At 70.4% G+C, this 88,688-nt stretch carries 90 protein-coding genes; 38 read left to right on the top strand and 52 right to left on the bottom strand.

All coding sequences use genetic code 11. The features are described from left to right. From tyrS to VEA62_RS00430, 5 genes are all read left to right on the top strand, one after another. On the top strand, positions 1-754 hold a 754-nt coding region (gene tyrS / locus VEA62_RS00450), incomplete at its 5' end, for a tyrosine--tRNA ligase (protein ID WP_324816964.1). A gap of 153 nt (positions 755-907) precedes the next feature. Beyond that, complete coding sequence (locus VEA62_RS00445; RefSeq protein ID WP_324816962.1) at positions 908-1,372, top strand: peroxiredoxin; 465 nt, start codon at positions 908-910, stop codon at positions 1,370-1,372. A gap of 231 nt (positions 1,373-1,603) precedes the next feature. Next, positions 1,604-2,722, top strand: coding sequence for a M23 family metallopeptidase (locus VEA62_RS00440; RefSeq protein ID WP_324816960.1), 1,119 nt, complete (start codon positions 1,604-1,606; stop codon positions 2,720-2,722). Then, on the top strand, positions 2,706-3,269 hold the full coding sequence (locus VEA62_RS00435; RefSeq protein WP_324816957.1) for a polymer-forming cytoskeletal protein: 564 nt from the start codon (positions 2,706-2,708) through the stop codon (positions 3,267-3,269). Before VEA62_RS00440 ends, VEA62_RS00435 begins: the two co-directional genes overlap by 17 nt. Before the next feature lie 137 nt (positions 3,270-3,406). Then, positions 3,407-3,772 carry a hypothetical protein gene (locus tag VEA62_RS00430; protein ID WP_324816954.1) on the top strand — a complete coding sequence of 122 codons (366 nt, stop codon included), beginning with the start codon at positions 3,407-3,409 and terminating at the stop codon, positions 3,770-3,772. A 144-nt stretch (positions 3,773-3,916) separates the two neighbouring features. On the opposite strand, the gene prfB is transcribed toward VEA62_RS00430, so the two are convergent. The 5 genes from prfB to VEA62_RS00405 all read right to left on the bottom strand — a co-directional run bounded on the left by prfB (position 3,917) and on the right by VEA62_RS00405 (position 10,970). After that, positions 3,917-5,039 (bottom strand): peptide chain release factor 2 gene (gene prfB, locus VEA62_RS00425; protein ID WP_324816951.1). Its coding sequence is split into 2 segments (ribosomal slippage): positions 3,917-4,969 and positions 4,971-5,039, totalling 1,122 coding nucleotides; the frame shifts between segments, so codons are not numbered across the junction. Between the two features lie 149 nt (positions 5,040-5,188). Next, a complete protein-coding gene (locus VEA62_RS00420; protein WP_324816970.1) occupies positions 5,189-7,579 on the bottom strand; it encodes a penicillin-binding protein 1A in 2,391 nt (796 codons plus the stop codon). 61 nt (positions 7,580-7,640) lie between these two features. Then, complete coding sequence (locus tag VEA62_RS00415; RefSeq protein WP_324816949.1) at positions 7,641-8,393, bottom strand: putative quorum-sensing-regulated virulence factor; 753 nt, start codon at positions 8,391-8,393, stop codon at positions 7,641-7,643. A 58-nt stretch (positions 8,394-8,451) separates the two neighbouring features. Further along, positions 8,452-8,880 carry a hypothetical protein gene (locus VEA62_RS00410; protein WP_324816947.1) on the bottom strand — a complete coding sequence of 143 codons (429 nt, stop codon included), beginning with the start codon at positions 8,878-8,880 and terminating at the stop codon, positions 8,452-8,454. Further along, positions 8,877-10,970, bottom strand: a complete 2,094-nt coding sequence (locus VEA62_RS00405; protein ID WP_324816946.1) for a calcium-binding protein — start codon at positions 10,968-10,970, stop codon at positions 8,877-8,879. The genes VEA62_RS00410 and VEA62_RS00405 overlap by 4 nt, the downstream gene beginning before the upstream one ends. Before the next feature lie 669 nt (positions 10,971-11,639). Here VEA62_RS00405 and VEA62_RS00400 point away from each other — a divergent pair. Next, a complete protein-coding gene (locus VEA62_RS00400; RefSeq protein WP_324816944.1) occupies positions 11,640-11,882 on the top strand; it encodes a hypothetical protein in 243 nt (80 codons plus the stop codon). 152 nt (positions 11,883-12,034) lie between these two features. Here VEA62_RS00400 and VEA62_RS00395 read toward each other — a convergent pair whose 3' ends face one another. Further along, on the bottom strand, positions 12,035-13,252 hold the full coding sequence (locus VEA62_RS00395; protein WP_324816943.1) for an N-acetylmuramoyl-L-alanine amidase: 1,218 nt from the start codon (positions 13,250-13,252) through the stop codon (positions 12,035-12,037). 441 nt (positions 13,253-13,693) lie between these two features. On the opposite strand from VEA62_RS00395, the gene VEA62_RS00390 reads away from it, so the two are divergent. From VEA62_RS00390 to VEA62_RS00380, 3 genes are all read left to right on the top strand, one after another. Continuing rightward, the gene (locus tag VEA62_RS00390; protein WP_324816941.1) at positions 13,694-16,297 is read left to right on the top strand and encodes a ribonuclease E/G; all 2,604 of its coding nucleotides are present in this window, start codon (positions 13,694-13,696) and stop codon (positions 16,295-16,297) included. A 61-nt stretch (positions 16,298-16,358) separates the two neighbouring features. After that, entirely contained in the window at positions 16,359-17,768 is a 1,410-nt protein-coding gene (locus VEA62_RS00385; RefSeq protein ID WP_324816940.1) for a M48 family metalloprotease, read from the top strand. An 18-nt stretch (positions 17,769-17,786) separates the two neighbouring features. After that, the gene (locus tag VEA62_RS00380; protein ID WP_324816938.1) at positions 17,787-18,593 is read left to right on the top strand and encodes a thioredoxin domain-containing protein; all 807 of its coding nucleotides are present in this window, start codon (positions 17,787-17,789) and stop codon (positions 18,591-18,593) included. On the opposite strand, the gene VEA62_RS00375 is transcribed toward VEA62_RS00380, so the two are convergent. Continuing rightward, entirely contained in the window at positions 18,590-20,287 is a 1,698-nt protein-coding gene (locus VEA62_RS00375) for a hypothetical protein (protein ID WP_324816937.1), read from the bottom strand. The genes VEA62_RS00380 and VEA62_RS00375 overlap by 4 nt on opposite strands. 114 nt (positions 20,288-20,401) lie before the next feature. Between VEA62_RS00375 and mutL the strand changes: the two genes are divergently transcribed. Together mutL and VEA62_RS00365 are read left to right on the top strand one after the other, a co-directional pair. After that, positions 20,402-22,261, top strand: coding sequence for a DNA mismatch repair endonuclease MutL (gene mutL / locus VEA62_RS00370; protein ID WP_324816935.1), 1,860 nt, complete (start codon positions 20,402-20,404; stop codon positions 22,259-22,261). Continuing rightward, a complete protein-coding gene (locus VEA62_RS00365; RefSeq protein WP_324816934.1) occupies positions 22,258-22,722 on the top strand; it encodes a low molecular weight protein-tyrosine-phosphatase in 465 nt (154 codons plus the stop codon). Before mutL ends, VEA62_RS00365 begins: the two co-directional genes overlap by 4 nt. Here the strand turns inward: VEA62_RS00365 and VEA62_RS00360 are convergent. Then, positions 22,706-23,749 (bottom strand): Kelch repeat-containing protein, encoded by a 1,044-nt coding sequence (locus VEA62_RS00360; protein ID WP_324816933.1) that lies wholly within the window; start codon positions 23,747-23,749, stop codon positions 22,706-22,708. The genes VEA62_RS00365 and VEA62_RS00360 overlap by 17 nt on opposite strands. Before the next feature lie 184 nt (positions 23,750-23,933). Here VEA62_RS00360 and VEA62_RS00355 point away from each other — a divergent pair, with 184 nt between their 5' ends. Continuing rightward, complete coding sequence (locus tag VEA62_RS00355; RefSeq protein ID WP_324816932.1) at positions 23,934-24,209, top strand: YjhX family toxin; 276 nt, start codon at positions 23,934-23,936, stop codon at positions 24,207-24,209. On the opposite strand, the gene rsmD is transcribed toward VEA62_RS00355, so the two are convergent. The 3 genes from rsmD to VEA62_RS00340 are packed head-to-tail and all read right to left on the bottom strand — an operon-like array spanning position 24,192 to position 26,431. Beyond that, entirely contained in the window at positions 24,192-24,767 is a 576-nt protein-coding gene (gene rsmD / locus VEA62_RS00350) for a 16S rRNA (guanine(966)-N(2))-methyltransferase RsmD (protein WP_324816931.1), read from the bottom strand. The genes VEA62_RS00355 and rsmD overlap by 18 nt on opposite strands. 43 nt (positions 24,768-24,810) lie before the next feature. Continuing rightward, complete coding sequence (locus VEA62_RS00345; protein ID WP_324816929.1) at positions 24,811-25,485, bottom strand: lysophospholipid acyltransferase family protein; 675 nt, start codon at positions 25,483-25,485, stop codon at positions 24,811-24,813. Further along, entirely contained in the window at positions 25,466-26,431 is a 966-nt protein-coding gene (locus VEA62_RS00340) for a phosphatidate cytidylyltransferase (protein ID WP_324816927.1), read from the bottom strand. Before VEA62_RS00340 ends, VEA62_RS00345 begins: the two co-directional genes overlap by 20 nt. Before the next feature lie 68 nt (positions 26,432-26,499). Between VEA62_RS00340 and VEA62_RS00335 the strand changes: the two genes are divergently transcribed. Together VEA62_RS00335 and VEA62_RS00330 are read left to right on the top strand one after the other, a co-directional pair. Further along, on the top strand, positions 26,500-26,859 hold the full coding sequence (locus tag VEA62_RS00335; RefSeq protein ID WP_324816926.1) for a hypothetical protein: 360 nt from the start codon (positions 26,500-26,502) through the stop codon (positions 26,857-26,859). Beyond that, a complete protein-coding gene (locus tag VEA62_RS00330) occupies positions 26,856-27,515 on the top strand; it encodes a CDP-alcohol phosphatidyltransferase family protein (protein WP_324816924.1) in 660 nt (219 codons plus the stop codon). The genes VEA62_RS00335 and VEA62_RS00330 overlap by 4 nt, the downstream gene beginning before the upstream one ends. Here the strand turns inward: VEA62_RS00330 and VEA62_RS00325 are convergent. Next, the gene (locus tag VEA62_RS00325; protein WP_324816922.1) at positions 27,512-29,050 is read right to left on the bottom strand and encodes a pseudouridine synthase; all 1,539 of its coding nucleotides are present in this window, start codon (positions 29,048-29,050) and stop codon (positions 27,512-27,514) included. The two genes, VEA62_RS00330 and VEA62_RS00325, sit on opposite strands and share 4 nt — an antisense overlap. Between VEA62_RS00325 and tadA the strand changes: the two genes are divergently transcribed. Beyond that, complete coding sequence (gene tadA / locus VEA62_RS00320; RefSeq protein WP_324816921.1) at positions 29,039-29,512, top strand: tRNA adenosine(34) deaminase TadA; 474 nt, start codon at positions 29,039-29,041, stop codon at positions 29,510-29,512. The genes VEA62_RS00325 and tadA overlap by 12 nt on opposite strands. A 43-nt stretch (positions 29,513-29,555) precedes the next feature. Then, entirely contained in the window at positions 29,556-29,960 is a 405-nt protein-coding gene (locus tag VEA62_RS00315; RefSeq protein WP_324816920.1) for an MliC family protein, read from the top strand. On the opposite strand, the gene VEA62_RS00310 is transcribed toward VEA62_RS00315, so the two are convergent. The 3 genes from VEA62_RS00310 to VEA62_RS00300 are packed head-to-tail and all read right to left on the bottom strand — an operon-like array spanning position 29,957 to position 32,165. Beyond that, positions 29,957-30,541, bottom strand: a complete 585-nt coding sequence (locus VEA62_RS00310; RefSeq protein WP_324816919.1) for a GNAT family protein — start codon at positions 30,539-30,541, stop codon at positions 29,957-29,959. The genes VEA62_RS00315 and VEA62_RS00310 overlap by 4 nt on opposite strands. Beyond that, positions 30,538-31,659, bottom strand: coding sequence for a 3-dehydroquinate synthase (gene aroB, locus VEA62_RS00305; protein WP_324816917.1), 1,122 nt, complete (start codon positions 31,657-31,659; stop codon positions 30,538-30,540). Before aroB ends, VEA62_RS00310 begins: the two co-directional genes overlap by 4 nt. After that, positions 31,656-32,165, bottom strand: coding sequence for a shikimate kinase (locus tag VEA62_RS00300; RefSeq protein ID WP_414641760.1), 510 nt, complete (start codon positions 32,163-32,165; stop codon positions 31,656-31,658). Before VEA62_RS00300 ends, aroB begins: the two co-directional genes overlap by 4 nt. 170 nt (positions 32,166-32,335) lie before the next feature. Between VEA62_RS00300 and VEA62_RS00295 the strand changes: the two genes are divergently transcribed. The 4 genes from VEA62_RS00295 (at position 32,336) to VEA62_RS00280 (ending at position 35,425) form a co-directional block, all read left to right on the top strand. Further along, a complete protein-coding gene (locus VEA62_RS00295; RefSeq protein ID WP_324816911.1) occupies positions 32,336-33,247 on the top strand; it encodes a tyrosine recombinase in 912 nt (303 codons plus the stop codon). 85 nt (positions 33,248-33,332) lie between these two features. Further along, on the top strand, positions 33,333-34,283 hold the full coding sequence (locus VEA62_RS00290; RefSeq protein WP_324816909.1) for an acetyl-CoA carboxylase carboxyltransferase subunit alpha: 951 nt from the start codon (positions 33,333-33,335) through the stop codon (positions 34,281-34,283). 87 nt (positions 34,284-34,370) lie between these two features. Next, positions 34,371-34,955 (top strand): response regulator, encoded by a 585-nt coding sequence (locus VEA62_RS00285; RefSeq protein ID WP_324816906.1) that lies wholly within the window; start codon positions 34,371-34,373, stop codon positions 34,953-34,955. Next, complete coding sequence (locus VEA62_RS00280; RefSeq protein WP_324816903.1) at positions 34,952-35,425, top strand: chemotaxis protein CheE; 474 nt, start codon at positions 34,952-34,954, stop codon at positions 35,423-35,425. Before VEA62_RS00285 ends, VEA62_RS00280 begins: the two co-directional genes overlap by 4 nt. Here VEA62_RS00280 and VEA62_RS00275 read toward each other — a convergent pair. The 17 genes from VEA62_RS00275 to folE all read right to left on the bottom strand — a co-directional run bounded on the left by VEA62_RS00275 (position 35,413) and on the right by folE (position 50,965). Further along, positions 35,413-37,305, bottom strand: a complete 1,893-nt coding sequence (locus VEA62_RS00275; protein ID WP_414641759.1) for an ABCB family ABC transporter ATP-binding protein/permease — start codon at positions 37,303-37,305, stop codon at positions 35,413-35,415. The genes VEA62_RS00280 and VEA62_RS00275 overlap by 13 nt on opposite strands. 44 nt (positions 37,306-37,349) lie before the next feature. Further along, entirely contained in the window at positions 37,350-37,976 is a 627-nt protein-coding gene (locus VEA62_RS00270) for a squalene/phytoene synthase family protein (protein WP_324816901.1), read from the bottom strand. A gap of 119 nt (positions 37,977-38,095) precedes the next feature. Further along, on the bottom strand, positions 38,096-38,716 hold the full coding sequence (locus tag VEA62_RS00265; protein WP_324816898.1) for a hypothetical protein: 621 nt from the start codon (positions 38,714-38,716) through the stop codon (positions 38,096-38,098). A 206-nt stretch (positions 38,717-38,922) separates the two neighbouring features. Next, positions 38,923-39,894, bottom strand: coding sequence for a protein translocase subunit SecF (secF, locus tag VEA62_RS00260; protein WP_324816895.1), 972 nt, complete (start codon positions 39,892-39,894; stop codon positions 38,923-38,925). Further along, the gene (gene secD / locus VEA62_RS00255; protein WP_324816892.1) at positions 39,894-41,486 is read right to left on the bottom strand and encodes a protein translocase subunit SecD; all 1,593 of its coding nucleotides are present in this window, start codon (positions 41,484-41,486) and stop codon (positions 39,894-39,896) included. The genes secF and secD overlap by 1 nt, the downstream gene beginning before the upstream one ends. Before the next feature lie 32 nt (positions 41,487-41,518). After that, positions 41,519-41,845 carry a preprotein translocase subunit YajC gene (gene yajC, locus VEA62_RS00250; RefSeq protein ID WP_324816889.1) on the bottom strand — a complete coding sequence of 109 codons (327 nt, stop codon included), beginning with the start codon at positions 41,843-41,845 and terminating at the stop codon, positions 41,519-41,521. Positions 41,846-41,956: 111 nt separating this feature from the next. Next, entirely contained in the window at positions 41,957-43,054 is a 1,098-nt protein-coding gene (locus tag VEA62_RS00245) for a peptidoglycan DD-metalloendopeptidase family protein (protein WP_324816887.1), read from the bottom strand. A gap of 301 nt (positions 43,055-43,355) precedes the next feature. Next, the gene (locus VEA62_RS00240) at positions 43,356-44,000 is read right to left on the bottom strand and encodes a protein-L-isoaspartate(D-aspartate) O-methyltransferase (RefSeq protein WP_324816884.1); all 645 of its coding nucleotides are present in this window, start codon (positions 43,998-44,000) and stop codon (positions 43,356-43,358) included. Then, positions 43,997-44,788: a 5'/3'-nucleotidase SurE gene (gene surE, locus VEA62_RS00235; RefSeq protein WP_324816881.1), complete on the bottom strand. Its 792-nt coding sequence runs from the start codon at positions 44,786-44,788 to the stop codon at positions 43,997-43,999. Before surE ends, VEA62_RS00240 begins: the two co-directional genes overlap by 4 nt. 73 nt (positions 44,789-44,861) lie before the next feature. Beyond that, on the bottom strand, positions 44,862-45,251 hold the full coding sequence (locus VEA62_RS00230; protein WP_324816879.1) for a hypothetical protein: 390 nt from the start codon (positions 45,249-45,251) through the stop codon (positions 44,862-44,864). 154 nt (positions 45,252-45,405) lie between these two features. Further along, the gene (serS, locus tag VEA62_RS00225) at positions 45,406-46,698 is read right to left on the bottom strand and encodes a serine--tRNA ligase (RefSeq protein WP_324816877.1); all 1,293 of its coding nucleotides are present in this window, start codon (positions 46,696-46,698) and stop codon (positions 45,406-45,408) included. Between the two features lie 217 nt (positions 46,699-46,915). Then, on the bottom strand, positions 46,916-47,383 hold the full coding sequence (locus tag VEA62_RS00220; RefSeq protein ID WP_324816875.1) for a DUF411 domain-containing protein: 468 nt from the start codon (positions 47,381-47,383) through the stop codon (positions 46,916-46,918). A gap of 397 nt (positions 47,384-47,780) precedes the next feature. Continuing rightward, positions 47,781-48,560, bottom strand: coding sequence for a thiazole synthase (locus VEA62_RS00215; protein ID WP_324816873.1), 780 nt, complete (start codon positions 48,558-48,560; stop codon positions 47,781-47,783). Between the two features lie 74 nt (positions 48,561-48,634). Continuing rightward, the gene (locus VEA62_RS00210; protein WP_324816871.1) at positions 48,635-48,970 is read right to left on the bottom strand and encodes a cupredoxin domain-containing protein; all 336 of its coding nucleotides are present in this window, start codon (positions 48,968-48,970) and stop codon (positions 48,635-48,637) included. A 7-nt stretch (positions 48,971-48,977) separates the two neighbouring features. Then, on the bottom strand, positions 48,978-49,499 hold the full coding sequence (locus VEA62_RS00205) for a DUF4142 domain-containing protein (protein WP_324816869.1): 522 nt from the start codon (positions 49,497-49,499) through the stop codon (positions 48,978-48,980). 48 nt (positions 49,500-49,547) lie between these two features. Next, positions 49,548-50,273 (bottom strand): RNA polymerase sigma factor, encoded by a 726-nt coding sequence (locus tag VEA62_RS00200; RefSeq protein ID WP_324816867.1) that lies wholly within the window; start codon positions 50,271-50,273, stop codon positions 49,548-49,550. A gap of 59 nt (positions 50,274-50,332) precedes the next feature. After that, entirely contained in the window at positions 50,333-50,965 is a 633-nt protein-coding gene (folE, locus tag VEA62_RS00195) for a GTP cyclohydrolase I FolE (protein WP_324816863.1), read from the bottom strand. 131 nt (positions 50,966-51,096) lie between these two features. Here folE and VEA62_RS00190 point away from each other — a divergent pair, with 131 nt between their 5' ends. Next, a complete protein-coding gene (locus VEA62_RS00190) occupies positions 51,097-52,650 on the top strand; it encodes an MFS transporter (RefSeq protein WP_324816860.1) in 1,554 nt (517 codons plus the stop codon). A gap of 3 nt (positions 52,651-52,653) precedes the next feature. Here VEA62_RS00190 and VEA62_RS00185 read toward each other — a convergent pair whose 3' ends face one another. Together VEA62_RS00185 and thiS are read right to left on the bottom strand one after the other, a co-directional pair. Continuing rightward, the gene (locus VEA62_RS00185; RefSeq protein ID WP_324816858.1) at positions 52,654-52,959 is read right to left on the bottom strand and encodes a hypothetical protein; all 306 of its coding nucleotides are present in this window, start codon (positions 52,957-52,959) and stop codon (positions 52,654-52,656) included. Beyond that, positions 52,960-53,157 carry a sulfur carrier protein ThiS gene (gene thiS, locus VEA62_RS00180; RefSeq protein ID WP_324816856.1) on the bottom strand — a complete coding sequence of 66 codons (198 nt, stop codon included), beginning with the start codon at positions 53,155-53,157 and terminating at the stop codon, positions 52,960-52,962. It lies immediately after the preceding gene. A gap of 102 nt (positions 53,158-53,259) precedes the next feature. On the opposite strand from thiS, the gene aroQ reads away from it, so the two are divergent. Genes aroQ through aat form a run of 4 tightly spaced genes read left to right on the top strand, consistent with a single transcriptional unit; the run spans position 53,260 to position 56,328 of the window. Then, on the top strand, positions 53,260-53,727 hold the full coding sequence (gene aroQ, locus VEA62_RS00175; RefSeq protein ID WP_324816853.1) for a type II 3-dehydroquinate dehydratase: 468 nt from the start codon (positions 53,260-53,262) through the stop codon (positions 53,725-53,727). Between the two features lie 19 nt (positions 53,728-53,746). Continuing rightward, a complete protein-coding gene (accB, locus tag VEA62_RS00170) occupies positions 53,747-54,259 on the top strand; it encodes an acetyl-CoA carboxylase biotin carboxyl carrier protein (RefSeq protein WP_324816850.1) in 513 nt (170 codons plus the stop codon). A gap of 15 nt (positions 54,260-54,274) precedes the next feature. Further along, positions 54,275-55,627, top strand: a complete 1,353-nt coding sequence (gene accC, locus VEA62_RS00165; protein WP_324816966.1) for an acetyl-CoA carboxylase biotin carboxylase subunit — start codon at positions 54,275-54,277, stop codon at positions 55,625-55,627. 5 nt (positions 55,628-55,632) lie between these two features. Then, positions 55,633-56,328: a leucyl/phenylalanyl-tRNA--protein transferase gene (aat, locus tag VEA62_RS00160; RefSeq protein ID WP_324816847.1), complete on the top strand. Its 696-nt coding sequence runs from the start codon at positions 55,633-55,635 to the stop codon at positions 56,326-56,328. On the opposite strand, the gene VEA62_RS00155 is transcribed toward aat, so the two are convergent. Both VEA62_RS00155 and VEA62_RS00150 read right to left on the bottom strand, forming a co-directional pair. After that, a complete protein-coding gene (locus VEA62_RS00155; RefSeq protein WP_324816844.1) occupies positions 56,295-56,960 on the bottom strand; it encodes a DUF2155 domain-containing protein in 666 nt (221 codons plus the stop codon). The genes aat and VEA62_RS00155 overlap by 34 nt on opposite strands. Further along, a complete protein-coding gene (locus VEA62_RS00150; RefSeq protein WP_324816842.1) occupies positions 56,957-57,349 on the bottom strand; it encodes an NADH:ubiquinone oxidoreductase subunit NDUFA12 in 393 nt (130 codons plus the stop codon). The genes VEA62_RS00155 and VEA62_RS00150 overlap by 4 nt, the downstream gene beginning before the upstream one ends. 201 nt (positions 57,350-57,550) lie before the next feature. On the opposite strand from VEA62_RS00150, the gene VEA62_RS00145 reads away from it, so the two are divergent. From VEA62_RS00145 to VEA62_RS00135, 3 genes are all read left to right on the top strand, one after another. After that, entirely contained in the window at positions 57,551-59,947 is a 2,397-nt protein-coding gene (locus VEA62_RS00145) for a TSCPD domain-containing protein (RefSeq protein WP_324816839.1), read from the top strand. Positions 59,948-60,012: 65 nt separating this feature from the next. Then, positions 60,013-60,504, top strand: a complete 492-nt coding sequence (locus VEA62_RS00140; RefSeq protein WP_324816837.1) for a pentapeptide repeat-containing protein — start codon at positions 60,013-60,015, stop codon at positions 60,502-60,504. A gap of 74 nt (positions 60,505-60,578) precedes the next feature. Then, positions 60,579-61,499: a pentapeptide repeat-containing protein gene (locus VEA62_RS00135; RefSeq protein WP_324816834.1), complete on the top strand. Its 921-nt coding sequence runs from the start codon at positions 60,579-60,581 to the stop codon at positions 61,497-61,499. 34 nt (positions 61,500-61,533) lie between these two features. Here the strand turns inward: VEA62_RS00135 and aspS are convergent, their stop codons facing one another. Further along, positions 61,534-63,315: an aspartate--tRNA ligase gene (aspS, locus tag VEA62_RS00130; RefSeq protein ID WP_324816831.1), complete on the bottom strand. Its 1,782-nt coding sequence runs from the start codon at positions 63,313-63,315 to the stop codon at positions 61,534-61,536. A gap of 553 nt (positions 63,316-63,868) precedes the next feature. On the opposite strand from aspS, the gene VEA62_RS00125 reads away from it, so the two are divergent. Then, on the top strand, positions 63,869-64,552 hold the full coding sequence (locus VEA62_RS00125) for a chromosomal replication initiator DnaA (protein ID WP_324816829.1): 684 nt from the start codon (positions 63,869-63,871) through the stop codon (positions 64,550-64,552). A 16-nt stretch (positions 64,553-64,568) separates the two neighbouring features. On the opposite strand, the gene VEA62_RS00120 is transcribed toward VEA62_RS00125, so the two are convergent. Both VEA62_RS00120 and VEA62_RS00115 read right to left on the bottom strand, forming a co-directional pair. Continuing rightward, positions 64,569-65,087 (bottom strand): hypothetical protein, encoded by a 519-nt coding sequence (locus VEA62_RS00120; protein WP_324816826.1) that lies wholly within the window; start codon positions 65,085-65,087, stop codon positions 64,569-64,571. 15 nt (positions 65,088-65,102) lie between these two features. Further along, positions 65,103-66,251, bottom strand: a complete 1,149-nt coding sequence (locus VEA62_RS00115) for a zinc-dependent alcohol dehydrogenase (RefSeq protein ID WP_324816825.1) — start codon at positions 66,249-66,251, stop codon at positions 65,103-65,105. 220 nt (positions 66,252-66,471) lie between these two features. On the opposite strand from VEA62_RS00115, the gene VEA62_RS00110 reads away from it, so the two are divergent. Continuing rightward, positions 66,472-66,903 carry an RcnB family protein gene (locus VEA62_RS00110; protein WP_324816823.1) on the top strand — a complete coding sequence of 144 codons (432 nt, stop codon included), beginning with the start codon at positions 66,472-66,474 and terminating at the stop codon, positions 66,901-66,903. 140 nt (positions 66,904-67,043) lie between these two features. Here the strand turns inward: VEA62_RS00110 and gatB are convergent, their stop codons facing one another. The 5 genes from gatB to VEA62_RS00085 form a co-directional block, all read right to left on the bottom strand. Beyond that, positions 67,044-68,546, bottom strand: a complete 1,503-nt coding sequence (gatB, locus tag VEA62_RS00105; RefSeq protein ID WP_324816819.1) for an Asp-tRNA(Asn)/Glu-tRNA(Gln) amidotransferase subunit GatB — start codon at positions 68,544-68,546, stop codon at positions 67,044-67,046. Positions 68,547-68,782: 236 nt separating this feature from the next. Next, positions 68,783-69,250, bottom strand: coding sequence for an endonuclease domain-containing protein (locus VEA62_RS00100; RefSeq protein WP_324816815.1), 468 nt, complete (start codon positions 69,248-69,250; stop codon positions 68,783-68,785). A gap of 77 nt (positions 69,251-69,327) precedes the next feature. Continuing rightward, positions 69,328-70,806, bottom strand: coding sequence for an Asp-tRNA(Asn)/Glu-tRNA(Gln) amidotransferase subunit GatA (gene gatA / locus VEA62_RS00095; protein WP_324816813.1), 1,479 nt, complete (start codon positions 70,804-70,806; stop codon positions 69,328-69,330). Position 70,807: 1 nt separating this feature from the next. Beyond that, positions 70,808-71,095 carry an Asp-tRNA(Asn)/Glu-tRNA(Gln) amidotransferase subunit GatC gene (gene gatC, locus VEA62_RS00090; RefSeq protein WP_324816811.1) on the bottom strand — a complete coding sequence of 96 codons (288 nt, stop codon included), beginning with the start codon at positions 71,093-71,095 and terminating at the stop codon, positions 70,808-70,810. A gap of 73 nt (positions 71,096-71,168) precedes the next feature. Beyond that, entirely contained in the window at positions 71,169-71,693 is a 525-nt protein-coding gene (locus VEA62_RS00085; protein ID WP_324816809.1) for a hypothetical protein, read from the bottom strand. A 75-nt stretch (positions 71,694-71,768) separates the two neighbouring features. On the opposite strand from VEA62_RS00085, the gene ruvX reads away from it, so the two are divergent. From ruvX to topA, 7 genes are all read left to right on the top strand, one after another. Then, positions 71,769-72,233: a Holliday junction resolvase RuvX gene (ruvX, locus tag VEA62_RS00080; protein ID WP_324816806.1), complete on the top strand. Its 465-nt coding sequence runs from the start codon at positions 71,769-71,771 to the stop codon at positions 72,231-72,233. After that, complete coding sequence (locus VEA62_RS00075) at positions 72,230-73,150, top strand: AEC family transporter (protein ID WP_324816803.1); 921 nt, start codon at positions 72,230-72,232, stop codon at positions 73,148-73,150. The genes ruvX and VEA62_RS00075 overlap by 4 nt, the downstream gene beginning before the upstream one ends. A 23-nt stretch (positions 73,151-73,173) precedes the next feature. Further along, positions 73,174-74,211, top strand: a complete 1,038-nt coding sequence (locus tag VEA62_RS00070; RefSeq protein WP_324816801.1) for an aspartate carbamoyltransferase catalytic subunit — start codon at positions 73,174-73,176, stop codon at positions 74,209-74,211. Further along, a complete protein-coding gene (pyrC, locus tag VEA62_RS00065; protein ID WP_324816798.1) occupies positions 74,208-75,494 on the top strand; it encodes a dihydroorotase in 1,287 nt (428 codons plus the stop codon). The genes VEA62_RS00070 and pyrC overlap by 4 nt, the downstream gene beginning before the upstream one ends. A gap of 15 nt (positions 75,495-75,509) precedes the next feature. After that, on the top strand, positions 75,510-76,151 hold the full coding sequence (gene plsY, locus VEA62_RS00060) for a glycerol-3-phosphate 1-O-acyltransferase PlsY (protein ID WP_324816795.1): 642 nt from the start codon (positions 75,510-75,512) through the stop codon (positions 76,149-76,151). After that, on the top strand, positions 76,148-77,242 hold the full coding sequence (gene dprA, locus VEA62_RS00055; protein ID WP_324816792.1) for a DNA-processing protein DprA: 1,095 nt from the start codon (positions 76,148-76,150) through the stop codon (positions 77,240-77,242). The genes plsY and dprA overlap by 4 nt, the downstream gene beginning before the upstream one ends. Positions 77,243-77,334: 92 nt before the next feature. Further along, positions 77,335-79,968: a type I DNA topoisomerase gene (gene topA, locus VEA62_RS00050; protein WP_324816790.1), complete on the top strand. Its 2,634-nt coding sequence runs from the start codon at positions 77,335-77,337 to the stop codon at positions 79,966-79,968. On the opposite strand, the gene VEA62_RS00045 is transcribed toward topA, so the two are convergent. From VEA62_RS00045 to VEA62_RS00035, 3 genes are all read right to left on the bottom strand, one after another. Continuing rightward, the gene (locus VEA62_RS00045) at positions 79,965-80,384 is read right to left on the bottom strand and encodes a molecular chaperone DnaJ (protein ID WP_324816787.1); all 420 of its coding nucleotides are present in this window, start codon (positions 80,382-80,384) and stop codon (positions 79,965-79,967) included. The two genes, topA and VEA62_RS00045, sit on opposite strands and share 4 nt — an antisense overlap. A gap of 4 nt (positions 80,385-80,388) precedes the next feature. Further along, positions 80,389-81,228 (bottom strand): division plane positioning ATPase MipZ, encoded by an 840-nt coding sequence (locus VEA62_RS00040; RefSeq protein ID WP_324816785.1) that lies wholly within the window; start codon positions 81,226-81,228, stop codon positions 80,389-80,391. Between the two features lie 149 nt (positions 81,229-81,377). Continuing rightward, positions 81,378-82,040, bottom strand: a complete 663-nt coding sequence (locus tag VEA62_RS00035; protein ID WP_324816783.1) for an SPOR domain-containing protein — start codon at positions 82,038-82,040, stop codon at positions 81,378-81,380. Between the two features lie 75 nt (positions 82,041-82,115). Between VEA62_RS00035 and panC the strand changes: the two genes are divergently transcribed. Then, complete coding sequence (gene panC, locus VEA62_RS00030) at positions 82,116-82,976, top strand: pantoate--beta-alanine ligase (protein ID WP_324816781.1); 861 nt, start codon at positions 82,116-82,118, stop codon at positions 82,974-82,976. Between the two features lie 10 nt (positions 82,977-82,986). Here panC and VEA62_RS00025 read toward each other — a convergent pair whose 3' ends face one another. The 5 genes from VEA62_RS00025 to VEA62_RS00005 all read right to left on the bottom strand — a co-directional run bounded on the left by VEA62_RS00025 (position 82,987) and on the right by VEA62_RS00005 (position 88,417). Further along, entirely contained in the window at positions 82,987-83,754 is a 768-nt protein-coding gene (locus VEA62_RS00025; RefSeq protein WP_324816779.1) for a chorismate mutase, read from the bottom strand. 235 nt (positions 83,755-83,989) lie between these two features. Then, positions 83,990-84,562: a prephenate dehydratase domain-containing protein gene (locus tag VEA62_RS00020; protein WP_324816777.1), complete on the bottom strand. Its 573-nt coding sequence runs from the start codon at positions 84,560-84,562 to the stop codon at positions 83,990-83,992. Beyond that, entirely contained in the window at positions 84,563-85,936 is a 1,374-nt protein-coding gene (locus VEA62_RS00015; protein ID WP_324816775.1) for a class II 3-deoxy-7-phosphoheptulonate synthase, read from the bottom strand. Between the two features lie 899 nt (positions 85,937-86,835). Then, positions 86,836-87,597, bottom strand: a complete 762-nt coding sequence (locus tag VEA62_RS00010; RefSeq protein WP_324816772.1) for a methyltransferase — start codon at positions 87,595-87,597, stop codon at positions 86,836-86,838. A 25-nt stretch (positions 87,598-87,622) separates the two neighbouring features. Continuing rightward, positions 87,623-88,417 carry a hypothetical protein gene (locus VEA62_RS00005; RefSeq protein WP_324816770.1) on the bottom strand — a complete coding sequence of 265 codons (795 nt, stop codon included), beginning with the start codon at positions 88,415-88,417 and terminating at the stop codon, positions 87,623-87,625. Positions 88,418-88,688 lie beyond the last annotated feature (271 nt).

The following is an 88,688-nucleotide window of genomic DNA, read 5'->3' as shown; positions in this document are numbered from 1 at the left end:
GCAGCCGATGACCTTCCTCGAGTTCAACTACATGCTGATGCAGTCGGTGGACTTCCTCGAGCTGAACCGCGCCCGCAACGTCACCCTGCAGATGGGCGGCTCGGACCAGTGGGGGAACATCGTCTCGGGCGTCGACCTGGTCCGCCGCGTCGATCACAAGGCCGCCTTCGGCCTGACCACCCCCCTGCTGACCACGGCCTCGGGCGGCAAGATGGGCAAGACGGCCCAGGGCGCGGTGTGGCTGAACGCCGAGCAGCTGTCGCCGTACGACTACTGGCAATTCTGGCGCAACGTCGACGACGCCGACGTCGGCAAATTCCTGCGCCTGTTCACCGACCTGCCGCTGGACGAGATCGCCCGGCTGGAGACGCTGGAGGGCGCCGGCATCAATGACGCCAAGAAGGCGCTGGCCGACGCGGCCACGACCATGCTGCACGGGGCCGACGCCGCCGCCCACGCCCGCGGCGCCGCCGAGGCCGCCTTCGAACAGGGCCGGCTCTCCGCCGACCTCCCGACCGTCGAGATCCCGCGCGACGAGGTCGTCGGCGCCATGATCGCCGCCGTCGCCACGCGCGCCGGCCTGACCGCCTCCAACGGCGAGGCCCGCCGCCTCGCCCAGGGCGGCGGCCTGCGCCTCAATGACGAAGCCATCGCCGACGGCGCCCGCCCGATCGAGGCCGCCGACGTCAACGCCGACGGGGTCTTCAAACTGGCCGCCGGCAAGAAGAAGATCGTACTGGTGCGGCCGATCTGACCCGCCGTCATCCTCGGGCTTGACCCGAGGGCCAGACGGTCCGGTGCTGCGTCGAAGGTCGTTGGCCGACGATCCCAGGGCCCTCGCGGACACCGGGTCCGCCTCAACATCTGATCCTCGGGTCAAGCCCGAGGATGACGGGAGAAGAAGACGATGGACATCACCGAAGGCCAGCCGGCCCCCGCCTTCGACATGGCGACCAGCGACGGCGGCCGCGTCTCCTCCGCCGACCTGAGCGGCCGGCCCTACGTCCTCTATTTCTACCCCAAGGCGGACACCCCCGGCTGCACAACCGAGGGCCAGGACTTCTCCGCCCTCGCCGACGACTTCGCCGCCGCCGGCGCGACCGTGATCGGCGTCTCGCGCGATCCGGTGCGGAAACTCGACCGCTTCAGGGCCAAATACGATCTCAAGGTCGTCCTCGCCTCCGACGAGCCCGGCGAGGTCACCGAGGCCTTCGGGGTGTGGGGCGAGAAGTCGATGTACGGCCGCGTCTACATGGGCGTGGAGCGCGCCACCTTCCTGGTCGACGCGGCGGGCGTGGTCCGGCGCGCCTGGCGCAAGGTCAAGGTCAAGGGCCATGCGGCGGAAGTGCTGGAGGCCGTTCGATCGCTCTGAGGACGGACGAATCTACGCCGCAACAGATGTAACGGCGGTTACACAGATTCGCGGATACGCCTGACAGGCGAACATCGGAGCCGAATACCGTCGAAGTTCGCGTGAAAACCGGTCAGGATGGTTAACAGTTCGTGAACGCACTTGTCCCCGGCGGCCAAGGTGGCGCATAACGCCCGCCGTGCGTGGGGGCGTAGCGTAATGACCGGACAGACGACTGATCGAAGGTCTCTGATGGGTCGGTGGTTTCCGACCCGGTATGTCTATCTGCGGGACGGCGACGAAGTCCGCGCCTGGGCCCTGACTCCCGCCCGCCAGATGGCCGGAGCCGCGGCCGCGATCCTGCTCGGCGGCTGGTTCCTCGTGGCCTCCGGCGGCTTCGCCTTCGACCTCGTCATGCAGAGCCAGGCCGACCGGACGGTCGCCCGCGCCCGCGCCGCCTCCGAACGCCTCAACGCCGACCTTCAGGCGCGGCTGGACAGCGCCGTCGTACGCATGACCGCCACGACCGGCTCGCTGGACGAGATGGCCCAGATGGTCGAACGCCGCCACGCGGCCCTGACCCAGGTGATGGGCATGTTCCGCGGCGTCGACGGCGCCGAGGCCGCGCTGGCCCCCGCCAAATCCCTCGATCCCGCCGACCATTCGCCGGTGCAGCGCATGCTGGCCGTGCGCATGGACCAGGAGCGGCTGATCGCCCGCGCCGAGAGCGTCGCCCAGACCCGGGCCGAGCGCCTGCGCCTCGCCTTCCGCCTGGCCGGGCTGAACCCTTCCGCCTATGCGCCGACCAGTGGCGCGGGCCTGGGAGGGCCGCTGGTCGAGGCCCGCGACCCCCGCGCCCTGGCCGCCGTGCTGGACGTGGACGAGGCCTTCGCCGTGCGCATCCGCCGGGCGGCCGACGACCTGTCCGACATGCGGGTCCTGGCCGATGCCGCCGAGGGCATGCCCTTCCACCGCCCGACCGACGCCCGCACCACCTCCGGCTTCGGCGTGCGCTTCGATCCGTTCAACAGCCGCCCCGCCCTCCACCAGGGACAGGATTTCGCCGCCCCGCTCAACACGGCGATCCGCGCGCCCGCTCCCGGCATCGTGTCTTTCGTCGGGGTGCGTTCAGGGTATGGCAACACCGTTGAGATAGATCATGGGCGCGGTTTCAAGACACGATACGCTCACCTCAATTCCATGGCCGTACGGCCCGGCCAGCGCATCGCGCTGGGCCAGCGCATCGGCGCCATGGGCACGACCGGACGTTCCACCGGCGTTCACCTGCACTACGAGGTGTGGATGAACGGCCGCCCGCAAAACCCCGCCCGCTTCATGAGAGCCGGAGACCAACTTGTTCAACAAGACTAAATCCCCCGCCCCCTCGTCGCCGCAGCCGCGCGCCGACACCGGTTCAGCCATCCCGCCCCTGCCCGACCTGCCCATGCCGGGCGGTTCGGCCCCGGCGGCGGCGGCCCGTGCCCCGGCCTCGCCGGTCAGCGCCCGCGGCCTGTCGACCCTGTCGTCGGACCTGCAGTTCGACGGCAGCATCTCGGGCGGCGGCGACCTTCAGATCGACGGCGCCATCAAGGGCGACGTCCGCGTCGGCCGGCTGATCGTCGGCGAGACCGGCGCGGTCGAGGGCGGCGTCTCGGCCGACTACGTCGAGGTCCGCGGCCGCATCGTCGGCAATGTCTCGGGCAAGCAGGTCAAGCTGATCGCCACGGCCTATGTCGACGGCGACATCACCGCCGAGCAGCTGTCGATCGACATCGGCGCCTATTTCCAGGGCCGTGTCCTGCAGGGCCGCCGCGACGCCCCCGCCGCCGCGCCCAAACCGTCCACCCCCGCCGCCAGCGCCACGCCGCCCCACGGCGACGACCGCCCGCAGGTCATCGACATGAAACCGGGCGCGTAAGCCTCCGGCAGTAAAGACAAAAGGCCCCGGAGCGATCCGGGGCCTTTTCCCATGCCGCCATGGGCGGTCGCGACGAGTGACTGCAGGTCCGCTGCCGACCCTTTGCGGACGCTCGCGCGCACGCCTAAGCTCGGGCGATGACAAGTCGACGCGCCAAGTTTGTTGCCGGATCCCGCTGGCCGACCATCGCGCTCATCTTGGCGTTGACGGGCTGCGCGGGAACATCTGCACAATCCTTGCCGGATGAAGAGTTCGCGGGGGTCGTGGAGATTTTCGAGGGCTCTTTCTTTCGGGCCGCGAACGGGGAGATTTATTCGATCCGCGCCCAAGATGACGAAGCTCAGAGGCGGATAGCTACCGTGGTTAAAGAGTGGGACAAAACAGAGCCTCTCTGCATACGTCTCACCTTCTCGGGCCAATTGCTGGTCGAGGAGGATTTCGTCGGCAGGAGGACTGTCGCGATACAGAAACTTGGCAGCTTGGACGTCATCGATTGTCCTTGAGGTAGCTGCAAGCGTGGCACTGACGTGACAGAGCCGTATCGTTGAGGCTTGCTGTCTCGCGCGAAAGGCCGGTTTCCACCCTCAAAAGACTTCAGACGAGTCCGCTTCCGACAAGGGCGCGCCGTGCTCGCGACGCGCCGGTCCCTACTCCACCGTGCTCCCGCGCGTCTCGCCGACCCGGGCCGCCAGCGCCGCCCCCATGAAGGCGTCCAGGTCCCCGTCCAGCACCCCCTGGGTGTCCGACGTCTCGACGTTGGTCCGCAGATCCTTGACCATCTGGTACGGCTGCAGGACGTAGGACCGGATCTGGTGACCCCAGCCGATGTCGGTCTTGGCGTCGGCCAGCGCCTGGGCGGCCGCCTCGCGCTTCTGCAGTTCCAGCTCGTACAGCCGCGCCCGCAGCATCTTCCACGCCTGTTCGCGGTTCTGGTGCTGCGACCGCCCGGCCTGGCAGGCCACCACCGTATTGGTCGGGATGTGCGTCAGGCGCACCGCCGAGTCCGTCTTGTTGATGTGCTGGCCGCCCGAGCCCGAGGCGCGATAGGTGTCGGTGCGCACGTCCGCCGGATTGATGTCGATCTCGATGGTGTCGTCCACGACGGGCGAGACCCCGATCGAGGCGAACGAGGTGTGTCTCTTCGCGGCTGCATCGTAGGGGCTGATGCGCACCAGCCGGTGCACGCCCGATTCCGACTTCAGCCAGCCGTAGGCGTTCGGCCCCTTGACCAGGATGGTGGCCGACTTGATGCCCGCCTGCTCCCCGCCCTCCTCGGCTTCGACCTCGACCTCGTAGCCGTGGGCGCGGGCCCAGCGGCTGTACATGCGCAGCAGCATGCCCGCCCAGTCGTTCGACTCCGTGCCGCCGGCCCCGGAGTTCACTTCCAGATAGGCGTCGTTGGCGTCGGCCTCGCCGGACAGCAGGGCCTCCAGCTCGGCCCGGGCGGCCCGGTCCTTGATCGACTTCAGCTGGGCGCGCGCCTCCTCGAGGGTGGCTTCGTCGCCCTCCTCGTCGGCCATGTCGGCGAGCATGACGCCCTCCTCCAGACCGGTCTCCATCTCGCGGACGGCGTTGATCTGGGTTTCGAGACGCGAGCGGTCGCGCGACACCGCCTGGGCGGCCTCCGGGTCGTCCCACAGCGTCGGGTCCTCGACCCGCGCGTTCAGCTCATCGAGTTTTCGTACGGCGACATCCCAGTCAAAGACGCCTCCTGAGCAGAGCGATGCTCTGCTCGATGTCGGCCTTCATGGCCTCGACATCCGGTCTCATCGCATTCTCCGGCGACATGAAGGTGAGGCGGGGACATAGGGGAAGAGTGAGGCGCCAGGCAACAGGCAACAGCCCTCTGGATTGAATCCTCGCGTTTCGCGGAGGGCGTGGTTCCTTGCGGCCCCTCCGTCACCCTCTGCCTGTCGCCTCTAGTACAGCCCGCTCAAATCCTCCGCCGGCTCCTTCTTCGTCGGCGGCGGCGTTGGCGGCGGGGTCGGCGTGGCCGTCGGCGGAAGCCCGGCGGCCTCCTCCTGCTCCCTGCGGATCACGTCGTTGTAGTTCTGCGGCCCGGTCGGAACCTCGGGGCGCGGCTGCTCCTCCTCGCGGCGGCGCTCGGTGCCGGGGCGGAAGGCTTCCTCGATGCCGTTGACGGTGCGGAACACCGCGTTCTTCGGCCGCACGAAGGGTCGCGCCGGCCGCTTCCTCAGCGCCACCTGCATGAAGTCGGTGAACACCGGCACGGGCCCGGTCGCCCCCGTCTCGCCCGAGCCCAGCGGCCGGTTGTCGTCGAAGCCGATGAACACCCCGACCACGATGTCGGACGAGAAGCCGACGAACCAGGCCGAGCGGTATTCGTTGGTCGTGCCCGTCTTGCCGCCGACCCAGCGGCCAAGGCCGCGCGCGCTCGCCGCCGTGCCGCGCTGCACCACGCCCTCGAGGATCGAGCTCATCTGATAGGCGGTGATCGGATCGATGACCTGCTCGCCGCGCGGCTCCAGCCGGGGCGACTCCTGGCCGCTGAACGGCCGGCCGCACTCGCGGCACCGGCGGTCGTCGGCGCGGAAGATGGTCTCGCCGTCGCGGTCCTGCACGATCTCGATCAGATAGGGGTTCACCCGCCGCCCGCCGTTGACGAAGGCCGCATAGGCCGCCGTCAGCCGGTACGGCGTCGTCTCCCCGGCCCCCAGCGACACCGACAGGTTCGGCTGCAGCGTGTCGGACACGCCCATCTTCTTCGCCAGGTCGACGACGTTCTTCATGCCGATGGCCTGGGCCAGCCGCACCGTCATCACGTTGCGCGACAGCTCCAGCCCTCGCCTCAGGCTCTGCGGCCCGTAGTATTCGCGGCTGTAGTTCTCGGGGCTCCAGCGCGTTCCGTTCGGTCCGCCGGCGAAGCTGATCGGCGCGTCCAGCACGATCGAGGCCGGCGTATAGTCCCCCTCCAGGGCCGTCGCATAGACGAACGGCTTGAACGCCGAGCCGGGCTGCCGCTCGGCCTGGGTCGCCCGGTTGAAGCTCGACAGGGCGTAGGAATAGCCCCCGACCATGGCCAGCACCCGGCCCGAGGTCGGCTCGATCGCCACCAGGGCGCCGTTCACCGCCGGCACCTGCTTCAGGGCGAACTGGCCGCCGCGCGGCTCGACGAAGATCAGGTCGCCGCGCTTCAGCTGCCGGTTGGCGTTGGCCCAGGCGGCGTCCTCGGCCAGCAGGGTTCCGGTCGAGCCGTCGTCGGCGCGACGGACCCGCACGGTGTTGCCGCTTACGCTCTCGACGGCGGCGGCGCGCCAGGCCCGGCGCTCGGGCGGACGCGTCCCGCGCAGCGCCACCGCCTGCCAGCCCTCGGCGAAGTCCGTCGCGCCCCACGGCCCGCGCCAGCCGTGGCGGCGGTCGTAGTTCTCCAGCCCCTTCATCAGGGCGTCGCGCGCCGCCGACTGCAGCTCGGGATCCAGCGTCGTGCGCATATAGTAGCCGCCGCGGTTGACCTCCTCGCGGCCGAACCGGGCGATGGCCTGGCGCCGCGCCTCCTCGACGAAGAAGTCCGCGTCGGCATAGGCGGCCCGCCGCGGCGCGTCCTGGGTCACCAGCGGCCGCGCCAGCGCCGTGGCCAGCTCCGCCTCGGTGATGAAGCCGCTCTCCTCCATCTCGCCCAGCACCCAGTCCCGCCGGCCCTTGGCCGCCGCCGGATGCCGCTTCGGATGATAGTTGTTCGGCCCCTTGGGCAGGGCCGCCAGGAAGGCCGCCTCGTCCGGCGTCAGCTGGTCCAGCGACTTGCCGAAATAGTTGTAGGCCGCCGCCGCCACCCCGTACGAGCGATAGCCGAGGAAGATCTCGTTCAGATACAGCTCGAGGATCTGCGGCTTGGTCAGGGTCGCTTCCAGCCGGTTGGCCAGGATGGCTTCCTTGACCTTGCGGTTGATGCTCGATTCGTTGGTCAGCAGCACGTTCTTGGCGACCTGCTGGGTGATGGTCGAGCCGCCCTCCAGCCGCCGCCCGGTCGCGGCGTTGAAGATGTTCTTGAACATGGCCCGGCCCAGGCCCGAGACGTCGACCCCGCCGTGGCTGAAGAAGTTGCGGTCCTCGGCCGCCAGGAAGGCCTGCACCACCGGCTCGGGGATCTGCTCGTACGACACATAGATGCGCCGCTCGTCCGAGAACTCCCCGATCAGCGTGCCGTCGCCGGCATAGACGCGAGTCGCCGTCGCCGGCCGGTAGTCGGCCAGCTCGGACGCATCCGGCAGGTCGTGGAACAGCCACGCCGCATAGATGGCCACCACCAGCCCGGCCAGCGCGATCGCGCCCAGCAGGCCGACGCCCGCCATCACGAACCAGCGTTCGGCAATCTTCACCTGATACTCCGCATGACGCGCCCGGTCCGCCGGTTTAGCCCGCGTCGGGCGCCGCCGCCAGAGCCCCCGTCGCCGCCCCGGCGCGACGGTCCAGTTCGTGTCGCGCCGCGGCCACGACATCGGCGTCCATGTCCCCCTGCCCCGCCATCCAGCGCAGATAGTCCTCCGGCGCCTCGGCCCAGGCCCTGCCCCGGTGCTTGCCGAACGGTATCCGCTCCAGCCTTCGCGGCTCGCGCGTCCAGTCCAGCATCTGCTCGACGGTCGCCTCCTTCAGCAGGTCGATCAGGATGTGCGCCGTCACCCAGGCGTCCGGCCCGGCCCGGTGCGCCGGATTGGCCAGCGCCGGGTCCAGCCGCAAGCCGCGCCAGTAGCGCAGCACCTGGTTCGAATGCCCCGGCGCCTGCGGCCACACCTGCTTGGCCGAGCGCACCGTGCAGATCCACGGCAGGCCGCCGGTCGCCGTATCGGCGATGAACCCCCGCTCGAACCGCGCCGAATGCGCCACCATCACATCCGCCGGCCCGACCTCCGGCCCGGCCATCAGCATCTCGCGCAGCCGGTATTCGTCGCAGTGCGGATCGTCCTCGCAGAAGTCGTCCGGCGTCAGGTGATGCACCGCCATGGCGTGAAACGAGATCGGCCCCTTCGGCCGGAACAGCCTCGACACCGGCGGCAAGGCCCGCCACCCGCCGGCCCCGTCCCCCACCACATCCACCACCCCGACCTCGATGATCTCCGAGTCCCGGTCCCCACCGGTGGTTTCAAGGTCGACGACACGGAGAAGCATGGGACGGAGATAGGGGATGCGAAGCGGGAGTGCGAGCCAGAGCAGCCCCTCGCGCGCCCTACCGGTTTGCCGGCAGAAGATCGTTGCGCCGGCAGAGATCTTCCGCCCGCTCCATGTCCCGGGCCCGTACTGCGCGAGTGACAGGGGTGTCCTCGCCCAGCGGCGGCAGGCCGATGGACCGCTCCAGCGTCTCGGGTGTTCGGTCGACCGAGGTAAACAGCAGGGGCCGTTGCCCGGGCGCGTTGGCCCATCCGCAGATCAGGGTCCGGTCGGAGGAAAATCTGAGGCCCGTCAGCGTCAGGCCGTCGACATCGGGATACAGGCTCTCAGCCTTGGACTGCAGATAGGCCGTGACTTCCGCCTCGGAAGGCACCCTGTCGGACGAGGGAGAGGCGACCTCCCCGGTGCAACCGGCCAGGGAAAGGCCCGCAAGCGCCAGCCCCCCCGCCGCCGACAGGTGAAAACGTCCGCGCCCCATGGGTGTCATTCGAGTATCGTGCTCCCGAGACCCAGGGAGCCCGTCGTGCCCCGGAGCTCGATCATGAGATCCATGACGCCGTCCGCGTTCCGGTCGATCCCGACAAACGTCGAACCTGCCGTCAGACTGAAGGTCACCTGCTGGCCCGTCACGTCCAGGGCCGAGAGGTCGAGAAGGTCGCTTCCGACCTCGAAGTCGAGGATGACATCGGGCAGACTGACAGGGGAGTCGTCGAAGCGTTCGAAAACGAACCTGTCGGCTCCCGCGCCCCCAAGCATCGTGTCCTGGCCCTCGCCCCCGAACAGGCGGTCATTCCCGGCCATGCCTTCCAGTCGGTCGTTGCCAACACTGCCCCGGATGTCGTTGTCGAGGAAATTGCCGATCAGGGTGTCGTTGTGCGTGGAGCCCAACAGGCCCTCGAAATGATCGAAGACTTGGTCTGTGCCGGCGCCGCCTGAATGGATGTTCGCCCATCCGGCCCACCACCAGTCGGGCTGGACCGCGTTGAGGTTGACCGTCACACCGCCCGCGGCCGCCGCATAGCTCAGCGTGTCAAAGCCGGCGCCGCCGTTCAGGGTGTCGTTGCCGGCGCCTCCCTCCAGCAGATCGTCCCCGTCCCCACCGCTCAACAGATCGCTGCCGTCATTGCCAAAGATCCGGTCGTCGCCGGCGCTTCCCGAGCCGGTGTCGTTTCCAGTTCCCAGCATCACGCCTTCAATGCCGAAGAGGGAATCCGCTGGTATCAGCGTCATTCCGTCGGCCGCGTAGAACGCCTGCATTCCATCGGCCAGACCCACCCAGATATTTCGGGTTTCGTGCTCGTAGGAAACCGTGTCGAACCCTGAGCCACCGTCCAGGACGTTGATGCCTCCGTTCAGGTCCGACCCTCCGACCAGAAGGTCATCTCCATCGCCACCTTGGAGCGTGTCGTCACCGGCCAGGCCGTACAGGGTGTTGTTTCCGGCGTCCCCGATCAGGACATCGTTGTGGGCCGACCCGATGACCCCTTCAAAATCGATCAGGGTGTCGACACCGGCCCCGCCGGTGTTCTGGACGGTCAGACCTAGGTTCACCGTCACGCCCGCCACCGCCAGTCTGTAATCGGCGAAGTCGAAACCGTCGCGGCCATCGAGGTAATCATTGCCTCCCGCGCCGGCGAACAGGTTGTCCATCGCATTGCCGAGCAGGGTGTCGTTGAACTGCGATCCGAATACGCCGTCGATCGTGAGCAGCCGAACCTGCCCGGCGCCGCCGCTGTTCTGGGCTGCGTCGATGCTCATATCGACGCTGACCGCGGCCGCCGCGTTAGCGAAACTGATATTGTCCCTGCCGATCGTGCCCGCATAGACGACGACGCCGTTCTCCTCCGTCCCGACAGTCATGCCGCGCTCTGCATACGGTCGTGGCGCGTCTTCCGGGAAGTTGCGGAAAATGTAGTCGAGAAACTCCTGATAGAAATCGAAGGCGCGGTTCTCGATCTGCTCCTGAAGATGGTTTTCGATCCGATTGATCGTCTCGGAATCTCCGAACAGCAGATCCGTGATGCCAGCCGCCAGAGCTTCATCGGGAAACGCCTGGGCCACCGCCGCGCCAACGGCGATGCCAAAGGCGCCTGCGGCAAGACCGCCGACCGAGGTCGGGGCGAAGCCGACGGACGCAGCGGCGCCGACGATCGCGCCGGTCACGGCCGAGCCGAGATAGTCGCCGACCTGCTCGAAAAGGAGTTCGAGGCCGTCCTGGACCGTGTTCTTGAATTCCTCCCGGTCGATCTGCCCGAGGGCGTAGAGGTTCGACGCCTGCTGGAACCTCTCGATGATGCGGTCCAGCTCCTGAAGCTCCTGCGGCGTAAGCCCCGGAAGGTGCTTCATGTATTTGAGCAGCTCGGTCAGGACGAAGACGCCGATTTCCTCAAACCGTTCCTGCGAGTCCGGGGCCGTGGTGCTGCCGCTATCCGATATATACTGATCGACCACCTGCTGGCTGATGATGAACGTCCCGTTGCCTGAGCTGACGGGAATGCTGATGAAGTAGTCACCCGTTCCAGCCCTGCGGCCAACGACCACCACATCGTCAATTTCGGTAGGCTCTTCGTCTTCCACCACCACTCTCCCATATGGAGAGCGCAATTCACGCAAAACGAGAAGTTGACGCAAGACCGATCACGCGATTATCAACCATAGATCAATGTTCGCAGACCCTCGACACGCGCCCCGTCGCATTTCGCCAAATCCTCCTGTGCTGGACAGCAAGCCGCCCGGCTCTGTTACCTTTTCCCCGTCTGTCTTCATAATCCCGCGCCCTAACCCCTTGTTCTCCCTCCCCTTCCCCTCTCCGTCAGCGTCATGAGCCCGCCATAGCAAACCGCGGGCGCATAATGCTGGGGTTCCGTCGCACGGGGAGGCGCAAAGGCCTTGCGTCCTTGGCGCGGCGGGATGTGGAGAAGCGGGAGCCCGGTTCCGGCCTGCCATCGCAAGGCAGGCGTTCGCCCGGGGTCTGATCACAAGTCGGATGTCAGGGGCGAGGGGGATACTCGCCCGGTCCGGGGCCCGTGTCGCAAGCATGGCCCGCCCGCCGGGAGCGCTGCGGTAAGGCGTTAAGAGCGCCACCCGACGCAAGCTGCCGGAAAATCTCCACGCGGAGCGTCAGTCTGCGTCGAAACGGTATTCTCACAACGATCTCCGGGCGCAGGCCCGGCGCTCCGCACGCCTCCCCGCCCCTCGCGCCGCCCGCGCGAGGCCGCTTCCGCACGTCTGAAGAAAGGACCGACCATGCCCCTGCCCCGCACCCGCCGCCCGCCGCGCCCGCCGCCGCCCTCGTTCGAGGCGCGGCTGCGGGCCGAGATGCACCGCCGCAAGGAGGCGTGGCATTCCGCCGTGCATGCGGAATCCTGGCGGCTGGTCTACGCCGCTGGCCGGCGCTCGGCCGGCGACGCCGAATGGGCTGCGGGCCGCCAGTCGCTGATCGATCAGGGCATCCTGCCGCCGCCGTGGCTGAAGGAGTCGGAGTGGTGAGCCTGTTCCGCTCATCCCGGCGAAAGCCGGGACCCAGAGCTTTGGAAGATGGGAGCTCGAGGGCGGGTCTGGCTGGTTGTCCCGATGCGCCGGGCGTCAGGCTGAACAGCACCGGATCCCGGCTTTCGCCGGGATGAGCGGGATCAGGAGAGCTAGTTCGCCTCGGCCCCGCCCGCCGAGGCCATCTGCAGGTCGCCGGCCGGCTCGCGGAAATAGCGGTCGATGCCCTCGGCCACGGCGCGCATCAGCCGGCGGCGGGCGCGGCTGTCGTTGAGCAGCCGCTCGTCCTCGGGGTTGGTGATGAAGCCCATCTCCAGCAGCACCGCCGGCACGTCGGGGGCCAGCAGCACGGCCAGGCCGGCGTCGCGGTGGCTGCGCCGCAGCAGCGGATGGTCGGCGCCCTCCAGCTCGCCAAGCAGGGTCCGCGCCAGCTGGGCCGAGCGGTTCTGGGTGGCGCGCTGGGTCATGTCCAGCAGGATGCGGTCGACCGACGGATCGCGCCCCGGCAGGTTGAGGCTGCGCTGCCAATTGTCGCCGCGGGTGAACTCCCGCACCGCCCGGCCCGCGCCCTGTTCCGACAGGGTGTAGACGCTGGCCCCGCGCGTGGCCGGGTCGGCCCCGGCGTCGGCGTGCAGGGAAATGAACAGGTCGGCGTCGGCCTGCCGCGCGATGGCCACGCGCCGGTACAGGTCGACATAGGCGTCGCTGTCGCGGGTCAGCCGCACCCGATAGCGGCCGCCGCGTTCCAGCTCCTGCTTCAGGGCCTGGGCGGCGGCCAGGGTGACGGCGCTCTCCCGCGAGCTTGCCCCCTGAGCGCCCGGATCGCGTCCGCCGTGGCCGGCGTCGATGTAGATCAGCGGCCGCTCGGCCCGACGGGCCGGGCGTTCGGCGCGGGGCGTGGTCCGGGCCGGGGCGCGGCCGGTCGCCTTCAGGTCGATGACGTAGCGGTAGTGGGCGACGCCGTCGCCGGGCGGCAGCAGGAAGCGGCGCTCGATCTCGGCGCTGGTCGCCAGGTCAAGTTCGATCCGCGAGGCCGTCCCGGCGCCGGCGACCCGGAAGCCGCGCACCAGCCCCTGGCCGTCGCCCGTCAGCCGGCTGGCGGGGGCCACGCCGGCCAGGCTGACGACCACCCGGCCGTCGTCGCCGCCCTGCAGGACCTGGCCGCGGGAGGTGCGGTCGAGGTCGACCACCACCCGCGTGCGCTCGGCGTCGCCGCCGAAGCGGACCCGCATCACCTCGCCCATGGCGCCGGAGGCCAGGCCGCGCCCCGCGGCCAGCAGGGCGGCGCAGAACAGCACGACGCCCGCCGCGGCCAGAACCCGCTCGCGGACGCCCCAATTCGCCACCCTGATACGCGACAGCCCGTGCATTCGCCGGAGACCCACCTTGTTGGTTGACCCCATCATGCCCCGACGTGGTCGCCAACGGGTTAAAGCCGTCACGGCTTTTCATTCGCCTCCGGCATCCCTATGCTTGATCCGCTCGCGAACGATCGCGTCCCCTGATCCGTCAGGCCGGGCGCGCCCTCTTCGCGGCATGACTTTCACTGATCCGAGAGCCGGCCGGGCCCGCCCCGCCGATTCGACGACCGGGTCCGGGACGCCCTTCGACGGCGCGTCCGGGCCCAGGACCGTACTGAACCTTCATGGGCCATTCCGCCTGCGCTCCCTTCCGGTCCGATCGGACCGACCTCGCCACCGGCCCTTGCCGCGGCGACGGGACGGCGCACGCCTTCGCCCCCACTCCCCTTCGGCGAGCCGCCTTGTCACCCCCCAGCGGGGACGGCCGAGCGCGCCAGAAAGAAACACTCCATGTCAAAGACCATGTTGATCGACGCCGCCCACGCGGAGGAAACCCGCGTCGCGATCGTCGAGGGCCGTCAGATCGAGGAATTCGACTTTGAATCCCGCTCGAAGCGCCAGCTTCGGGGCAACATCTATCTCGCCAAGGTCACCCGCGTAGAGCCCAGCCTGCAGGCCGCCTTCGTCGAATACGGCGGCAACCGACACGGCTTCCTGGCCTTCAACGAGATCCACCCAGACTATTATCAGATCCCCGTCGCCGACCGCGAAGCCATCATGGCCGAAGCGCACTCGGACGAGGACGACCACGACGATCTCGGCCGCGAGAGCGCCGACGACGAATCCGAAGGCGGCATGGCCGAGGAGGAGCGGCTCAAGCGCCGCCTGATGCGCCGCTACAAGATCCAGGACGTGATCAAGCGCCGCCAGGTCATGCTGGTCCAGGTCGTCAAGGACGAGCGCGGCGGCAAGGGCGCGGCCCTGACCACCTGGCTGTCGCTGGCCGGCCGCTACTGCGTGCTGATGCCCAACACCGGCAAGGGCGGCGGCATCTCGCGCAAGATCACCCAGGCCACCGACCGCAAGCGCCTCAAGGCCGCCGCCGCCGCGCTGGACGTGCCGCGCGGCATGGGCCTGATCATCCGCACCGCCGGCGCCAAACGCACCAAGGCCGAGATCAAGCGCGACTACGAATATCTGCTGCGCCTGTGGGAGACGATCCGCGAAACCACCCTCGCCTCCAACGCCCCCTCGCTGATCTATGAGGAAGAGAACCTCGTCCGCCGCGCCGTCCGCGACATGTTCGACAAGGATTTCGACGGCATCCAGGTCGAGGGCGTCGAGGGCTTCAGGGAGGCGCGCGACTTCATGCGGGTGCTGATGCCCTCGCAGGCGAAGAAGGTGCACCTCTACCAGGGCGCCCGCCCGCTGTTCGCCTCCAACGGCATCGAGGAGATGCTGACCCAGATCCACCAGCCGACCGTGCCGCTGAAATCCGGCGGCTATCTGGTGATCAACCAGACCGAGGCCCTGGTCGCCATCGACGTCAACTCCGGCCGCGCCACCAAGGAGCGCAACGTCGAGGCCACCGCCTTCAAGACCAATATGGAGGCCGCCGTCGAGGCCGCCCGCCAGCTGCGCCTGCGCGACCTCGCCGGCCTGATCGTCATCGACTTCATCGACATGGACGAGTCGAAGAACAACCGGGCGGTCGAGAAGGCGCTGAAGGACGCCCTGGCCAAGGACCGGGCCCGCATCCAGATGGGCCGCATCTCGGGCTTCGGCCTGATGGAGATCAGCCGCCAGCGCCGCCGCCTCGGCGTCATCGAGGGCGCCACCGAGGTCTGCCCGCACTGCCAGGGCGCCGGCCGCATCCGCTCGGCCGAAAGCGCCGCCCTCATGACCCTTCGCGGCGTCGACATCGAGGCCGGCCGCAATGGCGCCGGAACGGTCAACCTGCGCGTCTGCACCGCCGTTGCCCTCTACATCCTGAACCACAAGCGCGAGTATCTGCAGAGCCTGCTGACCCGGCGCGGCCTGAATGTGATCATCCAGATCGACGACAGCCTCGCCCAGGGCGAGCACACCATCGAGCGCACCGAGACCAACGAGGACTTCACCCCGCCCGAAGGCGTCGAGGCCTTCATCGATCTCGACGACGACTTCGACGACAGCGCCTTCGCCGACGAGGAGGAGGACGAGGACGAGTTCGTCGACGATGTGGTCGAGGATGACGAGGACGCCCTCGACGAGGACACGGTCGATGGCGAGCCCCGCGAGCGCGCCGAGGGCGAGCGCGGCCGCGGTCGTGGCCGTCGGCGTCGCGGTGGACGCCGTGAAGACGGCGAGGCTCCAGCCGGCGAAGCCGTCGGCGCTCCTGTGGCCGAGGATGACGACGACAGCGAGGCCGGCCGCCGCCGACGCCGTGGCCGCCGCGGCGGACGCCGGGTGCGCGAAGAGGGCGGCGAGCGCGACGGCTTCAACTGGGTGCGGGGCCGTACGCCGTCGCTGGAGGACCCGTACGTCTGGTTCGACCCGCTCAACCCCGGCGCCGCCGCGCCGCGTCCGCTCGCCGAGGCCACGGCCGAAGGCGGCGAGGCGCCCCGCGAACGTCTCGAGGCCGACGCCGGCGAAACCGGCGAACGCCCGGGCCGCTCGCGCCGCCGCCGCGGTCGTGGCCGCGGCCGCGATCGCGCCGCGGGCGACCTGACGCCGGAAACCTCCGCCGAGGCCCGCGCTGCCAATGAGGGCATGGAGCCGCCGGCTCCGGCCGATACGCCCATGGCCGGCGCGGACGAGGCCCCGGCCCCGGTCGCGATCGAGGAACCCAAGCGCCGCCGCGTGCGCCGCAAGGTCTCCGCCGGGGCCGCCCCCGCGCTTGAAGCCCCCGAGGCCGAGGCCGTCGAGACGGAGACGGTCGAGGCCGCCGCGCCGGAACCGGCCCCCGCTCCAGAGCCGGTCGCCGAGCCGGTGGTGGAGGCCGGGATGCCCCCCGTCGCCGAGCCCACGCCCGCCCCGGCGCCGGAGGTCGACGTCGCGGCCCTGATCGCCGAGGACCCGAACCAGATCGTCGCCCCGCCCGAGAAGCCGAAGCGGGGATGGTGGCGCCGTTGAATGGCCGCGATTAGATAGTGAGGATCGGCGCGGGGGCGATCGACGGTATCGGGAGTACGCCATGAGCTGGCTGACCAGACACGCCGCCCGCCTCGCCGGAGCCGCCGCCGCGGCTGGCCTGGTGCTGGCCGCGGCGGCCCCCGCCTCCGCCCAGAACGCCATCCGCGACACCGAGATCGAGTCGATCATCCACGACTGGGCCGCTCCGGTGTTCACCGGCATGGGACTGGAGCCGTCCGAGGTCGAGATCGTCCTGATCAACGACGACGAGCTGAACGCCTTCGCCACGCGCGGGCGGATCATGGGCCTGAACACCGGCCTGATCCTGCGGACCACCAGCCCCAACGAACTGCTGGGTGTCATCGCCCACGAGGGCGGGCACATCCGCAACCGCCACACCCTGCGCGACGGAGCCCAGGACGCCGGCATGCAGCCGATGCTGATGACCATGGCGCTGGGCGCCCTGGCCATCGCCGCCGGCGCGCCGGACGCCGGCGCCGTGCTGCTGGGCAACAGCCAGTATTTCGGCACCCTCAGCGCCCTGCGCTACATGACCCACCAGGAAGGCGAGGCCGACAACACCGGGGCCCGCGCCCTCGAGGCCGCCGGCGAGTCGGGTCGCGGCCTGGTCACCTTCTTCGAGAATTTCCGCTCTCAGGAGGTGTTCTCCGACGCCCGGCGCTACCCGTATTTCCGCAGCCATCCGCTGTCCTCCGACCGCATCGAGAACCTGCGCCGCTTCGTCGCGGAACAGCCCCACTACGCCCACCGCGACAGCCCCGAGCGGATGGCCCAGCACGCATTGATCCTGGCCAAGATCCACGCCTTCATGGACGATCCGCGCGAGACCCTGCGCGACTATCCCGAAACCGACACCGCCCTGCCCGCCCGCTATGCCCGCGCCATCGCCTGGTACCGGGACGGCCAGACGGACCGCGCCCTCGCCGCCGTCGACGTCCTGCTCGCCGAACAGCCCGGGAACCCGTATTTCTGGGAGCTGAAGGGCCAGATCCTGTTCGAGGAAGGCCGGCCCGAGGAAGCCATCGGCGCCCACCAGCGCTCGGTCGAGATCAAGCCGGACGCCCCCCTGCTGCGCATCAACCTGGCCCACGCCCTGATCGAGACCGCCGACCCCGCCCGGCTCGACGCGGCGGTCGACCAGCTGAAGCGGGCCACGGCGCTGGAGAAGGACAACAGCATGGCCTGGCGGCTGCTGAGCCAGGCCTACGCCAGTCAAGGCAAGGAGGGCGAGGCACGGCTCGCCTCGGCCGAGATGTATTTCGCCATCGGCGCCGAGCGGGAGGCCACCCAGTTCGCCCTTCGGGCCCGCGACATGCTGGAGCCCGGCTCCGCCGAATGGACCCGGGCGATGGACATCGTCTTCGCCTCGGGCGCCACCCAGGAAGACGTCGACGACGTGGATCGCCGCAACGAACGTCGCCGCCCCACCGTTCAGCCGGTCGCCGGCTGAACCCCTCTGAGAGCCTGAATGACACAAACGCCTGATCCCGCGCCCGCGCCGTCCATGCTCAGCCGCCTGCTGTCAGGGAATCGGGCCGGCGTCGCCGCCTTGGCCGTGTCGGTAGTCGCCCTGGTCGTCTCGGTCGCGCCCTACGCCACCGGAACCGACTTCGGCTCGCGCGTCAGGAGCTATCTGATCCAGCATCCCGAGGTGCTGCAGGACGTCAGCAACGCCCTCGACGAGAAGGCGCAGCAGCAGCAGATCGTCGAGAACCGCCGGAAGACCGCCGAGATCACTGCGGCGGCGGCGGCCAATCCCGGCCTGCTGACCGTCGATAGCCGCGACGCCGCCTTCGGCCCGGCCGACGCCAGGGTGACGGTGATCGAATTCTTCGACTTCCGCTGCCCCGGCTGCAAGGCCACGGCGCCCGAGGTGCTGCGTATGATGCAGGCCCATCCGGACGTGCGCTTCGTGTTCAAGGAGTGGCCGATCCTCGACGGCCCCACCAATGGCGTCTCCCACTACGCCGCCCGGGCCGCCCAGGCCGCCCACCGGCAAGGCAAATACCTGCCCGTGTTCCGGGACCTGATGGCCCAGCCATCGCTGTCGGAATCGGCCATCGACGCCATCCTCGAAGCCAACGGCGTCTCGATGCCGCAGGCCGAGGCGGCCATGTCGAGCCCCGAGCTCGCCCGCCACATGGCCGACATGCAGACTTCCGCCATGGCCCTCGGACTCGTCGGCACGCCGACCTTCTTCGTCAACGGCAAGGCCAGCGAGTCCATCCAGCCGGCGGCGCTCGAGCGCGCGATCCGGGAGGCGAAAGCCGGCTAGGCGAGCTTCAGGTCCATCGCCCCGCCGATCCACTCGATCCGCGAGCGGCGTTCGGCCTCGGCGGCGGCGGCTGAGTCTCCGAGGGCGGTCTCGGCCTGCGCCAGCACGAAATAGCTGTACGGGTCGTTCGGCCAGTCCTTCAGCAACTCCAGCACCTTGGCGCGCGCCCCTGCGGCGTCTCCCGAAGCCAGCAACGCCGCCGCAAGGCTGCGCCGCGTCGGATACCAGATCACCGGCGGGTCGCCGCCCTCGTCGCCCATGCCCTGCAGTTCCGCCGCGCGTGCGAAGGCCGCGATGGCGGCGGCGTGGTCGCCGTCGATCATCGCCGCCCGGCCTTCCAGCACGCGCTGGGACAGTTCGGTGAAGGCCCTTCGCTCATCCTGCATGGGGCCCGCGGCGAACGAAGGGTCGTTCCGCAGGGCCGCGATGGCGGCCGCCTCGGCCCGCACCGCCCCGGCGTCCCCCGCGCGCGCCGCGGCCTCGCCCCGGGCGTAGCCCCAGCTGATCCGCAGCATGGGATGCGTCGCCAGCGGCTCCTTCAGCGCCGCGACCCGCTCCCGATCTCCGAAGCGGCCATAGATGGCGTAGGCGTTGTTGGCGACCATCTGCCGCCACAGGTTGTCCGCCGGAATGTCCGGCCAGGTGGCCAGAAACCAGTCGGCCAGCTTCAGCCCTTCGTCCCCGCCGCCGGCGATCAGGGCTCCGCCCATGCCGAAATGAATGTTGTGGCCGTGCAGCGGCATGCCCGGCACCCCGCCCGGTGGCCGCGCCAGCCCATCATAGCGCCGGTCCAGCGCCACGGCGGCGACGTTGGACATCATCGCGTCCCTGTAGCGTCCCACGCGGTAAAAGGTGTGCGACGGCATATGCACCAGATGACTGGCGCCCGGCGCCAGGGCGGCGAGCCGCTCGCCGTACGGAATGGCCTTGTGCGGGTCGTCCGACCATTCGGTCAGGTGGATGTAGAGGTGGATCGCGCCCGGATCGTCCGGCGCCCGGGCCAGAGTCTGTTCGAGGATATCCATGGCCCGCGTGATGCCCGGATCGGCGGCCTTGCCTTCGTCGTCCCACCAGCGGTCGGCCTTCATCATCCAGGCGTCGGCGGCGATGGCGGCGACCGCGACATCGGAAGGGTTGCGCCGGGCGATCCGGTCCATGGCGGTGGCGAAACGGGCCGCCCGCGAAGACTCCCGCCCGGAATAGCGCTGCACCAGGGCGTCGATCATCTGGCGCTGCATCGGGGTGGCGTCGCGCGCCAGCCGGCGGGCGTCGCGCGCGATCTTCAGCGCCGCCGTCCGCGTCTCCTCCCCGTCTCCGCCGCCGTTGAGGTTGGGGCCCATGGCCCATGCCTCGCCCCAGGCGCACATCCCGCAGGTCGGGTCCAGCAAACGGGCCTTGCGGAAGGCGCGCACCGACTCCCCGTGTTCGAAGGCCCAACGCAGCCGCACCCCGTGATCGAACCAGGCCTGGGCCTCGGCGCTCGCCGTATCGACCTTGAAGCCGCCCGTGCCGAAGCCGTCGACCATGACCATGTCGGCCAAGGCCGCGCCCTCCGCCTGGACTCCGCCAGGCCCGCAGATCCGCGGCCGCTCGATCAGGTCCGTCACCGCGCGGTCGGTCGTGGCGTCGGCCAGCGCCGATGGCCCGATCAGCACCGTGGCCGCTGCGACGCCGCACATCAGAAGGCTGCGCATCCGGAAAACTCTCCCCCGTCCTGGCCCCTGTCCCCAGCCCATAGTGACCTAACCCCAGAGTGAGACCAAGCGGCGCTTCTCCCGCCCCACGGATCAGCCCATAGTTCCGGGTCCATGCCCATCCGCCGCCTCCCGCCCGAGACCGTCAACCGCATCGCCGCCGGCGAGGTGGTCGAACGCCCGGCCAGCGCCATCAAGGAGTTGGTCGAGAACGCCCTCGACGCGGGCGCCACGCGGATCGAGATCCAGGCCGACGGCGGCGGACTGAGCCGCATCCTGATCGCGGACGACGGGCACGGCATGGCCGCCGACCAGCTTGCCCTCGCGGTCGAGCGCCACGCCACTTCCAAGCTCGAGCCCGACGACGCCGGCGACGTCGACCTGCTGCGCATCCACACCCTGGGCTTCCGCGGCGAGGCCCTGCCCTCGATCGGCTCGGTGGCCCGGCTGACCATCACCAGTCGTCCGAGAGAGGGCGGCGACGCCCATCAGATCACCGTCGAGGGCGGGGACCAGCGCCCGGTCGCCCCCGCCGGCTTCCCCGGCCCCCACGGCGCGCGGGTCGAGGTCCGCGACCTGTTCTACGCCACCCCCGCCCGGCTCAAATTCATGAAGTCCGAGCGGTCGGAAGCCATGGCCATCTCGGAAGAGATCAAGCGCCAGGCGATGGCGCACGAAGCCGTCGCCTTCACCCTCGACCTCGACGGCCGCACCACCCTGCGCCTGCCCGCGGAGCATCCGGGCGACCAGGGTCGGCTGAAGCGGCTGGCCGCCCTGCTGGGCCGCGACTTCGAGGCCAACGCCCTGCTGATCGACCAGTCGCGCGACGGCGTCCGCCTGACCGGCTATGCGGGCTTGCCGACCTACAGCCGCGGCAACGCGGGCCACCAGTATCTGTTCGTCAACGGCCGGCCGGTGAAGGACCGTCTGCTGCAGGGCGCGCTGCGTGGCGCCTACGCCGACTTTCTCGCCCGCGACCGGCATCCGGCGGCGGTGCTGTTCCTGGAGGTCGACCCCCTCTACGTCGACGTCAACGTCCACCCTGCCAAGGCCGAGGTCCGCTTCCGCGATCCGCAGCTGGTGCGCGGCCTGATCGTCGGCGCCCTGCGTCACGCGCTGGCAGGCGCCGGTCACCGCGCCTCGACCACCGTGGCCGCGGACGCCCTCGCCGGCTTCCGCCCGCATTGGGGCGTGGGGAATGGCGCGACCTTCAGCCCCTCATCCCCTTCGGCCCAGGGCTGGAGCGGCTGGCAGGGTTGGGCCGGCTCCGCGGCGGCTGCCGCCCAGGTCCTGCCCGGCCTGAACGAGCGCTCGGCCCGGGTCGAATCCCAACCGACGTTCGCCGATCAATCATTGACGAACGCCTCGACGGCCGAGGTCATCGATCCGCTGGACTACCCGCTCGGCGCCGCCCGCGCCCAGCTCCACTGCACCTATATCGTCGCCCAGACCCGCGACGGCCTCGTCGTCGTCGACCAGCACGCGGCCCACGAGCGTCTCGTCTACGAGCGCATGAAGGCCCAGATGGCCGCCGGCTCGGTGACCCGGCAGGCCCTGCTCACCCCGGAGGTGGTCGAACTCGACCCCGCCGAGGCCGAGCGGGTCAGCGCCCGCGTCGACGAACTGGCCCAGCTCGGCCTGATCGTGGAACCCTTCGGCGCCGGGGCGGTGCTGGTGCGCGAGACCCCGGCCCTGCTCGGCGACACCGATGTCCAGGGCCTGATCCGCGACATCGCCGACGACCTGGCCGAGCACGGCGCCGCCCTGGCCCTCTCGGAGCGGCTCGGCGAGGTCTGCGGGACAATGGCCTGCCACGGCAGCGTCCGGGCCGGCCGCGTCCTCTCCGCCCCCGAGATGAACGCCCTGCTCCGTCAGATGGAGGCCACGCCCCACTCCGGCCAGTGCAACCATGGCCGCCCGACCTATGTGGAGCTCAAGCTGGCCGATCTCGAAAAGCTGTTCGGGCGGCGATGAAGTCGGTCCTCTTCGTCTGCCTCGGAAACATCTGTCGGTCACCGCTCGCGGAGGGCGCATTCCGGGCGGAGGCCGCGCGGCTTGGGCTGGAGGTCGTGGTCGACTCTGCGGGCGCCGGCGACTGGCACGCCGGCGAACCGCCCGACGCCCGGGCGCAGGCCGTGGCCCGACGGCATGGCGTCGACATTTCCGGTCTCCGTGCGCGTCAGGTCCGGGCCGACGACTTCCGGCGCTTCACCCACGTGATCGCGCTCGACCACGGCAACCTGGCCAATCTGCGCAAGCTCGCCCCCGCCGACGCCACGGCCGAGCTCAGCCTGCTGCTCGATCACGTCGAGGGCCGCGCCGGTCAGGCCGTGGCCGATCCGTGGTTCGGCGACGAGGCCGGTTTCGAGGTCACCTGGGCGGAGGTCGCCGCCGCCGCCCGCGCTCTCGCGAAGCACTTCAGTAGAAGAGGCTGAACTCGCAGGCCTCGACCACGTTTCCGGCCCGGCCACCCGAGACCACCTCCCCGCCGGCGATGGCGTAGACCGTGTTGTCGATGGCCGCGGCGGCCAGGCCGTGCCGCGGCGTCGCCATGTCCGGACCGCGCCGCCAGGCGTCGTCGGCCGCCGTATAGATCCAGGTCTCGCGGAACACGCCTCCGCCGCCGCCGCGCTGGAACCACTCGCCGCCGAAGGCCACCAACCGGCCGCTGATCGCCGCCATGGCCAGCCCGCCGCCCACCTGCTGGCCGGTTTCCGGCGACGGCGGGATCGGCGCCAAGGTGTCCCAGCGGTCCTCCGCCGGGTCGTAGCGGTCCAGCCGCCCCGTGCCGCCGCCGCTGACCGTGCGTCCGCCCGCCACCCAGATGGCCCCGTCCATCACCGCCGCCGCCGCGCTGTTCCGCGCCATTGGACAGGGCCGCGCCGTGTCCCAAGCATCCGCGCCAGTGATGTAGACCCGGTGCGCATCGGTATCGACCTGATCATTCCAGTTGCCGTTGCCCAAGCCTCCGGGCGTCCGGCCAGTGATCAAATGCAGCAGACCGTCATGGGAAACGCCCACCGCCTCGCTTTGCGGCGCATCGAGCGGAATGGTTTCGACCCACGCGCCTTCAGACAGGACCCAGCAGTCCCGCATCGAGGTCCATTCCCCCGCCGCCGAGCGCCCATAGCCACCGAACACGAACAGTTCGCCATCGCTGGCAAAAACCATCGGATGGTGGCGCGGCGACGGAAGCTTCGGCAGCTCGCTCCAAGCATCTGTCGCCGGGTCATAGAGTCCAACCCGATCCTCGATGTGCAGCGGCTGTCCCGCCCGCGCCACCAGTCCGCCGCCGGTGACGATCCGGCCCTGGTGGACGGCGGCGTAGATCTCCTGCACCGGCCACGGTAGCGACGCACGCGCGTTCCAGCTCTCTGCAGGCTCCTGCGCGCAGGCGACGGAGGGAACGGCCGCGGAGGCTCCGGCGGCGGCGAGGAAGGTGCGGCGGTCGAGGATGCTCATCCCGCCAGCTTGGCGCAGAACCGCGACCTGCGCTATACGCGCCGTTCCACCCCTTTCGGAAGCCCATGTCCGAGATTGTCCGCAAGGCCTGAGGCCTCACGGCGCTGACTGTGAAGAGCCTCTGAACCCGCAGGCGCGCCAACCGCGCCGGCGCACTCGTTCACGCCTATCGGACATTCCACAAATGAACATCTCCCGTGCGGAGCAGCGCACGCTGCACGCCCTCGCGCAGGGTGGCGGCATCGTGCTGATCCGCGATGAAAACGGCAGCCTGCTGCGCGCAGACTGCTTCACCCGCGACGGCTTCCTGCTCACCGACTGCACCCTGTCGGTGTGGCGCAAGCTGAAGAAGAAGGGGTTGATCGCCTCGATCGGCGGCGGGCCTTACCGGGTCAACCGCGACGGTCTGGCGCGCATGCACAGCCAGCTCGACAACCGGGTCTCAGAGCGCCGCTGGTGACGCCCTGAGAAACAGGACGCGCGCGGCCCCATAGTCGCGCGCGTCCAGCCGTTCGTAGCCCGGCGTGTCGGTCTCGGGCTCGTCCGAGCCGCGCTCGAACACCACCACCGCCCCGGGCTTCAGCCAGTTCCCTTCCAGCAGCCGCGCCAGCGTCTGCTCGCCCAGCCCCTTGCGGTAGGGCGGGTCCAGGAACGCCAGGTCGAAGGCTTCCCCGTCCGGACCCGGGCGCACGCCCAGATCCGTGGCGCTGCGCCGGTGCACCCGCGTCCGTCCCATCACCCCATAGGCGTCGGCGTTCTCGCGTATGGCCCCGCGCGCCTCGTCGTCCGTCTCCACGAACAGGCAGAAGGCCGCCCCCCGGCTGATCGCTTCGAACCCCAGCGCGCCCGACCCGGCATACAGGTCCATGACCCGCAGCCCCGCCAGCGGCTCGGCCCAGGCGGCATGCTCCAGCACGTTGAACACAGCCTGGCGGGCGCGGTCGGACGTCGGGCGGGTGCCCTGCCCTTCCGGTGCGACGATGCTGCGCCCCTTCAGGCTGCCGGCGACGATCCTCATGGCCGCTCAATCAGCGGGATTGGCGCCGCCGTCAACCGGCCCGTCAGTTGGCCCAGCGCTGCGGCGGGGCCTCGGCGGCCAGCGCGTCGAGCCGGTCGCGCAGTTCGGTCATGAACGCGCTGCGCGAGCCAGACCACACCAGCGGCTCGCCGACCAGGGCCGTGCAGTTCATCGGCACCGGCGCGACGGCTCCCTTGGGCAGCACCCGCCCCGCCCCCTCGATCCACACCGGGATGACCGGCACGTCGGGGAAGGCCTCGGCCAGCCTCGCCACGCCCGCCTTCAGCGGGGCCAGGGCCCCGTCCCTGCTTCGGGTTCCCTCGGGGAACACCAGGATGATCTCGCCCCGCTCCAGCGCCGCCCGCGCCGGGGCCAGCACGTCCTCCCCCCGCGCCACGGACCGCGAGATCGGCGCGATGCCGATAATCTTGCGCGAGAACCAGCTGATCGCCGGATTGGCCAGGAAATAGTCCGCCGCCGCAACGGGACGCACCTTGTGCAGCAGCCGCGCCGGAAACAGGCTCAGCAGCATGAAGGCGTCCATGTGGCTGTTGTGGTTGGCCGCGACGATCGCCGGCCCGCCCTTCGGCAGCCGCTCGGGATTGCACACGTCCATGCCGGTCATGAAGCGCACGACGGGGCGCGCGATCAGCGTCAGGAACAGCATCCGCGTCGGCCCGAACGGCCGCGCCGCCCGCTCAGTATTTGTCGAGGGCATAATAGGCCATCAAGTGGAAATAGAGCGGGGCCGTGAAGGTCAGGCTGTCGATCCGGTCCAGCAGCCCGCCGTGCCCCGGGATCAGCCGGCTGGTGTCCTTGACGCCCAGGTCGCGCTTCACCGCGCTCATGGTCACGTCGCCGGCGAAGCCCGCGACCGGCAACAGCAGGGCGAGGATCAGAACCGGATACCCCGTCATCGGCGTGAACACGGGGGCCAGGAACCAGATCAGGGCCCCGGTCAGGATCCAGCCGCCGAAGAAGCCCTCCCATGTCTTGTTCGGGCTCACGGCGGGGGTGATCTTGCGCCGCCCGAACAACTTGCCGCAGCAGTACTGCAGCACGTCGTTGGCCTCGGTGGCGAACAGCAGCAGGAAGACCATGCCGGCCGCCCCGGCGGCGCCGCCTTCGTCCGGCGTCCGCATCAGCAGCGGTATGACGCCCAGATTGTAGACGCAGACGATGACCGCCCAGGTGATGGTCGCCACCGTCGCCAGATAGGCCCGGGTCTGCCCGCCGATGGCCATCAGGAAGGCCACGGTCAGGAAGAACCACACCGGGATGGCGACCAGATAGACGCCGTACCAGCCCGCCGCGACCAGGCCGAACGACAGCGGCACCGACAGATAGGCGAACAGCACCACCAGCCGGTCCTCGCGCCGCAGCGGGGCCAGCGACAGGAATTCCCTCAGAGCAATGAAGGCGATGGCCGCGAACAGCAGGGTCACCGCGATCCAGCCCAGCGCCAGCGCGCCGGCCAGCAGGGCGATCATGACCCACCACGACCACACCCTGAGCCGCAGCTCGCGCCAGTCGCCTCCCGGCTTCACCGCCGGCAGGATCAGCACCAGGGCCGAGGCGACCAGCAGCACGCCGAACACGCCGCCGAAGCCCCACAGCAGCGGCGGCCGCACCTGATCCAGCCCCGCTGTCAGCGCCTCGATCATGCCCTAGAGTGCCCTCCGGAATCGGTTTCGGATACAGTATGGCGCAGTTGGCGGAAAACACGCATCCCTTGCGTTCGACAGCCCTGCACGTGGGTTTCGCCTTCGTCGCCATGGGCGGTTGGGCGGCCTTCGCCAACCGGGACCACGGCGCCGGGGCCGTTCTCCTCGCCTTCGTCGTCCAGGGCGCCCTGTCCGGCCTGATCACCCTCGTGATGAAGCGCGGGCTCGAGGCGGGCCATGCCCGGCTGTCCGGCCTGTCCGCCCGGCTCGCCCCGCCCCTGATCAGCTGCACCCTCGTCGCGGCCCTGCTGTACGGCGTCCATACGGCCGCCAGCACGCCCGAGGTGATCCGCACCATCGCCCTGCCGTGGACCGTCTCGACCCTGTACGCCTTCATCTACGTCGCCAGCCTGGAGCGCGTCCGATGACCGACAGCCGCAGACCCCTGAAGTCCCGCGGCGCCGGCTGGGCCCGCGCCCTGGCCGCCGGCCTGGCGCGCACCGGCGTCCGCCCGGACGTCATCTCGGCCTCCAGCGTGGTCTTCGCCCTCGCCGGCGCGGCGGCCTTCTGGCTCTCGGCCGACGCCGGGGGCTGGTGCAGGCCCGCCCTGCTGATCGCCGCCGCCCTCTGCATCCAGCTCAGGCTGCTGGCCAATCTGCTGGACGGCATGGTGGCGGTCGAGCACGGCCGGGGCGGCCCCCTCGGTCCGGTGTGGAACGAGCTCCCGGACCGGATCGCGGACGCCCTGTTCCTCGTCGGGGCCGGCTACGCCCTGCGCCACCTGAGCCCAGACCCGGGTCCCCTCCTCGGCTGGCTCGCCGCCGTCCTGGCGGTGCTGACGGCCTACATCCGCGAACTCGGCCGCGCGCTCGGCTTCGAGGCCGACTTCGCCGGGCCGGGCGCCAAGCCGCACCGCATGGCGGCCCTGACAGCCGGCTGCCTGCTGGCCGCCGCCGAGCCCCTGTGGCGCGGCGGACCGCCCATGCTGCTGCTGACGCTGGCCCTGATCGTCGTCCTCACCGCCGTCACGGTGGTGAGACGGACCCTCCGGCTGGCGGCGCGGCTGCGGGCGGCCCCCGTCTAGGGCTTGCGCGGCCGCGGACTGCCGCGCCCCCCCGCCGGGCCGGCGCCCGGACGCGGCGGACGCGATCCACCGGGCGGATTGCTCCGTGTCCCCCCGCCGCGCGGCTTGAACCCGCCGGAGGGCGTCTCGCCCCGCGGTCCCGCCGAACCCTCACGGGGCTTGAACGGCCGCTTCGGCCGATCGCCGTCCGCCGCCGGCTTGCCTGCGAAGGACCGGCCGCCTTCCGGACGGGCCCCGCGCGGCTTGTCGATGAACTGATCCTCGCGGGGCTTGAAGGCGCGCTTCGGACGATCTCCGGCGGCCGCCTCGCCCTCGGGCCGGGCCCGTGGCCTGAACTCACGCTTCGGATGCTCGAATTTCGGCGAGGCCTTGGCCCAGCCCGCCTTCTTCTGCGGGCGGGCGGCGCGTTCGGCGGCCGCATCGGCGGCGGCCCCGGCGGCGCGGACCCGGCTCGGCTTGCGCGACGGATCCGAGATGGCCGAACCCGAGGCCCCCTTGAAGATCGGGGTGGAGATGCGCCGTCCCGGGATCGGCGCCGGAGTCGCCACCGTATTGCCGGTCGGCAGATTCTCCGGCCGGATGTGCTCGGCCAGCAGTTCGCGGATCACCCGCGGCCCGACCTCCTCCACCGATCCGACCGGCAGGGTGCCCAGCTGGAACGGTCCGTAGGCCAGGCGGATCAGCCGGTTCACGGTCAGGCCCAGGTGCTCCAGCACCTTGCGGACCTCGCGGTTCTTGCCTTCGGTGATCGAGACGCTGATCCACAGATTGGCCGAGGCCTTCTCGCCCTCGGCCTTGTCCTTGACCTTGTCCAGCGTCGCCTCGATCGGGCCGTAACGTACGCCGTCGACCGTCACCCCGTCCTTCAGCGTGTCCAGCTGCGACTGGCTCACCCGCCCCCGCGCCCGGGCCCGATACTGGCGCACCAGTTCGGTCTGCGGCAGCTCCAGCGCCCGGCTCAGTTCGCCGTCGTTGGTCAGCAGCAGCAGGCCCTCGGTGTTGAGATCGAGCCGCCCGACCGAGATCACCCGCGGCAGGCCGCTCGGCAGGGCGTCGAACACGGTCGGCCGCCCGGCCGGGTCAGTGTGCGAGGTCAGCAGGCCGGCCGGCTTGTGATAGCGCCACACCCGCGTCGCCTGGGCCGAGCCGATCGGCTTGCCGTCGACGGTGATGACGTCGTCGCGCGTCACCAGGGTCGCCGGCGTGTCGAGGATCTTGCCGTTGACCGCCACCTTGCCCAACCCGATCAGTCGCTCGACCTCGCGCCGCGAGGCGATGCCGGCCCGGGCCATGGCCTTGGCGATGCGTTCGCTGCGCTTCGGAGCCTCGTCGGCCTTCGCGCCCGGCTTGCCGTCCTTGCCGCCGGTCTTGCTGAACGGCTTTCCGCCGCCCTTGCCAAAGGACTTGCCGCCCTTGGGCGGGCCCCGGTCGTCGGCGCCCTCGGCGCGTTTGACGTAGGGTTTGCGGGGGCCGTCGCGGTCGCCGTCTTGACGCGGGCGCGGCTTCTTGTCGTTGTCTCGGGGATGGCTGGCCATGATGAGCGGTTCATGCACATGGCCTTGGCCTGTGCGCAAGCGGCTGCGGACGCGGGAGAGACTCCCGTCGGCTGCGTGATCGTCGACGAAACCTCCGGCGAGGTCGTCGCCGAGGGCCGCAACGGGCCGATCGGGGCCCACGATCCGACCGCCCACGCCGAGATCGTGGCCCTGCGGGCCGCGGCCGCCAGGCTGGGCAACTACCGCCTCACCGGCCTGACCCTCTATGTGACGCTGGAGCCCTGCGCCATGTGCGCCGGGGCCATCAGCCACGCCCGCATCGGCCGGGTGGTCTGGGGCGCCGACGATCCCAAGGGCGGCGCCGTCGTCCACGGCCCGCGCTTCTTCGACCAGCCGACCTGTCACTGGCGGCCCGCGACGGCGGGCGGCGTACTGGCGGAGCAGGGCGCGGACCTGCTACGGACCTTCTTCCGGGCCCGGCGCAAGGGAACAGCGTCCTGAACGGCGCGTTCAACCGCCCGTCCTCCACGGCAAGGCTTGTTTCATGCGTCTGGCGCCCTTCGCGGTTCTCTCCGTTCTGGCCCTGACCGCCTGTGGCCCGAAGCCGGCGGACGCTCCGACCGACGGTGAGTCGGTCCGCGAACGGGCCCGGACTGCCCAGACCGCGCGCCGCCGCACGGGCGCGGAAGTCCAGCAACGGGCGCTGAACCGCGTCATCCGCACCATCTACCTGTGCAACAACGGCGAGCGCCTGACGGTCGACTTCGACAACCCGCGCGAGATGGCCACGGTCCGCAACTCGAATGGCGAGGCGGTGGACCTGTTCCAGGAGCGGGCGGCCTCGGGCCTGTGGTACCGCGCCTCGGGCTATGAGCTGCGCGGCGAAGGGGTGATGGCGCGCTGGACCGGCGACGGCCGCGAACCCACCGACTGCCGCGCGATCGACTAGAATCCCGCCAGCCGCGCGTCCAGCCGCGCCCGCACGTCCGGCCAGTCATGATCGGTGATCGCGAACATCACCGTGTCGCGCACCCGGCCCGTATGGGTGATCTTGTGACGTCGAAGCACGCCCTCGCGCACCGCGCCCAGCCTGGCGATGGCGGCCTGGCTGCGAGCGTTGATCCCGTCGGTGATGATCTCGACCCTTACGATCCCGCTGTCGAATGCGTGCTGCAGCAGCAGCCGCTTGCTGGCCGGATTGACCGCCCCGCCGCGCGCGTCCGGGTGATAGAAGGTCGACCCCAGCTCCACGCGCCGGTGCAACGGGAAAAGGTCGTGCAGGCTGCTCACGCCGACGAGGCGACCGTCGCTCTGGCGCCGCACGGCATAGGGCGTGTCCCGGCCGGCGGCCATCCGCTCGACGAACCCGTCCCACCAGGGGTCGAAATTCTCGCCATAGGCCGTGGTCACCATGATCGACCAGGCCGGCTCGTCGACGCTGATCGCCGTCCGCGCCTCTTCCTTCAGTTCGGGCGCGAACGGCTCGAGCCGCACCCAGCGGTTCTCCAGCACGACCGGTTCGAGTCTCATGATCCCGAGGCCTCCCGTTCGAGGAACGCCGTCAGCGCCGCCGCATCGACATCCTTCGCCGTGAAAGCCTCGCCGATGCGCCGGGCCAGGATCAGCGTCAGCCGCCCGCCCTCGGCCTTCTTGTCCCCCGCCATTCGCCTGACCAGGGGCGCGCCCTGGAAGACCCCGCCCTGGGCCAGACGCGTCGGCAGCCCGGCCGCCGCGACGACCGCCTCGACGCGCGCGGCCTCCCCGGGCGGACAGAGCCCCGTCTCCGCCGAGAACCGGAACGCCAGGGCGCAGCCCAGCGCCACCGCCTCGCCATGCGTCAGCTTCGTCTCGTCGAAGCCCAATTCCGCCTCGATGGCGTGGCCGAAGGTGTGGCCCAGGTTCAGCAGGGCGCGGCGCCCGGCTTCCTTCTCGTCCTCGCCGACGATGGCGCTCTTGATCTCGACCGATCGGACCACGGCCCGCTCCAGCGCCGCCGCATCGCCCGACGCGCCCGCCGCGCCCCCCGAAGGCGACGTGTCCGCCAGCCAGTCGAAATATTCGGCGTCGCAGATCAGCCCGTGCTTCAGCACCTCGGCCCAGCCCGAGCGCAGCTGCCGCTCCGGCAGGGTGGCCAGCACATCGATGTCGGCCAGCACCAGCCTCGGCTGATGGAAGGCCCCGACCAGGTTCTTGCCGCGTGGCGTGTCTATCGCCGTCTTGCCGCCGACGGACGAATCGACCTGGGCCAGCAGGGTCGTGGGAACCTGCACGAAGTCGATGCCGCGCATGAACAGCGCCGCCGCCAGTCCCGCCAGGTCGCCGACCACGCCGCCGCCCAGCGCCACCACCACATCGGTCCGGTCCAGCTTGAAGGCCAGCATGCGGTCGATCACCCGCTCCAGCTCGGCGAAGGATTTGGAGCCCTCGCCGGGCGGCACGGTCAGCAGCCGCCCGTGAACGCCCGCCGCCTTCAGCGACGCAAGCGCGGCCTTGCCGTGCAGGCCGGCCACAGTCTCGTCGGTGATGACCACGGTCCGCCCGCGCGCCAGCGGGGCCACGCGCGCGCCGAGACCAGACAGCAAGCCGCGTCCGACGATCACCTCATAGGGCCGGAAGTCCCCGCCCGAGACCGGCACGATCGTCGTCACGCCCCCACCTCCGGCTGATGCGCCGACCAGTACGCCTCCAGCGCCTCGATGATCGCCTCCACCGCCTGGGCGTGCGCCCCGCCCGCCACGTCCACCGTCAGGTCGGCGGTCGCATAGACCGGATAGCGTACCTCGGCCATGGCCTGCAGCGCCGTCAGCGGATCGCGTCCGCGCAACAGCGGTCGGGTGTCCCGCCGCTGCACCCTCTGAGCCACCGTCTCCAGGTCCGCCCGCATCCACACCGTCACCGCGCGCTCCTTCAGCAGCGCCCGGGTCTCGGGATTGAGGATCGCCCCGCCCCCGGTGGCCAGCACCATTCGCGGGCCCTCCAGCAGGCGCTTCATCACCCGCGCCTCGCCGGCCCGGAACTCGGCCTCGCCCAGCTCCGTGAAGATGTCCGACACCGTCATCGCCGCCGCCGCCTCGATCTCGATGTCGCCATCGGCGAACGGCAGGTTCAGCCGCTTGGCCAGACGCCGCCCGACCGTCGATTTCCCCACCCCCATCAGTCCGACCAGCGCTATGGTGCGGCGATGGACCGGAATCGGCCCCTCGCTCACGGCCGGCCTCGCGTGAGGCGGTGCGGCGGCGGCGGCGAAACGGACGGCGGCAGGCAAGGCGTCATGACCCGACCACCCTTTACACCAGGCGCCGCCGACGCAAAGCGGTCCCGCGCATGACCACGCCCCACGCGACCTCGCAGGTAGAGGCCTTTCTCGAGATGATGGCGGTGGAGCGCGACGCCTCGCCCCACACCCTGTCCGCCTACGCGCGCGATCTCGCCGACGCCGAGGCCGCCCTGCCCGGCGGGCTGATGCAGGCCGACGAGGCCGCGGTCGAGGCTTGGTACGCCGGGCTTGGCGCGCGCGGCCTCTCGGCCGCCACCCAGGCCCGCCGGCGTTCCGCCGTGCGCCAATTCTACCGCTTCGCCTTGGGCGAGGGCTGGCGGCAGGACGACCCCTCGCGCCGCCTCGACGCCCCCAAACAGGGCCGCAGCCTGCCGAAGACCCTCGCCCGCGACGAAGTCGAACGCCTGCTCGCCGCCGCCTCCGCCCGCGACGGCGCCGCGGGCCTGCGCCTCGTCGCACTGGTCGAGCTGGCCTACGCCTCGGGCCTGCGTGTGTCCGAACTGCTCGGCCTGCGGGTCGAGGCCGTGCGCCGGGACCCCGCCTTCCTGATCGTGCGCGGCAAGGGCGGCAAGGAGCGGCTGGCCCCGCTCAACGCCTCGGCCCGCGAGGCCGTGAAGGCCTGGCTCCTCGCCCGCGACGCGGCCCGCCCGGACAAGGCTCCCGACAGCCCCTGGCTGTTCCCGTCGCTATCGGCCAAGGGCCACCTGACCCCGCGCCGCTTCGCCCAGCTGCTGGATCAGGCCGCCATTGACGCCGGCATCGATCCGGCCCGCGTCAGCCCCCACGTCCTGCGCCACGCCTTCGCCACCCACCTGCTCGAGGGCGGCGCCGACCTCCGCGTGGTCCAGACCCTGCTCGGCCACGCCGACATCGCCACCACCCAGATCTACACCCACGTGGCGGTCGACCGCCTGGCCCAGGTGGTCCGCGACAAGCATCCCCTGGCGCGGGACGACTGAACCGCCGCTTGCCCCCCGGCGTTGACCCCACTAGGTTCCGCCGCCTCCCGATGCGCCGCGTGGCGCGCCTGTCCCGGACGCCTTGATGGCCGTGCACTACCTCGAGTTCGAAAAGCCGATCGCCGATCTGGAGGCGAAGATCGAGGAGCTGAACCTGCTCTCCTCGACCTCCGGCTCGTTCGACGCCGAGGTCGAGGGCCTGCGCAAGAAGGCCGAGCAGCTGCGCAGGAAGACCTACGCCTCGCTCGACCCGTGGATGAAGACCCAGGTCGCCCGCCACCCGCAGCGGCCGCATTTCGTCGACTATGTCGAAGGCCTGTTCACCGACTTCGTCGAGCTCAAGGGCGACCGCCAGTTCGGCGACGATCAGGCCATCCTCGGCGGCCTCGCCCGCTTCCGCGGCTCGCCGGTGGTGGTCATGGGCCACGAGAAGGGTCACGACACCCAGACCCGCCTGACCCACAATTTCGGCATGGCCCGGCCCGAGGGCTACCGCAAGGCGGTCCGGCTGATGGATCTGGCCGAGCAATACGGCCTGCCGGTCCTGACCTTCGTCGACACCGCCGGCGCCTATCCCGGCCTCGGCGCCGAGGAGCGCGGCCAGGCCGAGGCCATCGCCCGCTCGACCGAGCGCTGCCTGACCCTCGGCGTGCCCTCCATCGCCACCGTCACCGGCGAGGGCGGCTCCGGCGGGGCCATCGCCATCGCCGCCGCCGGACGGGTGCTGATGCTCGAACATTCGATCTATTCGGTCATCTCGCCCGAGGGCGCCGCCGGCATCCTGTGGCGCGACGGGGCCCGCGCCCGCGACGCCGCCATGGCCATGAAGATCACCGCCCCCGACCTGCTCGAGCTGAAGATCATCGACCGGATCATCCCCGAGCCGACCGGCGGCGCCCACGCCGATCCGGCCGCGGCCATCACCGCCGTCGGGGACGTGCTGGCCGAGGAGCTGGCCACCCTGTCCACCCTCTCCCCCGAGCAGATCCGGCAGGCCCGCGCAGACCGCTTCTACGCCATCGGCCGCATGGGCTGAGGGTTTCGTTAACCCTTCGGCGACGGTTGTCTGGCAACGCTCGTCTATATTCTGAGTTGCAGGCGCGACTCGGCCGGGACGAGTGGCATGAGTACTGTCGGCGAGGCGCTACGCGATACCGCCATCATCAATCTGACCGGGGCGGTCACCATGGTCGTGGACGACTCGGCCTTCTCCGCCGAGATCACCACCAGCGCCCTCCTCGGCTTTGGAATCCGCACCCGCCATTCATGCCGCAGCGCCCCCGAGGCGATGCAGATCCTCGCCGAGACGGAGATCGACCTGCTGGTGATCGACTGCGAAATGCCGGGCATGGACGGCTTTGAAATGGTCCAGTGGCTGCGCCGCTCGGGTCCGCCCAACGCCTTTGTGCCGGTCATCATGACCGCCGCCCACATCCGCCGCTCGATGGTCAACAGGGCGCGCAATTGCGGGGCCAACTACATCGTCACCAAGCCGTTCAGCGCCTCCAGCCTGCTGGAGCGGATCGTCTGGGTCGCCCGCGACAACCGTCCCTTCCTCGAGGTCGGCGAATATTTCGGGCCTGACCGCCGCTTCCGCGAGGGCCAGGCGCCCGGCGAGGAGCGGCGATCCGATCGCCTTCGCCTGGCCCAGTTCGAGGCCGAGAAGGCCGCCACGGCCGCCGCCGTCGCAGCCGGAAACGCGCCGTGACGGTCATCACCCACGCCCGGCGCACATCCCGCCTTGCGAAGATGATCGACAGCGCCGGCGGCATGGCCGTCGGGGTCGCCCTGACCCGCGCCCGCGAGAACATCGCCCGGCTGCACGGCCAGGGCCTCGAAGAGGTCGCCCGCCACATCGGCGAACTGGCCGCCCTCCAGCAGCCGACCACGCCGGAGGCCAAGGACGAGAGCCTCCGCCGCATCTACCAGTCGGCCAACCACATCATCGACGCGGCCGGCCCGTTCGGCCTCGACGACATCTGCGCCGTCGCCTCAAGCCTGTGCGACATGGTCGACCGCGCGGCGGCCGAACACAGCTTCGACTGGCGCATCCTGCAGGTGCACATCCAGTCGCTGCAGCTGCTGAACACCCTGCCGGCCGAAGCGGTCCGGCAGCGCGAGGCGGTCACCACCCAGCTGTCGGCCATGGTCGCGAAGAAATTCGGTCAGGCCGGCTGAGGCCCGGCCTTCGCGCCGCGCGTCTGCTTGCGCCACAGCGCCGCATATTCCCCGCCCTGGCGCGCCACCAGCTCATGGTGCGCGCCGCGCTCGACGATCCGCCCGCCCTTCAGCACCAGGATCTGGTCCGCGTCGGCGATGGTCGACAGCCGGTGCGCCACCACCAGCGTCGTCCGCCCCGTCCGCGCCCGCCGCAGCGTCTTCTGGATCGCCGCCTCGGTACGGCTGTCCAGCGCGCTGGTGGCCTCGTCGAGGATCAGGATGCACGGGTCGGCCAGCAGGGCCCGGGCGATGCCGACCCGCTGGCGCTCGCCGCCCGACAGCTTCAGCCCGCGTTCGCCGACCATGGTGTCCATGCCTTGCGGCAGGGCCCGGATGAAGTCGTCCAGCTCGGCCGCGTCGGCCGCCGCCCAGATCGCCGCCTCGTCTGCATCGGGACGGGCGAAGCCGATGTTGGCGCGGATGGTGTCGTTGAACAGCGCCACGTCCTGCGGCACCAGGGCCACCGCCGCGCGCAGCGACTCCTGCGTCACCTGCCGCGCGTCGAAGCCGTCGATCAGCACCCGGCCCTCCTGCGGGTCGAGCAGCCGCAGCGCCAGCTTGACGATCGTCGACTTGCCGGATCCCGACGGTCCGACCAGGGCGGTCGTCGTTCCGGGCGGGGCCACGAAGCTGACGTCCTCCAGCCCGTTGGCGCGGGCGTCGTGGCGGAAGCCCACCTGCTCGAAGGCGAGCGCAGCGCCGCGCGCGTCGGCCGGGCGCGGCAGGGGCTGGGCGTCGGGCGCGTCGGCCACCTGCGGCGTCTGCCGCGTCACCTTCAGCATCTCCTCCATGTCGATGAAAGACTGACGGATTTCCCGATAGGCGAAGCCCAGTATGTTCAGCGGCGCATACAGGGAGATCATGATCAGCACGGCGGCCATGACATCGCCCGGCCCCATCCGCCCGGCCGCCGCCTCGAAGCCGGCCATCACCGCCATCACGGCGAGGCCGAGATTCATGATCACCGCCTGCACGATGTTGAGCAGCGCCAGCGAGCTGTTGGCCTTCAGCGCCGCCCGCGTGTAGTCGCCCAGCGCCTGGTCATAGACCCGCGCCGCCCGCGCCTCGGCCCCGAACGACTTGACCGTCTCGTAGTTCAGCAGGGCGTCGACCGAGACCCCGGCGGCCTGGGTGTCGGCGGCGTTCATCTCGCGCCGGTGCTCGATCCGCCAGTTCGACAGGGCGAAGGTGGAAACGGCGTAGACCGCCACCACGGCCACGGCCACGGCCCCGAAACGCCAGTCGTATTTCCCGGCCAGGACCCCGGCCGCCAGGACCAGCTCCACCCCCGTGGGGATCAGGTTGAAGGCGAGGATGCGCAGCAGGAAGTCGACCGCCCGCGCGCCGCGATCCATGGTTCGCGACAGGGATCCCGAACGCTTGGTCTGGTGGAAGTCGAGTGACAGGCTGAGGGCGTGGGCGAACGTCTCGGTGGCCGCCGTCCGCTGGGCCGCCGATCGCACCGGCGCGAACACCACGTCCGAGGCGTTGGGCGCTATGGCCGACAGCAGCCTCACCACGGCCCAGCCGACCGCGAAGCCGCCGAAGCCCCAGGCCATGGCGACGCCCGCGCCCTGCCCGGCCGCCAGCCGGTTGACGGCGGCGCCGAGCACCAGAGGCGCCAGCACGCCCAGCGCCTTGCCGCCCAGCGTCATTCCGATGGCGGCCAGCAGGCGCAGCGGCAGCTGAGGCGCGTTCGACCGCTGCACCAGCCGCATCAGGTCCAGCAGCGCCCGGCCGGTCGGCGGTCCCTGGGGCGGGTCGGCCGGAGGCGCGCCCTGCGCCGCCTTCGCCACCGAATCGCCTCGTCGCCCCGTCCGCTCACCCAGTCTCGCCATGCGGCCCATATGGCCCCGCTGCGGCGGCTTCGCAAAGGCCGGTTTCAGATACGTCCGGTCAGCGAAGCCCAGACCAGCCGCAGGCGCTTCAGCGGCTCGGCCTCGGCCGGACGGCTCAGCGCCGCGTGGGCCGCCGCGGGAAAGCCGGCCACCGGCAGGGACCGAAGGGCCGCCCGTGCATCCGGTCGGGCGGCGTTCGCCTCATCCAGCCGCCCGGTCTGTGTCAGACCCCACACCCGCCCGGCCCCGGCCACGGCGGCCTCGTGCCCCGGGCCCGCCAGGATCCGCGCCGCCGCCTGCATGGGTCCGACGTAGAAGGCGTCGAGATCGTGCGCCTCGCCATGCACCCGGCCGATGTGGGCCTCGATCAGGGCGTCGAACGGCGCCCGCTCCAGTCCGCGCCGGGCGACCACCTCCGTCAGCGCTTCCAGCACCGGATGGCCCTTGCGCGCTACGCCGGCGAACACCCCGTCCAGCTGCTCCCGCCACCAGGCGTAGCGCATCTCCGCCAGCAGCGGCTGGGTCACGCGGGTCGGTATCGCCAGCAGCTCGGCTTCGAACGCATAGAGGGCGATCAGGTCCGCCCGCGCCTGCGGGTCGGCCACGAACCGGCTCGACAGCCATCGGTCGGGATCGGCCGCGCGGACCTGCTCGTCGAGGGAAGGGTTCACTCTCTGCCGCTCACTCCGGCCAAGGTCGGCCTCCCATGCGAAAACGCCGCGCCCGGACAGGCGCGACGTTTCCTATGCCACTCCGGCGGCGGCGAGTCGCGACCCGCCCGCGCGGGACGTCAGCCAAACAGCGTCTGGTACATGGCCATCGAGGTCAGCATCGGCAGCGACAGCAGCATGTTGATGCGGCTGGCCAGCATGGCGGTGCGGGCCGCCTTCGCCTTGGCGTCGTCATCGACGACGACGATGCCCAGCGCCCGCTTCTGGTTCGGCCAGATCACGCCCCAGACGTTGAGGAACATGACGATGGCCAGCCACACGCCGATGCCCATCAGGGTATAGCCCTTCTGGTCCTCGGTCAGGCCGCCGGCGAGGCCGAAGCTCAGCACCTCGACGGCGTAGGCGTGGCCGCGGCTGAAGGCCAGCGCCAGGCCCGCCAGCACCGTGGCCAGCGCCGACCAGCGGAACCAGAACAGGGCCTCGGGCGCGATGTGCTTGCCGATGGCCGGCTTCAGTTCGGCCGGGATCGACGGCATGACCCGGATCTGGACGAAGTTGAAATACCACAGCAGGCCGATCCACAGGATGCCCGCGAAGACGTGCGTCCAGCGGAACACCGCCTGCCAGAAGATCAGGTCGAAACCACCCGGCGCGACGCTGCCGAAGGCGTAGATCATCACCCCGGCCAGCACGAGGCTGAGCAGGATGGTGGTGCGGAAGTTCGAAAGCAGCTTGCCCATGTCGATCGCCCCTCCCCGGGCGTTTCGTTCGGAACGCGGCGACAACCTGCCGCGAGAATCGTTGAACCGCGACCATAGCGCTGCTTGAAGGCGACAAACACCGATAGAGTTTAGGGGCTTTCAGGGCACGCCCTTGTCATCCCGAACGCCGCGATGCGGCGATGCGGGACGACAAGGCCATCGATCATTCTGAAATCAGATGGCCCCTACGGCCGGCTCGCCATGCCCAGCTTGATCGGCTTGGCGTCGTCGTCCTTGCGCTCGCCGCGCTTGACGCCCCACAGCAGGATGATCGGCGCGCCGACATAGATCGACGAATAGGTGCCGATGATGATGCCGGCCATCAGGGCGATGGAGAAGCCGAACAGCGCCTCGCCGCCGAAGATCGCCAGGGCCGCCAGCACCATGATTGCGGTGATGCCGGTGATCACCGTGCGCGACAGGGTTTCGTTGATCGACAGGTCGATCACCTCACGCAGCGGCATGGTCTTGTACTTGCGCAGGTTCTCGCGAAGGCGGTCGAACACCACGACCGTGTCGTTCATCGAATAGCCGATCACCGTCAGGATGGCGGCGACCATGTTGAGGCTGAACTCGAGCCGCATCAGCACGATCAGGCCGAACACCAGGATCACGTCGTGCAGCAGGCCCGCCACCGCGCCGAGGCCGAACTGCGGCTCGAACCGGAACCAGATGTAGGCGAACATCAGCGCGATCGCGAGGCCGAGCGCCATCAGGCCCGAGGTGAACAGTTCGCCGGAGACCTTGGAGCCGACGACGCTGACGCCGGAGTATTCCACCTCGCCGACGGCCGCGTCGATCGCCTGTTCGACGCGCTGGACCACGACCGTCTGATCCTGCCCTTCCGGCACCTGGAAACGGACGATGGCCGAGCTTTCGGTGTCGATGCCCTGCACCCCGACGTCGCCGAGCCCCAGTTCACCCACCGCCTCGCGGACGGCGCCGAGATCCAGGGTCTGTCCGCCCGGCTTGGTCAGCTCCATCGACGCGCCGCCGCGGAAGTCGATGCCCATGTTCAGGCCCGGGTAGAAGAGGCCGACCAGCGAGGCGATCACCAGCACCGCCGACAGGGCGGCGGCGTATTTGGCGAAGGAGACGAAATGCAGGTCCGTCTTGACCGGCAGCAGTTTGATGAGGGGCCATCCACGCATCGCCATCACTCCGCGATCGGCAGTTTTTTGGGCTTGGCCAGCTTCAGCCACCAGGCCAGTCCGACCTGGGCGACCAGCACGGCCGACAGCATCGAGGTGAAGACGCCGATGGTCAGCGTCCAGGCGAAGCCGCGCACCGGGCCCGCGCCGAAGATGAACATGATCAGCGCCGCCACCAGGGTCGTCAGGTTGGCGTCGATGATGGTGCCCATCGCCTTGTTGAAGCCGGCGTCGAGCGAGGCGATCACCGACCGCCCGGCCCGCGCCTCGTCGCGCATCCGCTCGTAGATCAGCACATTGGCGTCGACCGCCACGGCGAAGGTCAGCACCAGGCCGGCGATGCCCGGCAGGGTCAGGGCGGCGCCGGTCATCGACATGGCGGCGATGATCAGCAGGCCGTTGAGCACCAGGCCGATGATCGAGATGCCGCCGAACAGGAAGCCGTAGGCCAGCAGCATGAAGACCACGATGATCACCGCCCCGATGGCGGTCGACAGGGCGCCCGCGGCGACCGCGTCGGCGCCCAGTTCGGCGGTCACCACGCGGCGCTCCTGCACCTTCAGCGGCGCCGGCAGGGCCCCGCCGTTCAGCAGGTTGACCATCTCCGACGCCTCTTCGATCGAGAAGCTGCCTTCGATGATGCCGGAACCGCCGGTGATGGCGCTCTTGATGTTGGGAGCCGAGATGACCTTGCCGTCCAGGATGATGGCGAACGGCTTGCCGATGTTGGCGGCGGTCGCCTCGCCGAAGCGGCGCGCCCCGGCCCCGTCGAAGCGGAAGCCGATGGCGGTCTGGTTATTCTGGTCGACGGTGACCTCGGCCTTGGTCAGGTTCTCGCCCGAGACCAGCACCCGCTTCTTGACCAGATAGGGGACGCCGTTCTCGTCAGGGATGACCTCGGCGTCCGGCGGCGGGAAGCCCGCGATGGCCTCCTCGACCGAATTCTCGACATCGACCAGCTGGAAGGTCAGCTGCGCCGTCTGGCCCAGAACGCGCTCCAGCTGGGCCGGGTCGCTCTCGCCCGGCGCCTGGACGACGATCCGCTCGGCGCCCTGGCGGGTGATCGAGGGCTCGCGCGTGCCCAGGCTGTCGATCCGGCGGCGCACCACCTCGATCGACTGGCTCACGGCGTCCGACGCCATGGAGTCCGCAGCGCGCTGGGTGAAGGCGTAGCGGATGCCGTCCTGGCCCTGGCGCTGCACCGTCCGGTCGGGCGCCCCACCCGTGGCGTTCGCGGCGGCCAGCGGACGCATCGCCGTCAGGGCGCGATCCATGTCCGCCGGATTGGCCAGGGTGACCAGCACCCCGGACTGCTCCTGCGCGATGTTGGAGATGTCGACCTGCGCCTCCTCCAGCACCGTGCGGGCGTCCTCGCCCAGGTTGGTCAGGCGCTTGGCCCGCATGGCCGGGACGTCGACTTCCAGCAGCAGGTACGAACCGCCCTGCAGGTCCAGGCCCAGGTTGACGCCGCTCTTGGGCAGCCAGCCCGGCAGCGCCGCCTTCTGGTCGGCGGTCAGGAGGTTCGGATAGCTGAACAGCAGTCCGACTGCGAACGACAGGGCGAGAAGGACGACCTTCCAGCGCGACAGATGGATCATGCGGGCTTCCCCGACCTTTCAGAACGCCGGGATCAGGCCTTGGAGACCTGTTTGGTGTCGTTGGCGGCCACGCCGGTGCGGTCGCGCACCTGGGTGATCATCGCCTTGACGACGCGGACGTTCACGCCCTGGGCGATCTCGACCATCGCCTCGTCGTTCTCGACGCGGGTGACCTTGCCGATCATGCCGTTCGACAGCACCACCGTGTCGTTGCGCTTCATGCCGGCGACCATCTCCCGATGGGCCTTGGCCTGTTTCATCTGCGGGCGGACCAGCAGGAAATAGCCCATCACGCCGATCGCGATGATAGGCGCGAACTGGATGATCATGGCCATCAGGCCGCCGTCAGTCGGAGTCATCGATCGTTCTCTGGATACCGGGCCCCGCGGCGCCCTGAAAATGAGGCGCGGAACCTAGGGCGCGTCGCCTGACATTGCAACGCGCCGCCTGGGCGGAACCCGTCGGCTGCGTCAGCGCGGCAACACGCTCAGCGGATCGATCGCGGTCGGCTCGTCGCCCTGCATGCGCCAGGTCTCGAAATGGATCGAGGGCCGTCCGTCGCCGGCGGTCGTGCCGACCGTCCCGATCGCCTGCCCGGCCTGCACCACGTCGCCGTCGCGCACCGTCGCCGTGCCCAGATGGCCATAGACCGAGCGCCAGCCGTCGCGGTGCACGATCAGCACCGTCAGCCCCTGCCCCGCCAGGTCGTCGCCGACATAGCCGACCGTCCCCCAGGCCGAGGCCCGCACCTCGGTCCCCCGGGCGGCGCCGATATTGATGCCGTTGTTGCGCTCGCCCATGCCGACAGGGCCGAAGCGGCGCAGGATGTCGCCCCGCACCGGCCAGTCCAGCGCCACCGTCGTCGAGACGGGCGGCTGGCCGACGGGCCCGGCGGTCACGGCCGGCTCGCGCGCCGGGGGCGGCGCGTTGGCGGGCGGCGGCGGCGGCGGCGGCGGCGGCGTCCCGGCGTCGGCCACATTGACCCCGGCCGGCGACGGGCCGGTGGCGTAGGGGTCGCCGCCGATGTCGACCGCGTCGGCCGGCAGCACGATGCGCTGGCCCGGCGACACATCCGCCCTCGGTCCGAGGTTGTTCAGGTCGATCAGCGTCTGCACCGGCGTCTGGAAGCGCCGGCCGATGCCGGAAATCGTGTCGCCCGGCTGAATCTCGTAGCTCGCTCCGGCCACCACGGGGGCGCCGCTCCGCGCCGGCGGCGGCGGGCTGGCGAAGCCTTCGCTGGCCGGCCCCGCCGCGGGCCCGGCTCCGGACGGAGGCGGGTCATGGCGCGGCGTGGTCCCGACCGGGGCATCCAGCGATCCGCCCTCGATCTCGCCGACCGGCGCGGTCGCCGGCGGCGGCGCCTCATAGGCCGGATTGGTCGGGCCGCGCACGCCCTCGCCGCCCGGGACCGGCGCCGCCGGCCTCTCCGGATAGGCGGGCGCGCGCACCGGCGCGGGGTCGGCGTGGATCGAATAGCGCGGCTCGGTCGGATAGCTGGCGCAGGCCGCCGTCAGGCTCACCGCCCCCAGCACCGCCAGCGCCTTCAGCCCCGCCCTGATCCCGATCATTCGCCCGCTCCTCAAACTCGACTCTCGCCCCGCCGGACCAGACCCCGCAAACCGCGCCAAAGTTGGGCGGGAAGGTTAACAGGAAGGCAACAGGCAACAGGCAACAGGCAGCAGGGATGATCACATCGCGGCCGGCGGCGGCGGGACGCCTGCCCATCCTGTCAGCACTCACCGCCTGCTGCCTGCTGCCTGCTGCCTGCTGCCTGTTGCCTGTTGCCTGTTGCCTGTTGCCTGTTGCCTGTTGCCTGTTGCCTGCTGCCTGCTGCCTGATGCCTGCGGCCTGCTGCTTGTCCCCTCGCCCTCACCCCTCCTTCGCCGTCCCCTCGACCAGCGGCACGAACCGCACCTCGGCCAGGCTCTCGCGCCGGAACGAGCCGTCCTCGAGGCTGACGTAGCGGTGCAGCCGCTGCACCGACGACCGCCCCACCGGGCACACCAGTATCCCGCCCGGCTTCAGCTGGTGCAGCAGTTCCGTCGGCTCGCCCGGCGAGGCCGCCGTGACCATGATCCGGTCGAACGGCGCCTGCTCCGGCCAGCCCAGCCCGCCGTCGCCGTGCCGGGTGATGACGTTGTCGATCTTCAGCTCCTTCAGCCGCCGTTCGGCCTCGGTCAGCAGGCTGCGATAGCGCTCCACTGAATAGACATAGCGCGCCAGCCGGCTCAGCACCGCCGCCTGGTAGCCGGACCCGGTGCCGATCTCCAGCACCCGATGCCTCGGCTGCACGTCCAGCGCCTGGGTCATCAGGCCGACGATATAGGGCTGGGAAATGGTCTGGGCGCAGTCGATCGGCAGGGCCTGGTCCTCCCACGCCTGGTCGAGGAATTTCTCGTGCACGAACACCGCGCGGTCGATCGACTCCATCGCCGCCAGCACCTTCGGGTCGGTCACCCCCTGCTGCCGCAAGCCCAGGATCAGCCGCCCGGCGCGATCGTCGTCGAGTCTCATTCCGCCGCCACCGTCTTCGGCGGCGCCCCGCCCAGCACGCCCTTCAGGTCGTGCACGCTCGGCATGTGCGTCAGGTCGATGTGCAGCGGCGTGACGGAAATCTTGCCCTCGTCCATGGCCCGCAGGTCGGTCCCGGCCGGGTGCTCCTGCTTCGCCCCGCGGAAGCTCATCCAATAATAGTCCCGCCCCCTCAGGTCGGTGCGCCGCACCGCATGCATCTCGCCCACATCGCGGAAGCCCTGCCGCGTCACCTCGACCTCGGTCACCGCCTCGGGCGCCCGGTTGGGGAAGTTCAGGTTCATCACCACCCCGGCCTGCCACGGCTGGGCCAGCAGCCGGCTGATGATCGCCGGGGCATAGGCCTCGGCCGTCTCCCAGTGGGCGACCACATCGTCGTGGAACCGCTCCAGCGACTGGCTCAGGGCGATCGAGCGGATGCCGAAGGCCATCCCCTGCAGCGCCCCAGCCACCGTCCCCGAATAGGAACAGTCCTCGCCGACGTTGTGCCCGCGGTTGACCCCAGACAGCACCAGGTCGGGCCGCTCCGGCATCAGGTCGTTGACGGCAAGCACCACACAGTCGGTCGGCGTCCCGGTCACCGCGAACCGCTTCTCGCCGATGGCGTTGACCCGCAGCGGCTCAGTCAGGGTGATGCCCCGCCCCTTGCCCGACTGCTCGACCTGCGGCGCGCACACCCAGATGTCGTCCGACAGCGTCCGGGCGATCCGCTCCAGGCACTCCAGCCCCTCGGCCTCGATGCCGTCGTCGTTGGTGAGGAGGATTCGCATGCCGCCTGACTAAAGCCTGGGCCCGCGGCGCGCACCCCCAAAAAGCGCGGCCGGGATGACGATGGCCCTGCCGCTAGCGCAGCACCTCGACCCGGTCGGCGAGGATGACCACGTCCTTGCGGCAGCCGTTGATGATGTTCGACCCCTGCCAGTCGTGACTCTGGACCTGGTTGCGATCGGCCCAGGCCAGGGTCCGGCCGGTGAACCGCACCTGCGAGCCCGAAATATCGCCCGACGCCCGCTGGGCGTTCCTCGGTAGCGCGCCGGAGACGCAGGCCCGCGAGCCCGGCTGGCGCAGGTCGCGCTGCTCGGCGAACAGCTGGAACTCGTCGCCGGTCACCCGCGCCCAGCCGGTGAACGACCCGCCCGACAGGTCCAGCCCCGCCGGCGGCGGCGCGGTGTCGGGTCCGGTGGCGCAGGCCGCCAGGGCGAGGCCGGCGGCGACAATTGCGATCAGTCTCATCTGAACTTCCTTTTTCCGCTCATCCCGTCGAAGGCCGGGAACCAGATCCTTGGGCAAACCGGTGCGACACGCGCGTGACGGCTGTCCTCACCCAACCCCAATGCCCGACGAAAGCACTGGGTCCCGGCTTTCACCGGGATGAGCGGGATTGTCGTCAACCGACCCGCGTGATCCCGCCCATGTACGGTACGAGCGCCTCGGGCACCCGGATGGCGCCGTCCGGCTCCTGATAGTTCTCCATGATCGCGACAAGCGTGCGACCGACGGCCAGGCCCGAGCCGTTCAGGGTATGCACGAACTCGGTCTTCTTCTCCCCGGCCCGCTTGAAGCGCGCGTCCATCCGCCGGGCCTGGAAATCCCCGCAGTTCGAGCAGGAGCTGATCTCGCGATACGTCCCCTGCGACGGCAGCCACACCTCCAGATCGAAGGTCTTGCGCGCCGAAAAGCCCATGTCGCCCTTGCACAGCAGCACCCGCCGATACGGCAGCCCCAGCCTCTCCAGCACCGTCTCGGCGCAGCGCACCATCCGCTCGTGTTCGGCCTCGGAGTCCTCCGGCCGGGTGATCGAGACCAGCTCGACCTTGTGGAACTGGTGCTGGCGGATCAGCCCGCGCGTATCCCGCCCCGCCGACCCCGCCTCGGCCCGGAAGCACGGCGTCAGGGCGGTCAGGCGCATCGGCTCGGCCAGCTGCTCCTCCGGCAGGATCTGCTCGCGGACGAGATTGGTCAGGGAGACTTCGGCGGTGGGGATGAGCAGGTGTTCTCCGACCCGGAAAAGATCCTCCTCGAATTTCGGAAGTTGCCCCGTCCCGAACATCGCCTCGTCGCGCACCAGATACGGCGGATTGACCTCCAGATAGCCGTGCTCGGCCGTCTGCACGTCCAGCATGAACTGGCCGATGGCCCGTTCCAGACGCGCCAGTCCGCCCTTCAGCACCGCGAACCGCGCGCCGCTCATCCGCGCCGCCGCCTCGAAGTCCAGCAGGCCCAGCGCCTCGCCCAGATCGGCGTGATCCTTGGCCGGCCCCGTCTTGCGCGGCTCGCCCCAGCGCGAGACCTCGACGTTGGCGCTCTCGTCCTCGCCGTCCGGCACGTCGTCGGCCGCGATGTTCTGCTGCTTGGCGAGCAGTCCCTGCGGCCCAAGCAGTTCGGCCTTCAGGCTGCGCTCGAGCTCTTCCGCCGCCGCGATATCGCCCTTCAGCGCCTCGACCTCTGCCTTCAGCCGGTCGGCCTCGGCCATGTCCTTCTTCGCCATCGCCGCGCCGATCAGCTTCGACGCCGCATTGCGCCTGGCCAGCGCCTCCTGCCCGGTCGTCTGGGCGGTGCGCAGTTCGCGATCCAGCTCCAGGATGCGCGCCACCAGCCCGTCCGCCTCGGCCACCCCGCGCGACGACCACCCGGCCACATAGGCGGCGGGATTGTCACGGATGGCGCGGATGTCGTGCATGGTCGGTCTCGGTTCGGGGAGCGCCTGCTCTAACCCCCGCCGCGGATTCCGCCAACCCGCCCCGCTCTCCCTTCTCCCCTTGCGGGAGAAGGTGGCCCGCGAAGCGGGTCGGATGAGGGGTCTCGCCGACGCCGACAACGGCGTCGCCGCTGTGCGACCCCTCATCCGTCAGCCTTCGGCTGCCACCTTCTCCTGCAAGGGGAGAAGGAATCAGAAGTCACCCCCGCCCGTGGCGCCCGAACACCCGCGTCTGCCCGGAGCGCAGCACCAGCAGCGTATCGAACGGCTGTTTCCGGCCGTCCGGCGTCTCCATCCCCGGCGACCCCATGGGCATCCCAGGCGCGGCCAGGCCGACCGCCTGGGGCCGCTCGGCCAGCAGACGCACGACGTCCCCCGCCGGCACATGGCCCTCGATGGCATAGCCGTCGATCACCGCGGTGTGGCAGGACGCCACCGAATCCGGCAGCCCGCGCGCGCGGCGGACCGTGCCCGGGTCCTCGACCACATGCACCGCCACCGTGAAGCCGGCCTGGCGCATGTGCGTCACCCAGCCCCCGCAGCAGCCGCAGGTCGGCGACTTGTAAACCGCCAGCGCCCGGCTCGCCCGCGTCTGGGCTTGAGCGCCGCCGGCCAGGGCGAGGGTGGCGGCGGAACCGATCAGGAGGCGGCGGCTGATGGTCGACATGGTCGTTCCCCTTGCGAGTTCCCCGTCATCCTAAGGGCGGTTTGAACGTCGGACTATCCCGTGGGCTTGCGACCAACCGTCCGCCGAAACAATGTTTGCTGCGCTGCAAATCCGCACCCAGCCATCACACTTTCACCGACCAGGCCGCTGTTTTCCTTGCGCAAGTCCCGTTCGCCAGCGTCATGAACCCGCCGCAGCAAGCGGCCGCCCCATAATGCCCTGTTCCACGCGAGCCCCGGCCCGCCGGTCTTTGACAACCGAATCCCCGCCGCGCCGCGACAGGCGCGCCCATGTAGACTCTGCCGACTCTGCCCCCGCGATTTCTCGCCATGCAGACTCTGCCGATTCCGCCACCGTGGTTTTCCTTTTCACCCGGGTGAAATCCCGGGCGGCCGGATCAGATCAGCCCCGCCATCGGCGAACTGGCGCTGGCGTACATCCGCTTCGGCATCCGCCCGGCCAGATAGGCCTCCCGCCCGGCGATCACCGCATGCTTCATCGCAGACGCCATCAGGATCGGATCCTTCGCGCCCGCGATGGCGGTGTTCATCAGCACGGCATCGCAGCCCAGTTCCATGGCGATGGTCGCGTCCGAGGCCGTTCCCACCCCGGCGTCCACCAGCACCGGCACCCTGGCCTGTTCGACGATCAGCCGGATGTTGATCCGGTTCTGGATGCCGAGGCCCGAGCCGATCGGGGCCGCCGCCGGCATGATCGCCGCGGCCCCCGCCTCCTCCAGCCGCTTCGCCATGACCACGTCGTCGGTGCAATAGACCATGACGTCGAAGCCGTCCTTGACCAGCAGGTCCAGCGCCCGCAGCGTCTCGACCATGTCCGGATACAGGTGCGCCGTGTCCGACAGCACCTCCAGCTTGACCAGGCTCCAGCCGCCCGCCTCGCGCGCCAGCCGCAGCGTGCGCACCGCGTCCTCGCCGGTGAAACAGCCCGCCGTATTGGGCAGGAAGGTGAACCGGTCCGGCTTGACGTAGTCGACCAGCATCGGCTGCGACGGATCGCTCAGGTTCACCCGGCGCAGGGCCACGGTGACGATCTCGGCCCCCGCGGCCTCGGCGGCGGCCGCGTTCTGGGCATAGTCGGCGTATTTGCCGGTACCGACGATCAGCCGCGACGAGAAGGTGCGGCCGGCGACGGTCCAGGTGTCTTGGGAGGCGGTCATGGCGGCCAGATAGACCTTCTCTCCCGCCACGAGAAGCGCCTGATCGTCTCAGGCGGCCATGCCGGCCCCGATGGTCAGGCCGAGACCGTCAGCACCCCCCTCATGCCGGGGTGGAAGCGGCAGACATAGGCGATGCGCCCTGCCCTCCTCAGCACGGTCCGGCCGCTGGCCCCCGGCGCCAGGTCGACGTCGAACAGGTCGCGCGCCGTGGCCGTGTGCCGGAACAGGTCGCGATTGACCCAGACGATGGTGTCGCCGACCCGAAGGCCGGCCGGCGACGGCCCGAACCTCATCTTCTCCATGATGATGGTGTGGGTCCGGGCCCGGGCCGCCGCCGGCAGGGCGGCGGCCGCGGCCGAGGCCGCGACGGTCAGCAGAACCGCGCGGCGGGTCGGGTCGGCGATTTCCATGATCGGCCTACCGCACCGAGGCCGCGAGATGCTCGGCATGCGCCTGGTGCGACTGGAACAGGGTCAGGCCGGTTTCCAGCAAGGCCTTCAGTTCCGCGTTGTCGGCCTGCGGGATCAGGGTCCCGCTCAGGGCCGTGTTGACCGTCTCGTGGAAGGCGACCTCGTTGGCGACATAGGCGGCGTCGAACGCCTCGCCCTCCAGCGCGTCCAGCCGGGCATGGGTCGCGGCGGCGGCTTCGGTCAGGGCGGCGCTGACCGGATTGGCTTCCGGCGTGACCCGCAGCCGGGTCACCAGCGCCACGGCCTGGTCGTTCACCGCCGCGTGGTCCCGCGCCATCAGCTCGGCGAAGGCGCGGACCTCGGGATTGGTCGATTTCTCCAGCGCCTGCCGCGCCGCGGCGACATCCAGCTGGCCGGCTGTGTAGGCGATGTGGGCGATCTGGGCGTCGGTCGGACCGGCGTCCTGGGCCGAAGCGACCGCCACCGGGGCCAGCGCCAGGGCGCCGGCGAGAATCAGGCTCTTGAACATGGGGATTTCCTCTGGACCGGCCGGGAAGCGGCCGCCGTCCATTGGATGTCACACCGCCCCGGAGGTTCCCGGATTTGACGTCAACCGCCCCTCGGCCTCCAGCCGGGCCAGCACCGCCCCGGTGATCCGGTTGCAGCGCGCGCCCATGAACGGAAAGGCTTCGGCCATGGTGCTGGCCAGCCGGGCGTCCAGCGCCTCGCGCAGCAGCCTGCGGGCCCGGTGCAGCCGGGTCTTCACCGTCTCCGGCTTGAGGCCCAGATTGGCCGCCGTCTCCTCTATGCTGCACTCCTCGATGTCGCGCATGATGAAGACGATCCGGAACGCTTCCGGCAGCTCGTCCACGGCCTGCTCGATCAGCCCGCGGATCTGGGCGCGGGCCGCGTCGGCCTCCGGACTGGCCGCGCCAAAGGCGTTCGGGAACGGGATCACCTGGGCTCCCTCCATCTGCGCCGCCTCGATCTGGTCCAGGCCCACCGTCGGCCGCCGCTTGCGCAGCCGCCCCCGGGCCTCGTTGAGGACGATCCGCGTCAGCCAGGTCATCAGCCCGGCCTCGCCGCGGAACCCGCCGATCGCCGCGAAGGCGCGGACATAGGCCTCCTGCAGCACGTCCTCGGCCTCGCCGTCGTCCCGCACCACGCCGCGCGCCACCCGGAACAGCCGCTGGTTGCCGCGCTGCATGATGACCCGGAACGCCTCGCCGTCGCCTGCCTGCGCGAGGCGCACCAGCCCGGCCTCGTCCAGCGCTTCGTGATCGGCGTGTCTCGGCTTCCGCATGGCGCGCTCCCGGCTCTCATATCGGTTGGATGCGCCGCCCGGCGCAAGGTTCCCGGCGATCAGCCGGTCAGGGCGGCCAGCACCTCGCGCCGCGCCTCGCCGCTCCCGAACACGCCGGTGAAGCGCCGCGTGGTCAGCGAGGCCCCGTGCTTGCGCACCCCTCGCGACGACATGCACGCGTGCGACGCCTCGATGATCACCGCCACGCCCCGCGGCCGCAGCGTCCGCTCCAGCTCATCGGCGATCTCGGCCGTCAGCCGCTCCTGGATCTGCAGCCGCCGCGCATAGGCGTCGACCAGCCGGGCCAGTTTGGAGATGCCCACCACCCGCTCCCGCGGCAGGTAGGCGACATGGGCCACGCCCCGGATCGCCGCCATATGGTGCTCGCACACGGACTCCACCGGAATGTCCCGCAACAGCACCATCTCGTCGTAGCCCGCCACCTCGCCGAAGGTTCGCTCGAGAATCGCCGCCGGATCCTCGCCATAGCCGGCGAACCACTCCTCATAGGCGCGCACGACCCGGCCCGGCGTGGCCTGCAGTCCCTCGCGGCGCGGATCATCCCCGGCCCAGCCGATCAGGGTCCGCACCGCCGCCTCGGCCTCCGCCCGGCTGGGCCTCCGGTACGGCAGGCAGGCCGGGTCGGCGTGGCTCTCGTGCGCTTCGGAGACGGTCGGGCTGAGTGCGAGCATCGGGCGGTCCTCATGATGTCTGCGTCGGTCCTTTGATGCAGCCGCCATCGCCCGGGTTCCCGGCCCCTCGACGCCCCGGCCGCCGGAGGCTAGGTCAGGACTGCCGGTCCGCCGGAACGGGGAGCGCCAACTTGACCACCGCGAGAGTCTTCGGCGACCGCCGCCATGCCTGGGCCTTCTGGCTCGGCTGCCTCGTCGTCACCGCCGGCGTGGCCCTGCACCTGCCGATGTACTGGATGGGCCGCGACATGGGCTTCCGCCTGTCCGGCATGCCGATGGACGCCGGGATGGTGTGGGGCATGGCCCTGATCCTGGTCGGCGTCGCCCTGGCGGCTTTCGGCCTGCTGCCGGCGCACAAGGGAGACGAGACGCCCCTCGAGGTGCTGGCCCCGCCCGAGGATGCGCCGCTTACGGGGGCGCACTGGGCCATGTGCGCCTTGCTGTCCGTGGCCCTGATCGTCGACATCATGAAGCCGGCCAGCCTCGGCTTCGTCACCCCCGGCATGCGCGAGGAGTACGGCCTGTCGGACGCCCTCGTCGCGGTGCTGCCGTTCGCGGCGCTCAGCGGCACCGTGGTCGGCTCCTTCGTCTGGGGCTGGCTCGCCGACATCTACGGGCGACGCGCCTCGATCCTGCTGTCGTCGGTGATGTTCGTCGGCACTTCCATCTGCGGCGCCATGCCGGACTTCTGGTGGAACGTCGGCATGTGCTTCCTGATGGGCGCGGCCGCCGGCGGCATGCTGCCCGTCGCCTACGCCCTCCTGGCCGAAATCATGCCGACGAAGCACCGCGGCTGGGCCCTGGTGCTGGTCGGCGGCATCGGCGCCGTCGGCGGCTATTTCGCCGCCAGCGCGCTGTCCGCCTGGCTGCAGCCGGACTGGAGCTGGCGGATCATGTGGTTCCTCAACCTGCCCACCGGCCTGATCCTCATCGCCCTCAGCCCCCTGCTGCCTGAGTCGGCGCGCTTCCTTCAGCACGTCGGCAGGGGCGAGGAGGCCCGCGCCATGCTGGCGCGGTTCGGCTCCCGGGTGCAGGCCGTCGCCGCCCCGGCCGTGCAGGAAAGCCATTCGCACCTCCCGCCGGTCGATCGCCGCCACCTGGCCATCACCATCGCCCTCACCCTCGCCGCCCTCGCCTGGGGCCTGGTCAATTTCGGCATCCTGCTATGGCTGCCCAGCGCCCTTGTCGCCGAGGGCCGCAGCGTCGAGGCCGCCTCGGCCCTGATTGCGAAATCGACGCTGATAGCGGCGCCCACCATCCTGCTCTCCGTCTGGCTTTACAGCGCCTGGAGCACCCGTGGCGCGCTGGCCTTGATGCTCGGCGTCACCGCCACGGGCCTGTTCGGCCTCCTGCTCCGCAGCATGGGCGTCGCCCTGCTCGCGGACCCCGTCATCGCGCTGGCCCTGCTGATCGTCGGCTCGAGCGGCGTCATCGCGATCATCCTGCCCTACACGGCCGAGAACTATCCCCTGCGCATCCGTGGCCGGGCCACTGGCTGGATCGCCGGCTGCAGCAAGCTGGGCGGCCTGCTGGCGCAGGGGTTGAGCGTGCTGGCCGCCGCCCCGCCCCTCGGAGCCGCCGCCGCCGCAGTCGGTGGTCTGGCGGTTGTTGCCCTGGGCCTGATAGCGGTAGTGGGCCGCGAAACCCGCGGCCGCGACCTGCGCGACCTCGAGGGCCCGCGCTGAGCCTCAGGCCTTGTGCAGGTAGGCCTCTACGGCGGCCGCGAGCGTTTCCAGAAACTCCCGCGGGCTGAATACGCGATCATACTCTCCGCCCCAGGTCCGGCCCGAGGCGCGGTTCAGGCGCCCCTTCAGGTCAGCGTTCGTCACGGCCTGATCAGCCAAGACCTCCCTGAGGTTCGCCAACGCCATCCGCAGGTGCTCACGCGACACGACGTGAGCCATCAGGTCTTCAGACATGACCATGCCCGTCCGAGCCTCGTCGGGGTCAACGTAGTTGATCAGGTCGATCGCCCAAGGCTGCAGACGCGTCATTCAGCCGCCCCCGACAAACTGGACCACCTCGAACTGGTCCCCTTCGGCCACGGGCGTCACGGCATGCAGCGACTTGGGCACAATCTGGAGATTGCGTTCGACCGCCACCTTGCGCACGTCGAGCCCAAGCTCCTCGACCAGGGCCAGAACCGTCGCCGCCGCAACCTCGCGGAGTTCGCCATTGACCAGAATACGCATGACGCTACGTCAATCTCTCGCGGCCGACGGTTTGATTACCGCCACGCCTCAGCTAAAAGGCCGCTCCGAATCCGCGCGGCCGGATGTCATAACCTCGAGCGAATGCCCGAAACCCCCGTCCTCTACGTCCTGAACGGCCCGAACCTCAACCTGCTCGGGGTGCGTGAGCCCGACGTCTATGGGCGTGAGACCCTCGATGACGTCCGCCTGCTGTGCGAGCGGGCCGCCGACGGCGCGGCCGTGGTCTTTCGCCAGACCAACCACGAGGGCGAACTGATCGACTGGATTCACGAGGCCAGGGAAAAGGCTTCGGCGCTTGTCATCAATCCCGCCGGCTACGGCCACACCTCGGTCGCCCTGCTCGACGCCTTGAAGACGCTGACGATCCCCATCGTCGAATGCCACCTCTCCAATCCGGCGGCGCGCGAGCGATTCCGCCACCGCTCCTATGTTTCGCCGGTCGCGGCCGGTGTGGTTTCGGGCTTCGGCCCGTTCAGCTACGAACTGGCCGTCAAGGCCGCTCTCCGGCTGGCGCAGGAACACCGCGCCGCCGCCGACCGTTCGGTTTAGAAGGTAACAAGAGGCTCCCATGGCCGATTCAAAGACGCCCGCGCCCAAGCTCAAGAACGACGAGATCGACACCGCCCTGGTGCGCGGCCTCGCCGACATCCTGAACGACACCGACCTGACCGAGATCGAGGTCGAGCGCGGCGATCTCAAGATCCGCGTGGCCCGCGAGATCACCATGGCCGCGCCGGTGCAGTATGCCGCCGCCCCGGCGCCCGCCGCCCATGCGCCCGCTGCCGCCGCCGCCCCGGCGCCCGCCTCGATGCCCTCGGACCCCGCCACCATCGTCGCCCGCTCGGGTGAAGAGGTGAAGTCGCCGATGGTCGGCACCGCCTACCTGCAGGCCTCGCCCGAGGCGCCGCCGTTCGTACAGCCGGGCGACAAGATCAAGAAGGGCCAGACCCTGCTGATCGTCGAGGCCATGAAGACGATGAACCCGATCCAGGCTCCGCGCGACGGCGTCGTGAAAGAGATCCTGGTCGGCGACGCCCAGCCGGTCGAATTCGGCGAGCCCCTCGTCCTACTCGAGGCGTAAGCCCCAGCCATGACAATGTTCACCAAGGTCCTCATCGCCAACCGCGGCGAAATAGCCCTGCGCATTCACCGCGCCTGCAAGGAGATGGGCATCTCCACCGTCGCCGTGCACTCGGAGGCCGACCGCGGAGCCATGTGGGTGCGGCTGGCAGACGAAAGCGTCTGCATCGGGCCGGCTCCGGCCGCCAAATCCTATCTTAACATCCCCTCGATCATCGCCGCGGCCGAGATCACCGGCGCCCAGGCGATCCATCCCGGTTACGGCTTCCTGTCCGAGAACGCCCGCTTTGCCGAGATCGTAGAAGCCCACGGCATGACCTTCATCGGTCCCCGGCCCGAGCACATCCGCATCATGGGCGACAAGATCACCGCCAAGCAGACGGTGCTCGACGCCGGCATCCCCTGCGTGCCGGGCTCGAAGGGCGAGGTCGAGACCGTCGAAGCGGCGATCGAGGCGTCGAAGGCCATCGGCTTCCCGCTGATCGTCAAGGCGGCGGCGGGCGGCGGCGGGCGCGGCATGAAGGTCGCCCTCACCGCCGACGATCTGGTCGAGGCGGTGCAGACCGCGCAGTCGGAGGCCCAGGCCGCCTTTGGCAACGGCGCCGTCTATATGGAGCGCTATCTCCAGAAGCCCCGCCATATCGAGCTTCAGGTTATCGCCGACAGTCACGGCAACGTCGTCCATCTCGGCGAACGAGACTGCTCGCTGCAGCGCCGCCACCAGAAGGTGCTGGAAGAGGCCCCCTCGCCCGCCCTGTCGGCGAAGGAACGCGCCGCCATCGGCGAAACGGTCAACAAGGCCATCGCCGCCATCGGCTATCTCGGCGTCGGAACCATTGAATTTCTTTGGGAAGATGGAGAGTTCTTCTTCATCGAGATGAACACCCGGCTGCAGGTCGAGCATCCGGTGACCGAGATGATCACCGGCGTCGATCTGGTGCGCGAGCAAATCCGCATCGCCGCCGGTCTGCCGCTGTCCTTCACCCAGGACGATGTGCATTTCGAGGGCCACGCCATCGAGTGCCGGATCAACGCCGAGAACGCCGAAACCTTCACGCCTTCGCCGGGCACGATCACCGACTTCCACGCCCCGGGCGGCCTGGGCGTGCGGCTGGATAGCGCGATCTACGCCGGCTATTCGATTCCGCCCTATTACGACAGCCTGATCGGCAAGCTGATCGTCCACGGCCGCGACCGCGAGGAGTGCATCGCCCGGCTCAAGCGGTCGCTGGGCGAGATGGTCGTCGGCGGCATCGACACCACCATCCCCCTGTTCCAGAAGCTGCTGCAGGAGCCCGACATCCTGTCCGGCGACTACGACATCCACTGGCTCGAGAACTGGGCCAGACGCCAGAAGGGCGACGCCTAGCCAAGGTGGACGAACCCGGCTTCAGCGCCAGCGGACCGTTCGGCGGCTTTGGCCCCAACGAACTGCTCAACTGCTACGCCACGGGCGTTTTTCCGATGGGAGAGGCCCGCGACGACCCCCGGGTCTTCCTGGTCGAGCCCGAGCAACGGGGCGTCATTCCGCTGGACGGATTTCGCATCCCCCGCCGTCTCGGCCGGACCGTGCGCAGCGACGCATTCGAAGTCCGGGTCGACACCGCCTTCGCCGCCGTGCTGGAGGCCTGCGCCGCGCCAGCGCCCGGGCGGGAGGACAGCTGGATCAACGACCCCATCCGAAGGCTCTATGTGGAGCTCAACGCCCGCGGTCACGCCCATTCGGTCGAGTGCTGGCGGGACGAGCGGCTGGTCGGCGGGCTCTACGGCGTGACGCTGGGGGGCGCCTTTTTCGGGGAAAGCATGTTCAGCCGCGAGCGCGATGCGTCGAAGGTGGCGCTGGTGCATCTTGTAGCGCGGCTGAAGCGCGGCGGATGGCGGCTGCTGGACGCCCAGTTCCTGACGACGCACCTGAGCCAGTTCGGTGCGGTGGAGACGCCGCAGGCCGCCTATCTCAGGCTGCTGGACGCGGCGCGAACGGTCCGTCCCGACACACGCTCGTTGTTCGAGCCGATGAGCGGCGCCGAGGCGGTCCTCTACGCCTTACAGCCAACAACCCAGGCGTCGTAGATCGGGTGCTGAAGGCCGTTGACGGCCGGAGCCGAGGCGAACATCCAGCCGCGGAAGATCTGGCGCGGCTCGGAGGTCTGCAGGACCCCCCGCGGCTGCAGGCTGACCTCCAGATAGGCGATCGAATCCTCGACAAGCTCGTCGGGAGCGGAAAGCTCACAGGCGCGAGCCGTGAAGATCAGGGTCTTCTGGAAACGAACGGGCCGGCCACCGACCTCGACCTCGAACCTCATGGTCTCGGCGGTGACCTTGTCGACGGCCTCGACGATCGCGACGCGCCGCCGCTGGCGGCGTCCGGGAGGCGCCGCCGGCTCGCTCACAACGGCGACGCGTTCTTCCTCCGCCTCCCCGGCCTCCTCCGTCTCGCTTTCGTCCCCAGGCGTTTCCGGGGCGACGACGATCACCGGGGCGGGCGGTGTGATGGCGATCGGCGCGGCCGGTGCAGGCGCGGCCTCCGGCGCGGGCTCCTGCGGCACGGGCGGGGTCGGCTGGCGGTTCAGGTCGGCGGTCGGATTCTGCGGCGCCGGCTGGGCCTCCTGCGGCATTTCGTTCAGCGCCGAGGCGACCACGGCCCCGGAGGCCAGCAGGGCCAGCGCGGTGACGCCCGCAAGGATGGTCGCCCTGGTGTTCATTCGGGCTGCCAGGCCTCGTAGTCGCCCGTGGCCGCGGGACGCCGGCCCTCAGCCGCGAGCGAGCCCTGCGGCCGCCAGGCCATCGGCGTACCCGTCAGGTTCGGCAGGTGATCCTTCTCCCACGCACGGCGTGGCAGCGGATGTTCGGTCGGCGGCTCGTCAAAGGTGTAGTGCAGCCAGCCGTGCCAGTCCGGCGGCACCTTGGATGCATCGGCATAGCCGTTGTAGATCACCCAGCGGCGGCGGCGTCCGTCATAGCTGGTCGTGTCCCGCGACTGGAAATATCGGTTGCCGAATTCGTCCGTGCCGACCAGGACGCCGCGCTTGGCGATCGTGAACAACGTGCCGATGGTCGCACCGCTGGTCCAGCCGAAGATCTTGCCTAGCACGTCGGGAATCCACTCATTCAGGTCGCGCGGGGAGGCTGGCGACGTCGGCGCAATCATAGAAACCTCCGGGCGGTCCGTCCAGCGCGACGCGGTGGCGGGAAGCCTCAACATCTTGGGGGTAACCTGACCCACACACGCCAGATTTATTGCGAATGCGGTGAGGAAGGTTAGCATCCGAGCCAGCTCAGCCGAGACTGTCGCATGCGCCCGCCGTTCCGCTTCGCCCTGCTTGCCGCCCTGGCCCGTCGTCCCCGGCGCGAGATCGAACGCCCGGACAGGATCATGACGGTGCGCGCGCCCGAAAGCTGGCCGGACGCCCAGGTAGAGGCGTGGATCGACTGGGCGGAGGCGCAGGACCTGGCCGTCGGCGCCGACGACCCGCTCGCGGACGCAGCCACGCGATTCGCCGGGCGGCTGGGGTTGGAGGGCTCCGAAGCCGAAGAACTGGCGGCGACGCTGTTGCTGGGTCTGGCGTCGCCCGCCGCCCCCGTAATCCCTGTTCCGGAACGGCTCGACCTTTCCGATCCGACGGCCGCCGGGCGGCTGCGCGCGGAGATGGCGGGCCGGCGCGCCGCCCGTCTCGCCGCCACGGCTGTCGAGGCCGCCGCCGCCTCGCTCCGGGGCGTGGCCGATGCCGTCAGCCGCTGCGAAGGGCCATCGGCCGACTGCGCCGATCCGGCCCGGAACCCGGCCCTCGCCCGCGCTGCCGCGGCGGCGCGCAGGACCGGCGCGGCCGACGCCGACATTCTGCGCGCGGTCGCGGGTGAACCGTGCGAGGTCAGCCCACTCAGCACCCCGGCATTCCGGCCGATCCTGGCTCTGGCCGACCGTGACCTCGTCGCCGCCGGCGCACCGGTCGCCCTGCTCGCGGCCGAGGCCGGGATGGACGGCGACCTGATCCTGACCTTCGACGCAGGCGCCGCCGAGGCCCTGATCGAAGCCTCGTCCGGTCCGGCGGTGCTGCTGTCCCTGCCCGCCCTGCATGCTGTCGCCGGCGACCAGTTCGGACCGGCCCTGTCCGCCCTCTTGACGCTGTGGTCGAAAGCTCATGCCGGTGCGCGGCCAGCCCTCGGCCTCGGCGGACTGGCGGATGTGGCGGTTGCCGGCGATCTCGGAGAGGTAGAGGCGCTGGCGGCGGACCTGGCGGAGCTGGCGGTGGAGTATGCCGCCCCCTCCAGCCTCTTCATCGAGGACATCGAGGCGAGCCTGCGCCTTGGCCTCACGCCCTTGGCCGCCATCGACCTGTTCGAAAGCGGGGACGGCGAGGTGGCGCGGCGCCTTCGGCCTTCGCTGGCCGCCGCCATCGCCCGGGCCGGCGGCGACGTGGAGTCCGCAGAGCGCCATCTGCTCGGGCGGCGCACGCTGGCTGGGGCGCCGGGCATCGACCATGCGGCGCTGCGGGCGCGCGGTCTGACCGACATAGAACTGGAAGGAGTGGAGGCGGCGCTCGCACGCACGCAGCGACTGGCGGACGCATTCCGCGCGCCGGTCCTGGACGCCGGCTTCCTGCGGGATGTGCTGGGGGTCGAGGATCCCGGCGAGGGGGACCTGCTGGTCCGGCTCGGCTTCACGCCGGAAGCCATCGCCGAGGCGGAGGCGTGGGCCTTTGGACATGGAGACCTGTCGACGTGGCCGGAGGCGCCGGAAGCCTTGCGGCCGGTGCTGGCGGACCTCGCCGCCTTCGAGGCGCGTCTCCGCGGCGCTCTCGAGCCCTGCAGCCCCGCACCCGATATCGCGCCCCTTGACCTGGACTGGCGCGCGACGCCCGCCCAGGGCGTGCGCCAGCTCGGCGAGGCGGCGCGGGCCGGGCGTCGGGCCGTCCGACTGATGCGCCGGACCGCTCCCTCCGGCCGGTTGCTGGACCTGCCCGACACCGACGCCCCGCGCGAGCGTCGACGGGAGCCGGAGGTGCGGGCCGTCGAACGGGTGGTCGAGAAGGTCGTCGAGCGGGAGCGGACCCGCCGCAAGCTGCCGGACCGCCGCAAGGGCTATATCCAGAAGGCCGCCGTCGGGGGCCACAAGGTCTACATCCATACCGGCGAGTACGACGACGGCGAGCTGGGCGAGATCTTCATCGACATGCACAAGGAAGGCGCGGCCTTCCGGTCGCTGATGAACAATTTCGCCATCGCGATCTCGATCGGCCTTCAGTACGGCGTGCCGCTGGACGAGTTCGTCGACGCCTTCGTCTTCACCCGATTCGAGCCGGCGGGGCGGGTCACCGGCAATGACTCGATCCGCTCGGCGACCTCGATCCTCGACTACATCTTCCGTGAGCTGGGCGTGTCCTATCTGGACCGGCATGAACTGGCCAACGCCGATCCGGAGGGCCTGAACGCCGACGGCCTGGGAGGCGGATCCAGCGACGAGGTCGAGGCGGTGCCGGCGGCGCGCTTCATCTCCAAGGGATTCGCGCGCGGGGCCACGCCCGACAACCTGGTTGTCCTGCCGTTCGGACAGAAGCGGGAATCTCCCGCGGCGGCGACCTCGGCCGGCGAGGCCACCGCCTGCCCCGCCTGCGGCGACTTCTCGCTCCAGCAACGCGGCGGAGGCTGGATCTGCGACACCTGCGGGGCCGCGCCCTCCATGCAGGGATAATCAACGATTTCCTTCCATGATGGCGCGGGACTTGCATCCACGGGGTGCGAGACACGGAGCCCGCCATGAAGCCGATCCTCACCGCCGTCATCGCCCTGGCCGCCGCCGCGGCGGCCCTGCCCGCCTCGGCCCAGAACGCCGGGCAGATCGCCCGCGTGCGCGACGGCGCCAGCTGCGCCGGCTGCAACCTGTTCCAGGGAGATTTCTCCGGCCTTCAGGCCCGGGGCCTCAATCTGAGCGGGGCCCGTCTCCGCCAGGCCGACCTGAGCCTCAGCGTGATGAACCGCACCCGGTTCTCCAACGCGGACCTGCGCGATGTCGAGGCCTACGGCGGCGTCTTCTCGGGCTCCAGCTTCGCCGGGGCGAACCTGACCAATGCGAGCTTCGTCGGAGCCTATCTGGACGGCGCCAACTTCAGCGGCGCCACGCTGAGCGGAACGAATTTCGCGGGCGCCTCCCTGCGGCGGGCGACGGGGCTGAGCCAGGCCCGGCTCAATCAGGCGTGTGGCGACGAGGCCACCGAACTGCCGGCGGGGCTGAGCATCCCTCACTGCTGAGCGGACAGGCCGCGGCCATGCACCTTACCGCGATTTAAGTAGGGTTTGCCGTACTTTGGAGGCAGAAACGGAGCGTGACCCAGATCGCTTCGCCCATGATCCGCCGCCTCACCACCGCCGGCCTGGCCGCGGGCGCCGCCATGGCCGCCCTGATGGCCACGCCGGCCGCCGCCGAGATCCGGCTGCAGTACGGCTTCCAGGACCGGGACGTGGCGCGGATGGTTTCGCTGGGCGGCTCCTGCAACCGCTGCGAACTGTCCGGCCGCGACCTGACCGGCGCCGCCTTCCACGGCGCGAGCTTCACCAACGCCACCCTCGTCGGCGCCGACCTGCGCGGAGCCGAGCTGATGGGCTCCAACTTCTCGGGCAGCGACTTCAGCCGCGCCGATCTGGACGGCTCCACCATGGTCGGGGCCAATTTCACCGGCGCGAATTTCACCGGGGCCAGCCTGGCCGGCGTCGATGCGTCCGGGGCGACCCTGGTGCGCACCCGCTTCGCCACCGCCGATCTGTCCGGAGCCCAGCTGGTCGGCGTCAATCTGAACAGCGCGGTCCTCAGCGGCGCGGACATCAGCGACGCGGAGGTCGTGGCCGCCACCCTGGCCAATGTGAGCGCGCGCGGCGCGGATTTTTCTGGCTCCGACATCAGCGTGTCGAACCTTTCGAACGGCGACTTCCGCTCAGCCGACTTTTCGGGGTCGACGCTGAACGGAGCGCGGCTGACCGGCGGCGCCTTCGCCGGCGCCGATTTCGAGGACGCCGAGATGAACCGGACCGACATCCGCGGCGCCGACCTCTCGCGGGCCCGCGGTCTGACCCAGGAACAGATCAGCCGGGCCTGCGGCGACGCCAACACCCGCCTGCCAAGCAACCTCAATCCGCGGACCTGTCGGGGGCTGAGCGCCGTCAGGTCCGTTCCGGCGCCGCCGCGTCCGCCAGCCCCGCCGGTCCCGCCCCGCAGCCGGAATCTCGTGGTCGCCAGCAGCGGCCGCTGAACAAGGGCCCCGCTCCGGCGGGGCCCTTTTCGCATCAGCCCTTGAGCGGCAGAGCCGGGCGGATGTGCAGTTCCTTGTACTGGCGCTCGGCGGCGTCGGACGGCGCGCTCATCAGCAGATCCTGGCCCTGCTGGTTCAGCGGGAAGGCGATGACCTCGCGGATGGCGGTCTGGTTGGCCAGCAACATGACGATGCGGTCGATGCCGGGGGCCAGGCCGCCGTGCGGGGGCGCGCCGTAGCGGAAGGCGTTGAGCATGCCGCCGAACTGTTCCTCGACCACAGAGGCGTCGTAGCCGGCGATCTCGAAGGCCTTGAGCATGATCTCGGCCTTGTGGTTCCGGATCGCGCCGGAGCAGAGCTCGTAGCCGTTGCAGACGATGTCGTACTGGTAGGCGAGGATATCGAGCGGGTCTTTCGTCTGCAGGGCCTCCATCTCGCCCTGAGGCATCGAGAAGGGGTTGTGCGAGAAGTCGACCTTCTTCTCTTCCTCGCTCCATTCGAACATCGGGAAGTCGACGATCCAGCAGAATTTGAACTCGTCGTCGGCGATCAGGTTGAGGTCCTGGCCCAGCTTGGTGCGGGCGTTTCCGGCGAACTTGTAGAAGACGGAGGGGTCGCCGGCGGCGAAGAAGGCGGCGTCGCCCTTGCCCATGGCCAGCGACTTCATCAGGGCGTCGGTCGCCTCGGCGCCGAGGTTCTTGGCGATCGGGCCGCCCCAGCCGCCCTGGTCCTCGGACCAGAAGATGTAGCCGAGACCCGGCTGGCCCTCGCCCTGGGCCCAGGAGTTCATGCGGTCGCAGAAGGCGCGCGAGCCGCCGGTCGGGGCCGGAATGGCCCAGACGGCGTTCTTGGCGTCGGCCGCGAGGATCTTGTTGAACAGGCCGAAGCCGCCGTCACGGAAATGGTCGCTGACGTCCGACATCTCGATCGGGTTGCGCAGGTCCGGCTTGTCGGTGCCGAACAGCGAAATGGCCTCGCGGTAGGGGATGCGGACGAAGGGATAGGGGTCGACCTTCTTGCCGTCGGCGAACTCCTCGAACACGCCATGCATGACGGGCTCGATCGCAGCAAAAACATCCTCTTGCGTGACGAAGCTCATCTCGACGTCGAGCTGGTAGAACTCCAGCGAACGGTCGGCGCGCAGATCCTCGTCACGGAAACAGGGGGCGATCTGGAAATAGCGGTCGAAGCCCGAGACCATCAGCAGCTGTTTGAACTGCTGCGGGGCCTGCGGCAGGGCGTAGAATTTGCCCGGGTGCAGGCGCGACGGAACGAGGAAGTCGCGCGCCCCTTCCGGCGACGAGGCGGTCAGGATGGGGGTCTGGTACTCGAGGAAGCCCTGGTCGACCATGCGGCGGCGGATCGAGTGGATCACCTTCGAGCGCAGCACGATGTTTTTGTGCAGGGTCTCGCGGCGCAGGTCGAGGTAGCGGTGCTTGAGGCGGATCTCCTCAGGGTATTCCGGCTCGCCGAAGACCGGCAGCGGCAGTTCGGCGGCCTCGGACAGGACCTCGACCCCCGCGACGCGGATCTCGATCTCGCCGGTCGGCAGGTTCGGGTTCACCACCGAGGCCTCGCGGGCCACCACCTCGCCGTCGATGCGGATGACGCTCTCGGCGCGCAGGCGTTCGACGGCTTCGAAACCGGGAGTCTCGGGGTGCAGCACCAGCTGGGTCAGGCCGTAGTGATCCCGCAGGTCGACGAACAGCAGGCCGCCATGGTCGCGCTTGCGGTGCACCCACCCTGACAATCGAACATTGGAGCCCGCATCGGCCAAACGGAGGGCGCCGCAGGTGTGGGAGCGGTAGGCGTGCATGGTCGGTTCGTCTTGGAATACGGGCCGGGGAGGCCTCAAATCGGGAGGCCGGAAGGGCGCATTATCGCCCCCGAAAGTCAAGGCCAGCGGCGTTGCGGGGCTGGCGCGACAGGTCTGGCCCGCGAGAAAATCGGGGGGGCAGAGTCGGCAGGGTCGGCAAGCGCGCGGGAAAACGCGGGGGCAGAGTCGGCAGAGTCGGCGCCGGCCCCGGGGGAGCTCCAGACGTGGCGATTTCGCCCTGTCGGCATCGCGGCTCCTGGGGCGGAGCGGCGGCGGTTCGATTGTCAAAGACCGGGACAGACAGGCGGGCATGATACGCCCGCTGTCTTCTCAGGCGGAAAGATGGCTTTGAGAAACAGCCACAACATTGAAACGACGCGCGAATTTCAGCTGAACCCGACTATAATTCCCCGGATTGCCAGCACAGCGTCACGCCCTCGGGGAGCCCCGGGACGACGCGGCGCGGCGAAGCGTCCACAAGCGGAACCGGTCTATTCACGGATGCCGTGGTGGGCGCAGCGGACGGGACGCGGCTTCTGCTATGGTGAACGCAATGACCGCCCGCCCCTCTCCGCCTGACCAGATGCGCCTGCCGCTGCAGCGCGACCTGCCCGAGGGCGCGGACGGGTTCGTGGTCTCGGACAGCAACCGGTCGGCGCACGAGGCGCTGGCGGCCTGGCCCGATCTGATCGGCGGGGTGATGGCGCTGCATGGCCCCGAGGGCGCGGGCAAGAGCCGTCTGGGGCAGATCTGGGCGGAACGGGTCGGCGCGACGGCGCTGCACGGGGCCGAGGCGGCGCTGATCGACCCGCTGGAGCTGGAGGGGCGGCCGGTGCTGCTGGACCGCGCCCGGGATGTCGACGACGAGACCCTTTTCCACCTGATCAACCTGGCCCAGGCGCCGGGCGGGGCCCTGCTGATGGTCTCGCGCGAGCCGCCGTCGGCCTGGTCGACCGCCCTGCCCGACCTGCGCTCCCGGCTGGACTCGGTCCGCACCATCGCGGTGGAGGTCCCGGACGACGCGGTGCTGGCGGCCATGCTGGAGGCGCGATTCGCCGAGCGCGGCATCCGCCCGGCCAGGGACGTCATCCCCTATCTGCTGCGGCGGATCGACCGGTCGGCGGCGGCCGCGGCGGAGGTGGTCGAGCGACTGGATGCGCTGCACCGGCCGGTGACGCGGGCGCTGGCCCGGGCGGCGATCGAGGGCGCGCCGGAGAGCGGGGAGCTGTTCGAGTAGGCAGGCGCGACGCCTGTCAGCGGCGACGACGCAGAAGCAGGACGCCCGCCATCACGCCAATGGCGAACAGAGCTACGGTTCCCGCCGCCGCCTCGCGCGAGCGCGACTGCGGGACGACGCCCATCTCGACAAGCGGGTTGGGCATCCGGCCGCGCCTGATGTCCTGAAATAAGCCCTCAACCGTGTTGATCCGGTCGGCGAGGATCAGGAGGAGCCAGTGGCCCCACTGACTCTCGCTCAGCCGGAAGGCCTGACGCCTCACAGAGCCGCTGAGCCCAGCGGGCGGAGTCGAGGTTCCCACGGCCGCCGGTCGGCGCCTGTGCTCGACCGACTGCAGGATTTCGACGTCCGTGTCCTGCACCGGCGGGCGCGCCCAGTTCATGCCGGGGCCGTCGTCCTGCGAGCGGTCGCGCATCGGCCAGGTGGGGTCGTTGTCCGGGTCGGCGTCGACACCCCAGCCGACGACGGTGGCGGGATCGATCCGGGGGTGGGCGTCGGCGGCGGCGGCGTCGGCCTTGTCGCTCTGGGTCCTCATGTCGCTGTTCTCCGGTCAGGCCGCGTTGGGGATCAGGACGGGCTTGATGCAGCCGTCCAGCTTCGACGAGAACAGGTGATAGGCTTCGGCGACCTCCTCCAGCGGCATGCGGTGGGTGATGATGGCCTTGGGGTCGATCCGGCCCTCCTTCACGTGGTCGATCAGGCGCGGAAGCAGCCGCTTCACCGAGGCCTGATTAGCGCGGATGGTGATACCCTTGTTCACGACATTGCCGATCGGGACCATGTTGCCGGTCGGGCCGTAGACGCCGACGATAGACACCACCCCGCCTTTCTTGACGGAATTGATGGCCCAGTGCAGCGGCACCGCCGAGCCGGCCTCCAGCTTCAGCTTCTTGCCGAACATAGTGTGCCAGCCGTTGCCGGAGGCGTCGGCCCCGACCGCGTCGATGCAGACGTCCGCCCCGAGGCCGTTGGTGGCTTTCTTGAGGAAGACGACAGGGTCGCCGATCTCGCGGAAGTCATAGACCTCGGCGGGACAGTAGCTGCGGGCGAAGTCGAGCCGGTATTCGTGGTGGTCGATGACGATCACCCGCCCTGCCCCGAAGAGCCATGCGCAGCGGGCGGCGAGCAGGCCGACGGGACCGGCGCCGAACACCACCACCGTGTCGCCCTTCTGGATGCCCCCCATCTCGGCAGCCTGGTAGCCGGTGGGCACCACATCGGTGAGCAGGACCGCGTCGTCCGGGTCCATCCATTCGGGGATCAGGGTGGGGCCGAAGTCGGCATAGGGCACCCGGACGTATTCCGCCTGGCCGCCGTCATAGCCGCCCGCGGTGTGCGAATAGCCGAAGATGCCGCCGACGGCGGTCGCCTGGGCGTTGGACTCGTGGCAATTGCCGAACAGGCCCTGTTTGCAGAAGTGGCATTGGCCGCAAGCGATATTGAACGGCACGAGCACGCGGTCGCCCTTCGACAGGTTGCTGACGTCGTCGCCGACCTCCTCGACGACCCCGCAGAACTCGTGGCCGAAAGTCATGCCGACGCGCGTGTCAGGCACCATGCCGTGGTAGAGGTGCAGGTCGGAGCCGCAGATGCATGATCGGGTCACCCTGACGATCGCGTCCCGGGGATGCTGGATCGTCGGCATCGGCTTCTCTTCGATGCGGACCCGACGCGGTCCCCGGTAGTCCATCGCCAGCATGCTGCGCTCCCTTGATCTGAAGCCGTCCAACCGGGCCGCCCCGGGATGGTTCCGGGCGATCGGGCGCGGCGCTTCCGTCAGACACCTGGGCGGATCGAGCACCTAAACGCGGTGTTCAGCGGCGGTTCAGCCAGGCCGGCGCAGCCTTTCCGCCTTGTCGGGTCTCAGGTCGCGGCTCCGATGAAAGACGACCGCGGCTCCAGACGAAGGAGACGTTCAGATGATGAAACCCCTGATGATCGGCGCCCTGTCGCTGGCGACGCTCGCCGCCCCGATGGCCGCCTCGGCCCAGGACTGGCGACGCGACCGGGACGGCGATGGCCGCTATGAACGCTGGGAGCGCCGCGCGGACCGGAACCGCCGGGACGGCGGGCGCTACACCGACCGTGAACGGTATCGCGACTGGCGGCGCGGCCAGCGCGACCAGTGGCGCGACTGGCGTCACGACCGGCGCGACTACCGGCGCGACTATCGTCGCTGGCATCGCGGTGCGGTGATCCCCTACGACTACCGCCGCAACTGGTATGTGCGCGACTATCACCGCTACGGCTGGGCCCCTCCCCCGCGCGGCTACGGCTATTACCGGACCGACACCGGCGACATCGTGATCGCGGCGCTGGCGACCGGGGTGATCCTGTCGCTGCTGGATTAGTCCGTCCCTGGCCCTTCTCCCCTCCGGGGGAGAAGGTGTCAGGGGAGCGAGGGTGGATGAGGGCCGCACGGTCGGGGCCGGAGAGACCCCTCATCCGCCCCTCCGGGGCACCTTCTCCCGCAAGGGGAGAAGGGAGTGCCCTAGAGTCCCAGCTTCGCCTTCAGGATGTCGTTGACCGCGGCGGGGTTGGCCTTGCCGCCGGTGGCCTTCATGACCTGGCCGACGAACCAGCCGATGGCCTGGGGTTTTTCGGCGACGGCGGCGGCCTTGTCGGGATTGGCGGCGATGATCTCGTCGACGGCCTTTTCGATGGCGCCGGTGTCGGTGACCTGTTTGAGGCCGTGCTTCTCGACGACCTCGGCCGGGCTGCCCTCGCCGTTCCAGACGTGGTCGAAGACCTCCTTGGCGATCTTCGAGGAAATGACGTTCGTCTCGATCAGCTCGACCAGCTGGGCCACGTGGGCGGCCGGCAGCGGGCATTCGGAGAAGTCCTTGCCGTCGGCGGCGAGGCGGGCGGACAGCTCGTTGGTGACCCAGTTGGCGACCAGTTTGGCGTCGCGCCCCTTGGCGGCGGCTTCGAAATAGTCGGCCTTGGCCTGTTCCGAGATCAGGACGACGGCGTCGTATTGCGACAGACCGTAGTCGGCCATCAGCCGGCGGCGCTTGGCGTCGGGCAGTTCGGGCAGGTTCGCCTTGATCTCGTCGATCCAGGCCTGCTCGATCTCGAGCGGCAGCAGGTCGGGGTCCGGGAAGTAGCGATAGTCCATCGCCTCCTCCTTGGAGCGCATCGAACGGGTCTCGCCGGCCGTGGGGTCGTAGAGGCGGGTCTCCTGATCGACCTTGCCGCCGTCCTCGAGGATCTCGATCTGGCGCCGGGCCTCGTAGTTGATGGCCTGGGAGATGAAGCGGAACGAGTTGACGTTCTTGATCTCGCAGCGCGTGCCCAGATGGCTGAAGTCGCCGGTCGCCTTGTATTTGGCGTACTGGCCCTCGCGGCAGACCGAGACGTTGACGTCGGCGCGCAGGTTGCCCTTCTCCATGTCGCCGTCGCAGGTGCCGAGATAGATCAGGATGGTGCGGATCTTCTTGACGTAGGCGACCGCCTCTTCCGGCGAGCGGATGTCGGGGCGGGAGACGATCTCCATCAGGGCCGTGCCGGCGCGGTTCAGGTCGACGTAGGATTCGGTGGGCGACAGGTCGTGGATCAGCTTGCCCGCGTCCTGTTCGAGATGCAGGCGCTCGATGCCGACGTTGAAGAAGGAGCCGTCCTCGGCCTCGACCTCGACGACGCCCTCGCCGACGATCGGGTAGAAGAGCTGGCTGATCTGATAGCCGGTCGGCAGGTCGGGATAGAAATAGTTCTTGCGGTCGAATTGGCTGCGGTTGTTGATCTTCGCATTGAGGCCGAGACCGGTGCGGACGGCCTGTTCGACGCAGAATTTGTTCAGGGTCGGCAGCATGCCGGGGAAGCCGGCGTCGACCAGCGACACCTGCTCGTTCGGACCGGCGCCGAAGCCGACGGCGGCGCCGGAGAACAGCTTGGCCTTCGAGGCGACCTGGGCGTGGATCTCCAGCCCCATGACGATTTCCCACGGGCCGGTGCGGCCGTGGATGAGTTTGGAGGGGGTGGTGGTGTCGGTCATGTCGCTGTCTTTACCCCTCTCCCATCGGGAGAGGGAGGGGCCCGGCGGCAAAGCCGACGGGAGGGAGTGGGGTTGCGATGTCGGCCGTGCCGGCCCGGCTGTCAGGGTTTTGCATTTTCGGGGAGCGGTAGACAACCGTGTCGTGGCCAGTCGGCGGAAGACGGCTGGCGCCGTAACCCCACTCCCTCCCACGCGCTGCGCGCGCGGGCCCCTCCCTCTCCCGATGGGAGAGGGTTTCAGGGTCGGAATTTGGGGAGTCGACGTTTGGGTACACGGCGCTTTTGAAACCCCTCTCCCTCAGGGAGAGGGAGGGGCCCGTCGACGGCGTCGACGGGAGGGTGTGGGGTTACGTCGCCGGCCAGTTTCGCTTGGGCGCGGACAGCATCGAGGACCGTTGGAAGAGAAACCATCACCTGATCGTTGGTGAAGCGCAGGACCGACCAGCCAAGGGACTCGATGGCCTGCTGGCGGTGATAGTCGTTGAGTTGTTGGTCGTCGTCATCGTGAACCTTGCCGTCGAGTTCGATGACAAGCTTCAGGGAGAGGCAGGCGAAGTCGACGAAATAGCCGTCGATGGGGTGCTGGCGGCGGAAACGCAGGCCATCGAGGCGGCTGGCGCGGAGGTATTGCCAGAGGGTGGCTTCGGCGCGGGTTTGGCGCTTCCGGAGATCGCGAGCGCGGGCGGTTCGAGTCTCGGGCGTCATCAGGTGTAACCCCACTCCCTCCCACGCCTTCGGCGTGGGCCCCTCCCTCTCCCTTTGGGAGAGGGTTTCGGATCAGACTACCACCACTTCTCCGGCCGGGCTGTGAAGCCGGCGCTCTGCTCCAGCACGTCGGCGACCTGGAAGACCGTCGCCTCGTCGAGGGCCTTGCCGATGACCTGGAGGCCGAGCGGGAGGCCGCCCTTGTCGAGCCCGGCGGGGACGGAGATGCCGGGCAGGCCGGCGAGGTTGGCGGTGACGGTGAAGATGTCGTTCAGATACATCTGCAGCGGGTCGATCTGCTTGTCGCCGAGGGCGAAGGCGGCCGAAGGCGTAGAGGGCGTCAGTATGGCGTCGACGCGGTCCCAGACGGCGTCGAAATCCATGGCGATGCGGCGGCGGACCTTGAGGGCGCGGACGTAGTAGGCGTCGTAGAATCCGGCCGACAGGACATAGGCCCCGATGGTCAGGCGGCGCTGGACCTCCTTGCCGAAGCCCTCGGCGCGGCTGGTCTCATAGAGGTCGGTCAGGCTGGAGGCCTTTTCCGCGCGGTGGCCGAAACGCATGCCGTCGTAGCGCGCCAGGTTGGACGAGGCCTCGGCCGGAGCGATGATGTAATAGGCCGGCAGGGCGTATTTGCTGTGCGGCAGGCTGATCTCGACGATCTCGGCGCCGGCGGCCTTGAGCCACTGGACGCCCTGGTCCCACAGGTCCTGGATTTCGGCCGGCATGCCGTCGACGACGTATTCCCTGGGCACGCCGATGCGCAGGCCTTTGACGCCCTTGCCGAGGCTGGCGGTCCAGTCGGGCGTCTCGACGTCGAGGCTGGTCGAGTCCTTCGGGTCGAACGAGCACATCGAGCGCAGCAGGATGGCGGCGTCCTCGACCGTCTTCGCGATCGGGCCGGCCTGGTCCAGCGAGGAGGCGAAGGCGACCATGCCGAAGCGGCTGGCCCGGCCGTAGGTCGGCTTGACCCCCACCGTGCCGGTGAAGGCGGCGGGCTGGCGGATCGAGCCGCCGGTGTCAGAGGCGGTCGCGGCCAGGCAGAGATCGCCGGCGACGGCCGAGGCCGAGCCGCCGGAACTGCCGCCCGGGGTCAGGTCGGCGTTGGAGGCGCTGGACTTCCACGGATTGACCACGGGGCCGAAGGCGCTGGTCTCGTTCGACGAGCCCATGGCGAATTCGTCCATGTTCAGCTTGCCCAGCATGACCGCGCCGTCGCGCCAAAGGTTGGCGGTGACCGTGGACTCATAGGGCGGGACGAAGCCGCGCAGCATGTTGGAGCCGGCGGTGGTCTGGACGCCGTCGGTGCAGAACAGGTCCTTGATCCCCAGCGGGGCGCCCTCGAGGGCGCCGCCCTCGCCTTTCGCCAGTTTGGCGTCGGAGGCCCGGGCCATCTCCAGGGCCTTGTCCGTGGTCTGGACCACATAGGCGTTCAGGCGCGGATTGGCGGCGTCGATGTTGGCGACGAAGGCGCGGGTGATTTCCTCGGACGAGAAGTCGCGGGCCTTGAGGCCGTCGAGGGCGGCCTTGAGGGTCAGTTTCGTGAGGTCGGACATTCTATTCGACCACCTTGGGCACGACGAAGAAGCCGTCGGCGGATTTCGGGGCGTTGCCGAGGACGTCGGCGACCTTGTCGCCGTCGGTGACGACATCGTCGCGCAGGCGCAGGGGCTGGCGGACGTTGGAGGTCATCGGCTCGACGCCCTCGACGTCGACCTCGTTGAGCTGTTCGATCCAGTTCAGGATGCCGTTCAGTTCGGCGGCGAGCGGCTCCAGCCGGTCTTCCGGGGTCTTGATGCGGGCGAGGTGCGCCACCCGGCGCACGGTCGCGGCGTCGATGGCCATGCGGCCCTCCGATAGCGAGAACGTAAGCGGGCGGGATTAGCCGCCCGTGCCCGGAATCACAAGGATTCAGACGTCACTGCGCCGGGGTGACCGTCACCGTGGCCGGAACCGAGCCGTCGGCGGCGATGGACCAGCCGACGATGATGCGGCGGGTGCGGCTGCCGATGCGGCCGGAGGCCTCGTCCATGGTGCTCTCCTCGAGCTCCAGATCGACCCGCCCGGCGCGCTGGGAGAGGATGCGGTAGTCGAGCACGTCGCCGAGGCGGAAGACGCGCCAGCCCTCAGCCGGGCTCTGGAAGAAGGCGATGTGGACGTAGAGGCCGTTCATGGCCGGATCGCCGCCGGCCGTGCCGAAGAGCTTGGCGGCCAAGGGCCCCTGCCCCGCCAGCTGGTCGAGGCGGACGACGGCGGCGGCCTCCTGGACGGCGGCTCCGGATTCGGGCTGCAGCGTGGTGGCGGGGCCGGAGGCGGCGAGCGGCGCGACGGCGGCCGGCGGGGGGGCCTGCTCGACGGGCGGCACGGCGTCCTTGCGGGTTTCGACTCCGGCGTCGCAGGCGGCGAGCCCGATCAGGGTGGTGAGAAACAGCAGCGGCTTCATTGGACGACCCTCCTCGTCTAACGCGGCGAAGCTTTGCACTTTGACACGGGCTCGCGCCAGTCCTACCCGCAGGCCGTGACAGTTGTGACACTCGAAGACCTCGCCGCCTCGACGCCCCCCGGCACGCCGTGGCTGGGGCTGGACCTCGGCGAGAAGACCATCGGCGTGGCGGCGTCGGACGCGACCCGGATGATCGCCAGCCCGCTGGTGCTGATCCGCAAGACGAAGTTCACCCAGGACGCCGAGGCGGTGCTGAAGCTGATGGACGGGCGCAAGGCGTCGGGACTGGTCATCGGCCTGCCGCTGAACATGGACGGGTCCGAAGGGCCGCGGGCGCAGTCGTGCCGGGCCTTCGCGAGGAACCTGCAGCGGCTGCGCGAGGTGCCGGTAGCCTTCCAGGACGAGCGGCTGTCGACCAGCGCGGTCGAGCGGTTCCTGATCGAGGAGTTGGACCTGAACCGCAAGCGGCGGGCCAATGTGGTCGACCGCACCGCCGCCGCCTGGATCCTGCAGGGCGCACTGGACCGGCTGCGGGCATGAGCGGACTGCTGGCCGGGATCGTGCCGGTGTTCGCCATGATCGCGCTCGGCTGGGGGCTGAGGGTGCGCGGCCTGCTGGCCGACGAGGGCTGGCGGGCGGTCGAGCGGCTGACCTATTTCATCTTCTATCCGGCCTTCCTCGTGCCAGCGGTGTGGGGCGCTGACTTCGGCGCCGGCACGGCCGGGCCGGTGGCGCTGAGCACCATCGGGGTGTCCTTCGCGGTGGCCGCGGCGACGCTGGCGGCCAGGCCGGCGATCAGGATCAGCGATCCAGGCTTCACCAGCGTATTCCAGGGGGTGATCCGCTGGAACGGCTTCGTCTTCCTGCCCGTGGCGGGGGCGGTGTTCGGGCCGGAGGGTCTGAGCACGGCGGCGGTGGCCTTCGGGGTGCTGGCGCCGGCGCTGAACGTGATCTGCGTGCTGGCGCTGGCGAAATGGGGCGCGGGACAGGGCGGCGGCTGGCGGCTGGCGCTGCGCTCGCTGGCGCGCAATCCGATCATCTGGGCCTGCGGCGTCGGGGCGGCGCTGAACCTGGCCGGACTGAGGCCGCATCCGATCATGGAGGGAATATTCGGGATGATGGGGCCGGGCGCCATCGCCCTGGGGCTGATCACAGCGGGAGCCGGGCTGAGTTTCCGCTACGCCGCCAGCCGGCCGGTGCTGATCATCACGGTGTCGGCGATCAAGCTGCTGCTGCTGCCGGTGGCCATGTTCTACGTCTGCGGCTGGCTGGGCGGAGACAGGACGGCGCAGGGAATCGCCCTGCTGGCCGGCGCGGCGCCAGGGGCGGCGGCGTCCTATGTGCTGGCGCGGCAGATGGGCGGCGATGCGCCGCTGATGGCCGGGGTGGTGGCGCTCACGACGGTTGTCAGCGCAGCGACCATCCCATTGCTGCTGGCGGCCTTCCGTTTCCTGTGAGTCCACCGTATAGCCGGGCCTCGATGACCCAGCCCGCCGCCGTCACCGACCTGATCCACGAGCGGCTGGCGCCGTTCCCCCGCGACCATTTCCTGTCCGCAGGCGATCTGAACGCCGCCACGGTCCCGCCGCTGCTGGACCTCGCCGACGCCTTCGTCGACTTCAACCGGCAATCGTCGAAGTCGCTGGACCTGATGCGCGGGCGCACGGTCATGAACCTGTTCTTCGAGAACTCGACCCGCACCAGCGCCTCGTTCGAGATCGCGGCCAAGCGGCTGGGCGCGGACGTGACGGCGCTGAGCCCCCGCACCTCGTCGACGGCCAAGGGCGAGACCCTGATCGACACGGCGGCGACGCTGAACGCCATGAAGCCGGACGTGCTGGTGGTGCGCCATTCGGCCTCGGGCGCGGCGGCCCTGCTGTCGCAGAAGGTCGGCTGTTCGGTGGTCAACGCCGGCGACGGACGGCACGAGCATCCGACCCAGGCGCTGCTGGACCTGCTGAGCCTGCGCCGGGCCTTCGGCGACGTCGGCGGGCTGACGGTGGCGATCTGCGGCGACATCGCCCACAGCCGGGTGGCGCGGTCCAATGTGGCGCTGCTCTCGATGATGGGCGCGCGGGTGCGGCTGATCGGGCCGCCAACCCTGGTGCCGGGCGACGCCGACCGGTGGGGCTGCGAGGTGTTCCACGACATGCGCGAGGGGCTGCAGGGCGTCGAGGTGGTGATGATGCTGCGCCTGCAGCTGGAGCGGATGGAGGGGGCGCTGGTGCCTTCGACCCGCGAGTATTTCCGCTTCTGGGGGCTGGACCGCGAGAAGCTGGGCTGGGCGAGGCCGGGCGCCAAGGTGATGCATCCGGGGCCGATGAACCGGGGGGTGGAGATCGACTCGGACGTCGCCGACGACCTGACCGTGTCCCTGATCCAGGACCAGGTCGAGATGGGGGTGGCGGCGCGGATGGCGGTGCTGGCCGCCCTGTCTGTTCGTCGTGAAGCCGACGACCCCTCCACCGCTTCGCGGTCCCCCTCCCCATCGCTGCGCGACAGGGAGGAGACTCGATGAGCGCGCTCGCCATCCTGAACGCGAGGTTGCTCGATCCGGCGAGCGACTATGACGGCCCCGGCGCGGTGCTGGTCGAAGACGGGCGGATCGTCGAGGTGATCCGCGGTCATGGCGCGGCGGCTCCGGCCGGGGTCGAGGCCGTCGACGCGGGCGGCCTGTGCCTGTCGCCCGGCCTGATCGATATCCGGGTCAAGACCGGCGAACCGGGTGCGGAACCGAAGGAGACCCTGAAGTCGGCCTCCTTGTCGGCGGCGGCGGGCGGGGTGACCACCATCGTCATCCAGCCGGACACCGATCCGGCCATCGACGACCCGGCCATGATCGAGTTCATCCAGCGGCGCGGCGCGGCCCTGGGCCTGATCAATGTGCGGGCGGCCGGCGCGGCGACGCAGGGACGCGACGGCCAGCGGATGGCCGAGATCGGCCTGATGGACGAGGCGGGCGCCCTGTATTTCACCGACGTCGACCGGGTCATCGCCAATACGCGGATGCTGCAGCGGGTGATGAGCTATGCGGCGGCGTTCAACGCCCTGGTGTCGTGCCGCCCGGCCGATCCGTGGCTGAGCGAGGGAGCGGTGGCGACTTCGGGCGAACTGGCGACGCGGCTGGGGCTGGCCTCCGCGCCGGCGATCGCCGAACGCATCCAGCTGGAGCGCGACCTGGCCCTGGTCGAGCAGACCGGGGCGCGGTTCCTTGTCGACCAGATCTCGACCGAGGGGGCGCTGGAGACGCTGGCCCGGGCCCGGGCCAAGGGGCTGGAGGTCGCCGCCTCGGTGTCGATCAACCACCTGTGCTTCAACGAGATCGACATCGGCGACTATCGCACCTTCTACCGGATGGACCCGCCCCTGCGGCCGGAGCGCGACCGGCAGGCGCTGATCGAGGCGGTGCGCGACGGTCTGATCGACGCCATCACCAGCGCCCACGCCCCCGCCCCGGCCGAGGACAAGCGCCGGCCCTTCGCCGAGGCGACGCCGGGGGCCGTCGGTCTGGAGACGCTGCTGCCCGCGGCGCTGTCGCTGCACCACGAGGACGGACTGGATCTGCTGGACATCCTTCGCCCGCTGACGCACGGGCCGGCGACGCTGCTGGGCCTCGAAGCCGGACTGCTGGCCGAAGGCGCGCCGGCCGACCTGACGCTGTTCGATCCCGGGGCGCCGGTGGTGATCGACGCCGCCGCGCTGAAATCCAAGTCGAAGAACTCGCCGTTCGACGGACGCCGCCTGCAAGGGAAGGTCTTGCTCACCGTCGTCGGCGGACGCATCGTCCACGACGCACGCTAGAGGGGAGCGAATCAGTTGCAGGATCTGGCCGGACCCGCCCTGGGGACGCTCGCGCTCGCGGCGGCGGGCGGATACCTGCTGGGCTCCATCCCGTTCGGCGTGATCCTGACCCGGGCGGCGGGCGCCGGGGACGTGCGCCAGATCGGCTCTGGCAATATCGGCGCGACCAATGTGCTGAGGACCGGACGCAAGGACCTGGCGATCGCCACCCTGCTGCTCGACGCCGGCAAGGGGGCGGCGGCGCTGCTGCTGGCCCGCTACCTGTTCCCCGGCGTGCCGGCGATGGCCGCCGTAGCGGGCGGCGCGGCCTTCCTCGGCCACCTGTTCCCGGTCTGGCTGGGCTTCAGGGGCGGCAAGGGGGTGGCGACCTTCTTCGGCCTGCTGCTGGCCGCGGCCTGGCCGCTGGGCCTGCTGGCCGGGGCGACCTGGCTGATCGTCGCGGCCGTGTTCCGCATCTCCTCGCTGGCGGCGCTGGTCTCATCGGCCGCCGCCCCGCTGTACGCCCTGCTGCCGCTGGCGGCGCTGGGCCTGCCCACGCCGGCGCCCATCCTGGTGCTGGCCGCCGTGACCGCCGCCCTGATCTGGGTGCGGCACCATCAGAACATCGCCCGCCTGCTGAAGGGGGCCGAGCCCCGCATCGGCGCCGGGAAGGCGTGACCGCCCGGGCGCGGCTGCCGGAGACGGAGCGGTTCGCCCGGCTGCGACTGGCGCGGACCGACAGGGTCGGCCCCGTCACCTTCAATCAGCTGCTGGACCGGTTCGGCTCGGCCGGACGCGCCATCGAAGCCCTGCCCGACCTGCTGCGGCGCGGCGGCGGACACGGGCACGATCTGGCGCCCGCCGGGGACATCGAAGCGGAGATCGAAGCCGGCGTCCGGATCGGGGCCCGGCTGATCGTGCTGGGCGACGCCGACTATCCGGAGATGCTGGCCGCCGTCGATCCGCCGCCGCCGGTGCTGTGGACGCTGGGCGAGGCGAGCCTGATGAGCCGGCCGTGCATCGCGATCGTCGGGGCCCGGATCGCCTCGGCCGGCGGTCAGCGGATCGCCCGCGGCCTGTCCCAGCACCTGGGCGAGGCCGGCCATGTGGTGGTGTCGGGGCTGGCGCGGGGCATAGACGGCGCGGCTCACGCCGGGGCCCTGCCGACCGGGACCGTGGCCGTGCTGGGCGGCGGGGTCGACGACGTCTATCCGCCGGACAACGCCGACCTCTACCGCCTGATCGCCGACCAGGGCTGCGTCGTGTCGGAGAGCCGGATCGGCGCCAGGGCGCAGGCGAAGGATTTCCCGCGCCGCAACCGCATCATCTCGGGCCTGTCGCGCGGCGTCATCGTAGTGGAGGCGGAACTGCGCTCAGGCTCGCTGATCACCGCCCGGCTGGCGGGCGAGCAGGGCCGCGACGTCTTCGCCGTGCCGGGCTCGCCGCTGGACCCGAGGTCGCGCGGGCCTAACGAGCTGCTGCGCCAGGGGGCGATCCTGTGCGAGGGGCTGGAGGATGTGGAGCGGGCCTTCTCGACCTTGCGCACCCTGCGCGAGCCACCCGCCGGCAATCCGTTCGCCGGGGCGCCGGACGACGTCGACGACGCCTTCCTGGAGCGGGTCGCGGCCTTGCTGTCGCCGACGCCGACGCCGCGGGACGAGCTGGCCCGGTCGCTGTCGGCGCCGATCGGACTGGTGGCCGCGGCGCTGCTGGAACTGAGCCTGGCGGGCCGCGCGACCCTGCTGCCGGGAGGGCTGGTTTCGCTCTGATATCAGCCCCGAATTACGCCGCCGATTGACAGCGACGCCTGCGCCAACCACGTTCCGCCCCCTTTCGAGCCCCCTGAAGGCCCCCTCCCCGCATGAACCTCGTCGTCGTCGAGAGCCCCGCAAAGGCCAAGACCATCAACAAATATCTGGGCCCGGACTTCCATGTCCTGGCGTCCTACGGCCACGTCCGCGACCTGCCGTCGAAGGACGGGTCGGTGCTGCCGGACGACGACTTCGCCATGTCGTGGGAGATCGACGCCAAGGCCTCCAAGCGGATGTCGGAGATCGCCGAGGCGGCGAAGAAGGCCGACCGCGTCATCCTCGCCACCGACCCCGACCGCGAGGGCGAGGCGATCAGCTGGCACGTGCTGGAGATTCTGACGAAGAAGAAGGCGCTGAAGGACACGCCGGTCGAGCGGGTCACCTTCAACGCCATCACCAAGCCGGCGGTGCTGGAGGCCATGGCCAATCCGCGCCAGCTCGACATGGAACTGGTCGAGGCCTACCTGGCCCGGCGGGCGCTGGACTATCTGGTCGGCTTCACCCTGTCGCCGGTGCTGTGGCGCAAGCTGCCGGGCGCGCGGTCGGCCGGCCGGGTGCAGTCGGTGGCGCTGCGCATCGTCGTCGACCGCGAGATGGAGATCGAGCGGTTCAAGGCGCAGGAATACTGGTCGGTCGAGGCCGACCTGACCGCCGACAGCCCGCCGTTCACGACGCGGCTGGTCAAGCACGCCGGCAAGCGGGTGCAGCGGCTGGACATCGTCTCGGAAGCCATGGCCACGGCCGCGCGCGACGCGATCAACGCCGGATCGTTCACGATCCGGTCGATCGAGAAGAAGCCGGTCAGGCGCGCGCCGGCCCCGCCCTTCATGACCTCGACCCTGCAGCAGGAGGCGGCGCGCAAGCTGGGCTTCACGGCGCAGCGGACCATGCAGGCGGCGCAGAAGCTCTATGAAGGCGTCGACGACCAGGGCGGCCTGATCACCTATATGCGGACCGACGGCCTGTCGGTCAGCCCGGAGGGCATCGCCCAGGCGCGCGAGATCATCGGCAGCCGGTTCGGTCCGGCCTACGTTCCGGAGCAGCCGCGCTACTACAAGACCAAGGCCAAGAACGCCCAGGAGGCGCACGAGGCCATCCGCCCGACCAACCTGGCCCGCGCGCCCGAGACGCTGAGGCTCGAGAGCGATCTGGCGCGGCTGTACGAGCTGATCTGGAAGCGGATGGTCGCCAGCCAGATGGAATCGGCGCGGCTGGACCGGACCACGGTCGAGGTCGAGACTCCGGACGGTCAGACCGGCCTGCGCGCCACCGGCCAGGTGGTGGCCTTCGACGGCTTCATGGCGGTCTATGAAGAGGGCCGCGACGACAAGCCGAAGGACGGGGCGGAAGACGAGGACGACACCACCCGCCTGCCCGCCCTGAAGGAGGGCGCGGCCGCGAAGGTCGAGGCCATCCGCACCGAGCAGCATTTCACCGAGCCGCCGCCGCGCTATTCGGAAGCGACCCTGGTCAAGAAGCTGGAGGAGCTGGGCATCGGGCGGCCGTCCACCTACGCCTCGATCCTGACCACCCTGCGCGACCGGGAATATGTCCGCGCCGACAAGGGCCGGTTCTATCCGGAGGACAAGGGGCGGCTGGTCACGGCCTTCCTCGAGCAGTTCTTCCGCAAATGGGTCGAGTACGACTTCACCGCGGCGCTGGAGACCCGGCTGGACGAGGTCTCGGCGGGCGAGCTGAACTGGAAGGTGCTGCTGCGCGAGTTCTGGAGCGACTTCCACACGGCGACGAGCGCGGCGGGCGAACTGCGCACCACGGCCATCCTCGACGCCCTGAACGAGTCGCTGGGCCCGCACATCTTCCCGCAGAAGGAAGACGGCTCGGACCCCCGCGAATGCCCGCTGTGCCATCAGGGGCAGCTGAGCCTGAAGACCAGCCGGTTCGGGGCCTTCATCGGCTGCTCGCGCTATCCCGACTGCAAATACACCCGGCCGGTGGCGTCTCCGGACGCGGCCGAGGGCGGGGCCGAGGGCGGCGACCGCGAACTGGGCGTCGATCCGGCGACCGGACAGCCGGTGAACCTGAAGATCGGCCGGTTCGGGCCGTATGTGGAGACGACGCCGCCGGGCGAGGAGAAGCCGAAGCGGTCGTCCCTGCCCAAGGGCTGGTCGCCGGCGTCGCTGACGCTGGAGCAGGCGCTGAGGCTGCTGGCCCTGCCGCGCGAGGTCGGGCTGCACCCCGAGGACGGCAAGCCGATCACCGCCGGGCTGGGCCGCTACGGGCCGTTCGTGCAGCACGCCGGGACCTACGCCAACGTCGCCGACATCGACGAGGTGTTCGAGATCGGCCTGAACCGCGCCGTGGTGCTGCTGGCGGAGAAGCGGGCCGGGAAGTTCGCCGGGCGCGGCGCGGCGGCGGCGCCGCTGAAGGATCTGGGGACGCACCCTGAGACGGGCGAGCCGATCCACGTCATGGCGGGGCGGTTCGGCCCCTATGTGAAGTCGGGCAAGATCAACGCCACCCTGCCCAAGGGCATGGCGCCCGAGGATCTGACCCTGGAGGACGCCCTGCCGCTGCTGGCGGCCCGGGCGGCGGCGGCGCCGTCGAGAGGCAGGAAGACGCCGGCGAAGAAGGCAGCGGCCAGCAAGCCGGCCGCGAAGAAGGCCGCTCCGAAGAAGGCCGCTCCGAAGAAGGCGGCGGCGAAGAAGGCTCCGGCGAAGGCCTAGCCCTTCAGCAACCGGTCGCGGGCGGCGTTGAGGCGGGAGGCGAGGCCTTCCGTGCCGCCCTGGTCCGGATGGGCGCGGGCCATCAGCCGCTTCCAGGCGGCGTTGATCTGCTGCGGGCTGGCGTCGGCGGAGACCCCGAGCAGCGAGCGGGCCTCGGCGGCGCTCATGGCCTCGGTGCGGGGCCGGGCGGCGCGCTGACGCGAAGCGAGGGTGAGCCACAGGCCGGCGCCGGCGAGGGCCGCGGCGGGGAGCCAGGCGCCGCGCGCCGCCAGAAGGACGGCTCCGGCGATCAGGACGGCGCTGAACAGGGTGGCCGTGACGCGCCAGTGGCCCTGGCCCCGCCGCTCGGTCTGGCGGCCCAGCCGCACCAGCGCCCAGACGGCGATCGCCGCCAGCGCCAGCCAGACGAGGCTCAAGACCTCACGCCGCGGCGTCCAGCGGCGCGTTGAGGGAGCCGCCGTCGAGGCCGAGCGCCCGCATCAGGTTGCGCAGCTCCTGGCGGGCGGCGACATGGGCCAGCGACACCGCCACCGGCCGCACCTCGTTGGACAGGTCGGCGACGGTCAGGCCGAAGGGGAACAGCTCGCGGTAGATGACGCGGTCGCGCAAGCCCGGCCCCATGCGGAAGCCGACGCGGCGGGCCAGCTTCTCCATCCGCTCCTCGAGGCGCTGGCGGTTGCGCGCGGCGGCGACGGCGAGGCGGTTGGTGACCACGATCCAGTCGATGGCGGCGGCCCGGCCCTCGGTGATGGCGCGGTGCTTGCGCGCCTCCCAGACGCTTTCGGAATAGATCGAGGGCTTGAGCAGTTCGAGGGTGACCGGGTCGACCTGGCCGAGCAGGTCGAAGTCGACGAAGCTGTCGTTCATCGGGGTGACGATCTGGTCGGCGAGGCCGTGGGCGGTGCGCGACAGCAGGGTGTCGCCGCCGGGCGTGTCGATCAGGATGACCTCGGCCGTGGCGCGGGCCTCGGCGAAGGCGGCGTCGAAACGGGCCAGCTGCTCGCTCTCGTCGGCCTTGGCCAGCGCCTTGCCGTCGCCCATGTCGGGCTCGACCGGCATCGGCAGGACCTGGCCGTTGCCGGCCGTCCAGGCGGCGCGGTTGGCGAAGAATTTGGCCATCGACCGCTGGCGCAGGTCGAGATCGATGATCGCGACCGTCTTGCCGGCGTGCAGCAGGCCGCAGGCGATGTGGATGGCCAGGGTGGACTTGCCCGCCCCGCCCTTTTCGTTGCCGACGACGATGACCGTGGGGTCAGCCATGGATTCCCGATGCCTCTGCAGCCGCCGACTCGACGCGCGGCCTTCAGGCGCCAGAATCGCCGGGCCGGGGCGCGGCGTCAACGGAGCGGCGGTCAGTGACTGTGGATGTGAGGCGCCGGAGCCTCAGGCCGGGCGTTCAGGCAGGGCGTTCAGGCGGCGCGGTGGCACCAGGGATCGTCGATGCCGGCGGCGGCGCAGACGGCGGCGGCGCCGGCGGCGGGAGCCCGGACCTTGAGTCGGGTCAGGCGGCGCCCCCCCACTTCGACAGCCTCATAGGTCGGCGTCAGGCCGTCGAGGGCCCAGGCGGCGCCGCCTTCCTTCAGACGCGACCATGCGGCGCGGGCGGCGGCCTCGCTGGAGTAGGCGCCGATCTGCACGAGCCCGCCGGCGCGGGGCGCGACCGCCTCGCGGCGGACCTGGGCGGGGCGAAGGCCGGCCTGGGCGGCGGCGCCGTCGATGCGGGCGGACACCGTCTGCACCATGGCTTCGGCCACCGCCGGCGCCGCGGCGGCGGCGAGGCGCCGGCCCTGCTCTTCCGCCGCGCCGCGAAGGTCGCCGTCGCGGGCGTCCCACAGGGCGTGAGGATCCATGACCTGCACTTGCAGCGCGGGGCGCAGGCCGGCCCCGGTCGAGGTGCGGGCCACGACGGCGCGGGCCGGCGCGGCCCCGGCCTGGCCGTCCAGCGGAATGGCGGCGACGGCCTCGGCCATGTCCTCGAAGCGATGCGGGTTCGGCTCGACCATGCCGCAGGCGGACAGGGCGGCGGCGGCCAGACAGGCCAGCACTGGACGGATGATGAGGCTCGGCGTCATAAGCGCACCCTGGCACGCCGGGCTTTGAGGCACGGTTCACAAGCACGCTTAAGGCGAAGGGTTAATCCGTTCACCATGTCCGACACTCCAGACCTGCCCGTCGCCCGCACCATCGCGGACCTGCGCCAGACGGTAAGCGGCTGGAAGCGGCAGGGGTTCACGGTCGGCTTCGTTCCGACCATGGGGGCGTTGCACGAAGGCCACCTGACGCTGGTGCGCGAGGCCGGCCAGCGGGCCGACCGGGTGGTGGCCAGCGTCTTCGTCAACCCGACCCAGTTCGCGGCGCATGAGGACCTCGGCGCCTATCCCCGGCAGGAGGCGCGCGACGCCGAACTGCTGGCCGGCGCGGGCTGCGCCCTGATGTATGCGCCGGCCGTGGAGGAGATGTATCCGGCCGACGCGACCACGACGATCTCGGTCGGGGCCCCGGCCGAGGGACTGGAGGGCGATTTCCGGCCGCAGATGTTCGGCGGGGTGGCGCTGGTCGTGGCCAAGCTGCTGAACCAGGTGCAGCCGCATGTGGCGGTGTTCGGGGAGAAGGATTTCCAGCAGCTGATCGTGGTCCGCCGGCTGGTGCGCGACCTGGACATTCCGGTGGAGATCGTGGGTTCGCCGACCATCCGCGACGGGCACGGCCTCGCCCTGTCGTCGCGCAACGCCTACCTGTCGGCGGACGAGCTGGAGGTGGCGCGGCGGCTGAACGGCGTGCTGGCCGAGGCCGGGGCGCGGGCGTCGGCGGGCGGCCCCCTGCCCGCCATCGAGGCCGGGGCCGCGACCGCCCTGCTCGAGGCCGGGTTCAGCCACGTCGACTATGTGGCGGTGCGGCGGGCGGAGGATCTGGGGGAATTCGCGGGCGGAAGGGTCGACGGCCCCGCCCGCGTCCTCGCCGCCGCCTGGCTGGGCAAGACCCGGCTGATCGACAATATGGCGGTCTAGCCGCCCGCCTCTAGCCGATCGAGCCCACGCAGCCTTCGTCGCCCCCGAGCGGGAGGACGGCGTCGGTCAGGGACAGGGTCCAGCCGTGGTGGGTGTCGAGGCCGCGGCGGCGCAGGCCGGCCCCGTCGCCCGCGTCTCCCCCCGCGGTGACCAGCACGCGGCGGCCGCCGGGCAGGGCCGCGGGATCGATGCGGCCGACCGCCAGCGCCGTCGGCGTCTCGCCGCCGAAACCGTCGAAGACGCTGAGCATGGCCCATTGGCGGCGCAGGCCGGTCCACCACGGGTCGCCGGCGTTGATCGCGAGCACGGCCACCCCGTGACCCCCGGCGGCCCAGGCGAGCGCCGCCTGCGGATCGTGGACGGCGCGCATGTCGGCGGCGGCGCCGAAGCGCAGGCGGGCGCCGTCGAAGGCGCGGGTCGGCTCGACCGGCGACCAGACCTGGACCTGCATCCGGCCCTGACGGGCCAGTCCCCAGCCGACGACCTGGCGCCAGAGGGATTCGACGGCCTCGCGGTTGTCGGGCGCGGCCTGGGCGAGGACGCGGTCGAGGACGGTCTGCTCGCGATCGGGCCGGAGTTTCAGATGGGGGCCGGACGGCGCGTCCTTGGCCCTGCCGACGCGGGCGGCGATGGCGAGGCGGCGCTCGAACAGGGCGAGGAGCTGGTCGTCGAGGACGTCGATCTCGTGACGCAGGGCGGCGAGCGCCATCTGTTCGGCGGAGACTTCGAGCGGCGCGGGCCAGACCTGCTGCAGGGCGGCTTTGGGACTGTGGGGCACGGGAGGGTCTTTCGGTTTCGATACGGGGCTGGACGTTTTGCGAGCCGCCGCTCCATCGCGGAGCGGTCGCCGGCGAGGCGGCCGGGACGCGATGCCCGACGCCTCAGCCGGCGTATCGAAAGCCGTAGAAATACAGGTCCGCGGCGGCGGTGAAGCCGGCGAATGCAGTCGCAGCGAGGGCTGGCGAGCGGACCATGGGCGTCTTTGGGCGCATGGATCGTGCGCCGTCAAGCACTCAGGCGCTCAACAGCACAAAGCGCGTGCGGTTGTCGGCCGAATCCTGGATGTCGTTGCGCAGAATCGACAGCTCATAGACCTCGGCGGCGCGCGCCGGGGCGACGGCGGCGCGGGTGGGTTCCCTGGCTTCGGCGACGGCGCGGGCCGCCCCGGCGGTGTCGAAGGCCTCGACCGGCTCGATGCCGAGGCCCTTCAGCGTGGCGGCGCACTGGCCGAGGGCGGCGGGGTGGCTTTCGGCGGTCCGGATGTCGCCGAGGCGCGCGCCAGCCGGCGCCATCAGGGCGAGGCGGATCGGCCGCCAGACCTCCGAGACGACGGTCAGCCCCGCCGCCTCGACCAGAGACGCGGCGGGCTCGACGCGGCCGACGGTGGTGTTCTCGACGGGAATGAGGGCGCAGCCCACCTCCCCCGCCTTCAGGGCGTCGATGGCCGCCTCGAAGCTGTCGCAGGCGACGGGTTCGTCCCACGGACGCAGATCGACCACGGCCTCGTGGCTGAAGGCGCCCGGCGCGCCCTGATAGGCGCAGCGGCCCGGCGCATCGTCGCCGTCGGGGCGGCCGACGGGCTCCATTCAGGCCGCCTGCGAGCGGTTGATCCGGCCGGCCTTGAGCCGCTCCGCGACGAGGAAGGCCAGCTCAAGCGCCTGGTCGGCGTTGAGGCGCGGATCGCAGTGGGTGTGATAGCGGCTGCTGAGGTCGTCCTCGGTCAGGGCCTGGGCCCCGCCGAGACATTCGGTGACGTTCTGGCCGGTCATTTCGAGGTGGACGCCGCCGGGGTGGAGCCCTTCGGCCTCCGCGACGTCGATGAAGGCGCGCACCTCGGCGAGGATGCGCTCGAACGGCCGGGTCTTGTAGCCGTTGCCGGCCTTGAGCGTATTGCCGTGCATCGGGTCGATCGACCAGACGACGCGGCGGCCCTCGGCCTTCACGGCCTTCATCAGGCGCGGCAGGCGGTCGCCGACCTTGTCCGCCCCGAAGCGGCCGATCAGGGTCAGGCGGCCGGGCGTATTGTCGGGATTGAGCACGTCGATCAGGGCCAGCAGGTCGTCGGGCTCCATGGTCGGGCCGCATTTGAGGCCGACCGGGTTGCGGATGCCGCGGGCGAATTCGACGTGGGCGCCGTCCAGCTGACGGGTGCGCTCGCCGATCCAGACCATGTGGGCCGAGGTGTCGAACCATTCGCCGGTGGCGCCGTCGAGCCGGGTCAGGGCGCTTTCGAGGTTGAGCAGCAGGGCTTCGTGGCTGGTGAAGACCTCGACCCGGCTGAGGTCAGGATGGGTCTCGGGGGTGACGCCCACGGCCTCCATGAAGGCCAGGGCCTCGGTGATCTTGTCGGCCAGGTCGCGGTAGCGGGCGCCATAGGCGCTGTCGGCGGCGAACCCCATGGTCCAGCGGTGGATGTTGTAGAGGTCGGCGTAGCCGCCGCCGGCGAAGGCGCGCAGCAGGTTCAGGGTCGAGGCCGACTGGTTGTAGGCGCGCAGCAGCCGCCGGGGGTCCGGCAGCCGCTCTTCCGGCGTGAACGCCATGCCGTTGATGATGTCGCCGCGGTAGCTGGGCAGGGTGGTGTCGCCGATGGTCTCCAGCGAGGAGGAGCGCGGCTTGGCGAACTGGCCGGCGATGCGGCCGACCTTCACCACCGGCTTGCGGCCGGCGAAGGTCAGGACCACGGCCATCTGCAGGATCAGGCGGAAGGTGTCGCGGATGTTGTCGGTCGAGAATTCCTTGAAGCTCTCGGCGCAGTCGCCGCCCTGCAGCAGGAAGGCCTCCCCGGCCTCCACCTGGGCCAGTTTGGCGGTCAGGTGACGGGCCTCGCCGGCGAAGACCAGCGGCGGCATGGCGCGCAGCTCGTCCTCGACGCGCTGCAGGGCGGCCATGTCCGGATAGTCCGTCGGCATCTGCACGACGGGTTTCTGTCTCCAGCTCTCGGGCGTCCAGCGCGTACTCATCCGGCCAAGATAGGCGGAGGCGGGTTCAGGGACAATGAACCGTCGTGACGCATGGGAGGGATTGGGGATCCGGGCGGCGGGCGACGGGCAACAGGCAACAGGCAACAGGCAACAGGCAACAGGCAACAGGCAACAGGCAGTAGGGAGTGGGCACGGGGGTTCGTCCTCCGCTGGCAAGGGCCGGCGCAGGGTGGGGAGGGTGCGGGACAGCCGGGCCTCGCCCGGATGTGTTTCTGGTTTTACCGTTTCGACGAGACAGGCTGCCCCGCGCGGTCGTTTTCCACGCGCCCTCCGGCTGGCGGCCCTGACATTCGGGCCTTGCCGGATCACCGCCGGGGCCATTGCTGGCCCCGACGCGGGGCGGACATGACGGCATGAAGCTGACGTCAGCAGTCCGCACTCCAGCAGCGCGCGGCGAGCAAGCGGGCAGGATCCATCCCCGCCCTCGAGGACCCCCGGACTTTCCGTCGCCCGGGCTTCATCGCTCGACCACAGCCCGCCGTCGTCGAGGAACGTGGATCCGACGCCCTCCCCATCGACGGGATGGGCAATAGTATGGGCCGGGTTTTCACCAGGGCGCGTTCGTGACGCTGGCGCGGGGAGGATGTGGAGGGAAAACAGCGGCCTGGCTGTTCGAACTATGAAGACAGAGGCGGGATTTGCAGCGCAGCAATTCCCGCTTTCGTCATCCCGGGGGCGCGAAGCGAACCCCGGGACAGGGCGGCGCCGAAGGCGATCTGTTCAGGCAGGCTGTCGCCGGCAGCCGCGCTCCCGACAGGGTCGCGCTGTCGCGCGCCGCCCTCTCCCGGGGTCGGCGCGGCTCCGCCGCTTGCCCCGGGATGACGAAAGAACCGGATGCGGGGGCCGGGCGAAGCTGCGCCGCCGACCTCGCCCTCCGGTCAGGCCGGCTTCCTGAAGCGCAGCATGAACTGGCTGGTCTTGCCGCGGATGGAGGGGTCGAAGACGCTGGCGGTCAGGGGGTCGGCGGGGCTGGCGAGCATGGCGCTCTCACCGTCGAGGACGAAGCCGGCCGCCGTGACCTCGCGCTTGACCGCCTCGATGTCGATGCGGTGCAGGGTGTCGGCGGCGGCGAGGCCGGATCCGGCGGCGGCGTGGTGGTCGACGATGACGTAGAGACCGCCCGGCTTCAGAGCCCGGAACACAGCCGTATTGACCCTGGAGGCCGTGTCGGCCGGGAACGGGGCCAGATGCAGGTCGTGATAGTTCTGGGCGGTGAAGACGAGGTCGAGGCCGGTGGGGAACTCCGGCGCGCCGAGCGGCGAGCGGACGCCGTCGACGTTGGCCAGGGCGTCGGCGTCCGTCACCGCCTGGCCGTAGCCGGCTTCGAAGGCGACGAATTCCTCAGGCTGCCAGGCCGTCACCTGGCCGTCGGGGCCGACGGCGGCGGAGAAGACGCGGGTGAAATAGCCGCCGCCCATGATCATGTCGGCCACCTTCTGGCCCGGGGCGACCTGGGCGAAGGCGAGGGTTTCGGCGGTGTGGCGGGCTGCGTCGCGGGCGCGGTCCCCGGCGGTGCGAACCGGGTCGGCCAAGGCGGCGGCGTAGGACGAGGCCTCCTGAACCGGCGGCGGCGCCGGCGCGAAGGCGGCGGACGACAGGGCGATCAGCGCCGAGGCGGCGACGAGCAGTGAACGACGCATCACTCTTCTCCTTTGATGGAAAGCCTTAGCCGGGTTTCCTGAAGCGATAGACGAACTGGTCGGTGCGGCCGCGGATGGCCTCGTCGAAGACATTGACGGTGCGGTCGTCGGCCGGATTGGCCAGGGCCGTGGACTCGCCGTCGAAGACGAAACCGGCGGCCTCGACCTCGGCGCGCAGCGAGGCGCCCTCAATGCGGTGCAGGGACTGGACCTCGGCGTGGCCCGTGCCGGGGCGGCCCGAGTGGTCGACGACGACGAAATAGCCGCCGGGCTTGAGGGCCGCGAAGATGGCCCGGTTCATCCGCGTCACGTCCGTGTTGAAGGCCGGGATGTGGAAGTCGTGGTATTCCTGGCTCATCCAGATGACGTCGAGCGGCTCCGGGAAACCCATGCTGTCGAGGTCGCCGTTGACCCGCAGCACGTTCGGATAGGCGGCGACGAGGGCGTCGGCGCGGGCGTTCTCGCGCTCGGCGGTGCGGTTGGGCACGAAGGCGTAGACCTTGCCGGTCTCGCCGACGGTGCGGGCGAACAGGCGGGTGAAATAGCCCGCCCCGGGGCGGATGTCGGCGACCCTGTCGCCCGGTTCCAGCATGGCGAAGGCGAGCATCCGGTCGGGCTGGCGGAATTGATCGCGCGCGACCTCATCGGCGGGACGGAGCGGATCGGCGATGGCGGCGCGATGGATGTCGGCCAGCCGCATGGTCTCATAGGTCCGTTCGGCCATGCGGTCCTCGCGGCCGGCCCAGGGGTCGGAGCCGCAGGCGGCGAGGCCAGTCACGGCGAGGACGGCGGCGAGGGCGAAAGCGGACGGCTTGAGCATGATCGTCTCCTGAACCAGCGGCGACAGCCAAGCTCCGGAATGGGGAGCGATGCAAGCGGGAATCCTTCTCCCCTTGCGGGAGAAGGTGGCCCGCGCAGCGGGGCCGATGAAGTTGGCGAGGTCACCGGTCGGGAGCCGCCGGCGCGACCCCTCATCCGTCAGCCTTCGGCCGCCACCTTCTCCCGCAAGGGGAGAAGGATCACGGAAGCGGCGTCCACGCCTCGTCCGCCGGCAGCGGGGCGAAGAGGCGGTCGAGGTCGGCGTCGGTGAC

Origin of the sequence: Brevundimonas sp., from assembly GCF_035627475.1 — a bacterium.
Taxonomy (GTDB): domain Bacteria; phylum Pseudomonadota; class Alphaproteobacteria; order Caulobacterales; family Caulobacteraceae; genus Brevundimonas.
This window is presented reverse-complemented; position numbering and strand designations above follow the sequence as displayed.

Coding starts and splice junctions, on each gene's coding strand:
- VEA62_RS00445 (WP_324816962.1), top strand. CDS start 908: ATGGACATCACCGAAGGCCAGCCGGCCCCCGCCTTCGACATGGCGACC.
- VEA62_RS00440 (WP_324816960.1), top strand. CDS start 1,604: ATGGGTCGGTGGTTTCCGACCCGGTATGTCTATCTGCGGGACGGCGAC.
- VEA62_RS00430 (WP_324816954.1), top strand. CDS start 3,407: ATGACAAGTCGACGCGCCAAGTTTGTTGCCGGATCCCGCTGGCCGACC.
- VEA62_RS00420 (WP_324816970.1), bottom strand. CDS start 7,579: ATGGCGGGCGTCGGCCTGCTGGGCGCGATCGCGCTGGCCGGGCTGGTG.
- VEA62_RS00415 (WP_324816949.1), bottom strand. CDS start 8,393: ATGCTTCTCCGTGTCGTCGACCTTGAAACCACCGGTGGGGACCGGGAC.
- VEA62_RS00410 (WP_324816947.1), bottom strand. CDS start 8,880: ATGACACCCATGGGGCGCGGACGTTTTCACCTGTCGGCGGCGGGGGGG.
- VEA62_RS00400 (WP_324816944.1), top strand. CDS start 11,640: ATGCCCCTGCCCCGCACCCGCCGCCCGCCGCGCCCGCCGCCGCCCTCG.
- VEA62_RS00395 (WP_324816943.1), bottom strand. CDS start 13,252: ATGCACGGGCTGTCGCGTATCAGGGTGGCGAATTGGGGCGTCCGCGAG.
- VEA62_RS00390 (WP_324816941.1), top strand. CDS start 13,694: ATGTCAAAGACCATGTTGATCGACGCCGCCCACGCGGAGGAAACCCGC.
- VEA62_RS00385 (WP_324816940.1), top strand. CDS start 16,359: ATGAGCTGGCTGACCAGACACGCCGCCCGCCTCGCCGGAGCCGCCGCC.
- VEA62_RS00380 (WP_324816938.1), top strand. CDS start 17,787: ATGACACAAACGCCTGATCCCGCGCCCGCGCCGTCCATGCTCAGCCGC.
- VEA62_RS00375 (WP_324816937.1), bottom strand. CDS start 20,287: ATGCGCAGCCTTCTGATGTGCGGCGTCGCAGCGGCCACGGTGCTGATC.
- mutL (WP_324816935.1), top strand. CDS start 20,402: ATGCCCATCCGCCGCCTCCCGCCCGAGACCGTCAACCGCATCGCCGCC.
- VEA62_RS00365 (WP_324816934.1), top strand. CDS start 22,258: ATGAAGTCGGTCCTCTTCGTCTGCCTCGGAAACATCTGTCGGTCACCG.
- VEA62_RS00360 (WP_324816933.1), bottom strand. CDS start 23,749: ATGAGCATCCTCGACCGCCGCACCTTCCTCGCCGCCGCCGGAGCCTCC.
- VEA62_RS00355 (WP_324816932.1), top strand. CDS start 23,934: ATGAACATCTCCCGTGCGGAGCAGCGCACGCTGCACGCCCTCGCGCAG.
- rsmD (WP_324816931.1), bottom strand. CDS start 24,767: ATGAGGATCGTCGCCGGCAGCCTGAAGGGGCGCAGCATCGTCGCACCG.
- VEA62_RS00345 (WP_324816929.1), bottom strand. CDS start 25,485: ATGCCCTCGACAAATACTGAGCGGGCGGCGCGGCCGTTCGGGCCGACG.
- VEA62_RS00340 (WP_324816927.1), bottom strand. CDS start 26,431: ATGATCGAGGCGCTGACAGCGGGGCTGGATCAGGTGCGGCCGCCGCTG.
- VEA62_RS00330 (WP_324816924.1), top strand. CDS start 26,856: ATGACCGACAGCCGCAGACCCCTGAAGTCCCGCGGCGCCGGCTGGGCC.
- tadA (WP_324816921.1), top strand. CDS start 29,039: ATGGCTGGCCATGATGAGCGGTTCATGCACATGGCCTTGGCCTGTGCG.
- VEA62_RS00325 (WP_324816922.1), bottom strand. CDS start 29,050: ATGGCCAGCCATCCCCGAGACAACGACAAGAAGCCGCGCCCGCGTCAA.
- VEA62_RS00315 (WP_324816920.1), top strand. CDS start 29,556: ATGCGTCTGGCGCCCTTCGCGGTTCTCTCCGTTCTGGCCCTGACCGCC.
- VEA62_RS00310 (WP_324816919.1), bottom strand. CDS start 30,541: ATGAGACTCGAACCGGTCGTGCTGGAGAACCGCTGGGTGCGGCTCGAG.
- VEA62_RS00300 (WP_414641760.1), bottom strand. CDS start 32,165: ATGGGGGTGGGGAAATCGACGGTCGGGCGGCGTCTGGCCAAGCGGCTG.
- VEA62_RS00295 (WP_324816911.1), top strand. CDS start 32,336: ATGACCACGCCCCACGCGACCTCGCAGGTAGAGGCCTTTCTCGAGATG.
- VEA62_RS00290 (WP_324816909.1), top strand. CDS start 33,333: ATGGCCGTGCACTACCTCGAGTTCGAAAAGCCGATCGCCGATCTGGAG.
- VEA62_RS00285 (WP_324816906.1), top strand. CDS start 34,371: ATGAGTACTGTCGGCGAGGCGCTACGCGATACCGCCATCATCAATCTG.
- VEA62_RS00275 (WP_414641759.1), bottom strand. CDS start 37,305: ATGGCGAGACTGGGTGAGCGGACGGGGCGACGAGGCGATTCGGTGGCG.
- VEA62_RS00265 (WP_324816898.1), bottom strand. CDS start 38,716: ATGGGCAAGCTGCTTTCGAACTTCCGCACCACCATCCTGCTCAGCCTC.
- secF (WP_324816895.1), bottom strand. CDS start 39,894: ATGGCGATGCGTGGATGGCCCCTCATCAAACTGCTGCCGGTCAAGACG.
- secD (WP_324816892.1), bottom strand. CDS start 41,486: ATGATCCATCTGTCGCGCTGGAAGGTCGTCCTTCTCGCCCTGTCGTTC.
- yajC (WP_324816889.1), bottom strand. CDS start 41,845: ATGACTCCGACTGACGGCGGCCTGATGGCCATGATCATCCAGTTCGCG.
- VEA62_RS00245 (WP_324816887.1), bottom strand. CDS start 43,054: ATGATCGGGATCAGGGCGGGGCTGAAGGCGCTGGCGGTGCTGGGGGCG.
- VEA62_RS00240 (WP_324816884.1), bottom strand. CDS start 44,000: ATGAGACTCGACGACGATCGCGCCGGGCGGCTGATCCTGGGCTTGCGG.
- surE (WP_324816881.1), bottom strand. CDS start 44,788: ATGCGAATCCTCCTCACCAACGACGACGGCATCGAGGCCGAGGGGCTG.
- VEA62_RS00230 (WP_324816879.1), bottom strand. CDS start 45,251: ATGAGACTGATCGCAATTGTCGCCGCCGGCCTCGCCCTGGCGGCCTGC.
- serS (WP_324816877.1), bottom strand. CDS start 46,698: ATGCACGACATCCGCGCCATCCGTGACAATCCCGCCGCCTATGTGGCC.
- VEA62_RS00220 (WP_324816875.1), bottom strand. CDS start 47,383: ATGTCGACCATCAGCCGCCGCCTCCTGATCGGTTCCGCCGCCACCCTC.
- VEA62_RS00215 (WP_324816873.1), bottom strand. CDS start 48,560: ATGACCGCCTCCCAAGACACCTGGACCGTCGCCGGCCGCACCTTCTCG.
- VEA62_RS00210 (WP_324816871.1), bottom strand. CDS start 48,970: ATGGAAATCGCCGACCCGACCCGCCGCGCGGTTCTGCTGACCGTCGCG.
- VEA62_RS00205 (WP_324816869.1), bottom strand. CDS start 49,499: ATGTTCAAGAGCCTGATTCTCGCCGGCGCCCTGGCGCTGGCCCCGGTG.
- VEA62_RS00200 (WP_324816867.1), bottom strand. CDS start 50,273: ATGCGGAAGCCGAGACACGCCGATCACGAAGCGCTGGACGAGGCCGGG.
- folE (WP_324816863.1), bottom strand. CDS start 50,965: ATGCTCGCACTCAGCCCGACCGTCTCCGAAGCGCACGAGAGCCACGCC.
- VEA62_RS00185 (WP_324816858.1), bottom strand. CDS start 52,959: ATGACGCGTCTGCAGCCTTGGGCGATCGACCTGATCAACTACGTTGAC.
- thiS (WP_324816856.1), bottom strand. CDS start 53,157: ATGCGTATTCTGGTCAATGGCGAACTCCGCGAGGTTGCGGCGGCGACG.
- aroQ (WP_324816853.1), top strand. CDS start 53,260: ATGCCCGAAACCCCCGTCCTCTACGTCCTGAACGGCCCGAACCTCAAC.
- accB (WP_324816850.1), top strand. CDS start 53,747: ATGGCCGATTCAAAGACGCCCGCGCCCAAGCTCAAGAACGACGAGATC.
- accC (WP_324816966.1), top strand. CDS start 54,275: ATGTTCACCAAGGTCCTCATCGCCAACCGCGGCGAAATAGCCCTGCGC.
- VEA62_RS00155 (WP_324816844.1), bottom strand. CDS start 56,960: ATGAACACCAGGGCGACCATCCTTGCGGGCGTCACCGCGCTGGCCCTG.
- VEA62_RS00145 (WP_324816839.1), top strand. CDS start 57,551: ATGCGCCCGCCGTTCCGCTTCGCCCTGCTTGCCGCCCTGGCCCGTCGT.
- VEA62_RS00140 (WP_324816837.1), top strand. CDS start 60,013: ATGAAGCCGATCCTCACCGCCGTCATCGCCCTGGCCGCCGCCGCGGCG.
- aspS (WP_324816831.1), bottom strand. CDS start 63,315: ATGCACGCCTACCGCTCCCACACCTGCGGCGCCCTCCGTTTGGCCGAT.
- VEA62_RS00125 (WP_324816829.1), top strand. CDS start 63,869: ATGACCGCCCGCCCCTCTCCGCCTGACCAGATGCGCCTGCCGCTGCAG.
- VEA62_RS00120 (WP_324816826.1), bottom strand. CDS start 65,087: ATGAGGACCCAGAGCGACAAGGCCGACGCCGCCGCCGCCGACGCCCAC.
- VEA62_RS00115 (WP_324816825.1), bottom strand. CDS start 66,251: ATGCTGGCGATGGACTACCGGGGACCGCGTCGGGTCCGCATCGAAGAG.
- VEA62_RS00110 (WP_324816823.1), top strand. CDS start 66,472: ATGATGAAACCCCTGATGATCGGCGCCCTGTCGCTGGCGACGCTCGCC.
- gatB (WP_324816819.1), bottom strand. CDS start 68,546: ATGACCGACACCACCACCCCCTCCAAACTCATCCACGGCCGCACCGGC.
- VEA62_RS00100 (WP_324816815.1), bottom strand. CDS start 69,250: ATGACGCCCGAGACTCGAACCGCCCGCGCTCGCGATCTCCGGAAGCGC.
- gatA (WP_324816813.1), bottom strand. CDS start 70,806: ATGTCCGACCTCACGAAACTGACCCTCAAGGCCGCCCTCGACGGCCTC.
- gatC (WP_324816811.1), bottom strand. CDS start 71,095: ATGGCCATCGACGCCGCGACCGTGCGCCGGGTGGCGCACCTCGCCCGC.
- VEA62_RS00085 (WP_324816809.1), bottom strand. CDS start 71,693: ATGAAGCCGCTGCTGTTTCTCACCACCCTGATCGGGCTCGCCGCCTGC.
- VEA62_RS00075 (WP_324816803.1), top strand. CDS start 72,230: ATGAGCGGACTGCTGGCCGGGATCGTGCCGGTGTTCGCCATGATCGCG.
- VEA62_RS00070 (WP_324816801.1), top strand. CDS start 73,174: ATGACCCAGCCCGCCGCCGTCACCGACCTGATCCACGAGCGGCTGGCG.
- pyrC (WP_324816798.1), top strand. CDS start 74,208: ATGAGCGCGCTCGCCATCCTGAACGCGAGGTTGCTCGATCCGGCGAGC.
- topA (WP_324816790.1), top strand. CDS start 77,335: ATGAACCTCGTCGTCGTCGAGAGCCCCGCAAAGGCCAAGACCATCAAC.
- VEA62_RS00040 (WP_324816785.1), bottom strand. CDS start 81,228: ATGGCTGACCCCACGGTCATCGTCGTCGGCAACGAAAAGGGCGGGGCG.
- VEA62_RS00035 (WP_324816783.1), bottom strand. CDS start 82,040: ATGACGCCGAGCCTCATCATCCGTCCAGTGCTGGCCTGTCTGGCCGCC.
- panC (WP_324816781.1), top strand. CDS start 82,116: ATGTCCGACACTCCAGACCTGCCCGTCGCCCGCACCATCGCGGACCTG.
- VEA62_RS00020 (WP_324816777.1), bottom strand. CDS start 84,562: ATGGAGCCCGTCGGCCGCCCCGACGGCGACGATGCGCCGGGCCGCTGC.
- VEA62_RS00015 (WP_324816775.1), bottom strand. CDS start 85,936: ATGAGTACGCGCTGGACGCCCGAGAGCTGGAGACAGAAACCCGTCGTG.
- VEA62_RS00010 (WP_324816772.1), bottom strand. CDS start 87,597: ATGCGTCGTTCACTGCTCGTCGCCGCCTCGGCGCTGATCGCCCTGTCG.
- VEA62_RS00005 (WP_324816770.1), bottom strand. CDS start 88,417: ATGCTCAAGCCGTCCGCTTTCGCCCTCGCCGCCGTCCTCGCCGTGACT.